General features: G+C 62.4%; 95 protein-coding genes and 4 tRNA genes (1 of these 99 running past the window's edge). 48 read left to right on the top strand and 51 right to left on the bottom strand.

The features are described 5' to 3' along the window. The 3 genes from LJY18_RS17930 to LJY18_RS17920 all read right to left on the bottom strand — a co-directional run. Positions 1-339, bottom strand: the 5' portion of a protein-coding gene (locus LJY18_RS17930) for a tetratricopeptide repeat protein (protein WP_238043169.1). 528 nt of this gene lie to the left of the window's left edge; 339 of the gene's 867 nt are visible here — the first part of the coding sequence; it begins with the start codon at positions 337-339; its stop codon lies off the left edge, out of view. Positions 340-837: 498 nt separating this feature from the next. Further along, positions 838-2,793: an acetoacetate--CoA ligase gene (locus LJY18_RS17925; RefSeq protein WP_238043168.1), complete on the bottom strand. Its 1,956-nt coding sequence runs from the start codon at positions 2,791-2,793 to the stop codon at positions 838-840. 109 nt (positions 2,794-2,902) lie between these two features. Beyond that, entirely contained in the window at positions 2,903-3,832 is a 930-nt protein-coding gene (locus LJY18_RS17920) for a LysR family transcriptional regulator (protein ID WP_238043167.1), read from the bottom strand. A gap of 125 nt (positions 3,833-3,957) precedes the next feature. Between LJY18_RS17920 and LJY18_RS17915 the strand changes: the two genes are divergently transcribed. The 3 genes from LJY18_RS17915 (at position 3,958) to LJY18_RS17905 (ending at position 6,678) form a co-directional block, all read left to right on the top strand. Next, entirely contained in the window at positions 3,958-4,656 is a 699-nt protein-coding gene (locus LJY18_RS17915; protein ID WP_079202224.1) for a CoA transferase subunit A, read from the top strand. A 26-nt stretch (positions 4,657-4,682) separates the two neighbouring features. Next, positions 4,683-5,339: a CoA transferase subunit B gene (locus tag LJY18_RS17910; protein WP_238043165.1), complete on the top strand. Its 657-nt coding sequence runs from the start codon at positions 4,683-4,685 to the stop codon at positions 5,337-5,339. 157 nt (positions 5,340-5,496) lie between these two features. Then, positions 5,497-6,678, top strand: coding sequence for an acetyl-CoA C-acetyltransferase (locus tag LJY18_RS17905; RefSeq protein ID WP_238043163.1), 1,182 nt, complete (start codon positions 5,497-5,499; stop codon positions 6,676-6,678). A gap of 299 nt (positions 6,679-6,977) precedes the next feature. On the opposite strand, the gene LJY18_RS17900 is transcribed toward LJY18_RS17905, so the two are convergent. The 5 genes from LJY18_RS17900 to LJY18_RS17880 all read right to left on the bottom strand — a co-directional run bounded on the left by LJY18_RS17900 (position 6,978) and on the right by LJY18_RS17880 (position 13,929). Beyond that, positions 6,978-7,886: a hydroxymethylglutaryl-CoA lyase gene (locus LJY18_RS17900; protein WP_238043160.1), complete on the bottom strand. Its 909-nt coding sequence runs from the start codon at positions 7,884-7,886 to the stop codon at positions 6,978-6,980. A 136-nt stretch (positions 7,887-8,022) separates the two neighbouring features. Next, complete coding sequence (locus LJY18_RS17895; RefSeq protein ID WP_238043158.1) at positions 8,023-9,987, bottom strand: acetyl/propionyl/methylcrotonyl-CoA carboxylase subunit alpha; 1,965 nt, start codon at positions 9,985-9,987, stop codon at positions 8,023-8,025. Between the two features lie 171 nt (positions 9,988-10,158). After that, positions 10,159-10,956, bottom strand: a complete 798-nt coding sequence (locus LJY18_RS17890) for a gamma-carboxygeranoyl-CoA hydratase (protein WP_238043157.1) — start codon at positions 10,954-10,956, stop codon at positions 10,159-10,161. A 134-nt stretch (positions 10,957-11,090) separates the two neighbouring features. Then, positions 11,091-12,698, bottom strand: coding sequence for a carboxyl transferase domain-containing protein (locus LJY18_RS17885; protein ID WP_238043156.1), 1,608 nt, complete (start codon positions 12,696-12,698; stop codon positions 11,091-11,093). Between the two features lie 67 nt (positions 12,699-12,765). Beyond that, the gene (locus tag LJY18_RS17880; protein WP_238043155.1) at positions 12,766-13,929 is read right to left on the bottom strand and encodes an isovaleryl-CoA dehydrogenase; all 1,164 of its coding nucleotides are present in this window, start codon (positions 13,927-13,929) and stop codon (positions 12,766-12,768) included. Between the two features lie 163 nt (positions 13,930-14,092). On the opposite strand from LJY18_RS17880, the gene LJY18_RS17875 reads away from it, so the two are divergent. The 9 genes from LJY18_RS17875 (at position 14,093) to LJY18_RS17835 (ending at position 23,941) form a co-directional block, all read left to right on the top strand. Next, positions 14,093-15,775 carry an AMP-binding protein gene (locus LJY18_RS17875; RefSeq protein ID WP_238043154.1) on the top strand — a complete coding sequence of 561 codons (1,683 nt, stop codon included), beginning with the start codon at positions 14,093-14,095 and terminating at the stop codon, positions 15,773-15,775. A gap of 57 nt (positions 15,776-15,832) precedes the next feature. Further along, positions 15,833-16,423, top strand: a complete 591-nt coding sequence (locus tag LJY18_RS17870; RefSeq protein ID WP_442964502.1) for a peroxidase-related enzyme — start codon at positions 15,833-15,835, stop codon at positions 16,421-16,423. A 377-nt stretch (positions 16,424-16,800) separates the two neighbouring features. After that, positions 16,801-17,577 (top strand): ABC transporter ATP-binding protein, encoded by a 777-nt coding sequence (locus LJY18_RS17865; RefSeq protein WP_238043152.1) that lies wholly within the window; start codon positions 16,801-16,803, stop codon positions 17,575-17,577. Then, on the top strand, positions 17,574-18,296 hold the full coding sequence (locus LJY18_RS17860; RefSeq protein ID WP_238043151.1) for an ABC transporter ATP-binding protein: 723 nt from the start codon (positions 17,574-17,576) through the stop codon (positions 18,294-18,296). Before LJY18_RS17865 ends, LJY18_RS17860 begins: the two co-directional genes overlap by 4 nt. 102 nt (positions 18,297-18,398) lie before the next feature. Beyond that, positions 18,399-19,613 carry an ABC transporter substrate-binding protein gene (locus LJY18_RS17855; protein WP_238043150.1) on the top strand — a complete coding sequence of 405 codons (1,215 nt, stop codon included), beginning with the start codon at positions 18,399-18,401 and terminating at the stop codon, positions 19,611-19,613. Positions 19,614-19,686: 73 nt separating this feature from the next. Next, the gene (locus LJY18_RS17850) at positions 19,687-20,574 is read left to right on the top strand and encodes a branched-chain amino acid ABC transporter permease (protein ID WP_238043149.1); all 888 of its coding nucleotides are present in this window, start codon (positions 19,687-19,689) and stop codon (positions 20,572-20,574) included. Between the two features lie 2 nt (positions 20,575-20,576). Continuing rightward, positions 20,577-21,581, top strand: a complete 1,005-nt coding sequence (locus tag LJY18_RS17845; RefSeq protein ID WP_238043147.1) for a branched-chain amino acid ABC transporter permease — start codon at positions 20,577-20,579, stop codon at positions 21,579-21,581. 213 nt (positions 21,582-21,794) lie between these two features. Next, positions 21,795-23,132 (top strand): DcaP family trimeric outer membrane transporter, encoded by a 1,338-nt coding sequence (locus LJY18_RS17840; protein ID WP_238043145.1) that lies wholly within the window; start codon positions 21,795-21,797, stop codon positions 23,130-23,132. Between the two features lie 419 nt (positions 23,133-23,551). Beyond that, on the top strand, positions 23,552-23,941 hold the full coding sequence (locus LJY18_RS17835) for a MerR family transcriptional regulator (RefSeq protein WP_238043144.1): 390 nt from the start codon (positions 23,552-23,554) through the stop codon (positions 23,939-23,941). Between the two features lie 7 nt (positions 23,942-23,948). Here LJY18_RS17835 and LJY18_RS17830 read toward each other — a convergent pair whose 3' ends face one another. From LJY18_RS17830 to LJY18_RS17800, 7 genes are all read right to left on the bottom strand, one after another. Beyond that, positions 23,949-24,551, bottom strand: a complete 603-nt coding sequence (locus LJY18_RS17830; protein ID WP_238043143.1) for a TetR/AcrR family transcriptional regulator — start codon at positions 24,549-24,551, stop codon at positions 23,949-23,951. 106 nt (positions 24,552-24,657) lie between these two features. Further along, a complete protein-coding gene (locus LJY18_RS17825; protein WP_238043142.1) occupies positions 24,658-25,809 on the bottom strand; it encodes an acyl-CoA dehydrogenase family protein in 1,152 nt (383 codons plus the stop codon). A gap of 32 nt (positions 25,810-25,841) precedes the next feature. Next, positions 25,842-26,930, bottom strand: coding sequence for an enoyl-CoA hydratase/isomerase family protein (locus tag LJY18_RS17820; RefSeq protein ID WP_238043141.1), 1,089 nt, complete (start codon positions 26,928-26,930; stop codon positions 25,842-25,844). Beyond that, positions 26,927-27,823: a 3-hydroxyisobutyrate dehydrogenase gene (mmsB, locus tag LJY18_RS17815; protein WP_238043140.1), complete on the bottom strand. Its 897-nt coding sequence runs from the start codon at positions 27,821-27,823 to the stop codon at positions 26,927-26,929. The genes LJY18_RS17820 and mmsB overlap by 4 nt, the downstream gene beginning before the upstream one ends. A 26-nt stretch (positions 27,824-27,849) precedes the next feature. Further along, complete coding sequence (locus tag LJY18_RS17810) at positions 27,850-28,623, bottom strand: enoyl-CoA hydratase (protein WP_238043139.1); 774 nt, start codon at positions 28,621-28,623, stop codon at positions 27,850-27,852. A gap of 44 nt (positions 28,624-28,667) precedes the next feature. Further along, positions 28,668-30,176 (bottom strand): CoA-acylating methylmalonate-semialdehyde dehydrogenase, encoded by a 1,509-nt coding sequence (locus LJY18_RS17805; protein ID WP_238043138.1) that lies wholly within the window; start codon positions 30,174-30,176, stop codon positions 28,668-28,670. A gap of 101 nt (positions 30,177-30,277) precedes the next feature. Next, on the bottom strand, positions 30,278-31,981 hold the full coding sequence (locus tag LJY18_RS17800) for an AMP-binding protein (protein ID WP_238043137.1): 1,704 nt from the start codon (positions 31,979-31,981) through the stop codon (positions 30,278-30,280). Between the two features lie 249 nt (positions 31,982-32,230). On the opposite strand from LJY18_RS17800, the gene LJY18_RS17795 reads away from it, so the two are divergent. The 7 genes from LJY18_RS17795 (at position 32,231) to LJY18_RS17765 (ending at position 41,313) form a co-directional block, all read left to right on the top strand. Beyond that, positions 32,231-33,181, top strand: coding sequence for a LysR family transcriptional regulator (locus LJY18_RS17795; RefSeq protein WP_238043135.1), 951 nt, complete (start codon positions 32,231-32,233; stop codon positions 33,179-33,181). Between the two features lie 238 nt (positions 33,182-33,419). Then, a complete protein-coding gene (locus tag LJY18_RS17790; RefSeq protein ID WP_238043133.1) occupies positions 33,420-35,099 on the top strand; it encodes an AMP-binding protein in 1,680 nt (559 codons plus the stop codon). Positions 35,100-35,121: 22 nt separating this feature from the next. Next, positions 35,122-36,159 (top strand): AraC family transcriptional regulator, encoded by a 1,038-nt coding sequence (locus tag LJY18_RS17785; RefSeq protein ID WP_238043131.1) that lies wholly within the window; start codon positions 35,122-35,124, stop codon positions 36,157-36,159. 287 nt (positions 36,160-36,446) lie between these two features. Next, positions 36,447-38,096, top strand: coding sequence for an acyl-CoA synthetase (locus LJY18_RS17780; RefSeq protein ID WP_238043129.1), 1,650 nt, complete (start codon positions 36,447-36,449; stop codon positions 38,094-38,096). Positions 38,097-38,112: 16 nt separating this feature from the next. Then, positions 38,113-38,880, top strand: coding sequence for a 3-hydroxyacyl-CoA dehydrogenase (locus tag LJY18_RS17775; protein ID WP_238043128.1), 768 nt, complete (start codon positions 38,113-38,115; stop codon positions 38,878-38,880). Positions 38,881-38,977: 97 nt separating this feature from the next. Next, complete coding sequence (locus LJY18_RS17770; protein ID WP_238043127.1) at positions 38,978-40,171, top strand: acetyl-CoA C-acyltransferase; 1,194 nt, start codon at positions 38,978-38,980, stop codon at positions 40,169-40,171. A 14-nt stretch (positions 40,172-40,185) separates the two neighbouring features. After that, a complete protein-coding gene (locus tag LJY18_RS17765; RefSeq protein WP_238043126.1) occupies positions 40,186-41,313 on the top strand; it encodes an acyl-CoA dehydrogenase family protein in 1,128 nt (375 codons plus the stop codon). A 51-nt stretch (positions 41,314-41,364) separates the two neighbouring features. On the opposite strand, the gene LJY18_RS17760 is transcribed toward LJY18_RS17765, so the two are convergent. The 3 genes from LJY18_RS17760 to LJY18_RS17750 all read right to left on the bottom strand — a co-directional run bounded on the left by LJY18_RS17760 (position 41,365) and on the right by LJY18_RS17750 (position 43,155). Continuing rightward, positions 41,365-42,012, bottom strand: coding sequence for a DUF502 domain-containing protein (locus tag LJY18_RS17760; RefSeq protein WP_238043125.1), 648 nt, complete (start codon positions 42,010-42,012; stop codon positions 41,365-41,367). Positions 42,013-42,079: 67 nt separating this feature from the next. Beyond that, positions 42,080-42,754 (bottom strand): RES family NAD+ phosphorylase, encoded by a 675-nt coding sequence (locus tag LJY18_RS17755; RefSeq protein WP_238043124.1) that lies wholly within the window; start codon positions 42,752-42,754, stop codon positions 42,080-42,082. After that, positions 42,751-43,155, bottom strand: coding sequence for an MbcA/ParS/Xre antitoxin family protein (locus LJY18_RS17750; RefSeq protein WP_238043123.1), 405 nt, complete (start codon positions 43,153-43,155; stop codon positions 42,751-42,753). The genes LJY18_RS17755 and LJY18_RS17750 overlap by 4 nt, the downstream gene beginning before the upstream one ends. 331 nt (positions 43,156-43,486) lie before the next feature. On the opposite strand from LJY18_RS17750, the gene LJY18_RS17745 reads away from it, so the two are divergent. The 4 genes from LJY18_RS17745 to LJY18_RS17730 all read left to right on the top strand — a co-directional run bounded on the left by LJY18_RS17745 (position 43,487) and on the right by LJY18_RS17730 (position 48,145). Continuing rightward, positions 43,487-44,566 (top strand): gluconokinase, GntK/IdnK-type, encoded by a 1,080-nt coding sequence (locus LJY18_RS17745; protein ID WP_442964505.1) that lies wholly within the window; start codon positions 43,487-43,489, stop codon positions 44,564-44,566. Between the two features lie 63 nt (positions 44,567-44,629). Then, on the top strand, positions 44,630-45,907 hold the full coding sequence (locus LJY18_RS17740; RefSeq protein WP_238043120.1) for a TRAP transporter large permease: 1,278 nt from the start codon (positions 44,630-44,632) through the stop codon (positions 45,905-45,907). Positions 45,908-46,010: 103 nt separating this feature from the next. Next, complete coding sequence (locus tag LJY18_RS17735; protein ID WP_238043118.1) at positions 46,011-47,024, top strand: TRAP transporter substrate-binding protein; 1,014 nt, start codon at positions 46,011-46,013, stop codon at positions 47,022-47,024. Positions 47,025-47,125: 101 nt separating this feature from the next. Then, positions 47,126-48,145: a LacI family DNA-binding transcriptional regulator gene (locus LJY18_RS17730; protein WP_238043117.1), complete on the top strand. Its 1,020-nt coding sequence runs from the start codon at positions 47,126-47,128 to the stop codon at positions 48,143-48,145. A gap of 59 nt (positions 48,146-48,204) precedes the next feature. On the opposite strand, the gene LJY18_RS17725 is transcribed toward LJY18_RS17730, so the two are convergent. Continuing rightward, positions 48,205-49,137 carry a LysR family transcriptional regulator gene (locus LJY18_RS17725; RefSeq protein ID WP_238043116.1) on the bottom strand — a complete coding sequence of 311 codons (933 nt, stop codon included), beginning with the start codon at positions 49,135-49,137 and terminating at the stop codon, positions 48,205-48,207. A gap of 160 nt (positions 49,138-49,297) precedes the next feature. Between LJY18_RS17725 and LJY18_RS17720 the strand changes: the two genes are divergently transcribed. Both LJY18_RS17720 and LJY18_RS17715 read left to right on the top strand, forming a co-directional pair. Beyond that, the gene (locus LJY18_RS17720) at positions 49,298-50,506 is read left to right on the top strand and encodes an acyl-CoA dehydrogenase (RefSeq protein ID WP_238043115.1); all 1,209 of its coding nucleotides are present in this window, start codon (positions 49,298-49,300) and stop codon (positions 50,504-50,506) included. A gap of 245 nt (positions 50,507-50,751) precedes the next feature. Further along, positions 50,752-54,006, top strand: coding sequence for a DUF1631 family protein (locus tag LJY18_RS17715; protein WP_238043114.1), 3,255 nt, complete (start codon positions 50,752-50,754; stop codon positions 54,004-54,006). 49 nt (positions 54,007-54,055) lie between these two features. On the opposite strand, the gene LJY18_RS17710 is transcribed toward LJY18_RS17715, so the two are convergent. The 4 genes from LJY18_RS17710 to xthA form a co-directional block, all read right to left on the bottom strand. After that, positions 54,056-54,241 carry a hypothetical protein gene (locus LJY18_RS17710; protein ID WP_238043113.1) on the bottom strand — a complete coding sequence of 62 codons (186 nt, stop codon included), beginning with the start codon at positions 54,239-54,241 and terminating at the stop codon, positions 54,056-54,058. Between the two features lie 10 nt (positions 54,242-54,251). Then, positions 54,252-55,232 carry a TerC family protein gene (locus LJY18_RS17705; protein WP_238043112.1) on the bottom strand — a complete coding sequence of 327 codons (981 nt, stop codon included), beginning with the start codon at positions 55,230-55,232 and terminating at the stop codon, positions 54,252-54,254. 167 nt (positions 55,233-55,399) lie between these two features. Next, positions 55,400-56,782, bottom strand: a complete 1,383-nt coding sequence (locus LJY18_RS17700; protein ID WP_238043111.1) for a substrate-binding domain-containing protein — start codon at positions 56,780-56,782, stop codon at positions 55,400-55,402. A gap of 288 nt (positions 56,783-57,070) precedes the next feature. Next, positions 57,071-57,883 (bottom strand): exodeoxyribonuclease III, encoded by an 813-nt coding sequence (gene xthA / locus LJY18_RS17695; RefSeq protein ID WP_238043110.1) that lies wholly within the window; start codon positions 57,881-57,883, stop codon positions 57,071-57,073. Between the two features lie 144 nt (positions 57,884-58,027). Here xthA and LJY18_RS17690 point away from each other — a divergent pair, with 144 nt between their 5' ends. The 4 genes from LJY18_RS17690 to LJY18_RS17675 all read left to right on the top strand — a co-directional run bounded on the left by LJY18_RS17690 (position 58,028) and on the right by LJY18_RS17675 (position 65,926). Beyond that, the gene (locus tag LJY18_RS17690) at positions 58,028-58,669 is read left to right on the top strand and encodes a GNAT family N-acetyltransferase (protein WP_238043108.1); all 642 of its coding nucleotides are present in this window, start codon (positions 58,028-58,030) and stop codon (positions 58,667-58,669) included. Positions 58,670-58,827: 158 nt separating this feature from the next. After that, entirely contained in the window at positions 58,828-60,555 is a 1,728-nt protein-coding gene (locus tag LJY18_RS17685; protein ID WP_238043107.1) for an autotransporter assembly complex protein TamA, read from the top strand. After that, positions 60,552-64,220 (top strand): translocation/assembly module TamB domain-containing protein, encoded by a 3,669-nt coding sequence (locus LJY18_RS17680; RefSeq protein WP_238043106.1) that lies wholly within the window; start codon positions 60,552-60,554, stop codon positions 64,218-64,220. The genes LJY18_RS17685 and LJY18_RS17680 overlap by 4 nt, the downstream gene beginning before the upstream one ends. A gap of 329 nt (positions 64,221-64,549) precedes the next feature. Continuing rightward, positions 64,550-65,926, top strand: coding sequence for an alanine/glycine:cation symporter family protein (locus LJY18_RS17675; RefSeq protein WP_238043105.1), 1,377 nt, complete (start codon positions 64,550-64,552; stop codon positions 65,924-65,926). Positions 65,927-66,398: 472 nt separating this feature from the next. Here LJY18_RS17675 and LJY18_RS17670 read toward each other — a convergent pair whose 3' ends face one another. From LJY18_RS17670 to LJY18_RS17610, 13 genes are all read right to left on the bottom strand, one after another. Then, positions 66,399-67,994, bottom strand: coding sequence for an isocitrate lyase (locus LJY18_RS17670; RefSeq protein WP_238043104.1), 1,596 nt, complete (start codon positions 67,992-67,994; stop codon positions 66,399-66,401). A gap of 507 nt (positions 67,995-68,501) precedes the next feature. After that, positions 68,502-69,311, bottom strand: a complete 810-nt coding sequence (locus tag LJY18_RS17665) for a secretin N-terminal domain-containing protein (RefSeq protein ID WP_238043103.1) — start codon at positions 69,309-69,311, stop codon at positions 68,502-68,504. Further along, entirely contained in the window at positions 69,308-69,946 is a 639-nt protein-coding gene (locus tag LJY18_RS17660) for a DUF7931 domain-containing protein (protein WP_238043102.1), read from the bottom strand. Before LJY18_RS17660 ends, LJY18_RS17665 begins: the two co-directional genes overlap by 4 nt. A gap of 13 nt (positions 69,947-69,959) precedes the next feature. Then, a complete protein-coding gene (locus LJY18_RS17655) occupies positions 69,960-70,385 on the bottom strand; it encodes a GNAT family N-acetyltransferase (protein ID WP_238043100.1) in 426 nt (141 codons plus the stop codon). After that, positions 70,378-71,544 (bottom strand): ribosomal protein uL16 3-hydroxylase, encoded by a 1,167-nt coding sequence (locus LJY18_RS17650; protein WP_238043099.1) that lies wholly within the window; start codon positions 71,542-71,544, stop codon positions 70,378-70,380. Before LJY18_RS17650 ends, LJY18_RS17655 begins: the two co-directional genes overlap by 8 nt. Positions 71,545-71,621: 77 nt before the next feature. Continuing rightward, positions 71,622-72,992: an adenylosuccinate lyase gene (gene purB / locus LJY18_RS17645; RefSeq protein ID WP_238043097.1), complete on the bottom strand. Its 1,371-nt coding sequence runs from the start codon at positions 72,990-72,992 to the stop codon at positions 71,622-71,624. 933 nt (positions 72,993-73,925) lie between these two features. After that, entirely contained in the window at positions 73,926-75,431 is a 1,506-nt protein-coding gene (locus LJY18_RS17640; RefSeq protein WP_238043095.1) for a M20/M25/M40 family metallo-hydrolase, read from the bottom strand. A gap of 248 nt (positions 75,432-75,679) precedes the next feature. Then, positions 75,680-75,904 carry a hypothetical protein gene (locus LJY18_RS17635; protein WP_238043093.1) on the bottom strand — a complete coding sequence of 75 codons (225 nt, stop codon included), beginning with the start codon at positions 75,902-75,904 and terminating at the stop codon, positions 75,680-75,682. A gap of 296 nt (positions 75,905-76,200) precedes the next feature. After that, a complete protein-coding gene (locus tag LJY18_RS17630; protein WP_238043092.1) occupies positions 76,201-77,046 on the bottom strand; it encodes a DMT family transporter in 846 nt (281 codons plus the stop codon). A 14-nt stretch (positions 77,047-77,060) separates the two neighbouring features. After that, entirely contained in the window at positions 77,061-77,681 is a 621-nt protein-coding gene (gene hflD, locus LJY18_RS17625) for a high frequency lysogenization protein HflD (protein ID WP_238043091.1), read from the bottom strand. Then, positions 77,678-78,811 (bottom strand): tRNA 2-thiouridine(34) synthase MnmA, encoded by a 1,134-nt coding sequence (gene mnmA / locus LJY18_RS17620; protein WP_238043090.1) that lies wholly within the window; start codon positions 78,809-78,811, stop codon positions 77,678-77,680. Before mnmA ends, hflD begins: the two co-directional genes overlap by 4 nt. Before the next feature lie 62 nt (positions 78,812-78,873). Beyond that, positions 78,874-79,314: an NUDIX hydrolase gene (locus LJY18_RS17615; protein ID WP_238043089.1), complete on the bottom strand. Its 441-nt coding sequence runs from the start codon at positions 79,312-79,314 to the stop codon at positions 78,874-78,876. Positions 79,315-79,467: 153 nt separating this feature from the next. Continuing rightward, positions 79,468-81,693: an NADP-dependent isocitrate dehydrogenase gene (locus tag LJY18_RS17610; RefSeq protein WP_238043088.1), complete on the bottom strand. Its 2,226-nt coding sequence runs from the start codon at positions 81,691-81,693 to the stop codon at positions 79,468-79,470. Positions 81,694-82,062: 369 nt separating this feature from the next. On the opposite strand from LJY18_RS17610, the gene icd reads away from it, so the two are divergent. Continuing rightward, positions 82,063-83,319, top strand: a complete 1,257-nt coding sequence (gene icd / locus LJY18_RS17605; RefSeq protein ID WP_238043409.1) for an NADP-dependent isocitrate dehydrogenase — start codon at positions 82,063-82,065, stop codon at positions 83,317-83,319. A gap of 74 nt (positions 83,320-83,393) precedes the next feature. Here icd and cspD read toward each other — a convergent pair whose 3' ends face one another. Then, positions 83,394-83,657 (bottom strand): cold shock domain-containing protein CspD, encoded by a 264-nt coding sequence (cspD, locus tag LJY18_RS17600; protein ID WP_238043087.1) that lies wholly within the window; start codon positions 83,655-83,657, stop codon positions 83,394-83,396. A 233-nt stretch (positions 83,658-83,890) separates the two neighbouring features. Between cspD and clpS the strand changes: the two genes are divergently transcribed. After that, on the top strand, positions 83,891-84,253 hold the full coding sequence (clpS, locus tag LJY18_RS17595; protein WP_079202028.1) for an ATP-dependent Clp protease adapter ClpS: 363 nt from the start codon (positions 83,891-83,893) through the stop codon (positions 84,251-84,253). Positions 84,254-84,282: 29 nt separating this feature from the next. Continuing rightward, positions 84,283-86,553 (top strand): ATP-dependent Clp protease ATP-binding subunit ClpA, encoded by a 2,271-nt coding sequence (clpA, locus tag LJY18_RS17590; protein WP_238043086.1) that lies wholly within the window; start codon positions 84,283-84,285, stop codon positions 86,551-86,553. Positions 86,554-86,867: 314 nt separating this feature from the next. Here the strand turns inward: clpA and infA are convergent, their stop codons facing one another. From infA to trxB, 4 genes are all read right to left on the bottom strand, one after another. Further along, on the bottom strand, positions 86,868-87,086 hold the full coding sequence (gene infA / locus LJY18_RS17585) for a translation initiation factor IF-1 (protein WP_002553999.1): 219 nt from the start codon (positions 87,084-87,086) through the stop codon (positions 86,868-86,870). A 106-nt stretch (positions 87,087-87,192) separates the two neighbouring features. Beyond that, positions 87,193-87,900 (bottom strand): arginyltransferase, encoded by a 708-nt coding sequence (locus LJY18_RS17580; protein ID WP_238043085.1) that lies wholly within the window; start codon positions 87,898-87,900, stop codon positions 87,193-87,195. A 55-nt stretch (positions 87,901-87,955) separates the two neighbouring features. Beyond that, the gene (gene aat / locus LJY18_RS17575; RefSeq protein WP_238043082.1) at positions 87,956-88,636 is read right to left on the bottom strand and encodes a leucyl/phenylalanyl-tRNA--protein transferase; all 681 of its coding nucleotides are present in this window, start codon (positions 88,634-88,636) and stop codon (positions 87,956-87,958) included. Positions 88,637-88,705: 69 nt separating this feature from the next. Further along, the gene (gene trxB, locus LJY18_RS17570) at positions 88,706-89,656 is read right to left on the bottom strand and encodes a thioredoxin-disulfide reductase (protein WP_238043080.1); all 951 of its coding nucleotides are present in this window, start codon (positions 89,654-89,656) and stop codon (positions 88,706-88,708) included. A gap of 245 nt (positions 89,657-89,901) precedes the next feature. Between trxB and ftsK the strand changes: the two genes are divergently transcribed. The 6 genes from ftsK to cysG all read left to right on the top strand — a co-directional run bounded on the left by ftsK (position 89,902) and on the right by cysG (position 97,498). Next, positions 89,902-92,310: a DNA translocase FtsK gene (gene ftsK, locus LJY18_RS17565; protein ID WP_269137865.1), complete on the top strand. Its 2,409-nt coding sequence runs from the start codon at positions 89,902-89,904 to the stop codon at positions 92,308-92,310. A 30-nt stretch (positions 92,311-92,340) separates the two neighbouring features. Beyond that, positions 92,341-92,967 (top strand): outer membrane lipoprotein chaperone LolA, encoded by a 627-nt coding sequence (lolA, locus tag LJY18_RS17560; RefSeq protein ID WP_238043077.1) that lies wholly within the window; start codon positions 92,341-92,343, stop codon positions 92,965-92,967. Between the two features lie 19 nt (positions 92,968-92,986). Then, complete coding sequence (locus LJY18_RS17555) at positions 92,987-94,312, top strand: replication-associated recombination protein A (protein WP_238043076.1); 1,326 nt, start codon at positions 92,987-92,989, stop codon at positions 94,310-94,312. Then, positions 94,309-94,683, top strand: coding sequence for a fluoride efflux transporter CrcB (crcB, locus tag LJY18_RS17550; protein ID WP_238043075.1), 375 nt, complete (start codon positions 94,309-94,311; stop codon positions 94,681-94,683). Before LJY18_RS17555 ends, crcB begins: the two co-directional genes overlap by 4 nt. Before the next feature lie 16 nt (positions 94,684-94,699). Continuing rightward, positions 94,700-95,980, top strand: a complete 1,281-nt coding sequence (gene serS, locus LJY18_RS17545) for a serine--tRNA ligase (RefSeq protein ID WP_238043074.1) — start codon at positions 94,700-94,702, stop codon at positions 95,978-95,980. A gap of 123 nt (positions 95,981-96,103) precedes the next feature. Beyond that, entirely contained in the window at positions 96,104-97,498 is a 1,395-nt protein-coding gene (cysG, locus tag LJY18_RS17540) for a siroheme synthase CysG (RefSeq protein ID WP_238043073.1), read from the top strand. 89 nt (positions 97,499-97,587) lie between these two features. Here the strand turns inward: cysG and LJY18_RS17535 are convergent, their stop codons facing one another. From LJY18_RS17535 to LJY18_RS17505, 7 genes are all read right to left on the bottom strand, one after another. Further along, entirely contained in the window at positions 97,588-98,586 is a 999-nt protein-coding gene (locus LJY18_RS17535; protein ID WP_238043072.1) for a glutathione S-transferase family protein, read from the bottom strand. A 90-nt stretch (positions 98,587-98,676) separates the two neighbouring features. Further along, on the bottom strand, positions 98,677-99,660 hold the full coding sequence (locus tag LJY18_RS17530) for a glycosyl transferase family protein (protein WP_238043071.1): 984 nt from the start codon (positions 99,658-99,660) through the stop codon (positions 98,677-98,679). Further along, positions 99,657-99,992 (bottom strand): TusE/DsrC/DsvC family sulfur relay protein, encoded by a 336-nt coding sequence (locus LJY18_RS17525; RefSeq protein WP_238043070.1) that lies wholly within the window; start codon positions 99,990-99,992, stop codon positions 99,657-99,659. The genes LJY18_RS17530 and LJY18_RS17525 overlap by 4 nt, the downstream gene beginning before the upstream one ends. Further along, positions 99,989-100,288, bottom strand: coding sequence for a sulfurtransferase complex subunit TusB (gene tusB / locus LJY18_RS17520; RefSeq protein ID WP_238043069.1), 300 nt, complete (start codon positions 100,286-100,288; stop codon positions 99,989-99,991). The genes LJY18_RS17525 and tusB overlap by 4 nt, the downstream gene beginning before the upstream one ends. Next, a complete protein-coding gene (tusC, locus tag LJY18_RS17515; RefSeq protein WP_238043068.1) occupies positions 100,288-100,647 on the bottom strand; it encodes a sulfurtransferase complex subunit TusC in 360 nt (119 codons plus the stop codon). Before tusC ends, tusB begins: the two co-directional genes overlap by 1 nt. Before the next feature lies 1 nt (position 100,648). Further along, positions 100,649-101,041, bottom strand: a complete 393-nt coding sequence (gene tusD / locus LJY18_RS17510; protein WP_238043067.1) for a sulfurtransferase complex subunit TusD — start codon at positions 101,039-101,041, stop codon at positions 100,649-100,651. Positions 101,042-101,150: 109 nt separating this feature from the next. Beyond that, the gene (locus tag LJY18_RS17505; protein ID WP_172152388.1) at positions 101,151-101,819 is read right to left on the bottom strand and encodes a Bax inhibitor-1/YccA family protein; all 669 of its coding nucleotides are present in this window, start codon (positions 101,817-101,819) and stop codon (positions 101,151-101,153) included. 134 nt (positions 101,820-101,953) lie between these two features. Here LJY18_RS17505 and LJY18_RS17500 point away from each other — a divergent pair. From LJY18_RS17500 to LJY18_RS17455, 10 genes are all read left to right on the top strand, one after another. Then, positions 101,954-102,043 (top strand) — tRNA-Ser (locus LJY18_RS17500). 155 nt (positions 102,044-102,198) lie between these two features. Next, positions 102,199-102,843, top strand: coding sequence for a response regulator transcription factor GacA (gene gacA, locus LJY18_RS17495; RefSeq protein ID WP_238043066.1), 645 nt, complete (start codon positions 102,199-102,201; stop codon positions 102,841-102,843). Positions 102,844-102,856: 13 nt separating this feature from the next. Next, positions 102,857-104,680 carry an excinuclease ABC subunit UvrC gene (uvrC, locus tag LJY18_RS17490; RefSeq protein WP_238043065.1) on the top strand — a complete coding sequence of 608 codons (1,824 nt, stop codon included), beginning with the start codon at positions 102,857-102,859 and terminating at the stop codon, positions 104,678-104,680. 33 nt (positions 104,681-104,713) lie between these two features. Continuing rightward, complete coding sequence (gene pgsA, locus LJY18_RS17485; protein WP_238043407.1) at positions 104,714-105,274, top strand: CDP-diacylglycerol--glycerol-3-phosphate 3-phosphatidyltransferase; 561 nt, start codon at positions 104,714-104,716, stop codon at positions 105,272-105,274. A 67-nt stretch (positions 105,275-105,341) separates the two neighbouring features. Then, a tRNA-Gly gene (locus LJY18_RS17480) sits at positions 105,342-105,417 on the top strand. Between the two features lie 39 nt (positions 105,418-105,456). Then, positions 105,457-105,530 (top strand) — tRNA-Cys (locus tag LJY18_RS17475). 113 nt (positions 105,531-105,643) lie between these two features. Then, positions 105,644-105,730: transfer RNA gene (locus LJY18_RS17470), tRNA-Leu, on the top strand. Between the two features lie 451 nt (positions 105,731-106,181). Next, complete coding sequence (locus LJY18_RS17465; RefSeq protein ID WP_238043064.1) at positions 106,182-109,532, top strand: transglutaminase family protein; 3,351 nt, start codon at positions 106,182-106,184, stop codon at positions 109,530-109,532. 48 nt (positions 109,533-109,580) lie between these two features. Beyond that, positions 109,581-112,157, top strand: a complete 2,577-nt coding sequence (locus LJY18_RS17460) for a circularly permuted type 2 ATP-grasp protein (protein ID WP_238043063.1) — start codon at positions 109,581-109,583, stop codon at positions 112,155-112,157. Then, the gene (locus LJY18_RS17455) at positions 112,154-113,110 is read left to right on the top strand and encodes a transglutaminase family protein (RefSeq protein WP_238043062.1); all 957 of its coding nucleotides are present in this window, start codon (positions 112,154-112,156) and stop codon (positions 113,108-113,110) included. Before LJY18_RS17460 ends, LJY18_RS17455 begins: the two co-directional genes overlap by 4 nt. A 102-nt stretch (positions 113,111-113,212) precedes the next feature. Here the strand turns inward: LJY18_RS17455 and LJY18_RS17450 are convergent, their stop codons facing one another. The 3 genes from LJY18_RS17450 to LJY18_RS17440 all read right to left on the bottom strand — a co-directional run. Beyond that, positions 113,213-114,022, bottom strand: coding sequence for a transglutaminase family protein (locus LJY18_RS17450; protein ID WP_238043061.1), 810 nt, complete (start codon positions 114,020-114,022; stop codon positions 113,213-113,215). Continuing rightward, the gene (locus tag LJY18_RS17445) at positions 114,019-114,969 is read right to left on the bottom strand and encodes an alpha-E domain-containing protein (protein ID WP_238043060.1); all 951 of its coding nucleotides are present in this window, start codon (positions 114,967-114,969) and stop codon (positions 114,019-114,021) included. Before LJY18_RS17445 ends, LJY18_RS17450 begins: the two co-directional genes overlap by 4 nt. After that, positions 114,959-115,343 (bottom strand): circularly permuted type 2 ATP-grasp protein (locus tag LJY18_RS17440; protein WP_238043059.1); only part of this gene is annotated, 385 nt, incomplete at its 5' end. The genes LJY18_RS17440 and LJY18_RS17445, both read right to left, overlap by 11 nt.

Raw genomic sequence — 115,343 nt, 5'->3', positions numbered from 1 at the left:
ATGCTTGCCCAGCAGCCATTGCGCCGTGCTGTTGTCAGCTTCGGCCGAGCGCCGGTACCAGTCCCAGGCAATTGCCTTGTCCGTCGTGGTGCCGAAGCCGTGTTCATAAGCCCTGGCCACCTCGAACATGCCGCTACCGTCTCCAGCCTCGGCGGCGCGTTGATACCACTGCAGGGCTTTTGCCTGGTTTTGATCGACTCCCTGGCCGGCAGCATGCATGTTGCCAAGGTTGAGCATGCCCTGACGGTTGCCGGCCTTGGCCAGTTTCAGGTAACGGGAATAGGCCTCGTCGTACTGGCCCATTTTATAAACGGCATAGGCCTCCAGGACCTGCACCATTTCCTTGGCGACCCTGTCTTGCGACGTGGCGAAGCTTGAGCCCGCCCAGAGCATCAGCAGGATTAGACCGGAGCTGTAATGAGACAACCGAGTAGTGGGCATGGGCGAGCACTTCCTGCAACTAGGGCGCGTCCCTGTGCGCGAACAAACATGGAGTCGACGCTAGCAAGTGACCTGCTGCGCGTCTCTAGCCCGAAAGTAGCGAGTGGCTGCGACCATGGACGCAAGTACGGGATGCTTTTCGGGCAATCGCGGCAGGAGTCAGAGGCTATGAAAATATTCAGCGTAGAGACACCCATCGGTAGCTACGTTCAGCAACGAACAATTAACGACTTAGCCTGAACAAGCCCCCGCTGCAATCCGCAGCGGTCATGCAGGCACCTGAACCTGCCGGCTCAGCCCCAGGTCGTGATGGGTGCTATTGCTGCGCTCGGTACCATTCTCTGGTGGGTAGACGTCTAGACGCCCTCGCAGCAGGCGAGAGCTTTTTACCGCCTCTCAGCGCTGTAACTGCGCAAGATCGCGGTACAGCTCCAGCGCCTCGGGGTTGGCCAGGGCGTCGGTGTTCTTCACCGGCTTGCCGTGGACCACGTTGCGCACCGCCAGCTCGACGATCTTGCCGCTGATGGTGCGAGGAATGTCGGCCACCGCGATGATCTTGGCCGGTACATGGCGCGGCGTGGTGTTGGCGCGGATCACCTGGCGGATGCGCGCCTGCAACTCGTCGCTCAAGGCCACCCCCTCGCGCAGGCGGACGAACAGCACCACGCGGACGTCATCGTCCCAGTCCTGGCCGATGGCGATGGATTCCAGCACTTCCTTGACTTTTTCCACCTGGCGGTAGATTTCGGCGGTGCCGATGCGCACGCCACCGGGGTTGAGCACGGCGTCGGAGCGGCCATGGATCACCAGGCCGCCGTGCAAGGTTTCCTCGGCGTAGTCGCCGTGGGCCCAGACGCCGGGGAAGGTCTGGAAGTAGGCCGCGTGGAACTTGCTGCCGTCGGCATCGTTCCAGAAGCCCACCGGCATCGAGGGGAAGTGCCGGGTGCAGACCAGCTCACCTTTCTCACCGATCACCGGCCGGCCGGCCTCGTTCCACACTTGCACGTCCATGCCCAGGCCCTTGCACTGCAGTTCGCCGCGCCACACCGGCAGCACCGGGTTGCCCAGGGCGAAGCAGGAAACGATATCGGTTCCGCCGGAGATCGACGACAGGCACAGCTCCGCTTTGATCTCGCGGTAGACGTACTCGAAGCTCTCGTGGGACAGCGGCGAGCCGGTCGAGAGGATGGTTTTCAAGCGTTCCAGGTGGTGGCTGCTACCCGGCTTGGCGCCGGTCTTTTCCAGGGCAGCGAGGTACTTGGCGCTGGTGCCGAAGATGCTGATGGCTTCCGCGTCGATCAGGTCGATCAGGCGCTCGGGGCCAGGGTGGAAGGGCGAGCCGTCGTACAGCACCAGGGTCGCGCCCAGGGCCAGGCCCGAGACCAGCCAGTTCCACATCATCCAGCCGCAGGTGGTGTAGTAGAACAGGCAGTCGTCGGGGTTCAGGTCGGTGTGCAGGCCGAGTTCCTTGACGTGCTGCAGCAGGGTGCCACCGACGCCGTGAACGATGCACTTGGGCACGCCGGTGGTGCCGCTGGAATAGAGGATGTACAGCGGCTGGTCGAAGGGGACCGGGGTGAACACACACTCGCCACCGGGCTGGTAGAAATCACGCCAGAGTGCCACCCGGGCGCCGGTGCGGAAGTCCTCGGTGGTGACCTGCGACGTGGCGTAGGGCACCACCACCAGTTGTTCCAGCGACGGCAGGCGCTCGAGGATTTCGTTGAGTTTGCCGGTCAGGTCGAGGGTCTTGCCGGCATAGCGGTATCCGGCGGCGGCGATCAGCAGCTTGGGTTCGATCTGGCCGAAGCGGTCGATCACCCCCTGGGTGCCGAAGTCCGGCGAGCAGGAAGACCAGGTGGCGCCCAGGCTGCTGGCGGCGAGCATGCCGACCACCGTCTGCCAGGTATTGGGCATAAAGGCCGCTACCCGGTCGCCCACCCCTATACCTGCTGCGCGCAGGCTGGTTTGCAGGCCGGCGACATGGCTGGCCAGTTGCGCGTAGGACAGTTGCTCACGCGATCCGTCTTCGCCAATGGCCACCAGGGCCGGGTGGTCATCGCGGCGGCGCAGCAGGTGTTCGGCAAAATTCAGGCTGGCGCCGGGGAACCAGTGGGCGCTGGGCATGGCCGGACCTTCGTCCAGCACATGCTGCGCTGGCGCGGCAAAGCGAATCTCGAAGAACGCGACGATGGCCTGCCAGAAGGCTGCGCGCTGGGTCACGCTCCAGGCATGCAGGGCCGGGTAGTCGGCCAGGTGCAGGCCGTGGCGCTGGTTGACGAAGTGGCGGAAGGCATCCAGTCGGGTGGCGGCCACACGTTCCAGGGACGGGGTCCAAAGGGGTTGATTCATCTGTCCTCCCAGCGCCGCTGTGTGATCGGCAGCCGCAGGCTTCGGACGGCTGCATGACACGCCCTTACATAATGGCACGCTGCCGCGGACGTTGCCTTGCCAGCTAGGGTCAGTGCTCGTCCGGTGCTGACCCGACCTGCGGAAGGTTCAGGCTGTTCCAGTCCGTGACGTGCAGCAGCACGTCGCTCAGGGCTTGGGCCGCGCTCGACAACTCGTGCCCGGCCAGGCGCAGCAGGCCGACGCGGCGCTCCACCCGCGGCGCGGACAGGGCGATGCAACGGGCGCCGAGCTCCTGCATCTGCTGGATGCACAGACTCGGCACCGCGCTCACGCCGAGGCCCTGGGCGACCATGCGGCCGACGGTCGCCAGTTGGTGGCTCTCGAAGGCCACCTGCAGTTTGCCATGCTGGGCAGCGATGCTTTCTTCCAGCAGCAGGCGCACCGCCGACGGCCGCTGCAAGGTGATGAAGCTCTCTTTCAGCAGCTCTGCCCAGCGCACTTCGGCTAACTCGGCCAGCGGGCAGTCAGCGGGAACCACTGCGACAAAACGGTCGGCATAGAAGGGGATAAAGTCCAGGCCGTCGAGGGATTCCGGCTCGAAGGCAATGCCCAGTTCGACCCGGCGGTTGCGCAGCATCTCCAGCACTTGTTCGTTGATGACGTCATGCACCGCCACATTGACCTTCGGATGCCGCGTGCGAAACGCCTTGAGGGCAACCGGCAGCAGGTTGCCGGCGAAGGAGGGCATGGCGGCGATGGCAACCTTGCCCATTTGCAGGGTGAAGTGCTGGCGCAGCAGTTCCTCGGTGTTGTCCCAGTCGGCCAGCAGGCGTCGGGCGATCGGCAGCAGCAGTTCGCCTTCCGGGGTCAGGCTGACACTGCGGGTGGTACGCACCAGCAACGGGCCGCCGAGGGATTGCTCCAGGTTCTTGATCGCCAGGCTCAGCGCCGGCTGGGACAGATGCAGGCGCGCGCACGCCTGGACGAAGCTCAGGCTCTGCGCCACGGCGAGGAAGGCGCGCAATTGCTTTACGGTCATTGGTTTGTTTTTCGGATTAATGGCTTAGAAAAACAAACTTAACAAATCAGTGCGCAGCGGTGAAGCTCTCACTTGCTTTCTGGCGGCACGGCTGCCAAATCGATAACTACAAGAGGCGCAGCGATATGAGTGGACTCGACAAGCGGGTAGGCAGTTACGCAGAGGCTCTGGCCGGCCTGACCGACAACATGACCGTACTGGCCGGCGGCTTTGGCCTGTGCGGTATTCCGGAGAACCTGATTGCCGAAATCCGCCGTCTCGGCGTGCGCGGCCTGACCGTGGTCTCGAACAACTGCGGGGTCGACGGTTTCGGCCTCGGCGTACTGCTGGAAGACCGGCAGATTCGCAAGATGATCGCCTCCTACGTAGGCGAGAACGCCCTGTTCGAGCGGCAGTTGCTCAACGGCGAACTGGAGGTCGAACTCACTCCGCAAGGCACCCTGGCGGAGAAACTGCGCGCCGGTGGCGCCGGTATCCCGGCCTTCTTCACCGCTACCGGCTACGGCACCCCGGTCGCCGAAGGCAAGGAAGCGCGCGAATTCAATGGCCGCCACTACATCCTGGAACCGGCCATCACCGGCGACTTCGCCATCGTCAAAGGCTGGAAGGCCGACCACTTCGGCAACGTGATCTATCGCCACACCGCGCAGAACTTCAACCCGCTGGTGGCCACCGCCGGGCGCATCACCGTGGTCGAGGTGGAGGAAATCGTCGAACCCGGTGAACTCGACCCGGCACACATCCACACCCCGGGTATCTACGTCGATCGCATCATTCAGGGCAGTTTCGAGAAACGCATCGAGAAGCGCACCCTGCGCGCCTGATCAGCCCCCAACAAGAGGATTTCTCCATGGCACTTACCCGCGAACAGATGGCTCAGCGTGTGGCGCGCGAATTGAAAGATGGTTACTACGTCAACCTGGGCATCGGCATCCCGACCCTGGTGGCCAACTACGTGCCGGAAGGCATCGACGTGATGCTGCAATCGGAAAACGGCCTGCTCGGCATGGGCGCGTTTCCGACCGAGGATGAGCTGGACGCCGACATGATCAATGCCGGCAAGCAGACGGTGACCGCGCGTAAGGGGGCGTCGATCTTCTCCTCGGCCGAATCCTTCGCGATGATCCGCGGCGGCCACGTCGATCTCACCGTGCTCGGTGCCTTCGAGGTGGATGCCAACGGCAACATTGCCTCCTGGATGATCCCCGGAAAATTGATCAAGGGCATGGGCGGCGCCATGGACCTGGTGGCCGGTGCCGACAACATCATCGTCACCATGACCCACGCCTCCAAGGATGGCGAGTCCAAGCTGCTCAAGCACTGCAGCCTGCCGCTTACCGGCTGCGGCTGCATCCGCAAGGTGCTCACCGACCTGGCCTACCTGGAAATCGACAATGGCCATTTCATCCTGCGTGAGCGCGCCCCGGGCGTGAGCATCGAGGAGATCGTCAGCAAGACCGCCGGGCCGTTGATCGTGCCGGACGATGTCATCGAAATGACTTTCTGAGTACCTCCCCGCTGCGCAGGCCGCCACCACGCATGGCGGCCTGCGCAGCGGGTTTTTTCATTTGCAGGATGGGTCGGGCGGCGTTCCGCGAGCGCAGCGCTACCCATCGTTGGTCGATGCCGCGAACGGCATCGACGCCACCCGCAGGAGTCTCACCATGCAAGAAGTCGTCATCGTCGCCGCCACCCGCACCGCCGTCGGCAGCTTCCAGGGTTCACTGGCAGGCATCGCCGCCCCCGAACTGGGCGCCGCGGTGATCCGTCGCCTGCTGGAACAAACCGGCCTGAACGGCGCCGAAGTCGACGAAGTGATCCTCGGCCAGGTGCTCACCGCCGGCTCCGGGCAGAACCCGGCCCGCCAGGCGGCGATCCTCGCCGGCCTGCCCCATGCGGTACCGGCACTGACCCTGAACAAGGTCTGCGGTTCGGGCCTCAAGGCCCTGCACCTGGGCGCCCAGGCGATCCGCTGCGGCGACGCCGAGGTGATCATCGCCGGCGGCATGGAGAACATGAGCCTGGCCCCCTACGTCATGCCAAAGGCCCGCACCGGCCTGCGCATGGGCCACGCCCAGCTGGTCGACAGCATGATCAGCGACGGCCTGTGGGACGCCTTCAACGACTACCACATGGGCATCACCGCCGAAAACCTGGTCGAGAAATACGAGATTTCCCGCGAGGCGCAGGATGCCTTCGCCGCCGAGTCGCAGCGCAAGGCCTGCGCGGCCATCGAGGCCGGTCGTTTCAAGGATGAAATCACCCCAATCCTGATCCCCCAGCGCAAGGGCGAGCCGCTCAACTTCGCCACCGACGAACAGCCGCGCGCCAGCACCAGCGCCGAATCCCTGGCCAAGCTCAAGCCGGCGTTCAAGAAAGACGGCAGCGTCACCGCCGGCAATGCCTCCAGCCTCAACGACGGCGCCGCCGCGGTGCTGCTGATGAGCGCGGAAAAAGCCCAGGCCCTGGGTCTGCCGGTGCTGGCGCGTATCGCCGGCTATGCCAACGCCGGCGTCGACCCGGCGATCATGGGCATCGGCCCGGTCTCCGCCACCCAGCGCTGCCTGGCCAAGGCCGGCTGGAGCCTGGAGCAGCTGGACCTGATCGAGGCCAACGAAGCCTTCGCCGCCCAGGCCCTGGCCGTCGGCAAGGAGCTGCAGTGGGATGCCAGCAAGGTCAACGTCAACGGCGGCGCCATCGCCATCGGCCACCCGATCGGCGGTTCCGGCTGCCGGATTCTGGTGACCCTGCTGCACGAAATGATCAAGCGTGATGCCCACAAAGGCCTGGCCACCCTGTGTATCGGCGGCGGTCAGGGCGTGGCATTGGCGATTGAACGCGGGTAACTGACGCTCCGCGCCCTACAAGGCTCAAGCCTATCCAGAACCTTGTAGGAGGCGCGCCCCGCGGCGAATGCAGCCCGCAGGGCTGCCTAAGTTGTGGTGTTGCGGTGCAGAACAAAGGCTTCGCCCCGAGGTCGGGCCTCCTACCGGTAAGACTCAAGCCTGCGAGCTTGAGTTAACCAACTAACCGTACGGACCACTCGAAGACGCCGGCGTTTTTTCGTTGTTCTGCGCGAGCCACCGCTTGGCGAAAAAAAACCGCGGCACAGAGTGACCGCGGTCAGGCAAAGGCGTGGACGTGTTCAGGCCTGCGCCTGGGCCAGGCGGGCGCGGGCCACCCGCGAGCCGTTGGGCTTGTCCAGCACCGCGCAGATGCGGGCACCGGCCTGGATCAGCAGATCCATGTCGATACCGCTGCTGATGCCCAGGCCATTGAGCAGATAGAGCACATCCTCGGTCGCGACATTGCCGGTGGCGCCCTTGGCATAGGGGCAGCCGCCGAGCCCGGCGACCGAACTGTCGAACACGGCGACGCCTTCCAGCAGGCTGGCGTAGATATTGGCCAGGGCCTGACCGTAGGTGTCGTGGAAGTGTCCGGCCAGCTTGTTGCGCGGGACCTTGCTGCCGACTACTTCGATCAAGCGCCGGGTTTCTCCGGCGGTGCCGGCACCGATGGTGTCGCCGAGGGAAATCTCGTAGCAGCCCATGTTGTAGAGTTCGCGGGCCACATCCGCCACTTGGGCGGGGGCGATGGTGCCCTCGTACGGGCAGCCGAGCACGCAGGACACGTAGCCGCGCACGCGAATGCCGTGCTGCTTGGCGGCGTCCATCAAGGGCAGGAAACGCTCGAGGCTTTCGCCAATCGAGCAGTTGATGTTTTTCTGCGAGAAGGACTCGGAGGCGGCGGCGAATACCGCCACTTCCTTGACTCCGGCCTGCAGTGCCGCTTCGAAGCCCTTGAGGTTGGGGGTCAGGGCGGCGTAGGTCACGCCGGGCACCTGCCGGATCTGGGCGAACACCTCGACACTGCCGGCCATCTGCGGCACCCACTTGGGCGCGACGAAGCTGCCGACCTCGATATAGCTCAAGCCGGCGGCGGACAGGTCATCGACCAGGCGCACCTTGTCGGCCACGCGGATCGGCTGTTTTTCATTCTGCAGGCCGTCGCGCGGGCCGACTTCGACCAGGCGCACCTTGCTGGGAATTGTCATGGCGTCATCTCTTGAATCGGGATCTTGGGCTTCGTATCCAGTTCGCACCTGACGAAGGACCTTGGACGGTAGGATGGGTAGCGCTTCGCTCAACCCATCCTACGCAGTCAATAGAGCATTCGACAGCACCGAGCCGTCAGGCTTCGTCCAGCTCCACCAGGACGCTGCCTTCGCTGACCATCTCGCCTTCGCTGCAATACAGCGCCTTGACGGTGCCAGCGTGGGGCGCGCGGATGCTGTGTTCCATCTTCATCGCTTCCAGCACCACCAGCGCGGTGCCGGCCTCGACCCGCTGACCGGTTTCGACCAGGACGCGAACGATGCTGCCATTCATCGGCGCCGTCAGGCCACCGTGCTGGCTGTGGCTGGCTTCGACCTCGGCAATCGGATCGAGCTGGCTGATGGCGTGCAAGTCGCCCTGCCATTCCAGGTAGAGGGTGTTGCCCTGGCGGATGGCATGCAGGCGCCGTTGCAGCGCGTCTGGCTGAACCTCGGTGTCTCGCGGGCTACTGCACAACAGCGTCTCGCCCTGCAATCGAGCGACGCCGCAGGCGCGCACCTTTTGCGTCACGCCGTCGCAGGCCAAGTGCAGGTCGATTTCAGCCGGCAGGCCGGCGCGCCAGCCACTGGTGCCGGCCCAGGGCGAATGGAAGTCTTCGTGCTTGCGCCGTAGCGGCTCGCTCTGGGCGAAGGCGTCGCCAGCCAGTTGCCAGAACTCGGCGGGTAACTCGCTTGGCGGCGGCAGCAGCTGCGCTTCGTAGCGCGGGATAAAGCCGGTATCCAGCTCGGCGTCGGCGAAGGCCGGGTGGGCCAGCACGCGACGCAGAAACGCCAGGTTGGTCTTGACCCCGCCGATGCAGGTTTCATTAAGCATGGCGAGCAGGCGCAGGCGTGCTTCCTCGCGGTTGTCGCCCCAGGCGATCAGCTTGCCGAGCATCGGGTCATAGAAGGGCGAGACCTCGTCACCTTCGGCGACGCCCGTATCGACGCGGCGACCCGGGCCGGCCGCGGGTTCGCGGTACAGGCTCAAGCGCCCGGTGGACGGCAGGAAGTCGTGCTCCGGGTCTTCGGCATACAGGCGCACTTCGATGGCGTGGCCGATCAAGGGCACCTGCTGCTGGGTCAGCGGCAGCGGCTCGCCACGGGCAACGCGGATCTGCCAGGCGACCAGGTCGAGGCCGGTGATGGCCTCGGTGACCGGGTGCTCGACCTGCAGGCGGGTGTTCATCTCCATGAAGAAGAAGTCGCCGCGCTCATCCAGCAGAAATTCCACGGTACCGGCGCCGACATAGCCGATGGCCTGGGCCGCCTTGACCGCGGCCTCGCCCATGGCGCGGCGCAGTTCCGGGCTTAGGCCCGGTGCAGGCGCCTCTTCGACCACCTTCTGGTGGCGGCGCTGGATCGAGCAGTCGCGCTCATTGAGGTACAGGCAGTGGCCGTGCTGGTCGGCGAACACCTGGATCTCCACGTGACGCGGCTTGAGCACGTACTTTTCCACCAGCATGCGCGAATCGCCGAACGAGGACTGTGCCTCGCGCTGGGCGGAAGCCAGGGCTTCAGCCAGCTCGCTCTCGCGCTCGACCACCTTCATGCCCTTGCCGCCGCCACCGGCGGTGGCCTTGAGCAATACCGGGTAGCCGATGACTTCCGAGGCGGCGCGGAAGGTCTCTTGGTCCTGGGCCTCGCCGTGATAGCCAGGCACCAGTGGCACGCCGGCGGCGTCCATCAGCGCCTTGGCGGCGGACTTACTGCCCATGGCGTCGATGGCGCTGGCCGGCGGGCCGAGGAAGAGCAAACCGGCCGCTTCGATGGCGCGGGCGAAGCCGGCGTTCTCCGAGAGGAAGCCATAACCGGGATGGATGGCCTGGGCGCCGCTGGCCTTGGCCGCGCTGAGCAGTGCGTCGATACGCAGGTAGCTGTCGGCTGGCTTGGCGCCGCCCAGGTCGATGGCGATGTCCGCCTCGCGCACGTGGCGAGCATTACGGTCGACGGCGCTGTGTACCGCCACAGTGGTGATGCCCATGGCCTTGGCCGTGCGCATGACGCGGCAGGCAATTTCGCCGCGGTTGGCGATCAGCAGGGTGTCGATGTGCTTGCTCATGCTTGTTGCTCCTGCCGAAAGGATTGGCGTTTATCGAGCCAGCTGCCGCACTGAACGGTCTGCAGCGCTAGATCGCGAGGAATAGTCATTGTTGCTCCTGCCAGAGGGATTGGCGTTTATCGAGCCAGCTGTCGCACTGGACGGTATGGAGCACTAGATCGCGAGGAGTAGTCATGGTTGCTCCTGCCAGCTGGGCTTGCGTTTGTCGAGGAACGCGCGCAGGCCTTCCTGGCCTTCGGCGCTGACGCGGATGCGGGCGATGGCGTTTTCGGTATAACGGCGCAGGGCGGGGGTGAGCACGCCGCTGGCGACTTCCTTGAGCAGGTCCTTGCTCGCCTGCATCGCCTGCGGGCTGTTGAGCAGCAGGTTGGCGATCCAGTCGTTGACGGCGTCATCCAGCGCATCGGCCGGGTAGCTCTCGGCAAACAGGCCCAGCTCACGGGCCCGCTCGCCGCTGAAGCGTTCGGCGGTCAGGGCATAGCGGCGCGCAGCGCGTTCGCCGATGGCCTGCACGACGAAGGGACTGATTACCGCCGGGGCCAGGCCGATGCGCACCTCCGACAGGCAGAGTTGGGCGTCGTCGGTACCGATGGCCATGTCGCAGCAACTGATCAACCCCAGCGCCCCGCCAAAGGCCGCACCCTGGACCACGGCCAGGGTCGGGATCTTCACCTGGTAGAGGTTGTGCATCAGCTCGGCCAGTTCCCGTGAATCGGCCAGGTTGGCGCTGTAGTCGAGGGTCGCGGCGTGTTGCATCCAGGCCAGGTCGGCACCGGCAGAGAAGTGCTTGCCACGCCCACGCAGGAGCAGAAAACGCAGACTCTTGTCGGCCTGCACGTCATCGAGGGCGAGGATCAGCTCACGGATCATCTCGGCATTGAAGGCGTTGTTCTTGTCGGCACGGTTGAGCCAAAGGGTGGCGAAACCGCGCGGGTCTGTTTCCAGTTCGATGGTGCTGAAGTCGGTCATGGTCTGTCGCGTTCCTCGATGCTGCTGTTTGTAGGAGGTCCTACCTCGGGGCGAAGCTCTGGCTTCGAGCAGGCTGTCGCCTGCGTTCACCGCGAGGTCGCGCCTCCTACAGATTGGGGGGCGCCTTGATGCCGTTACATGCGGAACACACCAAAGGTGGTCGGCTCGATCGGCGCATTGAGGCTGGCGGACAACGCCAGGCCGAGCACCTCGCGGGTCTGCGCCGGGTCGATGACGCCGTCGTCCCACAGCCGCGCGCTGGAGTAGTAGGGGTGGCCCTGGCGCTCGTACTGTTCGAGGATCGGCTGCTTCAGTTTGGCTTCCTCCTCGGCGGAGAAATCATGGCCGGCACGGGCGGCCTGCTCATGCTTGACCTGGACCAGGACGCCGGCGGCCTGTTCGGCGCCCATCACGCCGATGCGCGCGTTCGGCCACATCCACAGGAAGCGTGGATCGTAGGCGCGCCCGCACATGCCGTAGTTGCCGGCGCCGAAGCTGCCGCCGATGATCACGGTGAACTTCGGCACCTTGGCGCAGGCCACGGCGTTGACCAGCTTGGCGCCGTGCTTGGCGATGCCGCCGGCCTCGTACTTCTGGCCGACCATGAAGCCGGTGATGTTCTGCAGGAACAGCAGGGGAATGCCGCGCTGGCAGGCCAGTTCGATGAAGTGCGCGCCTTTCTGCGCCGATTCGGCGAACAAGATCCCATTATTGGCGAGGATCGCCACCGGATAGCCCTGGATATGGGCGAAGCCGCAGACCAGGGTGGCGCCGAACAGTGCCTTGAACTCGTCGAACACCGAGCCGTCGACGGTGCGCGCGATCACCTCGCGTACATCGAAGGGCTGCTTGGCGTCGGCCGGGATCACTCCATAGAGTTCTTCGGCGTCGTACAGCGGGGCGATCGGCTCGCGGTTGTTCAGCACGCCGAGCTTGCGCCAGTTGAGGTTGGCGATGCTGCGCCGGGCCAGGGCCAGGGCATGCTCGTCGTTGTCAGCGTAGTGGTCGGCGACTCCCGAGGTCTTGCAGTGCACGTCGGCGCCACCGAGGTCCTCGGCGCTGACCACCTCGCCGGTGGCGGCCTTCACCAGCGGCGGGCCGGCGAGGAAGATGGTGGCCTGGTTGCGCACCATGATCGCCTCGTCGGCCATGGCCGGCACATAGGCGCCGCCGGCGGTGCAGGAACCCATGACCACGGCGATCTGCGGAATGCCCATGGCGCTCATGTTGGCCTGATTGAAGAAGATCCGCCCGAAGTGTTCGCGGTCGGGGAACACCTCATCCTGGCGCGGCAGGTTGGCGCCGCCGGAATCCACCAGGTAGATGCACGGCAGGCGATTCTGCTGGGCGATGGCCTGGGCGCGCAGGTGCTTCTTCACCGTCAGCGGGTAGTAGCTGCCGCCTTTCACCGTGGCGTCGTTGGCCACGATCATGCACTCGACGCCTTCGACCCGGCCGATCCCGGCGATCACCCCGGCGGCGGGTACGTCTTCGCCATAGACGCCATGGGCGGCCAGCTGGCCGATCTCGAGGAAGGGCGAGCCGAGGTCGAGCAGGCGGTTGATCCGTTCGCGCGGCAGCAGCTTGCCGCGCGAGGTGTGGCGGTGCTGGGCCTTCTCGCCGCCGCCTTCATGGACGCGGGCGAGGAGGGCGCGCAGGTCGTTCACCTGAGTGAGCATCGCCGCACTGTTGGCGGCGAACTCCGGGGAGCGAGTATTGATCTGGGTATGCAGGATGGCCATCGAATTGGCTCCGTAAAAAAACCGTAGGATGGGTATCGCGATGCTCAACCCATCCTACGGCTCTGGCTTATTTGGTTTCGTTGAACAGCTCGCGGCCGATCAGCATGCGGCGGATCTCGCTGGTGCCGGCGCCGATTTCGTAGAGCTTGGCGTCGCGCAGCAGGCGGCCGGTGGGGAATTCGTTGATGTAACCGTTACCGCCGAGGATCTGGATTGCCTCCAGGGCCATCTGCGTCGCACGTTCTGCGCTGTAGAGGATCACCCCGGCGGCGTCCTTGCGGTTGGTCTCGCCGCGGTCGCAGGCCTGGGCCACGGTGTACAGGTAGGCGCGGCTGGCATTGAGCTGGGTGTACATGTCGGCCACCTTGCCCTGGATCATCTGGAACTCGCCGATGCTCTGGCCGAACTGCTTGCGGTCGTGGATATAGGGCACCACCACGTCCATGCAGGCCTGCATGATGCCGATCGGGCCGCCGGCCAGGACCACGCGCTCGTAGTCCAGGCCGCTCATCAGCACCTTCACGCCGCCGTTTTCCTTGCCGAGGATGTTCTCCTCCGGCACCTCGACGTCATCGAAGAACAGCTCGCAGGTGTTGGAGCCGCGCATGCCCAGCTTGTCGAACTTGCTGCCGCGGGAGAAGCCCTTCCAGTCACGCTCGACGATAAAGGCGGTGATGCCGTGCGCGCCTTTCTCCAGGTCGGTCTTGGCGTAGATCACATAGGTGTTGGCGTCGGGGCCGTTGGTGATCCAGGTCTTGCTGCCATTGAGCACGAAATGGTCGCCGCGGCGTTCGGCGCGCAGTTTCATCGACACCACGTCGGAGCCGGCGTTCGGCTCGCTCATGGCCAGGGCGCCGACGTGCTCGCCGCTGATCAGCTTGGGCAGGTACTTGGCCTTCTGTTCGGCCGTTCCGTTGCGGTTGATCTGGTTGACGCACAGGTTGGAATGGGCGCCGTAGGACAGGCCGACCGACGCCGAGGCGCGGCTGATCTCCTCGATGGCAACCACGTGGGCCAGGTAGCCGAGGCCGGCGCCGCCGTATTCCTCGGACACGGTGACCCCGAGCAGGCCCATGTCACCGAACTTTTTCCACATGTCGGCGGGGAACAGGTTATCGCTGTCGATGGCGGCGGCGCGCGGCGCCAGTTCCGCGGCGACAAAGGCCTGGACCTGATCGCGGAGCATGTCGATGGTTTCGCCGAGGGCAAAGTTGAGGGACGGATAGCTCATGGGGGGCACCTTGTTGTCGTTGTCGGGGCAGGTTTGGGTGGAGGCTTGTCAGCCCTCATACCTTTACGTTAACGTAAAGCTGGCTTCGCACGCTGTCAAGTCTCCGATAGTGGGCGCAGCCCGGACGCCAGACCTCAGAACAAGCAAAAGAATCGAGGAACTCATGACTTCACCCAGTTACACATGCGGAGTACAGGACAAGCCCCTGTTGGCGATGACCATAGGCGCGGCGTTCGATCAGACCGTGGCGCGTTTCGCCGAGCGCGAGGCGCTCGTCGTTCGCCATCAACACTTACGTTATAGCTGGGGCGAGCTGGGTGAGGCGGTGGATCGCTGTGCCCGTGCCTTGTTGGCAATCGGCATGCAGCCCGGTGAACGCCTCGGGATCTGGGCACCGAACTGCGCCCAGTGGTGCATCGCCCAGTTCGCCAGCGCCAAGGTTGGCGTGGTGCTGGTCAATATCAATCCGGCCTACCGCCTCAGCGAACTCGAGTATGCGCTCAAGCACTCCGGCTGCCGCTGGCTGATCTGCGCCGATGCGTTCAAGAGCAGCGACTATCACGCGATGCTCGGTGAACTGCTGCCGGAGCTCGCCGGTTGCGCCGTCGGTGCACTGCAAAGCCGTCTGCTGCCCGAGTTACGTGGGGTGATCAGCCTCGGCCAGCGACCGGCCGTCGGTATGTTCGGTTGGTCGGCGTTCCTCGATCGTGGCGATCAGGTCGGCCCGGAACAGTTGCGCGCCTGCAGTGCCCAGCTGCAGTTCGACGATCCGATCAACATCCAGTACACCTCGGGCACCACCGGCTTTCCCAAGGGCGCGACCCTCAGTCATTACAACATCCTCAACAACGGCTATATGGTCGGCGAGAGCCTGGGTCTGACCGAACACGACCGCCTGGTGATCCCGGTGCCGCTGTACCACTGCTTCGGCATGGTCATGGGCAACCTCGGCTGCCTGACCCATGGCAGCACCATGATCTACCCGGGGGCCGCCTTCGAACCGCTGGCCACCCTGCAGGCGGTGGCCGAGGAGCGCGCCACGGTGCTCTACGGCGTGCCGACCATGTTCATCGCCGAGCTGGATCTGCCGGAGCGCGCCGGCCTGGATCTGTCCAGCCTGCGCAGCGGGATCATGGCCGGTGCCACCTGCCCGATCGAGGTGATGAAGCGGGTGATCGGCGAGATGCACATGGCCGAGGTGCAGATCGCCTACGGCATGACCGAGACCAGCCCGGTGTCGACCCAGACGGCCGCCGATGACGATCTGCAGTGTCGGGTCAGCAGTGTCGGCCGAATCCAGCCGCACCTGGAGAGCAAGGTGATCGACGAGCAGGGGCGCATCGTCCCGCGCGGGCAGGTCGGTGAGCTGTGCACCCGTGGCTACAGCGTCATGCTCGGCTACTGGAACAACCCGCAGGCCACCGCCGAGGCCCTCGACCCGGCGCGCTGGATGCACACCGGCGACCTGGCGGTGATGGACGAGCAGGGCTACCTGAGCATCGTCGGGCGCAACAAGGACATGATCATCCGCGGCGGCGAGAACGTCTATCCGCGGGAGATCGAGGAGTTCCTCTTCGGCCACCCGGCAGTGGCCGACGTGCAGGTGGTGGGCATTCCCGACGACAAGTACGGCGAGGAGATCGTCGCCTGGGTCAAGTGCCACCCGGGCCACCAGGTGGCTGCAGCGCAACTGAGCGAGTTCTGCAAGGGACGCATCGCCCATTTCAAGGTGCCGCGCCACTTTCTCCTGGTCGACGAGTTCCCCATGACGGTGACCGGCAAGGTGCAGAAGTTCCGCATGCGCGAGCTCAGCATCGAGCGGCTGGCACTCACCGCGAAGCCCTAGGCTTTGACACCTGCGGCGTCCGTCAGTCGGGCGCCGCCTCTGATAATGGAGTATCCGATGTCCCAGCAGATCAGTCGCTTTGCGCTTCCCGACAACCTTGAACAATTACCGGACGACCTGCGCCAGCGGATACTCGCGGTGCAGGAGAAGGCCGGCTTCGTGCCCCATGTATTCCTCATGCTGGCTCACCGCCCGGACGAGTTTCGCGCCTTCTTCGCCTACCACGACGCTTTGATGGAGCGCGAGTCCGACAGCCTGACGCCGGCGGAAAAGGAGATGATCGTGGTGGCCACCAGTGCCCGCCATGGCTGTCTGTACTGCGTGGTAGCGCATGGCGCGGTATTGCGCATCTACAGCAAGGATCCGTTGCTCGCCGACCAGGTGGCGGTCAACCACCGCACGGCGCCGATTGGCGAGCGCCAGCGCCTGATGCTGGATTTCGCCTTTCACGTCGGCCTTGAGCGCGGCGGCCTGGATGACGACTGGCAGGCACGCCTGCAGGCAGTCGGCTTCAGTCTCGACGACATCTGGGACATAGGCGCCATCACCGCCTTCTTCAGCCTGTCCAACCGGCTGGTGTCGCTGGCGGGCACGCCACCCAACACCGAGTTCTACCTGATGGGCCGCGTGCCTAGGGTAGCGAGTTGAAACTGCCGCTATAGCGGCAGCGCACGTTCTCCTGGCCATGCCGGGGGAGTCGTCTTTCCATGGCGCGCTCAGGGGGGGCGGGCAGGGTTGCGCGCGGCGGGTGTGACGGCTGCAGAGGGTGAGGTATTTATGCATAACGCACCTGATAATTTGCTCATTATTATTTAATAAATGCCTGCCTATACTCGATTTCAGCGAATTGACCCAGGGCAGCAGGCAAGCCGGGCCTGACATCCATCAGATGAATGTCGCGGCTTCAGTCGAATAAAAACTATCAAGTCAAAATTAGACTTTCGTATAGTGTTTACGTTTACGTAAAGGTAGTAGTGTCAGCAGCGCCATAACCAATAAAAACAAGCAAGGTTAGAGGGCTCCACATGTCACCCGAATTCGTTTTGGAAACGCGCGGATTGACCAAGGAATTTCGCGGGTTCACCGCGGTGGACTCGGTCGATCTTCGTGTGCAGAAGGGACATATCCATGCCCTGATCGGACCCAACGGGGCCGGCAAGACCACGGTGTTCAACCTCCTCAGCAAGTTCCTCGCGCCCACTAGCGGCGAGATCATCTATCAGGGCAAGCCGATCACCGGCCTGCAACCGAACCAGATTGCCCGTCTCGGTCTGGTGCGCTCCTTCCAGATTTCCGCGGTATTCGGTCACATGAGTGTGATGGAGAACGTCCGCGTGGCCCTGCAGCGCAAGCTGGGCAACTCCTTTCACTTCTGGAAGTCCGAGCGCAGCCTTGAGGCCCTCAATGAGCGCGCCCTGCAGATGCTCGACGATGTGGGCCTGCTCGACTTCGCCGACACCCTGACCATCGAACTGCCCTATGGCCGCAAGCGCGCCCTGGAGCTGGCCACCACCCTGGCGCTGGATCCGGCCGTGCTGTTGCTCGACGAGCCGACCCAGGGCATGGGCGGCGAGGACGTGGAAATGGTCATCGGCCTGGTACGCCGTGCCGCGGTGGGGCGCACCGTGCTGATGGTCGAGCACAACCTCAGCGTGGTCAGTCAGTTGTGCGACCGCATCACCGTGCTGGCCCGTGGCGCGATCCTCGCCGAAGGCGACTACGCCAGCGTGTCAGCCAACGCCCTGGTACGCGAGGCCTACCTGGGCAGCGAAGCGGCCGTCAGCGAGGAGGCCGGCGCATGAGCAACCTGCATACCCCGGATTACGAACAACTGCGGGTCAGCGACCTGCATGCCTTCTACGGCGAGTCGCACATTTTGCATGGCATCGACCTGCTGGTCCGGCGCGGCGAACTGGTGACCCTGCTCGGGCGCAACGGCTCGGGCCGCTCCACCACCCTGCGCGCGATCATGAACATGGTGGGTCGGCGCACTGGGTCAATCGTGATCAACGGCAACGAGACCCTGGGCCTCGCCGCGCACCTGATCCCGCGCCTGGGCGTTGGCTTCTGCCCGGAAGAACGCGGCATCTTCGCCAGCCTCAACGTCGAGGAGAACCTGCTGCTGCCGCCCATGGTGCGCAGTGGCGGCATGAGCCTCGATGAAATCTACGAGATGTTCCCCAACCTCTACGAGCGGCGTTTCAGCCAAGGCACCCGGCTGTCAGGCGGCGAGCAGCAGATGCTGGCCATGGCGCGCATCCTGCGCACCGGCGCCAACCTGCTGCTGCTCGACGAGATCACCGAGGGCCTGGCTCCGGTGATCGTGCAGAAACTCGCCGAGGTGCTGATCAAGCTCAAGAACAAGGGCCTGACCATCGTGCTGGTGGAGCAGAACTTCCGCTTCGCCGCCCCGTTGGCAGATCGGCATTACCTGATGGATCACGGCCAGATTGTCGAGGAAATCAGTGCGGCCGAGCTGTCGTCCAAACAAGAACTGCTGCACCGCTGTCTAGGCGTCTAACCCAGTTTCACCCCTCGAAACATGCAGTACGGCGTGGCCCAGGCCCGCCGGATCGGGGTTGCTTTGCCCGGTACAACAACAATAACTGTGGAAGGTAACGAGATGAATCTGTTCCAGAAGACTGCAAGCACCATCCTCGCCACCAGCCTGATTGCCAGCGCCGCCCAGGCGCAGCTCAGCGACGACGAAATCCGCATCGGCTACCTGGCCGATATGTCCGGCACCTACCGCGATCTCTCCGGGCCAGGTGGCCTGGAGGCGCTGAAGATGGCCGTCGAGGACTTCGGCGGCCAGATCGATGGCAAGAAGATCGTGATTTTCAGCGCCGACGACCTGAACAAGCCGGATGTCGGCGCCAGTACCGTGCGCCAGTGGGTCGATGAGCGCAACGTCGACATGGTCACCGGTCTGGTCGCCTCATCGGTGGTGCTGGCGGCAAGCCAGGTGGTAGAACAAGCCGGCAAGCTGGCGCTGATTTCCGGCGCCGCGGCCTCCAGCATTACCAACGAATACTGCTCGCCCAACCACCTGCATTGGACCTACGATTCCTACGCGCTGGCCAATGGCACGGCCAAGGCGGTGCTGGCCAATGGCGGCAAGAGCTGGTTCATCCTGACCGCCGACTATGCCTTCGGCCATGCCATGGAAGCCGATATCACCAAGGTGGTCGAGGCCGATGGCGGCTCTGTGCTGGGCAAGGTGCGTCACCCATTCCCGAGCAGTGATTTCTCGTCCTACATCCTCCAGGCCCAGGGTTCCGGCGCCGATGTAATTGCCCTGGCCAACGCCGGTGCCGACACGGTCAATTCGCTGATGACGGCCAGCCAGTTCGGCGTTACCCAGTCCGGGCAGAGTCTGGCCGGTATGGTGGTGTTCCTCAACGACATCCACGCCATGGGCCTGGACGTGACCCAGGGTCTGATGCTGACCACCGGCTGGTACTGGGACCTCAACGAGGAAACCCGCACCTGGTCCAAGCGCTACGAAGACCGCTTCGGCAGCAAGCCGGGCATGGTGCCGGCGGGTATCTACTCGGCGACCATGCATTACCTGAACGCAGTCAAGGCCGCCGGCAGTGACGAGGCACAGGCGGTGCGGGCGCAGATGATGGCGACCCCGGTCAACGACATGTTCGCCAAGAACGGCAAGATCCGCGCCGATGGCCGCATGGTTCACGACATGTATCTGGCCCAGGTGAAGACCCCGGCCGAGTCGAAGGGCGACTGGGACCTGTACAAGATCGTGCGCACCATTCCGGGCGACGAGGCCTTCCGCCCGCTGGCCGAGAGCCAATGCAAGCTGCTGTCGAAGAACTGATCGGCAGGTAATCCCAGCTAATCACCCGGCTGCCAGCAGCCGGGTGTCACTGACTTTCAGCGGGTGATAACTCATGACTATGGTATTCGGCATACCGCTGGGCGTACTGCTCGGCCAGCTGCTGCTCGGGCTGATCAACGGCGCTTTCTATGCCTTGCTCAGCCTGGGCCTGGCGATCATCTTCGGTCTGCTGCGGATCATCAACTTCGCCCATGGCGCCCAGTACATGCTCGGGGCTTTCGCCGCGGTGCTCGGCCTCAACTACCTGGGCATCAATTATTGGGTGGCGCTGATTGTGGCGCCGCTGCTGGTCGGCGCCCTCGGCATGCTCATCGAGCGCGGCCTGTTGCGCCGGATCGCCGGGGAGGATCACCTCTACGGCTTGCTGTTGACCTTCGGCCTGGCGCTGATCGTCGAGGGCTGCTTCGTCAAGTTGTTCGGCGTCTCAGGCGCGTCCTACCCGATGCCCGAGCTGCTCAAGGGCGGTTACAACCTGGGCTTTATGTTCCTGCCCACCTACCGCGCCTGGGTGGTGGTGGCTGCAGTGGTGGTGTGCCTGCTCACCTGGTACATGATCGAGCGCACCCGCCTGGGCTCCTACCTGCGTGCCGGTACCGAAAACCCCAAGCTGATGCAGGCCTTCGGTATCAACGTGCCGCTGCTGATCACCTTGACCTATGGCTACGGGGCGGCGCTGGCGGCGTTCGCCGGGGTGCTGGCCGCGCCCATCTATTCGGTCACCCCGACCATGGGCGCCAATCTGCTGATCGTGGTTTTTGCCGTGGTGGTGATCGGCGGGATGGGTTCGATCATGGGCGCGATCGTCACGGGTTTGGCCATGGGCGTGATTGAGGGGCTGACCAAGGTGATCTATCCAGAAGCGGCCAACACCATCGTGTTCCTGGTGATGGTACTGGTGCTGCTGGTTCGTCCCGCGGGACTGTTCGGCAAGGAGACTTAAGCATGACCAATCTGCACATCAAACAGGACAGTCTGGCTCTGGCGCCGCAAGTGGTACGTGAGCGCCAGCAGGCGGCGCAACGGCGCAAGCTGTGGTTCTATTTGGCACTGTTCGGCGTCGCGCTGGTCGCGCCCCTGGCGGTGTACCCGATCTTTCTGATGAAGCTGCTGTGCTTCGCCTTGTTCGCCTGCGCCTTCAACCTGCTGCTCGGTTATGCCGGCTTGTTGTCCTTCGGGCATGCTGCCTTTTTCGCCACCGGCGGCTATATCACCGGCTACTTGCTCAGCGAGTACAGCGGCCTGGGCACCGAGCTGGGAATACTCGCCGGCACCCTGGCGTCCGCGGCGCTCGGCTTGCTGTTCGGCCTGCTGGCGATTCGCCGTCAGGGCATCTACTTCGCCATGATCACCCTGGCGCTGGCGCAACTGGTGTTCTTCATCTTTGTCCAGGCGCCCTTCACCGGCGGCGAGAACGGCCTGCAGGGTGTGCCGCGTGGGCAGTTGTTCGGGCTGTTCGACCTCAACGACAACCTGACCCTGTACTACTTCGTCCTCGCGGTGTTCATCGTTGGCTTCGCCATTATCCAGCGCACCATCCACTCGCCCTATGGCCAGGTGCTCAAGGCGATCCGCGAGAACGAGCCGCGGGCCATTTCCCTGGGCTACAACGTCGACGCGCACAAGCTGCTCGCCTTCGTTATTTCCGCCACCCTGACCGGCCTGGCGGGCTCGACCAAGACCGTGGTGTTCCAGTTGGCCTCGCTGACCGACGCGCACTGGCACATGTCCGGTGAGGTGATCCTGATGACCCTGCTCGGCGGTGTCGGCACCGTGCTCGGGCCCGTGGTCGGCGCCAGCGTGGTGATCACCCTGCAGAGCTACCTGTCCAACGGCCCATTGGGCGAGTGGGTGCACGTGATCCTCGGGGCGATATTCGTCACCTGCGTGCTGCTGTTCCGGGTCGGCATCGTCGGTTGGGTGCTGAAACTGGCAAAACGCAACTTCTAAAAAAGCCTCCTGCAGCCTGTTCAAGGTGCGGACCCTGATCCGCACCGGGGGGCTGTTCGCCTGAAATATGCCCTACCGAGTCTTCGGCAGGGTTGTCTGGACGCCACGGGAAACCCCGTGGGTATCAGGTCGGTTGCATCGGCCGTCGCGCGTATTGCCTGGCAGTTGGCTGCCTGGCGTTGCTGCACTACTCACCAATAAGAAGAGAGATCTATGAACGTTGAAAAGTCGATCACCAGGCCCTTCAAGGCCAAAGTCCTCAGTGTGGCGATCACCGCCAGCCTGGCCGGTTTCATCGCGCCCGCCAGCGCCGATACAGCGTCCGACCTGGAGGCTCTGAAGGTGCAGATCGCAGCGCTGCAGAACAGCATTGCCGCGCTCGAACAGAAACAGGCCGAAACCGCCAAGGCCGTCGCGCCCGCCAACACCGTGACCGCCGGCACCAGCCCGGGTTCGTTCAAGCTGCCCGGCTCCAATACCTCGGTCAAGTTCGGCGGCTACGTCAAGGCCGACCTGTTGTACAGTGACACCAGCGCGGGCACGGGCAGCACCCTTGACCAGTTGCTCGTTCCGGGTTCGATTCCCTTGAGCGACGACAATACTGAAGACGGTCAGATTACCCTCCACGCGCGCCAGACCCGTCTGAACTTCGCCACCAGCACCCCGACCGCTTGGGGCGACCTCAAGACCTTCGTCGAGGCCGACTTCTTCGGCGCGAGTGGCAACGAGGCCGTCAGCAACTCCAATGGCCTGCGCACCCGCCATGCCTTCGGCAGCCTCGGCGGCCTGCTCGCCGGCCAGACCTGGTCCACCTTCATGGACGCGGGCTCCCTGCCCGAGACCCTGGACTTCGGCGGCCCGGTCGGCGAACTCTTCATCCGCCAGACCCAAGTGCGCTGGACCGAAGGCTTCGACGGCGGCTCCTGGGCGATCGCGGCGGAAAGCCCCGAGTCCTTCCTGACCACGGCCAATGCCGGCGGCGGTACCAATGGACTGACCGATGACGACAAGGTGCCCGATCTGGTTGCTCGAGTGGATTTCAACACCTCCGCCGGCCGCTTCGCCCTGGCCGCGATGGCGCGCAACATTCGCGTCGATACGGCCACGGCTGCCGATGACCAGTGGGGTGGCGCGCTCGCCGCTTACGGCGTGGTGCCAACCGTCGGCAAGGACACCTTCCAGTTCTCGCTCACCGCCGGTAACGCACTCGGCCGTTACATGGGCCAGGCGGTATTCTCCGACGGCACCGTGGATACCTCCGGTGAACTCAAGCTGAGCGATCAGTGGGGCGCGATTCTCGCCTACCGCCACTTCTGGACCGACAATCTGCGTTCAACGTTGGCGCTGTCGACCGCCCGCGCGAGCAACCCGAGCGGTGCGACGACTGCGAACATGAACGAAAGCGCCGACACCGCTCACCTGAACCTGCTGTGGAGCCCGGTTGCCAGCACGACTTTCGGCCTCGAACTGATTCACGCGCGGCGTGAAACCGAAGATGGCCGCAATGGCGATTTGAACCGCGTACAGACCTCGGCGCAGTACAACTTCTGATCGCTCGCGTCGTTTGACGGCGCTGCAGCGAGAGCCGGGCCTGATTCTTTCTAGTGCATTGTGACGCGGCGGCAGTATTGCGCCGCAACTTCGGCAGCAACCTGGACGAGAATCGCTTAATCGTCAGCTAAGGCTGCCGCTTTGGTAAGCCCGGGCTAACCGCTCGATCCGATTACTCCTTGGTGTGAAGTTTGCCGGGCCCTGGTGGCCCGGATTTTTTTGTTCTCGGATTAGCACGGCCTTGGTCCGGGACCATGCCGCTGGATCGTCGCCATTGCCTGCCTGCGGCTGATTCTGTCGAGTGGCTGCGTTGACGTTAACGTAATGAGTTGTTAGCGTTCCAGCGCATATAGCCATGAACCCGTGTCGCGGCAGCCCCTGTGCGGCATGGCTCGTGGACCATCGACCAAGGATCAAGCATGACCGCCAAGACCTACAGCATTTCCGAACTGGCGCGCGAACTGGATGTGACCACCCGGACCATTCGTTTCTATGAAGAGCAGGGCATGCTGTTGCCGACCCGTCGCGGCCAGGAGCGAATCTATACGGCCAAGGACAGGGTCGCGCTAAAGCTGATACTGCGCGGCAAGCGCATCGGCTTCTCCCTGGCCGAATGCAAGACCCTGATCGAGCTGTACGACCCGCAGGGCGACAACCGCAATCAGCTCGAAATCATGCTGGGCAAGATCGCCGAGCGGCGTCTACAGCTGGAGCAGCAGTTGCTGGACATCCAGCAGATGCAGCTGGAGCTGGACACGGCCGAAGAGCGTTGCCGCGCTGCCTTGCAGGGAATCCCCGAGACGCAATGACGCCTGCTCAGTCCTGGGTGCCCCGTAAGGCGCCGCGCAGTGCGCTCAGCACCATGTCGCGCAGCAACTCGTGGCGCGCCGTCGGACTCAGCTCGGGCGCCTCGATCCAGGCCGGTAACTGATTGAGCAGGGCCACGATGCCACTCAAGGCGGCGCGGCGGTTGTTGCCGGCCGGCTGGCCGGTGACGCGCTCCACGCTTTCCACCAGCTGCTGGGTGTAGCGGGCGCGAAGCGCGCGGATTTGCGCCTGCTGCTCGCTGGCCATGCAGTGACCGTCGTATTCGGCCAGACGAAAATAGGCGCCCATGCTGGCGTGCAACCGCAGGTGCGCCTCGAGCAGACCATTCAGCCGTTCGGCGGGCGTGGCAGCGCACCGTTGCACCTGGCGGGCACCGTGCAGGAGCTGTTCGTAGAGTTCCTCGATCAGCTCGAACAGCAGCGCTTCCTTGCTGTCGATGTGGTTGTAGAGCGAGCCTGGTCGGATTCCCAGGTAGTCGGCCAGGTCGCGCATGCTCACCCGGCTGAAGCCGCGTTCGGCAAACAGGCGCAGGGCCTGGCTGCGGGTGGTCTGATAACGCGAGCAATCGGGGCTGGGCTGGGTGACGGGCATGGCGCTGATCGGCAAGTGGTAGGCGAGCGCCGAGCATGGCGCCCCGGGCGAGGAAAACCCAGGTCGCCAGCGCTCGGTTAGCCTGAGCGATTTGGCCAGTGGCCGTTTACAGCGGGTAATGCACCAGTTCGCGGGCGATCAGCAGGCGCTGGATCTCGCTGGAGCCTTCGTAGATCTGGGTGATGCGTGCGTCGCGGTAGTAGCGCTCCACAGGGTAGTCCTCCAGGTAGCCGTAGCCGCCATGGATCTGCAGCGCCTTGGAACACACCCGCTCGGCCATTTCCGAGGCGAACAGCTTGGCCTGGGAGGCCTCCGACAGGCAGGCATGCCCGGCGCTCTTCAGGCGGGCCGCATGCAGGATCAGCAGGCGCGCGGCGTTGAGCTGGGTGTGCATGTCGGCGAGCATGTTGGCGATGCTCTGGTGCTCGCCGATCGGCTTGCCGAACTGGATGCGCTCGCGGGCATAACCCAGGGCGGCCTCGAAGGCGGCGCGGGCGATGCCCAGGGCCTGGGCGGCGATGCCGATACGCCCGCCTTCCAGGTTGGACAGGGCAATGGCCAGGCCCTTGCCGCGCTCGCCGAGCAAGTTGGCCGCGGGGATTGTGCAGTCAGTCAGGGTGACCGCGCAGGTATCGGAGGCCTTGATGCCCATCTTGTGTTCGCTGCGGTCGACGACGAATCCGGAGTTGTTGGTCGGCACCAGGAAGGCCGACAGGCCCTTCTTGCCCAGTTCCGGGTCGGTGACGGCGAAGACAATGGCCAGCTTGGCGCGCTTGCCGTTGCTGACGAACTGCTTGGCACCGTTGAGCACCCACTGGCCGTCGCGCAGTTCGGCGCGGGTGCGCAGGTTGTGTGCTTCGGAGCCGGCCTGTGGCTCGGTCAGGCAGAAGCAGCCGATCGCCTGGCCGCTGGCCAGCAGCGGCAACCAGCGGTCCTGCTGCGTCGGTCTGCCGTATTTCAGCAGGGGGCCGCAGCCGACTGAGTTGTGGATGCTCATCAAGGCGCCGAGGGCGCCGTCGCCGGCCGAGATTTCTTCCACGGCCAGGGCGTAGGCCACGTAGTCAGTGTAGCTGCCGCCCCAGGTGTCCGGCACCACCATGCCCAGCAGGCCCAGTTCACCCATCTGCGCCACCACGGCGTCATCGATCCAGCCGGCCTTCTCCCAGGCCTGGGCATGCGGGCCGACTTCGCTGCGGGCGAACTCGCGAGCCATGTCGCGGATCATGCGTTGTTCTTCGGTCAATTGGCTGTCGTGCATTGCAGTGTTTTCCTCGATTCTGGCCGCGCCCTTCAGGCGCGGTGCAGAGGCTTGCTGGCAGCGGGGCGGAAGCCGCTGAAGAAGGCCTGCACCCGCTGCGGGTCCAGGTCGGCCAGCGTGGCCGGGTTCCAGCGCGGCGCCTTGTCCTTGTCGATGATCAGTGCGCGTATGCCTTCGATCAGGTCGCCGCGTTCGAACCACTGGTAGTCCAGGTGCAATTCCTGGGCGAAGCAGTCGGCCAGCGGCAGGTGCTGACCGCGCTGCAGCAGCTCCAGGGTCACCGTCATGGCCAGCGGCGAGCGGCTGTCCAGCACCCGTACGGTGTCTTCAGCCCAGGCCTGCAGCTCTGGGCGGCTCTCGCTGAGCAGGGCGGTGCGGATCGCCGTCAGGTCGGGCAGGGCGAAGTAGTCGTCGATGGCCTGGCGCAGGGCTTCAAGCTTGCGATCGGGCAGATCGCTGCAGGTCATGCTGTCGAGCAACTGCTGCAGGTCCTGCAGCGGCGCTGCCGACCAACTCAGGTTGTCCAGCGCCTGGTCAAACTCGGCCAGCCGTGCGCTGGCCAGACAATGGTCGGCCAGCCCAGCGTAGAGCGCGTCGGCGGCGCCGACCGGGAGGCCGGTGAGGCCCAGGTAGAAGCCCAGTTGGCCGGGCAGCCGGGGCAGGAAGTAACTGCCGCCGACATCCGGGAAGAAGCCGATGCTGACTTCCGGCATGCCCATCTTCACCCGCTCGGTGACCACCCGCAGGGCCGCCGCCTGGGCCAGGCCCATGCCGCCGCCGAGGACGAAGCCGTCGAGCAGCGCCAGTACCGGCTTGGGGTAAGCATGCAGATACTGATCGAGGGCGTATTCCTCCTCGAGAAACAGCTCGTGCTGATTGCTGCCACCGGTGTAGCTGTCGTACAGCATGCGAATATCGCCACCGGCGCAGAAGGCCTTTTCACCGGTGCCACGCAGGACCACGGCGAGCACCTGGGGATCCTGCTCCCAGGCATGCAGCTGCTGCAGGAGCAGGCGCACCATGGGCAGGGTCAGGGTGTTGAGGCCGCTCGGGCGGTTGAGGGTCAGGTGGCCGATGCGGTTGCGTACCTCGACCAGAACCACAGCTTCAGCGCCGCTCATGCCTCGGCGTCCCGCTGGTACAGCTTGATGATGGCGGAGAAATCCAGACCGCCATTACCCTGCTGGCTGAAGCTCTGGTACAGCTGCTGGGCGGCGGCGCCGAGCAGTACTGGCTGGCGCACGTGCCTGGCCGCTTCGGTCGCCAGACCGAGGTCCTTGAGCATCAGGTCGGTGCCGAAACCGCCGCTGTAGCCCCGCGAGGCCGGGGCGTTTTCCAGCACGCCGGGGAACGGGTTGTTGATTTCCGAGCTCCAGCAACGGCCGCTGGAGGTGTTGATGATGCCGGCCAGCACCTTGGCGTCCATGCCCAGGGACACGCCCAGGGCCATGGCTTCGGCGACACCGATCATGGAGATGCCGAGCAGCATGTTGTTGGCAATCTTGGCCACTTGGCCGTTGCCGCTGTCGCCACAGTGGACGAGGTTCTTGCCCATGGCGCAGAGAATGGGCCCGGCCTGGTCGAACGCACTGGCCGGACCGCCGACCATAAAGGTCAGGGTGCCAGCCGCGGCGCCGCCGGTGCCGCCGGAAACCGGCGCATCGAGCATGGGGTTGCCTTGGGCGAGGGCCAGGGTGGCCACTTCGCGGGCACTGAGCGGGTCGATGGTCGAACAGTCGATCAGCAGCACGCCTTGGCCGATATGCGCCAGCAAGCCATCTTTGCCCTGGTAAACCTGTTTCACCTGAGCCGCCGCCGGCAGCATGGTGACAATTGCCTCGACCTGGGCCTGGGCCACTGCGGCGGGGGAATTGGCGCTCGTGGCGCCGGCCTCGACCAGCGCGGCGACAGCTTGGGCGCTGGGGTCGAAGACGGTGACGCGGTGGCCGGCCTTGAGCAGGTTGCAGGCCATTGGGCCGCCCATGTTGCCGAGACCAAGAAAACCGATATGCATGGTGGATACCTTTGTAATGGAGGGGCTCAGCGGTGCTGAAACTGCGGTTGGCGTTTTTCCACGAAGGCGCGCATGCCTTCCTTCTGGTCGTGACTGGCGAACAGCGAATGGAACACCCGGCGCTCAAAGCGCACCCCCTCGCTGAGGCCGAGTTCGAACGCCCGGTTGACGCATTCCTTGACCAGCATGCTGGCCGGCAGCGATTTAGCGGCGATACCCTGGGCCACCTTCAGGGTCTGTTCCAGCAGTTCGGCGGCGGGGAAAACCTGGGCCACCAGGCCGGCGCGCTCGGCTTCTGCGGCGAGCAGATGGCGGCCGGTCAGGCACAGCTCCATGGCCTTGGCCTTGCCCAGGGCATGGGTCAGGCGTTGGGTGCCACCGATGCCGGGGGTCACACCCAGGCTCAGCTCAGGCAAGCCGAAGCGGGCGTTGTCGGCGGCGTAGATGAAGTCGCACATCAGCGCCAGCTCGCAACCACCGCCCAGGGCGTAGCCGGCGACCGCCGCAATCAGCGGCTTGCGCCGGTTGCCGATGCGATCGGCGGCGGCAAAGAAGTCGTCGAGGTAGATCGACGGGTAGTCCTTGTCGACCATCTCCTTGATGTCGGCCCCAGCGGCGAACGCCTTGGCCGAACCGGTGATGACCATGCAGCCGACCTCAGGGTCGGCCTCCAGGCGGTCGAGGACCAGGTTGAGTTCGCTGATCAGCTGGCTGTTCAGCGCATTGAGCGCTTGCGGCCGGTTGAGGGTGATCAGGCCGACCCGTTCGCGCACCTCGACCAGCAGGGTTTGGTAGTCCATGGCGATGTCTCCCAGAGGGCCGGCGCAAGGCCGGCCCGTCAGCCTTACTTGAGGGTGATGGTGGTGTTGACCACGGCGCTGCTGTCGTCCTCGTCGAACCAGCGCTGGGTGACCGTCTTGGTCTGCGTATAGAAGGTCACCACTTGCTTGCCGTAGGGGCCCAGGTCGCCGAGCTTGGAGCCGCGCGAGCCGGAGAAGGAAAACAGCGGGACCGGTACCGGGATCGGCACGTTGATGCCCACCTGGCCGACGTCGATTTCTTCCTGGAAGTGCCGGGCAGCAGCGCCGGAGCGAGTGAACAGGGCGGTGCCGTTACCATTCGGGTTGGCGTTGATGATCTCGATCGCCTCGTTGAGGTTGGCCGCGTGCATGACGCACAGCACCGGGCCGAAGATTTCTTCGCGGTACACCGACATGTGCGCCGTGACGCCGGAGAAGATCGTCGGGCCGACGAAGTTGCCGTCCTGATAGCCGGGCACGCTCGGGTTGCGGCCATCCAGTTCCAGTTTGGCGCCTTCTTCGATGCCGCTGGCGATCAGGCCGTTGACCCGCTCCAGGGCCGCGCAGGAGATCACCGGGCCGATGTCGGTGCCCGGCTCGGTACCGCCATTGATCTTGAGGGTCTTGCTCCGCTCGATCAGGTCCGGCAGCCAGGCCTGCGCCTCGCCTACCAGGATCACCACCGGCAGGGCCATGCAGCGCTGGCCGGCGGCGCCGAACGAGGCGCCCAGCAGGCTGTTCAAGGTCTGCTGCTGGTTGGCATCGGGCAGGACGATGGCGTGGTTTTTCGCGCCCATCATGCACTGCGCGCGCTTGCCGTTCTGGGTGGCGCGGTTGTAAACATGGGTGCCGACCTTGGTCGAGCCGACAAAGGACACGGCCTTGATGTCCGGGTGGTCACAGATCAGGTTCACCGCGTCGACGCCGCCGTGGATGACGTTGAGTACGCCCTTGGGTACGCCGGCCTGCAGCGCCAGTTCGACCAGGCGCATGGTCACCAGCGGATCCTGCTCGGACGGCTTGAGGACGAAGGTGTTGCCGGTGGCGATGGCCATGGGGAACATCCACAGCGGGATCATCGCCGGGAAGTTGAACGGGGTAATGCCGGCGCACACGCCCAGTGGCTGGTGCAGGGTGTAGGTGTCGACGCCGCTGGCGACGTTGTTGGCCAGTTCGCCCATCTGCAGGTTGCCGATGCTGGCCGCGTGCTCGACCACTTCCAGGCCGCGGAACACATCGCCCTCGGCGTCTGCCAGGGTCTTGCCCTGTTCGGCGGTGAGCAGCGCCGCCAGTTCCTTGATGTTCTCGCGGATCAGCTGCTGGTACTTGAGGAAGATCCGCGCACGGGCGCCGATCGGCGTCTTGCGCCAGGTCTTGAAGGCTTCAGCGGCGCTGGCCACGGCGGCATTCATTTCCTCGGCAGTGGCGAAGGGCACGCGGGCCAGCACTTGCTGGGTGGCCGGGTTGACCACGTCGCGCCACTGAGTGGTCTTGGATTCGACGAATTCGCCGTCGATGAGCAGTTTGACGCTGGGCACTGAGGAAGCGGTCATTTTCTAGTCCTGTCTACTGTCGGAGGTCGAGTGCGCCCCCTCGGCGCCGTTGGCCGAGTGGGCGGGGGAGTGGTGGTCTGGGCCGGCGCGCCGGCCTGGTTTCAGCCCTTGAGCTGCCGGAAGTCGTCTTCGAAGTGTTCCTGCGGCCCACGGCTGTCGCCTTGACGGCGCTGCAGTTCCATCTGCCGCAGTTCCACCCGGCGGATCTTGCCGGAGATGGTCTTGGGCAATTCGCTGACGAACTCGATGCGCCGCACCCGCTTGTAGGGCGCCAGGTGCTCGCGGGCGAAAGCGAAGATGTCCTCGGCCAGTTCGGCACTGCCCGGCTGGTCGTGGGCCAGGATCAGGAAGGCTTTGGGCACCGCCAGACGCAGCGGGTCGGGGCTGGGTACCACGGCCACCTCCATCACCGCCGGGTGCTCGATCAGGGCGCTCTCCAGCTCGAAGGGGCTAATGCGGTAGTCGGAGGCCTTGAACACGTCGTCGGCGCGGCCGACGAAGGTGATGTAGCCGTCGGCGTCGATGGCCGCGGTGTCGCCGGTGCGGTAGAAACCGTCACGCATCACTTCGGCGGTCTTTTCCGGGCTGTCTTCGTAACCGAGCATCAGGCCCAACGGATGGGGAGCCAGCGGCAGGGCGACTTCGCCTTCGCTGGCGGGCTGGCCATCCGGGTCGAGCATGCACACGCTGTAGCCGGGCAACGGACGGCCCATGGAGCCGGGCTTGAGCGGCTGGCCGGGGGTGTTGCCAACCAGCGCAGTGGTTTCCGACTGGCCGAAGCCGTCGCGCAACGGCAGGCCCCAGGCTTGCTGGATTTGCTCGATGATCTCCGGGTTGAGTGGCTCGCCGGCACCGACCAGTTCGCGCAGGCGCAGGCGCTCGCGGCAGCCGGACAGGTCTTCCTGGATCAGCATGCGCCACACCGTGGGCGGTGCGCACAGGCTGGTGATGCCGTAGCGCTCCAGCACCTCGAGCAGCGCCGGGGCACTGAAGCGTGCAGTGTTATGGATGAACACACAGGCGCCAGCGTTCCACGGCGCGAACAGGCAGCTCCAGGCATGCTTGGCCCAGCCCGGCGAGGAGATGTTCAGGTGCAGGTCGCCCGGCTGCAGGCCGATCCAGTACATGGTGGAGAGGTGACCGACCGGGTAGCTCTGGTGGCTGTGCAACACCATCTTCGGCTGGCTGGTGGTGCCGGAGGTGAAATACAGCAGCAACGGGTCGCTGGCCTGGGTCAGGCCATCGGCGTGGAACTGGCTTGGATAGTCGGCGGCGCTGGCGTGATTGATCCAGCCGCTTACGGCCTCGCCGACACAGATGCGGGTGCAGCCCAGGGCTTGGTCAGCGAACTTGTCGGTATGGGTGCTGCCCACCACCAGGTGGCGCACGCCCCCGCGCTCGATACGGTCGCGCAGGTCATCGGCGGTGAGCAGGGCGGTGGCCGGGATCACCACGGCGCCGAGTTTGAAGGCCGCGAGCATGGTTTCCCACAGGGCGATATGGTTGCCCAGCATCAGCAGGATGCGCTCGCCGCGGCGCACGCCCAGCTCGCGCAAGTGGTTGGCCACGCGATTGGAACGCTCGGCCAGCTCGGCGAAACTGTAGCGCTGCTCGCTGCCGTCCTCCTCGACAATCCACAGCGCCGGGGCCTGGTTACCGACGGCCATGACGTCGAAGTAGTCCAGGGCCCAGTTGAATTCGTCGAGTTGCGGCCAGCGAAAGTCGCGTACGGCGGTTGCGTAGTCGCTGCGATGGGCCAGCAGGAAATCGCGGGCGGCAAGAAAGGGGTGGCAGTTGCTGTTCATGGTTCTGGCCCTGTTTTGTTGTTGTAGGGACTGGCCTGATGCCCAGCTCGATCAGGCTTGTGGGATGAGTATAGATAGGCGTTTGCGCAGTAAGAAGGCGCAAATAAACCGAATGGATATGCATAAATATAATAGTTAGCGGGGCGTGCCCAGCCCGCTAACTAGGCAGATTGGCCTCGCCAAGGCGTGTGGCTCAGGGTATATGTGTGCATATTTACGGCGGCCACCCTTAAAAGTAGGCGAGTGCATATGCAAAAAAATATGGTCAGCGACAAACTAAATTGGGACGACCTGCGTTTCTTCCTCGAGGTGGCGCGGACCCGCACCGCCAGTGCGGCGGCCCGGCGTCTGGGGGTGGACTACACCACGGTGTCGCGCCGTATCCGCACCCTGGAGCAGAGCCTCGGGGCCCTGTTGTTCGAGAAATCACGCTCGACCGGCTTTGTCCTGACCGTGGAGGGCCAACGCCTGCTGGGCTACGCGGAAACCCTGGAAAGCACCTTGCTGGCTGCCTGCGAGCAGGTGTCCGGCACCCGCCTGGGGCTTTCCGGGCACCTGCGCGTCGCCAGCACCGAAGCGTTCGGCTGCTGGTTTGTCAGCGCGCAGATGAGTGGCTTCCTCGAGCGCTACCCGCATATCTCCCTGGACATCCTGCCGGTGCCGCACTTCGTCAGCCTGTCGCGGCGCGAAGCGGATATCGCCATCACCCTGGAGCGCCCGGAGCGCGGGCCCTATGTCTGCTCCAAGCTGTGCGACTATCGCCTGCGCATTTACGCCACGCCCGGATATCTGGCCAGCCATGCGCCGATCCACACCCGCGAGGACCTGGCCGTGCACCCCTTCGTCACCTATGTCGACGACCTGGCCTTCAGCTCCAAGTTGCTCTACCTCAACGACCTGCTACCCGGCGCCACCAGCCACCTGCGCAGCACCAGTGTGATTGCCCAGTACCACGCCACCCTGCAAGGTCGGGCCATGGCCATTCTGCCAAGCTTCCTGGCCGGGCCGGATCCGCGCCTGTGTGAAGTGTTGCCGGATCAGGTCGACATCATTCGCCAGTTCTGGCTTTCCTACAGTGAAGATCTGCGCAAGCTCAAACGGGTGACGCTGGCCGCCGAATACCTGCGCGCCTGTGCAGACCTCAATCGCCCTCTGCTGATGGGGGAGTCGACCGATATGCACTACCTGGCGATGGACTGAGCCGGCGGGTTCGGGCAGCGCAAGCGCTGCGAATCAGGTGGCCCTATGGCCTAGCGCCAAGGGCGGCGGTGCAAGTGCCCGGCGTCGCTGCGGGCGTTTGCTCCATGCGACCAATGGGTGACTGGACGGTCGACGCGGTCTTGCTATAGCTTGCCGTTAACGTAAGGATAAGGCTGGATTCTCGCCTGGGCTTCTACGCTCTGCAGGCCACCCCATTACAAGCACAAGAGGGAAAGCCATGAATCACCCCAGCTATACCCGCGGCCCGCAGGACAAGGCGCTGCTGGCCATGACAATCGGCCAGGCGTTCGACCGGACGGTGGCGCGCTTCGCCGAGCGCGAGGCCCTGGTGGTGCGCCACCAGAACCTGCGCTATTCCTGGGCCGAGTTGGCCGAGCAGGTCGACAGTTGCGCCCGTGCGCTGCTGGCGCTGGGCGTCGAGGCGGGGGAACGGGTCGGCATCTGGTCGCCTAACTGCGCCCAGTGGTGCATCACCCAGTTCGCCAGCGCCAAGATCGGCGCGATTCTGGTCAACATCAATCCGGCCTACCGCGGTAGCGAGCTGGAGTACGCGCTCAAGCATTCCGGCTGCCGCTGGCTGGTCAGCGCCGATGCCTTCAAGAGCTCCGACTACCACGCCATGCTGGCCGAACTGTTGCCGGAACTGGCCGCCAGCCAGCCGGGCGAGATGCACAGTACGCGGCTGCCGGAGCTGCGCGGGGTGATCAGCCTGGCTGAGCGAGCGCCAGCCGGCTTCCTCTGCTGGCATGAGCTGGCGGGCCTGGCCAGCCCGGTCAGCGCCGAGCAGTTGGCCACGCGCGAGGCGCTGCTGCAGTTCGACGACCCGATCAACATCCAGTACACCTCTGGCACCACCGGCGCGCCCAAGGGCGCGACCCTCAGCCACTACAACATCCTCAACAACGGCTATATGGTTGGCGAGAGCCTGGGCCTGAGCGAACACGACCGCCTGGTGATCCCGGTGCCGCTGTACCACTGCTTCGGCATGGTCATGGGCAACCTCGGCTGCCTGACCCATGGCAGCACCATGATCTACCCGGGGGCCGCCTTCGAACCGCTGGCCACCCTGCAGGCGGTGGCCGAGGAGCGGGCCACGGTGCTCTACGGCGTGCCGACCATGTTCATCGCCGAGCTGGATCTGCCGGAGCGTGCCGGCCTGGACCTGTCCACCCTGCGCAGCGGGATCATGGCCGGCTCTACCTGCCCGATCGAGGTGATGAAGCGGGTGATCGGCGAGATGCACATGGCCGAGGTGCAGATCGCCTACGGCATGACCGAGACCAGCCCGGTGTCGACCCAGACGGCCGCCGATGACGATCTGCAGTGTCGGGTCAGCAGTGTCGGCCGGACCCAGCCGCACCTGGAGAGCAAGGTGATCGATAAGCAGGGCCGCATCGTCCCGCGCGGGCAGGTCGGTGAACTGTGCACCCGTGGCTACAGCGTCATGCTTGGCTACTGGAACAACCCGCAGGCCACCGCCGAGGCCCTCGACCCGGCGCGCTGGATGCACACCGGCGACCTGGCGGTGATGGACGAGCAGGGCTACCTGAGCATCGTCGGGCGCAACAAGGACATGATCATCCGCGGCGGCGAGAACGTCTATCCGCGGGAGATCGAGGAGTTCCTCTTCGGCCACCCTGCGGTGGCCGACGTGCAGGTGATCGGCGTGCCCGACGCCAAGTACGGCGAGGAGATCGCCGCCTGGGTGCAACTGCACCCGGGCCACGCCTGCGATGCCGAGACCCTGCGCGCCTACTGCAAGGCCCACATCGCCCACTTCAAGGTGCCGCGCTACTTCAGGTTCGTCGATCAGTTCCCCATGACCGTGACCGGCAAGGTGCAGAAGTACCGCATGCGCGAACTGATGCTGGCGGAGCTGGAGCAGGGCGCTAGCTGATGGCGGCGGTCCTGGCGTGGGCATGACGGCGACTGCGGTCGAGAAGGGCACCATCTCCGTGCGCCTGGTCGGCGAAGCCCTGCAGCAATGGCGCGCCCGGGGTCAGGACTGCGACGCGCTGCTGACCCAGGCCGGGATCGCCCCCGAATTGCTCAACAAGCCTTATGCGCGGGTCTCCGCGCAGGCCTATGCGCGCCTGTGGCTGGCGCTGGCCAAGGCGATGGACGACGAGTTCTTCGGCATGAACCCGCGGCGGATGAAGTCCGGCAGCTACGCCTTCATGGCCCGCGCCGCCTCGCGCGAGCCGACCCTGGGCGCGGCCCTGGACACTGCGCTGGCGTTTCTCGGCCTGGTGTTCGATGGCCTGACCCCGCGCCTGGAGCGCCAGGGCGGGATGGCGGCGATCGTCATCGACGAGCCAGCGGGGCAAGCCTGCCGCGCCTTCGGCTGTTTCACCCTGTGGATGATCGTGCACGGCCTGGCTTGCTGGCTGGCCGGAAGGCGTATCCCGATCCTGGCGGTCGAGCTGCACTGCCAGGCGCCGGACTACCTCGAGGATTACCGGGTGATGTTCAGCAGCAACCTGCGCTTCGCCCGGCCGCGCAGTCGCCTGCTGTTCAATGCCGAGTGCCTGGAGCAACCGCTGCGCCGCAGCGAGCGCGAACTCAAGCGCTTCCTCGCCGGCGCGCCGGCCAACATCCTGGTGCGTTACCGCGATCCGCGCAGCCATGCGGCGCGGATCAAGGTCTACCTGCGCAGCCTCAAGGCCGAGCGCTGGCCGGCTTTCGAGGCGCTCGCCAGTCATTTCTTCATGGCGCCCTCGACCCTGCGGCGCAAACTGGCCCTCGAGGGCCAGTCCTACCAGGGTCTCAAGGATCAGGTGCGGCGCGACCAGGCCATCGCCCGATTGGACAGCGGCGAGGGCAACTTCACCGAGCTGGCCTTCGATCTGGGCTTCGCCGACAGCAGCGCCTTTTACAAGGCGTTCAAGAAGTGGACCGGCACCACCCCGGGGCAGTACCGCGCGCTGATGCATCCCGAGCAGCAGCCCCCAGTCTGAGAGCTTGTGAAAAACTCTCGCCTACTGCGACCGCCCCCAGGCGCCCGCTGCTGGCGTTGCGCTAAGCAAAAAACGGGGGGTCATTTAGCTCACTAAACTCCCCCATTTTTCGCGTAGCGCGCCTTGCCGCGAACACCTGGAGACGCTCTCGCGACGGCACTCGATATTTTCACAACCTCTAAGTCCAGTTGTCCAAATCGCTCAGGCCGATAGACGCCTGTCGACATTGTCGCCGCACGCAGGCGCCGCGACTATTCAGGGACAACAACAAACCGAGAGTCTCCGACATGCAGGATTACCTGAGCACTGCCCGCGACTTCGATCTGCCCAGCACGGCCGCCACCACCCTGGCCGGTTCCCTCGACGCCCTCAACGCCTGTGTCGAATGCTGCGACCGGCATGCCTTGCCGGGGCGCATCGCGCTGTTCTGGGAAGGCCGCGACGGCAGCAGTGCCAGTTACACCTTCTGCGAGCTGCAGGAGCAGGCGGCGCGTTTCGCCAACTTCCTCCAGGCCCAGGGCGTGGGCCCCGGCGATTGCGTGGCGGGCATGCTGCCGCGCAACGTCGAGCTGCTGATCACCATCCTCGGCACCTGGCGCCTGGGCGCGGTGTACCAGCCGCTGTTCACCGCGTTCGGCCCCAAGGCCATCGAGCACCGCTTGCAGGGTTCCGGCGCCAAGGTGGTGGTGACTGACGGAGTCAATCGCGGCAAACTCGACGAGGTCGAGGGTGCACCGCTGCTGGTCACGGTCGCTGGCGCCAAGGGACAGGGCATCCAGCGCGGTGACTTCAGCTTCTGGGCCGAGCTGGAGCGTCACTCGGCCGAGTTCGAGCCGGTGCTGCGTTCGGCCGACGATCCCTTCCTGATGATGTTCACCTCCGGCACCACCGGGCTGGCCAAGCCGGTGTCGGTGCCGCTCAAGGCGATCCTGGCCTTCGTCGGCTACATGCGCGAGGCGGTCGACCTGCGCCCCGAGGACGCCTTCTGGAACCTGGCCGATCCCGGTTGGGCCTACGGCCTCTACTACGCGGTGACCGGCCCGCTGGCGATGGGCCACCCGACCACCTTCTACGAAGGGCCGTTCACGGTGGAGAGCACCTGCCGGATCATCCGCAAGTACGCCATCAGCAACCTGGCCGGTTCGCCCACCGCTTTCCGCCTGCTGCTGGCCGCCAAGCAGCAGGTCGAGCCGCTGCTGCGCAGGCGCCTGCGCGCGGTCAGCAGCGCCGGCGAGCCGCTGAGCCCGGAGGTGATCCGCTGGTTCGCCGACGGCCTGGACACCTGCATCCACGACCACTATGGTCAGACCGAACTGGGTATGGTGCTGTGCAACCATCATGCACTGGCCCATCCGGTACGCCTCGGCGCCGCCGGTTTCGCCGTTCCCGGGCACCGCGTGGTGGTGCTGGACGAACAGCAGCGCGAGCTGCCGCATGGCCAGCCGGGCATCCTCGCGCTGGACCGGACGCGTTCGCCGTTGTTCTGGTTTCCCGGTTATCAGGACATGCCGACCAAGGCTTTCGTCGGCAACTACTACCTCAGCGGCGACACCGTCGAACTGAACGAGGACGGCAGCATCAGCTTCGTCGGCCGCAGCGATGATGTGATCACCACCTCCGGCTACCGCGTTGGCCCGTTTGACGTCGAGAGCGCGCTGATCGAGCACCCGGCGGTAATCGAGGCGGCGGTGATCGGCAAGCCGGACCCGGAGCGCACCGAACTGGTCAAGGCCTTCGTCGTCCTGCAACCGCAGTTCCGCGCCGACGCCGCACTGGCTGAAGAGCTTAAGCAGCATGTGCGCAAGCGCCTGTCGGCGCATGCCTACCCACGCGAAGTCGAGTTCGTCGACGAGCTGCCCAAGACCCCCAGCGGCAAGATCCAGCGCTTTCTCCTGCGCAATCAGGAAATCGCCAAGGCCCAGGCGGCCGTTAACTGAACAAGGAACCACAAGCATGCGTATCGAAGACCGGGTATTTCTAATCACGGGTGCGAGCTCCGGCCTGGGCCTGGCCACCGCCCGGACGCTGATCGGGCAGGGCGCCAAGGTGCTGCTGGCCGATATCAACACCGAGGCCGGCGAGGCGCGGGCCGCGGAGCTGGGCGCCCAGGCGCGCTTCGTGCAGACCGACATCACCCGCGAGGAGGATGGCTGCCGTGCAGTGGCTGCGGCACTGGAAGCCTTTGGCGGCCTGCACGGGCTGATCAACTGCGCTGGCGTGGCGCCAGCGGAGAAGGTCCTGGGGCGCAACGGCGCCCATGGCCTGGACAGCTTCAGCCGGGTGATCCAGATCAACCTGATTGGTAGCTTCAACATGCTGCGCCTGGCCGCCGAGGCCATGGCCCGGGGCGAGCCGAACGAGGAGGGCGAGCGCGGGGTGATCGTCAACACCGCCTCGGTCGCCGCCTTCGACGGGCAGATGGGCCAGGCCGCCTATGCCGCCTCCAAGGGCGGCGTGGCCGCCCTGACCCTGCCGGCGGCACGCGACCTGGCGCGTTCGGGGATCCGCGTGATGTGCATCGCCCCGGGCATCTTCGAGACGCCGATGATGGCCGGCATGCCGCAGGAGGTGCGCGATTCGCTGGCGGCCAACGTGCCGTTCCCGCCGCGCCTGGGCCGCCCGGACGAATACGCCGCGCTGGTGCGGCACATCATCGAGAACCCCATGCTCAATGGCGAGGTCATCCGCCTGGATGGCGCCTTGCGCATGGCGGCCAAATAAAGCGGTCCAACTACTATAAGGGCTCGATAGTGCTAGCTAGCGGGCCAGAGACAGATCGGGTAACGCGCAGCGAAACCCGCCGATGAGGGCAACGAACATGAGCAAGCAACAGGATCCGGTAGTCATCGTCAGCGCCGCACGCACGCCCATGGGCGGCTTCCTCGGCGACTTCAAGTCGGTCACGGCCGCGCAACTGGGCGCCGCGGCGATCCGTGCCACCCTCGAACGCGCGGGCCTGGCCAGCGATGCGGTGGACGAGGTGATCATGGGCTGCGTGCTGCAGGCCGGCCAGGGCCAGGCGCCGGCGCGTCAGGCGGCGCTGGGCGCGGGCCTGAGCCAGGGCACGGTGTGTTCGACAGTAAACAAGATGTGCGGCTCGGGGATGAAGGCGGCGATGTTCGGCCATGACCTGCTGCTCGCCGGCAGCGCCGAGGTGGTGATCGCCGGCGGCATGGAGAGCATGTCCAACGCGCCCTATCTGCTGGAGCGTGCACGCAGCGGCTACCGCATGGGTCATGACCGGGTGCTCGACCACATGTTCCTTGACGGTCTCGAGGACGCCTACGACAAGGGCCGGCTGATGGGCACCTTCGCCGAGGACTGCGCCCAGACTTACGGCTTCACCCGCGAGCAGCAGGATGCCTTCGCCATCGCTTCGCTGACCCGCGCGCAGCAGGCCATCAACGCCGGGCGGTTCCACGCCGAGATTGTTGCGGTGGAGGCCAAGATCGGCCGCGACCTGCGCAGCATCGACAGCGACGAGCAGCCGCCGAAGGCCCGCCCGGACAAGATTCCCACCCTCAAGCCGGCGTTCCGCGAGGGCGGTACGGTGACCGCGGCCAATGCCAGTTCGATCTCCGACGGTGGCGCCGCGTTGCTGCTGATGCGCTTGTCCGAGGCTGAGAAGCGCGGCCTGAAGCCCTTGGCGGCGATCCGCGGACACGCCACCTTCGCCCACGCGCCGAACCTGTTCGCCACCGCGCCGGTCGGCGCCCTGCAACGCCTGATGACGCGCACCGGCTGGGAAATCGGCCAGGTCGACCTGTTCGAAGTCAACGAGGCCTTCGCCGTGGTGCCGATGGCGGCCATGCGCGACCTCGACATCCCCCACGACAAGCTCAATGTGCATGGCGGCGCCTGCGCCCTCGGCCACCCGATCGGTGCGTCCGGCGCGCGGGTCCTGGTGACCCTGCTCAGTGCCCTGCAGCAGTACGACCTCAAGCGCGGCGTCGCCTCGCTGTGCATCGGCGGCGGCGAGGCCACGGCCATGGCCATCGAGTTGCTCAACTGAACCGGGAGAGCCCCATGATTCCATCAGAACAAGACCTGCAGATCCGTGACATGGCCCGCCAGTTCGCCCAGGAGCGGCTGAAGCCCTTCGCCGCCGACTGGGACCGCGAGCACCGTTTCCCCGCCGAGGCCATCGCCGAGATGGGCGAGCTGGGCTTCATGGGCATGCTGGTACCGGAAGACTGGGGCGGCGCCCAGACCGGCCACCTGGCCTACGCCATGGCCCTGGAGGAGATCGCCGCCGGCGACGGCGCCTGTTCGACCATCATGAGCGTGCACAACTCGGTGGGCTGCATGCCGATTCTGAAATACGGCAGCGAGGAGCAGAAACGGCGCTTCCTCCAGCCGCTGGCCGAGGGGCGCATGCTCGGCGCCTTCGCCCTCACCGAACCCCAGGCCGGCTCGGACGCCAGCGACCTGCGCACCCGCGCGCGGCGCGACGGCGAGCACTATGTGCTCACGGGCAGCAAGCAGTTCATCACCTCCGGCAGCCACGCCGGCATGGTGATCGTGTTCGCCGTAACCGATCCGGCGGCCGGCAAGAAGGGCATCAGCGCCTTTATCGTGCCCACCGACAGCCCCGGCTATTCGGTGGTGCGGGTCGAGGACAAACTCGGCCAGCACGCCTCGGACACCTGCCAGATCCAGTTCGACGAGGTGCGCCTGCCGGCCAGCCTGCGCCTGGGCGAGGAGGGCCAGGGCTACCGTATCGCCCTGGGTAATCTGGAAGGCGGGCGCATCGGCATCGCCGCCCAGGCGGTGGGCATGGCCCGTGCGGCCTTCGAGGCGGCGCGCGACTACGCCCATGAGCGGCAGACCTTCGGCAAGCCGATCATCGAGCACCAGGCGGTGGCGTTCCGCCTGGCCGACATGGCGACGCAGATCGCCGTGGCGCGGCAGATGGTGCATCACGCTGCCAGCCTGCGCGAAGCCGGCTTGCCGTGCCTGACCGAGGCCTCGATGGCCAAGCTGTTCGCCTCGGAGATGGCCGAGCGGGTCTGTTCGGCGGCGCTGCAGACCCTCGGCGGCTACGGCTACCTCAAGGACTTTCCGCTGGAGCGGATCTATCGCGACGTGCGCGTGTGCCAGATCTACGAAGGGACCAGCGACGTGCAACGGTTGGTGATCGCGCGCAGTTTCTAGATCCCCGGCAGGTCGCCTCGTGCGCGCAAAGGCGCCGCACGGGGCTGCTGGCTAGACTGTGCGCGGGCTCTGTGGTGGCGGGTTGATGCCCATGGACAGATAAATGCTGGTAAAGGCATCGACGCCGATATTGGCCGGCTTGACCCATTCCACCGGTACATACAGCAGGCCGCCGCCGATGGGGATGGGCGCGGTGGGCACCAGGACCGCGTAATAGCTGCGGCCATCGATATCAATGGGTATCGGGTTGGGCATCAGCGCCAGCACGGCGACCCCATCCCCACCGAACAGGCACCAGACGGGGCTCATGGCGTTGATGTCGGCCCCTTCCTTCTTCTCCAGCAGGTCGACGAAGCGATCCGCCAGGTTGTACAGCTTGCCGAACAGTGGAATGCGCCGCAGGGTCAGGTCGGTCAGCCATTGCAGCGGGCGGCGCAGCCCGAGCTGCACGCCCAGGCCCAGGGCATAGATGCCCATCAGCAGCGCCGCTGTACCCAAGGTGTACGCCAGGTAGGCGTTGCTGGCGAATGGCTGGCCCATGCTGGAAAACACCTGGCCGATATAGCTGGCCGGCCCGATTGCCCGGTTCAACAGGCCGACCAGCCAGGACAGCAGCGTCAGGCTCAAGGCCAGCGGCAGCAAGACGATCAAGCCGGCTAGCCAGGTGGTGAGGAGGGCGTTGACGCTTTTCTTGAACATGGATGAGATCCGGTAGGTGGCGGTAGCAGGCAGACAGCTGCCCAGGCCCTGAGAATGGACGGCTAATTCAGGCGATGGTTTTAAGGGTGAAGACGTCGGTGATCCGCTGCAGCTTGCCATCCCAGACGTAGCGCAGGTGCACGCCCTGGTGCGGGATGCTCGCTGCCGGCGGGCGGAACAGGGCGGCGCATTCGCCGGCGGGGTGGCGCACGCTGCGGTAGAGCAGGCCCCAGGAACCCCGCTTGCGCTGCTCGGCGGCGAAGCGCTGGGCAATCGGGTAGGCGGCCGGATCCGGGTCGTGCAGCTGCTCGTGATCCTGGCGAATATCGTCCAGTGCCTTGACCACCCGGCAGACGTAGGCCCGCAGGGTCAGCTCCAGGCTCGGCTCATGGGTCGCGCGCAGGAAGCGCTCGCGGTGGTAGCGGGTTTCCGCCACCGCGGTGTGCAGGCTGTCGCCACAGTAGTAGACGCCATACTGGCCGGCGGTGAAGCGGCTGATCGCGCCGACATGGGTGAAGGCGGCCATCAGCGGCGACGAACCGGGGCCGCTGACCCGGTCTGCTGGCGCCACGTGAGCGAGCAGGCCGGCTTCTTCGCGCAGGCGGTCGTTGGTCAGGCCCTCGATCAGGAACGCCTGCTCGAGGTCGGCGGCATCCAGCACATCCTCGAACACCGAGATCGGCGGAAAGGCACTGGAGACCAGGCGATAGGCCCGCGGCCAGGCGGGCAGGGTCTGCTTCAACCCCGGACCCCATCGAGGTAACGGCGCACGTCGGCGAGGTCGACTACACCGCCGGCGAGCATCAGCTCGAGTGCACTGCTGCCGTTGAACGGCGCCTCACTGTTGGCTTTTCTCACCCATTCATAGGTCGAGGGTTTGTCGCCGAACAGGATGCGCAGGGACTTGTGAATACCCATCAGGTAGGAGACTCGCTCCATGGTGTCGCGGGGCAGGCGCACCTCCGGCAGTTGCCGGTATTTGTACAGGGTGCTGCGGCCAATCGAGCCCAGCAGCACCATCTGCTCCTCGACCGAACACTGCCACTTGTTCATCAGGTTGAAGAAGAATTTCAGCGCGACCTGACCGGCCTTGGGCGACTCGATGTCGAGGGCTGGAGCGTTGCGTGGCGCGGCAGCAGTCATGCTGGCGTCTCCATATATAGACTTATTGATAATCATAGTCTTCATGTGGAAGTGTGGCAACGCCTCGTGAAATGCTCGCCGCACACCCGGGTTCACTCTGGCCGGGTTCTGAGCGCTATCCCGCAGACGGGTTCGACCAGCCTGAATGGTGACCAGGTGCCGCCCGGCGGCTTTTCGATAATTGTCTTGCGCGAGGCTTGTCGAACAACATGGTTAGCGCTAACATCGATTCAAACAATGAGCGGCCCCACACCGATGGCGCCCTGGAGAACCCATGCAGACAGTCAATCCTGCCACCGCCGTCAATCCGGCACGCCGCACCCTGGTAGTCATGGGCGTGAGTGGCTCCGGCAAGAGCGAAATCAGCCAGGCCGTGGCCAGCGAACTTAACTGGCGGCATATCGAAGCTGATCATTTCCATCCCGAGGCAAACGTCGAACGGATGCGCGCCGGCACTGCCCTCACCGATGACGACCGGATCCACTGGCTGGATGCGTTGAGTCGCGAGATGCAGGCCGCCCAGGCTGAAGGTGAGGGCTTCGTGCTCGCCTGTTCGGCGCTCAAACGCAGCTACCGCGAGCGGCTGCGCGCCGCCGTGCCGGGCTTGCAGTTCGCCCACCTGGATATCGATCGGGCTACCGCCTTGCAGCGGGTGGGGGCTCGCCCCGGGCATTTCATGCCGATCTCGCTGGTCGATAGCCAGTTCAGTACCCTTGAGTCACCCCGCGGCGAGGCCCATGTAGCCAGCGTCAGCGCCGCGCAGAGCCGCGCCGAGGTGGTTGCGCAGATCTGTGCCTGGGCACGCCGCGACGCCACGGGTGAGGAGATCGAGGCGCAAGTGGACCTTTCTGCGCAGCCACTTGATAGCGCTAACCATGCGCCGCAACTGACGACCGAACCCATCTATACCGGCGGATTGGCGCAGGTATTCGACCGCCTCACCGACGGCCTGATGGCTGGCTTGATGGCCTTCATGGTGGTCGCCGTATTCATCAACGTGGTGCTGCGCTATGCCTTTGGTACTGGCTGGGCCGGTGTCGAGGAACTGTCGCGCCTGGCCTTCGTCTGGCTGGTGTTCGTCGGGGTGGCCTCGAGCATGCGCCGCGGCGAACTGATGAGCTTTCGCATGATCCGCGACCGCTTTCCCCATGCCGCCCGCCGTTTGCTCGACTCGGCCAGCTGGCTGTTGGTGATAGTCGCCAGCCTGCTCTCGGCCCTGGGCGCCTGGAGCCAGGTGCAGTACGGCTGGGGCAACCACAGCACGGTGGTCGGTTACCCGGTGGTGCTGGCGATGATCCCGGTGTTGGCCAGCATGGTGGTGCTGGCGCTGTTGGCGCTGGTGCAGTTGGTCAACGTCTGGCGCAGACCTGTCGAGCAGGCTGCCGCGCTGGCCAATGTCACGGCTGATTGAGCGGTTCTTCGCGTTGCATTCATTACCTAACAATATCGGGCACTGCCCACCGAGGACCCGCTGATGACCGTCGCTGTCTTCCTTGCTTCACTGCTGGGCTTCATGTCCTTCGGCATGCCCATTGCCTTCGCCCTGATCCTTACCGGCGCGGTGCTGATGTGGTACTTGCAGTTCTGGGACGTACAATTGCTGGCGCAGAACCTGCTCGCCGGGGCCGATAGTTTCCCGCTGCTGGCCGTACCCTTCTTCATCCTGGCTGGCGAGCTGATGAATGCCGGCGGTATTTCCCGGCGCATCATCGCCATGGCCCAGGCCTACTTCGGCCACCTGCGTGGCGGCCTGGGTTATGTGGCGATCGCCGCGGCGGTGCTGCTGGCGAGCATGTCCGGCTCGGCCCTGGCCGATACCGCGGCGCTGGCAACCTTGTTGCTGCCGATGATGCGCCAGCGTGGTTATCCGCTGCATTCCTCGGCGGGGTTGGTCGCCGCTGGCGGCATCATTGCACCGATCATCCCGCCGTCGATGCCCTTCGTGATCTACGGTGTGGTGACCAATACCTCGATCAGTCAGCTGTTTATGGCCGGCCTGGTGCCGGGTCTGATCATGGGCGGTGGCCTGATCGTCGCCTGGACCCTGATCGCCCGCGGTTTCACCGAGCCGACTCCGCCCAGGGCGAGCAAGGCCGAACGCCGTCACGCGCTGGTGGACGGCGCCGCCGCGCTGATGCTGCCGGTCATCATTGTCGGCGGCCTGCGCTTCGGCATCTTCACCCCGACTGAGGCGGCGGTGGTGGCGGCGGTCTACGCCCTGGCGGTGTCGACCCTGCTCTATCGCGAGCTGAACTGGGCGGCGCTGAGCGAAACCATGACCCGTGCCAGTCGCACCACCGCCTCGGTGATGTTCCTCTGCGCGGCAGCCACGGTGTCGGCCTATATGGTCACCCTGGCCCAGTTGCCCGAGGAAATCGGCGCCATGCTCGGGCCGTTGCTCAACCATCCGCACCTGCTGATGCTGGCGATCATGCTGCTGATGATCGCGGTCGGCATGGTCCTCGACCTGACCCCGACCATCCTAATTCTGGCGCCGGTGCTGGCTCCCATCGCGATCAAGGCCGGCATTGATCCGGTGTACTTCGGCGTGATGTTCGTGCTGATCGGCTCCATTGGCCTGATCACCCCGCCGGTGGGCACTGTGCTCAACGTGGTCGGAGGCATTGGCAGGCTGCGCATGGAAATCCTGGTGCGCGGGGTGATGCCGTTCTTCCTGATTTACCTGGGCATAGTCGCGCTGCTGATCGCGTTCCCGGCCATCGTCACGGTACCGCTGGCATGGTTGCGCTGAAACCGTTGTTTTCCGCGCCCGGTGGCAAGCTGCCGGGCATCCCGTTGTAGGTTGCACAAAAAATAGCCGTTTTACTTCCCACAACAATAAGAGGCACTTGCTGATGAAACGTCCACTGATTACCGTTCTGGCCGCGGCCATGCTGTTGAGCCCACTGGCCACGCTCACCGCGCAGGCCGATGAAGTCCGCTCGCGAATGATTCGCTTCGGCTACGGCCTCAACGAACAGAGCAACCAGGGCCGGGCGGCCAAGCTGTTCGCCGAGGAAATCGCCAAGGCCTCCGACGGCAAATTGAAGATGCGCACCTACGCCGCGGCCAGCCTGGGTTCGGACGACCAGATGCAGAGCGCGCTGATTGGTGGCGCCCAGGAAATGATGGTCGGTTCCACCGCCACCCTGGTCGGCATCACCAAGGAAATGGCGGTATGGGATACGCCCTTCCTGTTCACCCGCGAGCAGCAGGCCGATGCGGTGCTGGATGGTCCGGTCGGGCGCCAGGTGATGGACAAGCTGGAAGAGAAGGGCCTGGTCGGCCTGGTCTACTGGGAAAACGGCTTTCGCAACATGACCAACAACACCCGGCCGATCACCAAGCTGGAGGATTTCTCCGGGATCAAGCTACGCGTGATGCCTAATCCGGTGTTCCTCGAGACCTTCAACTTGATGGGCGCCAACGCCGTGCCGTTGCCATTCTCCGAACTGTTCACCGCGCTGGAGACCAAGGCGGTCGATGGTCAGGAAAACCCCTTCAACACCATCCTCTCGTCGAAGTTCTTCGAGGTGCAGAAGTACCTGACCGTGACCAACCATGTCTACAGCCCGTGGATCGTCACCGCCTCCAAGCGCTGGTGGGACGGCCTGTCGCAGACCGAGCAGGGCATCATCATGGATGCGGCGCTCAAGGCCCGCGACTTCGAGCGCCTGGACACCCGCGCAGAAGCGGCCAAGGCGCTGGCCCAGCTCAAGGACAACGGCATGCAGGTCAACCAGATCAGTGACGATGAGGTGCAACGCATGCGCGAACGGGCCAAGCCGGCGATCCAGCAGGTGATCGATACGGTCGGCCAGCCACTGTTCGACCAGGTGCAGGCCGAGTTGGCGAAAACCTCGAACTGAGCCGTGTGGCGCGCACCCGGCATGCTCCGCCGGGTGCGCACTGCTCACCCGGCAGATGCCAGTCGCTGCTAGACTCGCCTGCCTTTTCCAGGGAAGTATCCATGAGCCCACGTCGTCGTCGCTCCGCCGAACGCATCACCCTGTCCGATGTGGCCAAGGCCGCTGGCTGCTCGCTGATGTCCGCCTCGCGCGCCTTGTCGCAACCGGAGCGGGTTTCCGATGCGCTGCGCGCACAGGTCATGCAGGCGGCCAAGGAACTCGGCTATGTGGCGAATCCGGCCGCGCGGGCGTTGGCCAGTTCCAAATCGAATCTGGTGGCGGTGCTGATTCCGTCACTGTCCAACTCGGTCTTCGTTGACACCGTCGAGGCGATCCAGCGGGTGCTGATGCCTGCCGGCTTCGAGATGATGATCGGGGTCAGCCACTATCGGCCCGAGGAAGACGAGCGTTTGCTACGTTCCTATCTGGCGCATCAGCCGGCCGGTCTGCTGCTCACCGGTTTCGAGCGCAGCGACACGGCGCGGGAGATTCTTGGCGGTTGTCGCGGCCCCATCGTCACCATGATGGAGTTGAGCGATGCCGAGGACGAATACTGCGTCGGCTTCTCGCAACTGGATGCTGGCGCGGCCATGACCAACGCATTGATCGAACGTGGCTACCGGCATATCGCCTTCGCCGCCGCCCAACTCGACCCGCGAACCCTGCAGCGTGCCGAAGGTTATCGACAGTGCATGCAGGCGCACGGGCGTTATAATCCGAGCCTGGAATTGCTCACCCCGGAACTGTCGTCGATTGGCCTGGGGGCGAATCTGTTGGACCGCTTGCTGGCTCAACACCCAGAGATAGATGCAGTGTTCTTCAACAACGATGACCTGGCCCTGGGGGCATTGTTTCGCGCGCGTCAGCTCGACCTGGCGGTGCCGCAGCGCCTGGCCATTGCCGGTTTCAACGATCTGCCGGCCGCCGCCTGGGTGCATCCGACGCTGACCACCGTGCGTACCATCCGTGGCCGCATTGGCCAGTTGGCCGGGGAGATGTTGCTCACCCTGATGCGCGGCGAGCAGCCGGCGGCGCACTGCATCGATGTGGGCTTCGAACTGGTGCTGCGCGAAAGCGCATGAGAGGGGCTGTTGATAAAAAAGCCCCGGATTCGGGGCTTTTTTATCAATGGCTTGCAGCGTTAACTTAAAGCTTTATCGAGTTTCTTTTCCTGGGCGATGACATGCTGGCAGATCTCGATGATCTGCTCGCGCATCCAGCGGTTGGCCGGGTCCTGGTCGGTGCTTTCATGCCAGTACAGGTGGGTTTCCAGGGCCGGCACATCATTGACCGGCAGCTCCATGTAATGCAGGTCATTACGCCGGGCGAAGCGTTCCGGCACGGTGATAACCATGTCGGTGTTCTGCAGCACGGTGGAGGCCATCAGGTAATGTTGGGAGCGCAGGGCGACCCGCCGTTTCAGGCCGATCTTGCCCAGCGACAGGTCGATATAGCCGAGGCCGCTGCGGCGGCTGGAAATCTGGATGTGGGTCAGCGACAGGTATTCATCCAGGCTGATCTTGTCCTTGGCCAGGGGGTGGCCCCTGCGCATGGCGCAGACGTAGCGGTCTTCCATCATCTTGACGTGACGTACCTGGGGATCGGTATTGAGCGGCGCATCGACGGCAAAGTCGAGGCGGCCCGCGGCCAGTTCCTTGGTGGTGTCACGGCGACGGGCGAGCATGCACTCGAGGCTGACATTCGGTGCCAGGCGGCGAAGGCGCTGGAACAAGGAGGGCAGCACCACTGCCTCGGTAAGGTCGGTCATGCTGATGCGGTAGGTCTTGTTGGCCTGGGCCGGATTGAAGATGCGGCTTTCCTGTACCGAGATACGCAGCTGCTGCAAGGCGCTGCGCACCGGACCAATGATGTTCTGCGCCATCGGCGTGGGCACCATGCCCTGGGCGGTACGCACGAACAGGGGGTCGTTGAAGGTCTCGCGCAGGCGGGCGAGGGCATTGGACACGGCCGGCTGGGTGATGCCAACGATCTGCCCGGCACGGGTCAGATTGGCCTCGGTGTAGATGGCATCGAAGACGATAAAAAGGTTGAGGTCGACCTTGTTCAGATTCATTCCGCGCTTGCTCCGAGAGTTGTCGGTATTCGTGGATCATATATCGGTGATGAATGTTTATACACGGTGAGAATAGGTTAGATAAATTTTAGTCCCTGTTCTAGCATCATTTCCACAGTGCATGACACCTCACCAAACAACCCCGCAGAAGGTAGCTCCCATGGATTTCGCCTACTCCCCCAAGGTTCAGGACCTGCGTGAGCGCGTCACCGCGTTCATGGAAACCCACGTCTATCCGGCCGAGGCCGTTTTCGAACAGCAGGTCAATCAAGGCGACCGCTGGCAGCCGACCGCAATCATGGAAGAGCTGAAAGCCAAGGCCAAAGCCGAAGGCTTGTGGAACCTGTTCCTGCCGGAGTCGGCACTCGGTGCCGGCCTGACCAACACCGAATACGCACCGTTGGCCGAAATCATGGGCAGCTCACTGATCGGTGCCGAGCCGTTCAACTGCGCCGCGCCGGACACCGGCAACATGGAAGTGCTGGTGCGCTATGCCAACGAGGCGCAGAAAGAGCAATGGCTGAAGCCGCTGCTCAGTGGCGAAATCCGCTCCGCCTTCGCCATGACCGAGCCGGGCGTCGCTTCATCGGATGCCACCAACATGGAAGCCAGCGCGGTGCGCGAGGGTGACGAATGGGTGATCAACGGGCGCAAGTGGTGGACCTCCGGCGCCTGCGATCCGCGCTGCAAGATCATGATTTTCATGGGCCTGAGCAACCCGGATGCGCCGCGTCACCAGCAGCATTCGATGATCCTGGTGCCCATGGACGCCGCAGGGGTCAAAGTCGTGCGTCCGCTGCCGGTCTTCGGCTACGACGATGCGCCCCATGGTCACGCCGAAGTGTTGTTCGAGAACGTACGGGTGCCCTACGAGAACGTGCTACTCGGTGAAGGCCGCGGCTTCGAGATCGCCCAGGGTCGCCTCGGCCCAGGCCGTATCCACCACTGCATGCGTTCGATCGGCATGGCCGAGCGCGCGCTGAAACTGATGTGCGAACGTTCGGTCAATCGCACCGCGTTTGGCCGACCACTGGCACGCCTGGGCGGCAACATCGATCACATTGCCAACTCGCGCATGGAGATCAACATGGCGCGCCTGTTGACCTTGAATGCGGCCTACATGATGGACACCGTCGGCAACAAGATTGCCGCCAGCGAAATCGCCCAGATCAAGGTGGTGGCGCCGAACGTTGCGCTCAAGGTGATCGACCGTGCCATCCAGATTCATGGCGGTGCCGGGGTCTCCAACGACTTCCCGCTGGCCTACTGGTACGCCATGCAGCGTACCTTGCGCCTGGCCGACGGCCCGGATGAGGTGCACCGCGCGGCGATTGGCAAGTTCGAGATCGGCAAATACATGGCGAAATAAGCACGCCGCAGCCGTTGCTCCGGTTGCCCGCCACATCACGACAAGGCCCGCCAAATAGGCGGGCCTTGTCGTTGCTGCAGCAGTATCGGCTCTGCACCCTGCGGGTCGCCCCGGCGCGAGCAACAGCTGAAAAACGCCTGAAATGCCGCGCACCACCGGCCGAACTCAACCCAGGGGTCTATAGTTGATCTGCGGCAGCGGGAGCTTGTCGCACTTTGGACAAGACCATGCGTGAGGGAGGAGGGATGCAGACGCAGCAGCAGACGCCAGTGATGGATGCCGTGGGGCAGGCTGTGGGCGCTTATCTGCCCCGCTGTCTGGAGGGGCTGATCGACGCCACCATTCATTCCCTGAATGAGCAACGCCTGCTGGCGCGCAGCAACAAGGAGGCCCAGGGCTGCGAGGATTTCCTGCGACTGTGCGTCTCGCTGCGCCAGCGGACCATCGTCGAAACCGTCAAGGCGGTGCGTGGCTTGATCGCCGTCGGCATTATCGCGCAGGCGCAGGCGCCGACAGATGCCAGCCAGTGGCAACTGGTCGATGATGGCGAAGTGGAAGAGATGCTTGAGGCGCGCCGATTGGTGCGCCAGTTGCGTGAGCCCTTGGGCGTCCTGGAATGGCGCATTTGTGCCAAGTTGAATACAGCCACCGGCGCGCAAGCGAAAGATCGGGAAAGCCCACTGTCGCTGGAGTTCATGGTGCGCACGTTGCAGGCTCAATTGCAGTTGCGCGAGCAGTTGCCCCTGGTTCGCGAACTGTTCTATGCGGCTGCGGCGCAGGTACTCGCCAGTGACTTGAAAGTCTACCTCGAACAGGTGGACAAGGTTTTCGACAGTTTCAAGATAGAGCCGCTGATCGATCCGGTGGTGCTGCCCGCTCAGGAACGACGGCGCGCGCCGCCCAGCGCGGCGCCGGATGCGCCTTACCGGGCAATCGAGCATTTACGCGCGGTAGGCGCCGATTCTGAGCCAGGTGCGGATGCGGCCGGAGACGAGAGTGCCGCTGTCGAGGCTGGAGCGGATGCGTCCGTGCTGCAGGCTGCATTGGCCCAGATGCAGCGTCTCACTCCGCCTGAGCAAGGCTGGTCGCCGGATGCATTTCTGCAGCAATTGAGCGCGGCCGGTGCCGTGCTGTCGCCGCGTCAGAGCGCCGATGCCGGGGTGGTGGCTGAGCTGTTCCAGCATATCGAGCTGGAAACGACGATTGCCAGCAATGTAAAGCCAGCCCTGCGCCGGCTCTTGGTACCGGTCGTTCAAGCCTCCATGCTCGATCCCGCTGCCTTTGCCGACTCGACCCATCCTGTACGCGCCACGCTGGACAAGGTGATGCGGCTCTGTGATTTTTCCGAGCCACCCAACAAGATTCTCGAAGACCGCGTACAGCAGTTGATCGACAGCATCGTCGCCGACTACAGCGGCGACAGCAGCGTGTTCATGCGTTGCGACCAGGAACTCGAGCAACTATTGGCGGTGCAACAGCGCGCCTACAGCAATAACGCCGATCGCGTGCGCCAGTACATCCGTGGGCGAGATGTGCTCGATCAAGCCAGGCAGCATGTCGGTCGTGAGCTGTCGAAACTGTTTGGCCTGCGGGCACCACAGGTACTGCTCGACTGGCTGGACATCGGCTGGCGCGAATTGCTGGTGCACGAGCTGATTCGCCAGGGCCAAGAGAGCTTCGAATGGCTAGATGACCTGGCCGTGTTGCGTCAACTCAACGGTTGGTTGCAGGCCGATGCCAATGCCTGGGGTTACAGCGCCAGCCGAGTCGAGCGGGCGTTCGAGACCGAGCCGGTGTTGGAGTTGCTGCGCAAGCGCATGGAGAGCTTCCTGCCCGGACAGTTCCGTCACACCCCGGTGCTCAAGCAATTGCAGGAACAGCTGGTCGGCGATCAGCCGATCGCACTGGTCAACTTGCCGTCCCCCGTGGCAGCGCCGCCCGCGCCGCGTTACTCGCCTGACCAGCAACGCTGGCGCGAGCGCGTGCAGCAGCTCACGGCCGGCGACTGGCTGGTGACTCAAAGTGGTAAGTACCTGCAGTTGGTCTGGGCCAATTCGATAACCGATCACTACATCCTGGTCGACCGCCAGGGGCGTGAAGCTGGCAGCCTCAGCAGTGACGAACTGATCGCCAGGTTCGCCTCCGGCTGGCTCGGGACATCGGCGCCCGAGCCGCATGGCGTTGGCGTGATTCAGAAACACCTGGAGGATATCGTTGGCAATTTGTACCGCGACATCGCCCATGCCCGCAGCCACGACGAGCTCACCGGCTTGCTCAATCGCCGCAGTTTCGAGAACGCAATCGCTGAGGCCCTGGCCTCTCGCGAGACGAATGCCTTTATCTATGGACACATCGACCAGTTTGGCCTGTTGAATTCCCGCCTAGGCCATGTGGCGGGCGACGCCTACCTCAAGCAGATTGCCGAATTGCTGGTGACCCAGTTGCCCGAGACGGCGACGTTCGCGCGTATCGGCGGGGCGGACTTCGCCGTGGCCCTGACTCAGCCAGATGACTACCTGGCCGGCCAGTTGGCCGAACGCCTGCGCGCAGCTACCGAGGCCAATGTATTCGAATGGGAGGGGCGTTCGCACACAACCACCATGAGTGTCGGGATTGTGCTGATGAGCGAGCGTCACGATGTGGTCAATCTGTTTCGCGATCTGCAAACGGCATGCGCCACCGCGAAGAACTTGGGTCGCAACTGTGTACATACCTATACCGAGGAGATCGATGGCGTGCACACCGAGCTGATAGCCATAGCCGGGCGGGTGGACGACATTATCGAGCGCGGCGAACTCAGCCTGCGCGCGCAGCAAATTGCCCCTGCGGCAGGCTTGTACGACCAGTTGCCTCATTATGAAGTGCTGTTGGTCATGGAGAATGAAGTCACTCTGCTCGACTTCATTACCGCTTCCGAGCGCTATAACCGCATGACCAAGGTCGACCGCTGGGTACTCAAGCGGGTGTTCACTGAGCTGGCGCAACATCCGAACTTCTGGACATGTTCAAGCGGGGTATCGATCAATTTATCCGGCAGCAGCCTGAATGACGACAAGCTGTTGCACTTCATTGAAACCCTATTTGAGGATTACGATGTGCCGCCGGAGCGAATCCGTTTCGAAATCACCGAGACCGCCGCAGTGGCCAACCTGACCAAAACGGCCGACCTGGTGCGTTACCTGCAACGCCTAGGCTGCACCTTTGCTATCGACGATTTTGGCACTGGTTTTTCCTCCTACGAATACCTCAAGCGGCTGCCCGTGGATTTCGTCAAGATCGATGGCAGTTTCGTCAGGGAGATTGAACGTTCGCCAAGTGATCTGGCGATGGTCAAGTCGATCAATGAAATTGCTCATTTACTGGGCCGTAAAACGATTGCCGAGTACGTCGAAACCGTCAGTATCCGTGAGTGTTTGGCTGAGTTGGGCGTTGACTATGTACAAGGCTATGGCGTCGAGTACCCGCGGCCCTTGAGCGAGTGCCTCAAGGGTATGCAGTGAATTCGCGGCGCTGCATTGGCCGTTCATAGCGCATACGCCATTACCTGGTTCAGTGCGGCTGACGATCACCGGATTCGCATTCGGCGAGCTCGCGCAACCAGAGCAGGCGCTGATGCAGTTGGGCGGCGAAGGTGCGCGCTGCCAGTTCTTCATGAAAGGTTACGCCGCGCAGGCCCACGCGCACTTGCCAGAGCGTGCGGCCCTGGCGTTGCAGGTTCTCGATTCGTACATCCATCCAGCGCCCCTCATACCAACTTGTTGCGAGTCTTCAAGAGGGAAAGCAACACCCCGCTTGCCAGTAGGCCGAAGGTTACGCCAAGTGAGACCACAGCGGGAATCTTACCCATGAACCCGTGCAGCAAAATCTTCCCGCCGATAAAGATCAGCACCAATGCCAGCGCATATTTCAGGTAGATAAAGCGGTGCATCAGCGCGGCCAGGGCGAAGTACAGGGCGCGCAAGCCGAGGATCGCGAAGATGTTTGAGGTGTAGACGATAAACGGATCCTGGGTGATGGCGAATACCGCAGGCACGCTGTCCACCGCGAAGACCAGATCAGCCAGTTCGATCAGCACCAGTGCCAGCAACAGTGGGGTGGCATAGCGCTGCAGCTGGCCACTGACCGGGTCACGCAGGCGCACGAGAAAGCGCCCACCATGCAGTTCATCGGTGACTCGGATATGCCGGCGCAAGAATTTGAGCCCTGGGTTTTGCGCCAGGTCCGGGCGCTCCACTTCACGGCCGAACAGCATCTTTATCCCGGTCAGCAGGAGAAAGACGGCGAATACATAGAGAACCCAGTTGAACCGCTGCACCAGAACCGTACCCAGGCCGATCATGATCGCGCGCAGCGCGATGACGCCAAGGATGCCCCAGAACAACACCCGGTGCTGGTAGCGCCGAGGAATGCCGAAGAACCCGAGAATCATCGCCATGACGAACACGTTGTCCATCGACAGCGATTGCTCGACCAGAAAGCCGGTGTAGAACTCCAGTGCCTTGCTCGCCCCGAGTTCTCCCCAGATCCAGCCGCCGAACAGCAGGCCCGCGCTGAAGTAACCGCTGTACAGCAGCAGGCTTTCGCGCATTTCAATCTCGTGCTGATCGCGGTGGAGTACTGCGAGGTCGAATACCAGCAGCGCCAGAACGATGGCAATAAAGGCCAGCCAGAACCAGGCAGGTGTGCCAAGGAAGGGGCCGGTAAACAAAGCCTGCAGAGCGTTCATCAGCCCACCCGGCTATCCGCCCGAGTTCAAAGCAAATTAGTGACTCCGCGTCACGCCGCGAGACACAGCGTCAGCAGGAGCCGTTAGTAAGGCTAGGGCTGAAATGTCTGCGGGGCAACTCCAGGGTGTTGTTGGGCAGGGCGACGCTGTTCCTCGCTGCTCAGGCTTCAATACACCCAGACTTCGACGCGTCGGTTCTTGATCCGTCCCTCATCGGCGTTGTTGGCGGCCACCGGCAGCTCGGCGCCGAGCCCGATAATCTCGCGGAATATCACCCCGCGCTTAGCCAGTTCGCGGCGCACCGCCATGGCCCGCAGCTTTGACAGCAACTCGGCCCTGGCCGGATCGGCCTTGGGGTCGCCGAAGCCGACCAGCACCACCTTGTGCTGCAGTTTGCCCTGGGCACTCAGGTAGGCGATTAGTCGTTCCAGGTCGCGCAGGGCTTTGTTGTCCAGCGCGGCGCTGCCTTGCTGGAAGCGGAAGTTCACCGACAGGCGTTGCGCCTCACGGGCCAGGGTCTGATAGGCCTCGGGCATGGCGCTGTCCGGGGCGACCTGTATCGCTTGCACGGTCTGCGCGATAAATCCGCTTTGCGCGACGATGGCCTGTCCGCGCGGACTCTGGGCAAAACTGATCAGCGCCTTGGCCCAGGGATTGGGTACGTCCGGCCGGTTGTAGAGAAACAACCGCCGCGATAATGGATAGTCCTCAGTGGCGATCAGAGTCGTGCTGGGCAGCATGGCTTGCGACTCGCCGGCGGCGATGGCCACGGCCTTGGCTTGGCGAATATAAGGCAGGCCGATAAAACCGATGCCGTCAGGGTCATGGCTGACCGCGTCGGAGAGCGCATCGCTGGACTCGAAGCGCAACGCGCTGGGCGCCAGGACTGTGCCGTTAGCACTGAGCACCAGTTCCTTGAAGGTGTCGTAGGTACCCGAGTTGTCATCGCGCGCGTACAGCTTGATCGGCCCACTGTTACCGCCAACCTGCGCCCAGTCCTGTAACTCGCCAGAAAATATCTGTGCCAGTTGCTCGATGCGCAATGCCCCAAGCGGGTTGCTCGGATGGAGAATGATCGCCAGACCGTCGATGGCGATGATCTGTTCCGCATCGCGGCTTTGCAGGTCGCCCAGGGCCGCCAGGGCGCTGACCTCGCTGTCCTTGATCGGGCGCGAAGAGGCCGCCAGGTCGGCGCTTGCGTCTTGCAAGGCGGCGAAACCGGTGCTGGAGCCATGGGCTGCGACTTCGATGGTCACGCGGCGACCGTCGCTGTTGATGCCGATGATCTTCTGTTCGTTATCGACGGTGCCCGCTTCGACGTGTATCGCTTTCAGCCCTTGTGCTTCGAGCAGGCCCCTGGCCAGCGCCGGGCCAAGGTTCGCGCCGATGGTGTTGGAACCCTGGATATGCAGGGCGCTGCTGTTGTCAGCGGGACTCGGCAGGGCGGCGAATACAGCCAAGGGCAGGGCATAACAGATAAAACCGAGCAGCAGGAAGGTGCAGGTACTGCTCCAGGTTGGCTGAGCACAAGCAGGCAGGGCGCGCGGCATGCGGTGGACACCTTGTAGAGGCAATTGAAGGTGTCGCGACGATAAGACAAAAAGATGACGGTAATATGACAGTGGGTGTTGGCTTGGCCGCTCTAGCGCGGGTGCGCAGGGCGGTACTGGCGACGCTCCGTTCGGTGCGAAGCGACAACCAGCCGTAGTGTGTGTAGTACCGCTGATCGCCGGGGCAGTGCCTTCGGCAAGTGACTCCTTGCGAATCGCGGATTGCTCAAGACAAGGGGTGGAGCGCAGGGCGCCATTTCCATGGAGGCGGTGCAGCAGGCGAGCGTCTCAGCTCAGTTCCAGCCAGATCGGTGCATGGTCCGAGGGTTTTTCCATGCCGCGCAGTTCGTAATCTATTCCGGCGTCCTTGATACGCGCTTGCAAGGACTGCGAGGCCAGAATGACATCAATGCGCAGACCGCGTTTGGGCTCATCCTCGAAACCGCGACTGCGATAGTCGAACCAGCTGAATCGATCGTTCACCGTGGGGTTGAGGTGGCGGAAACTGTCGACCAGTCCCCAGTTCTTCAGGCTGGCCAGCCACTCGCGTTCTTCCGGCAGAAAGCTGCATTTACCGGTTCTGAGCCAGCGCTTGCGGTTTTCTTCGCCAATGCCGATGTCGCAATCTTCAGGCGAAATATTGATATCGCCCATCACCACCAAGGCTTGGTCTGGCTGGAACTGGCTAAGCAGCAGCTGCTGCAGGTCGGCGTAGAAGCGCTGTTTGGCGGGGAACTTGGTCGGGTGGGCGCGGTTTTCGCCTTGCGGGAAATAGCCGTTCATTACGGTGATCGGGTTTCCTTGGGCGTCGGCGAAGGTGCCATAGATAAAGCGTCGCTGGCTTTCCTCGCCATCGTCGGGGAAGCCCTTGTGTAGCGCCAGGGGCTCCTGGCGCGACAGCAGGGCGACGCCGTAATGGCCTTTCTGGCCGTGGTAGTGCACGTGATAGCCGAGTTGGCGAATTTCCGCCTCGGGGAATTGCTCATCAGAGACTTTGGTTTCCTGCAAGCCGATCACGTCCGGCTGGTGTTTCTCGATCAAGGCTGCCAATTGATGCGGGCGCGCACGCAGGCCATTGATATTGAAGGAGACGATCTTCATGGGCGGCAAATCCTGGGGTCGGTGTAGCAAAGTTGCGATGCTAGCCGATCCGGCAACCGCGCGGCCAGTTCTGGCTGTCGCTGGGTTGCGGTGCTAGGGTGGCTACAGGCCAAGTAGATCAAGAAAAGTCAGAGGTCGCACCCTATGCCGAACAGCCCTGCCGAAGTCCGTATGCTTGATAGCGGTTATACCCGTGAAGCGCGCTCGCTGCTGTACCACGCCTATCGCCATGAGCCGACCTTTTCCTACCTGTTCGAAGCCGAACGCCCTGGATACGACCAGCGCGTGCGGGCCACCGTCCGCGAGTTGGTGCAGCAGCATTTCAGCGAGGATCTGCCGGCAATTGGCTTGCTGATCGATGACCGCCTGATTGGCATGGCGTTGATCGCACCACCGCAGCGCCGGTTGGATATCACCGAGAGCTGGAACTGGCGTATGCGCATGCTGCTGACCACCGGTTTTCGCTGTACCAGACGTTATCTCGCTTACCACGATGCCATCCTGGCCTGCCTGCCGCCAGGGCCATACCATGTGCTGCCATTGCTCGGCGTGCACCCCGAGTTCCAGGGCAAGCACCTCGGTGAGCAGTTGCTCGGCGCGCTGCATAACTGGTGTGCCGAGGATGCAAGTTCGCTAGGCGTGGTGATCGATACCGGCAACCCGCACTACCTGGACTTCTACAAGCGCCATGGTTACGAAGAAATAGGTGAAGTGGCGGTAGGACCCATCATCGAGCACGTATTCTTCCATCCCAACCCGCAGCACGCAGTCAAAGCCAGCGCTTGACGGCGTGCAGACCAGCAGAGGCCCGCGTTGCCGGAAGCGAATCGCAACCCGTGCCTCTCTGCGGTGTGCAATTGCGGAAATAACCAGTAACGGCATGCTCGGCGAGAACACCGCCATGCGCTCTGGCATGCCGCTTGGCACGTGCTAGCATCGCATTCATGAGAATGGTTCCCAGATTTTTGGCCGGATTGACGCTGCTCCTGCTGAGCTCGTCGGTACTGGCCGAAGCGCGACTGCTGGTCAGGGTGCAGCCGGCCAATGCCGCACTCAAGGCGAACGTGGAAGGCTATATCGGCAGCCTGGGCGAGCGCGACCTCGAGGCCTTGCAACGTTTTCGCCGGGTGGCCGAGGCGCAGGCGCAGAAGGCTGCGCAGGCCCTGGGTTACTACCAGGCGCAGATCACCAGCGAGGTCAGCGAAGGCGAGCCATTGCACCTGACCATCCGCATCATCCCCGGCGAACCGGTAAGGTTGCGTGAGGTGACCCTGCGCATCGACGGGCCGGCCAAGCAGTTGCGCGAATTTCGCCAGCCCAGCTCCCAAGGGCTCAAGGCCGGCACGGTACTCAATCATGGCCGTTACGACGCCGCCAAGCGGCAGATCCAGAACCAGGCATCGCGCTATGGTTTTTTCGCAGGGCATTTCAGCCGTCAACGCCTGAGTATCGACCCGCGTGCCGGGGTTGCCGACATCGAGCTGGTCTACGATAGCGGCCCGCGCTACCAGCTGGGGGCTGTCAGTTTTCAGGGCGATGCGCCGTTCGACGAGCAACTGCTGCAACGCATGGTGCCGTTTGCCGTCGACGCGCCCTATGACTCCGAGCTGATCGCCGAGCTGTACCAGGCGCTGCGCTCCAGTGGTTATTTCGAGACGGTGAGCGTCGATGCCAATCCGAGTGCCGCCGAGCAACAGCGGATTCCGGTGACTGTTCAGTTGCAAACGCGCAAGCCACGCAGCATGGGGTTGGGGTTGGGATTTTCGACCGATGTCGGCCCGCGGGGTCGCGCCAACTGGACCCGCCATTGGGTCAACCCGCAGGGGCACAGCTACGGCGCCGAGATGGAATTGTCGGCGCCGCGGCAGAACGTCGGGCTGTGGTACGACGTACCCGGCGACCCGCCCCTGACCGACAAGCTGCGTTACGCCGGCGGCTATCAGTCTCAGGAACTGGCCGACAACGACAGTCTCAGCCGCCTGCTGACCCTAGGGCCAGAGTGGCACAGCAAGCTGGACAGTGGCTGGCAGCGGGTCATCTCGCTGAAGTGGAAGCATGAGCAATACCAACTCGGCGATGATGCCGGGCTGAGCACCTTGCTGATGCCCGGCATCAGCTATGCGTACCTGCACAGCGACAATCAGGTCGATCCGCAGCATGGCTATCGCCTGCAATTCGATCTCTCGGCAGCCAAACGCGGCTTACTCTCCGATGCCGACGTGCTGCACGGCGAAGTCCTGCTCAAAGGCTTGACCACCCTGGCGCAAAAGCATCGCTTGCTCGGGCGGGTGCAGTTAGGTGGGAGCGAATCCGGCGGTTTTTCCGCAGTGCCGCCGTCGCTGCGGTTCTTCGCTGGCGGCGATCAGAGCGTGCGTGGTTACGACTACCAGAGCCTGTCGCCGGAAAACGGCCAGGGCGATAAAATCGGTGGCCGCTACCTGTTCGCCGTCAGCGCCGAGTACCAGTACAGCGTGGCCGAGCGCTGGCGCGTGGCGACCTTTGTCGACCAGGGCAACACCTTCAACTCGCTGACCTTTCCTTCCTTGAAAAGCGCCGTCGGCATCGGCCTACGTTGGGTCTCGCCGGTCGGTCCGCTGCGTCTCGACCTGGCGCATCCGCTGGATGACCCGGGTGGGGTGCGGGTGCATTTCTCCATGGGGCCTGAACTGTGAGGCGCGGGCTGAAATACAGCCTCCAGGCTCTGCTCGGCATCTTGCTGATGCTGGTGTTGATGCTGACCTGGGTACTCGCCAGCAATGCCGGCAGCCGCTGGGCGCTGGCCAGGGTCGCGGGCCTGCAGGTGAGCAATTTCAGTGGCCAGTTGGGCGGGCAGTGGCGCGCCGAACAGTTGCGCTGGCAGCAAGGTGACCGTCAGGTGGACATCCGCCTGGCCGAGGTGGCTTGGTCGCCGCTCTGTCTGCTGCACCTGACACTGTGCGTCGAACGGCTGCAGATCGAGCGCATCGAGCTGCTCATGCCGCCTGGCGAGGAGGAGGGCGATACGCCGTGGCATTTGCCGCAGGTGCAGCTGCCACTGACCCTGGAACTGGGCGAAGTGCACATCGGCAGCGTGCAACTCAATGGCGATGAACAGCTACAGGGCCTGGACCTGGTGGCCCGCTGGACCAGCGCTGGTGTGCAGCTCGACAGTCTGCGCCTGCAGCGCGGCGACTTCGCCCTGGACCTTAGCGGTCAACTGCAGCCCAGTGGCGACTGGCCATTGAGTATCGTCGGCGAGGTGAAACTACCGGCGCCGGAGCAACAGGATTGGCAGCTTGCCGTACAGATTGTCGGTGATCTGCAACAAAGCCTGCAGGTCAGCGCCGATAGCACGGGGTACCTGAATGGGCGTTTGCACGGCAACGTGCAGCCGCTGGCGGATAACGTCCCGGCCAGCTTGCAGTTGCACGCCGACGGCTTCAGGGCCAGCAGCGAACTGGCGGATACACTGCGCCTGAACAAGATAGCGTTGAAGGCCAGCGGGGATCTGGCCGACGGCTACCATGTCAGCGGCAACGCCGAGTTGCCGGGCGAGGGTGGGCCACTGGCGCTGACCCTGCAGGGGCTGCTGAAGGCCGATGGTGCCGAGATTGCCAGCTTGACCCTAGGCGCCAGCGCCGAGCAACAGGTGCGCCTCAGTGGTCAGTTGGACTGGCGCGAGGGGTTCGGCCTGGACAGTCGTGTCGATTGGCAGGACTTTCCCTGGCGGCGGCTGTATGCCGATGTTGAAGAACCCCCGGTGGCATTGCACCGACTGAGCGGTGAGCTGAGCTATCGCGATGGCAGCTACCTGGGTCACTTCACCGCCGAGTTGGATGGCCCGGCCGGGGCTTTCAGTCTGGCGAGTCCGCTCAGTGGCAATTTACAGCAGCTGCACCTGCCCGATTTACAGTTGCGTGCAGGTCAGGGGCGGGCCGATGGCCAACTGACCTTGGGTTTTGCCGATGGCCTGCGTTGGGATGCGCGCCTGCAACTGCATGAGTTGGATCCGGCCTACTGGCTGGCGGAACTGCCAGGGACTCTGGGCGGGCCGCTGTATAGCCAGGGCGAGCTGAAGGCTCAGCAACTGAGCCTGACTGCACAGATTGACCTCGACGGCCGCTTGCGCGGTCAGCCAGCGCAGTTCCAGGCTCAGCTCACCGGGGCCGGCCAGCGCTGGGGGCTGCAGCAATTGGTGCTGCGCCTGGGCGACAATCGCATCGACGGCAGTGCTGAGCTGAATCAGCGCCTGAGCGGGCAATTGCGCCTGAATCTCCCGCGTCTGGGCCAGCTATGGCCGCAGTTTCAGGGGCAGCTCGAGGGCCAACTCGACCTGGCCGGCAGCCTGCAGACGCCTCAAGGTGAGCTGATCCTGCAGGGGCAGCGCCTGGCTTACAGCGAGCAGCGCCTGCAACGCCTTCAGCTCGATGTCAGTCTCGATAGCGCTCAGCTCGCGCGGGTTGAGCTGGACGCCCAAGGCATTGTCCTGGGTGAGACCGAACTGGGCCGGCTGACGGCCAGCGGACAGGGTGATTGGCACCAGCAACGGCTGCAACTCAAACTCGCGGGCCCCTTGTTGCAGAGTGCCTTGGCCCTCGATGGACGCCTGGATCAGGGGGCCTGGCGCGGACGCCTGAGCAGCGGCAAGGTACAAAGCGGTGGTCAGGATTGGCGCTTGCAGCAACCCGCCGCGCTGGTCCGCTTGGCCAACGGCCAGCTCAGCCTCGCGGCGCACTGCTGGCGTTCCGGTGCGGCCAGCCTGTGTGGCGAGGATCAACGTCTACAGCCTGAACCCAAGCTGCGCTATCGTCTGCGCGACTTCCCCCTCGACAGCCTGGCGCAATGGCTACCCAAGGACTTCGCCTGGCAAGGCCTGCTGAATGCCGAGGTGCAGCTCGACTTGCCGGCGACGGGGCCGAGCGGGCAGGTCGTGCTGGATGCCGGCAGCGGTACCTGGCGCATCCGCGATCGCGGCCAATGGCTGGACTTTGCCTATGACAGCCTGCGCCTGGAGAGCCAGTTGCGTGCGCAGCAAATCGATACCCGGCTGAAATTGCGTGGGCCGAGAATCGGTGAACTGCGCCTGCAAGCCCGCCTCGATCCCCGTGAGGCGAGCAAACCATTGACCGGAGAATTCCGTCTGACCGGTCTGGACCTGGCGCTGGCGCGCCCGTTTGTGCCGATGGTCGAGCATCTGGTTGGGCGTCTCGACGGCAGCGGCAGCCTGTCCGGCAGCTTGCTGGCGCCGCAAATCGATGGTCGCTTGCAACTCACTGGGGGCGAACTGTCCGGCGGTCAACTGCCCGTGACGGTCGAGGCCTTGCAGGTGGACGCGCGGATTGCCGGGGAAAGCCTGCAACTCAGCGGTGGCTGGCGCAGTGGCGAACGTGGGCAGGCCAGTCTGGCCGGCGAGTTGTCCTGGCGAGATGGGCTGCTCGGTGAGCTGCGGCTGCGAGGCAGTGGTCTGCCGGTCGACATCGAGCCCTATGCGCAGCTGGAGGTCGAGCCGGATTTGGCCTTGCGCATCGCTGCCGAGCAGCTGTCCATCGCCGGCAAGGTGCTGATCCCGCGCGGCAAGATTGTCATCCGCGAGTTGCCGCCTTCGACAGTCAAGGTTTCGGAGGATGCGGTGATCGTCGGCAGTGAAAGCATCGAGCCGCAGCCGGTGGCGATCGCCATGGACATCGATGTCGATGTCGGGCAGGAGCGCCTGAGCTTCAGTGGTTTCGGTCTCAATGCCGATCTGGCCGGGCGCGTGCATGTTGGCAATGACCTCGACACCCGCGGCGAGTTGAGCCTGAACAATGGTCGCTATCGTGCCTATGGCCAACGCTTGACCATTCGCCGGGCGCGTTTGCTGTTCGCCGGACCAATCGACCAGCCCTACCTGGATGTCGAGGCGATTCGCCGGGTCGATTCGGTGGTCGCCGGCCTGCGCCTGAGCGGCAATGCCGAACAGCCCACCACCGAGGTGTTTTCCGAGCCGGCCATGAGTCAGCAGCAGGCGCTGTCGTACCTGGTGCTCGGCCGGCCGCTGGGACAAAGCAGCGGCGACAACAATATGCTGGCCCAGGCGGCGCTTGCCATGGGATTGGCCGGTAGCGCCAGTGTGACCGGCAGCGTGGCGCAGGCGCTTGGCATCACTGATTTCCAACTGGATAGCCAGGGCAGTGGCATCAACACCAGTGTGGTGGCCAGCGGCAGCCTGTCGGAGCGCCTGAGCTTGCGCTATGGGGTCGGCGTGTTCGAGCCGGCGAACACCATCGCATTACGCTATGAGCTGAGTAAACGCCTCTATCTCGAGGCTGCCAGTGGCCTGGCCAGTTCACTTGACCTGTTTTATCGGCGCGATTTCTAGTCACGTCGGGGCATGTTGAGTGGTCGCTGGCACTTGAGGGACAAGGTTGGTCGCTGAATATGCGGTGTCTTGCCGATATGCTGCCATCTATCTTTGGTTAATCTGTCTTAAACGGCAGATACAGCTAACTTCTGTCCTCTAAACAGTTAAATCGACTGCGAATCTCTTCTTATACTGGCGCCCGCTACAGCAAGGGCGAATGCCTTCACCCATGCGGCCTTGCTGAAATCTGTAGCTGATGGCGTCAGTCGATCAAAACTGCCTACCCGGCGGTCGAGCATGCGAAGGGTACCCAACCTCGCAATTACTACAAGAATAAGGAACCTTAGATGGAAACCCTCAACAGTTTGGTCAATCAACTCAACGGTCTCGTGTGGGGCCCGCCGATGCTGGTGATGATCCTCGGCACCGGCCTGTTCCTGATGCTGCGCCTGAAATTCATGCCGCTGAGCAAGATCGGCGCCGGTTTCAAATTGATGTGGCAAGGCCGCAAGAAAGGCGATGACGAAAGCGGCGAGATCACCCCGTTCCAGGCTCTGATGACCTGCCTGGCGGCGACTGTCGGTACCGGTAATATCGCCGGCGTAGCCACTGCAATCTTCCTCGGTGGCCCCGGCGCCCTGTTCTGGATGTGGTGTACCGCTCTGGTTGGCATGGCCACCAAGTACGCCGAAGTCGTACTGGCGGTGCATTACCGCGAGAAAGACGAGCGCGGCGAGCACGTTGGCGGGCCGATGTATGCGATCAAGAATGGCCTGGGCAAGAAGTGGCTGTGGCTGGGTACTGCGTTCGCCATCTTCGGCGGCTTCGCCGGCTTTGGCATCGGCAACATGGTGCAGGTCAACAGCATGGCCGCGGCCCTTGAGGCGACGTTTGCCGTGCCATTGTGGCTGACCGGTCTGGTCACCATGCTCTTCGTCGGCCTGGTCATCCTCGGTGGTATCAAGCGTATCGGTAAGGTCGCCGCTACCCTGGTTCCCTTCATGTGCGTGGCCTATGTCATCGCCGCCATCGTGGTGCTGGTGGTCAACTCCGCACAGATCCCGGCAGCTTTCGAGATGATCTTCACCTACGCCTTCACTCCGGTTGCAGCGACTGGTGGTTTCGCCGGTGCGGCGGTCATGGCGGCAATCCGCTTCGGTGTGGCGCGCGGTATCTTCTCCAACGAAGCGGGCCTCGGCACCGCCGGTATCGCTCAGGCGGCCGGCACCACCAACAGTTCGGTGCGCTCAGGCATGATCGGCATGCTCGGTACCTTTATCGACACCATCGTCATCTGCACCCTTACCGGCCTAGCGATCATCTGTTCCGGCGTCTGGACCAGTGGCCTCAGCGGTGCGGCGCTCTCGGCGGCAGCCTTCGAATCGGCCATGCCCGGTGTCGGTGGTTATATCCTGACCGTTGCCTTGGTGGTGTTCGCCTTTACCACTATCCTCGGCTGGAGCTACTTCGGCGAGAAGTGCTGGGAATACATGGTCGGCACCAAGGCTATCCTGCCGTTCCGCATTCTCTGGGTCCTGGCTGTGCCGTTCGGCGCAGTGGCCCACCTGGACTTCGCCTGGTTGGTCGCAGACACCCTCAACGGTCTGATGGCAATCCCCAACCTGTTGTCCCTGCTGCTGCTCAGTCCGGTGGTGGTCAAGCTGACCCGCGACCACTTTGCCCGTGAGACTCGCGTAGGTGGTATCGAAAGCCTGCAGCGCTAGGTCGATCATGGCCAGGTTCTGAATGGACGCTGGTTGTTCGCGCAAATGAAAAAGCCCTGCAGTGCAGGGCTTTTTTGTATCTGTTGCCCGGCCCTGAATACGGTTCACAGCTTGTTATCGGTTGTGAATAGCGACCCGCATGGTCAAGCGTGCCCCCGGAGATGCTCGCAGCAGGCGAGTTTCAGTGCTGCCCCGAGCCCAATCAACGGTTGTATGGCGAACCGCACTGGCTGGATGGGTGAGTGGAGTATTGAAGGCCGAGTTCCAGCTACCACGGCCCAGACTCGCTTGAGGCCGCTCGCATGGTTAGTCGATGCGGATCAACAATAGCCAATGCCCCATCTATCTTTGAAATAAAAAACGCCCGATGCGATGCATCGGGCGTTTTAAGTGAACCAGGTGTAACCCTGTTTCAGGACTAGCCAAGGCTCAGACGAGACGCAAGGTCACTGACTGAGTGAACCAATGGCGCTTAGCCGAACTGGTTCATGGTGTTGTCTTTACCGCTGGCTTTCAGAGCAGCTTCGCCAGCGAAGTACTCTTTATGGTTGTCGCCGATGTCGGAGCCAGCCATGTTCTGGTGCTTGACGCAGGCGATGCCTTGACGCAGTTCCTCGCGTTGCACGCCCTTGACGTAGGCCAGCATGCCTTGCTCGGCGAAGTAACCTTTGGCCAGGTTGTCGGTGGACAGCGCGGCGGTGTGGTACGTCGGCAGGGTGATCAGGTGGTGGAAGATACCCGCCTGAGCCGAGCTGTCACGCTGGAAGGTGCGGATCATTTCGTCTGCACGAACAGCCAGTTCGGTTTCGTCGTAGTCAATGCTCATCAGTTTGGCGCGGTCGTAGGCAGATACGTCTTTGCCTTCGCCAACCATGATGTCGAACATTTGTTGACGGAAGTTCAGTGTCCAGTTGAAGGACGGGCTGTTGTTGTAGACCAGCTTGGCGTTCGGGATCACTTTGCGGATCTCGTTGACCATGGCCGCGATCTGACCAACGTGCGGCTTCTCGGTTTCGATCCACAGCAGGTCGGCACCGTGTTGCAGCGAGGTGATGCTGTCGAGTACGCAGCGCTCTTCACCAGTGCCCTTACGGAACTGGAACAGATTGCTTGGCAGACGCTTGGGACGCAGCAATTTGCCTTCGCGATTGAGGACCACGTCGCCGTTTTTCAGGTCGGAGGCGGAGACTTCTTCGCAATCGAGGAACGAGTTGTACTGGTCGCCCAGGTCACCCGGCTCGTTGGTTACAGCGATCTGCTTGGTCAGGCCGGCACCCAGGGAGTCGGTACGCGCAACGATTACACCGTTGTCGATACCCAGCTCAAGGAAGGCGTAACGCACAGCATTGATCTTGGCCAGGAAGTCGGCGTGAGGAACGGTAACTTTACCGTCCTGGTGACCGCACTGCTTCTCATCGGAAACCTGGTTTTCGATCTGAATGCAGCAAGCGCCTGCTTCGATCATGCGCTTGGCCAGCAGGTAGGTGGCTTCCGGGTTACCGAAGCCAGCGTCGATGTCGGCGATGATCGGTACTACGTGGGTTTCGTAGTTGTCGATCTGGTTCTGCAGGTCAGCGACTTTGGCTTGGTCGCCAGCTTCGCGAGCGGCGTCCATGGCTGTGAACAGCAGATCCAGTTCGCGGGCATCAGCCTGGCGCAGGAAGGTGTACAGCTCTTCAATCAGGTCGGAGACCGAAGTTTTCTCGTGCATGGACTGGTCCGGCAGTGGGCCGAACTCGGAACGCAGAGCAGCGACCATCCAACCGGACAGGTAGAGGTAGCGCTTGTTGGTGGTCTTCAAGTGCTTCTTGATCGAAATCAGCTTCTGCTGACCGATGAAGCCATGCCAGCAGCCCAGGGACTGGGTGTAGACGGAGGAGTCGGCATCGTACTCGGCCATGTCTTTGCGCATGATATCGGCGGTGTACTGCGCGATTTCCAGACCGGTCTTGAAGCGGTTCTGAGTGCGCATGCGAGCCACGGATTCCGGGTTGATCGCGCTCCAGCTGCTGCCGTTGATCTCTTTCAGAGCGGCGACTGCCTTGATGTCGTTTTGATAAGCTGACATGGTCAATCCTTCAAAGTATGTGTTTGGTTGAGCACCGGCTTTCCCACTCAAAACCTGTGAAGGTCATGGTTGCGGGGGCTCACAACAGTACGAGAGATATTGACCAGCGCGCAGTTGTAACTGGGGGGAGGGGGACGAAACGAACAGTGCGGTCGACTACAACTGCTGCAAATGAGCAAGTCATTTGGCGTTTACCGGCTCGTGGATGCCGTTGGACGACTCAGTGGCTGTAACTGTCTGCTGGCTGCTACGTTGAAGCGCTTCCCCGTCCCTCAGGACAACTTCGTTCCAGTCGCAATCTCGTCGAACTGCCTTGTGGGCTTTACAACACGAATCGGCTCTAGCGGTAAGCTGGAACACGATCCGGAGACCCTTTCCAGGGCCCCTGATTAGCGGGAGCGAGGCCATAATGCCTCTGCTAAAAGTGTTCGTCAAACGTTTTGTAGTGCTTTTTCGCGACTACTACATAAGTATTACGACGACCGGCTGGTCAGTTCTGGGCAGGTTTTAGTCGGCAATCTCGACCTTGACCCGCAGCGTCATGTCCTCACGTCCCTGGGTCGAATGCTGACGCAGGAAGCCGCCTTGCTCGGCCTGGCTCTGCTGGTTAACAGCGCCGATGCTGATCCACTCCCCAAGCCTGCCACTAACCCGAGTATCGGTACTCTGGATATCGATCACGCCTCGCTGCGACTCGCTCAGTCGGTCATGGTTGCTGCTGATCTTGATATGCACAATCTCCCCCGTCAGGCTGGCGGTCACATAGAAACCGCGCGTAACGTCGCGGTATTCGGTGCTGCTGTACACCTGGCCATAGGGATCGGTGCTGGTTGACCTGAGGGGCACACTTTGACCAACCTGGATCAGCGCCGGGTAGCCTTCGTTGGCCTGCACCTCTTGAGTGCCACCGCCACGGCTGTCGGTAGTGCGGCTGATGATGCGCACCTGGTCACGACCGCTGGTTTCGCCCCGACCAATCTGTACCTGGGCATTGCCGGCACTCAGGGTGCCGTCGGCACGATAGCCGCGGTGGTTCTGGTAGCTGGATTCAGAGCTGTCGACACTGATCAGCAAGCGACGTGGGCGGGTGTCCAGTTGCTCGAGCAACTGGCGGATTTCTGCGATCTTGGCTGGCGTGGCGTTGACAATCAATTGGTTGCCATAGGCATTGACCCGACCATCGCTGGCAAGCACCGACTGGACTACCGGCAATACCTCATCGGCGGTGCGGTAACTCAGCGGGATGACCTCGGTGGCCGCCCAGAGGGGCAGGGCCATGCTTAATAGCAGGGCCGCAAGCAGGTTGCGTGCGCTCATAGCAGGAAGCTCCTTATATCCGGGTCGGTGATGCTGGTTTGCCAGGCCTGATCGAATTGAGCCTGGCGCAAGCGTGCGCGGGCGGGATCCTGGTACAGCGCATAACCGGCACATTGCTCGGGCTCCGGGCGCAGCAGCAAGCCGCGGTCATCGGCCAGCAAAAACGCCACTTCTTCTGCGGGGTAATCCGGGTGCAGCTTGCGAATATGCAGGTTGCTCGACAGTCGGCGCGATAAGCCAAGCAGGCGGTGGCCCTGCTTGACCACCCGGGTTAGGTCTTTGACCAGGATGCGCAGGCGGTTCTGCGGGCTGGCAAGCAGGAAGCGCGTGCAGGCCTCCTGGATGCTGCTGTGGTGGTACAGCCAGGGTTCCAGGTCGGTGCTGTAAATGCACAGGCTGCGCTGGGCTTGCTGGAGCATGGCCAGGGCATGGGCACGGGCCATCTCGGGATGATTGAAGCGCTCTAGCGCCAGGTGCTCGCCGAGGATGAACGGGGCCGGTTCTGTCAGCGGGTTGTTCGCCAGGACGGAATCGGGATTGCGGACGGCAAAACGCCCCGGCGACTGAAACTCGATGGCGGGAAGCTCTGCTGGCTCGTTGCTCTCGGTTGCATCTGACGGGGCGTTTTCGTTCATCCTGACCTCGTGTCTATTGGCTGTGGCGCACCATATCCACATGGGGAATACCGGCGTCGAGGTATTCGCCACTGACAATGGCAAAGCCAAGCCTTTCATAGAACGGAGTGGCCTGCACCTGGGCACTGAGCATTTGTTGCTGCAGGCCACGCTTTTCCGCTTCCATAATCACCGCGCGCAGCAGGGCATCGCCGACTTTCAGACCACGCCAGTCCTTGAGTACCGAAACCCGGCCGATATGCCCGTCCGGCAGCAGGCGTGCGGTTCCGATCGGGTAATCGCCTTCGTAGGCGAGAAAGTGTGATGCCTCGGGATCTTCAGCATCCCATTCGAGTTCTGGCGGCACCGCTTGCTCGGCAATGAATACGCTCTCGCGAATCCGCCGCAGTTCGGCGTTGTCCTTTTGCCAGTCGGCCAGGCGCACGTGAATGCTATTCATCGGCGAACTCCAGACTACCCTGCTTGGCCAGCTCCAATAGCAGGTTACGCCCCTCGTCATCGACCAGCCATGGCGCAAGGTTGTCGACATGTAACGCGTCTGCCGAGCAGATCAGCTTCAGCAGGTCACGCAGGCTGGCAGACAGCAGGCGGCTCTGGCCGCTGGCAAACAGCACCAGGTCGTCGCCCACCTCGGACCAGGCCAGGCGTGCACTGGGGTTGCGAATCAGCACGGCGCCATCTTCCAGGCTGCCTAGGAAGGCTGGTTCGTCGATCTCGATAGTGGCGATCAGTTCGGGGTAGCGCGGTTCGGTCATGAACTGGCCGAACCAGGTCATCAGCAGGCGCTCATCGCTCATGTGTTCATTGAGCAGGGCTTTCAAACGATCCAGCGAGTCGCGCTGGATCTGGTGCGGATCGCTGGTCGGTTGCGCATCGGCGTCACTGTAGCGCTCCTCGTCAGGCAGGAACTGGCCGAGAAAGTCGGTGAAATGGGTCAGTACTTCAGCGGCGCTAGGCGCGCGGAAGCCTACGGAATAGGTCATACAATCATCCTCAGCGGTACCACAGTGGGCCAGGAGCGGCGGCAGATAGAGCATGTCGCCGGGCTCCAGTACCCATTCTTCAGTTTTAGCGAATTCAGCAAGGATCTTCAGGTCCGCGTGTTGCAGCAATGGGCTATCGGAGTTGCACATCTGGCCGACCTGCCAGCGGCGCTTGCCGTAGCCCTGGAGCAGAAATACATCGTAATTGTCGAAGTGCGGACCAACACCGCCGCCAGGGGCGGCAAAGCTGATCATCACGTCGTCGATGCGCCACTTGGGCAGAAACTTGAACTCTTCGAGTAATTCGGCCACTTCCGGCACGAACTGATCGACGGCTTGCACCAGCAACGTCCAGTCGCGCTCCGGCAGTTGGGCGAAGGCGTCTTCGGCGAAAGGGCCGCGGCGTAATTCCCATGGGCGCTCGCCGTGCTCGATTACCAGGCGCGACTCGATTTCCTCTTCCAGGGCCAGACCCGCCAGTTCGTCCGGCGAGATCGGGCTCTCGAAGCCGGGCATGGCTTGGCGCACCAGCAGGGGTTTCTTCTGCCAGTAGTCACGCAGGAATTCACGGGCCGTAAGGCCACCCAACAGCTGCAGCGGAGTATCAGGATTCATCGCTAAGCCCTTGAAATAAATAAAAGCCCAAAAATAAAAACGCCCGGCACTGCCGGGCGTGCAAGGGACTCTGTCGGTTAAATACGCTTGGCCTGAGCGACTGCATTGCCAATGTAGTTGGCTGGGGTCAGCAACTTCAGTTCGGCTTTGGCTGCGGCCGGCATATCGAGGCCGTCGATGAACGTCTGCAGAGCTTCGGCACTGATACCCTTGCCGCGAGTCAGCTCTTTGAGCTTCTCGTAGGGGTTTTCGATGGCGTAGCGGCGCATCACGGTCTGGATGGGCTCAGCCAGCACTTCCCAGCAAGCATCTAGATCATTAGCAATACGTTGAGCATTAAGCTCCAACTTACTGATTCCCTTGAGGCTTGCTTCGTAAGCGATAACGCTATGGGCAAAGCCGACGCCAAGGTTGCGCAGTACGGTGGAGTCGGTCAGGTCACGCTGCCAGCGCGAGATCGGCAACTTGCTGGCCAGATGCTGGAACAGTGCGTTGGCGATACCCAGGTTGCCTTCGGAGTTTTCGAAGTCGATCGGGTTGACCTTGTGCGGCATGGTCGAGGAGCCGATTTCACCTGCGATGGTGCGCTGCTTGAAATAGCCCAGGGAGATATAGCCCCAGATATCGCGATCGAAATCGATCAGGATGGTGTTGAAGCGGGCGATGGCGTCGAACAGCTCGGCAATATAGTCGTGCGGTTCAATCTGCGTAGTGTAGGGGTTGAACTGCAGGCCCAGGTCGCCTTCGATAAAGGCGCGGGCGTTGGCTTCCCAGTCGACTTGCGGGTAGGCCGACAGGTGAGCGTTGTAGTTACCGACGGCGCCGTTGATCTTGCCCAGCAGTGGTACTGCCGCTACCTGGGCGATCTGCCGCTCGAGGCGATAAACCACGTTGGCCAGCTCTTTACCCAGGGTGGTCGGCGAGGCGGGCTGGCCATGGGTGCGCGAGAGCATCGGCACGTCGGCGAATTTCACCGCCAGCTCGCGAATGGCTCCGGCAGTCTGGCGCATCAGCGGCAACAGCACGCTATCGCGACCTTCACGCAGCATCAGGGCATGGGACAGGTTGTTGATGTCCTCGCTGGTGCAGGCGAAGTGAATGAATTCACTGACATTATCCAGTTCAGGCAGCTTGGCGGCCTGTTCCTTGAGCAGGTATTCCACGGCCTTGACGTCGTGATTGGTGGTGCGCTCGATCTCTTTGACGCGCTCCGCGTGCTCAATGGCGAAGTTGTCCGCCAGTTCATTGAGTACGGCCTGGGCTTCGGCGGAGAAGGCTGGGACTTCGCCGATGCCTTCGTGGGCGGCCAGGCGTTGCAACCAGCGCACTTCAACCAGGACACGAAAACGGATCAAACCGTATTCGCTGAAAATGGGGCGCAGGGCGCTGGTTCTGCCGGCATAGCGGCCATCAACGGGGGAAACCGCGGTGAGCGAGGAAAGCTGCATGGGAGGCGTTCTCGGACAGTCGGGTGACGAAAAGGGCGCATATCATACATGAAATCGTCGTGCAGGCCGTAGCCTGAAGGTTGCCCTTCCAGGACAAACGGTCCTGGGCATACAGTTTCGCGACGATGAAAACCGAAGTCGCCATGATCATTCGGCCAGCAACCTGCCACTCATCCTGCGCGCCCCCTGAGCTTTAGCCGTCAGAATGACAGCAGCAAACTGAGCATCGGCCGCATCCGCTCGCGGACCTGCACGAGCGATAACTACCGCTGGCATCGGCTGTTCCGCGCAGGGCCGCCATAACCCGATCATCCCTCCCGTGCGCAGTCGAAACCGAGTCGTTGCGCCGCCGCGATGTGGCCGCCAGGGAAGCCGGCGAGTAGCCCGCATCGCAGTCGCTGGTTGTTCTGCCGTCGGCAGCATCGGGTCGACGCCCTCGGCAGCTGCGCTATCGTCAGCATTATCCGAGGGCTGCAGCATGACGAATACATCGGAAGTCGTGTGCAGGTAGTCGACGCAATTCGGCCCCGAGACAGGGATCGCAGTTCTCCCGGGAAATTGGGAAGCGGAGCGGCTGCGTTTGGACGGTAACGCCGCGGCCGTACGTTTGAAGTACGTCCATTGGATAATACCGGCAGGCAACGGATCCGGGCATGCCGGGTGCGTCAGTGCCCTCATGCTTTCCGGCGATCTGCTTCAAGTCATCCAGATGCCGATGGATGCTGTCGGCGGTGGCAGCATCATGCTCTGCCAGGCCGCATACTGGGAGGCTGAGCAGTTCTGCAATCGGACCGGTTGTGGCGCGCGATGCGCACACCCCTTGCGTCCTGATTGCGTGCCGGTGCAAGAGGAGCGGACAGCGGACATCAGTTGAGCGGGAAGGGCCATAATCCAGAGGTTGCCGGGAGGGCTGAGCCTCCCGGCGGCTAAGCCCTAGCGGCGTAGTTTGCTGCCCTGGTAGTCAAGCGCGTCGGCGGACTTCTGCGCCTTGTCCGAGCCCTTGTCGGTGCCATTGACCGACGAACTGGTCATCGCGAAGGTGAAGACCGCATGAGCAGCGGCATCGGACATCTGATCCAGCGCCTCGTCACTGTTGTTGTCAGAAGTGTCGCAGGCAAGGTGGTAGCAGGGGTCGTACGGCTCTCCGGCGATCCCGCCGTAGATTGCCTCCTGCTCAACGGTCTTGATGTCCTCGGCACCGGTGAAGAGTCCACCGGCAGGAATGCCCACCGCGATGAAGGGGCCGTAGTCGGAGCGCCCATCGAAGGCGGTCGGTTCGACCGGCAAACTCTGATCGGCAAAGTAGTCGAGAAACACCTGCTCGATATTGCCGGAGCCGTTGGGTCCCGCAGTATCGGTCGCCGAGCCGTCGCCATCGTAGACAAAGCGCACGAAGTTGGGCGAGCCGATCATGTCGAAGTTGAGGTTCACCGCGATGTCCTTGATATCGCGTGCACTCAGGTTATCGACGTAGGCCTGGGAGCCAAGCAGTCCGATCTCCTCGGCCCCCCACCAGGCGAAGCGCACCTGATTGACGGGCTCGACGCCCATTTCCGCCAGGCGCAGCGCCATTTCGAGCAGCGCCGCCGAGCCGCTGCCGTTGTCATTGATGCCCGGGCCTTCCTGCACCGAGTCGAGGTGCGCGCCGACCACCACGACGCGGTCGTCGCGTCCTCCCGGTGTCTCGGCGATCAGGTTGGAGGTGTTGCGGATTTCCGAAATGGCGTCGACGAAGACGCGGGCCACCACGTTGCCTGCCGCCAGCTCCTCGCCAACCGCGAAGGCGGCGCCGACCACTGGTATGCCGACGGACGGCTCGCCGAGCGTGCCGTTGAAGGCGTCGGTACGTCCCGCCTGGCCCTCGTTGAAGATCACCACGCCGCTCGCACCCGCCGCCTCGGCATTCTGCGCCTTCAGCAGAAAGGTGCAGCTGCCACGCTGGATGATGGCGATATTGCCGGGCGTGAAGCCGGCAAAGTCCTCTGGCTCGCAGCCGCTGGTCGAGCTGTTGGCTGTAGCGCCCGGCGGCAACTGCAGGTCGACGCCTTCGGCAGCGCCGGTAATTTCGCCGGCGCCGGAGTATGTCAAGGTCAAGAACCCGGAAGCTTCAGCGTAGGGGTAGACCGTGGGCACCGGCGCCAGCTGCTCGAGCTGTGCCGGTGACTGCTCCTGGAAGTAGGGAAAATCGAAGGGCTGCACCGTCACCACATAGCCGGCTGACTCGACCAGCAACTTGATGTACTCAAGCGAGGCCTCGTGGCCAGGTGTCGACGCGGCGCGCGTACCGCCATTGGTATCGGCGATAAACTGCAATTCGTACTGATGCGCGCGCACGCCTTGCGGCGTAATCGCCGCGCGAAAGGCCTCGGTATCGACCGGGACGGCCGCGGTGCTCTGTTGAGCAGCGAATAGGGCTGCTGCCAGCAGCGTCAGCTTCATGGTTCTCATGGAGTTCTCCTGTGCGAAAAAAACTCACCGAAGACAACGCCTTGGCACTTCAGTGGCCGTAGTTGCCTGGCCGACTGCCTTTTAAACTTCCTTCATGTCGGTGTCAGGCTGCTTCGAAGCATAGAGCAAATTACGGCAACCGCTAGCGGGGCCAATTGCACCATAAGGGACCTGCGCCAAATGGAAGTTGGCGTTCTTGCAAGTCCGTCTGTGATGGCAGGCGATGCTCAGCTTTGCTGTCACGCTGGCGAATCAGGTTCAGGGAGGCACTCTGGGTGACTCGCAGGATAGTCTGCCTTGGCCTTGAGCACCTGCTTGGCGACCGACTTCCGGCAGCCCATGGCATCAATGGTGATCAGTGCACCGTGCTTCATCAGCTCGGGCGGTGTGCTGATTTGATTGGCTGTGCCCGCAGCTTCCTGTTCGGCGAGCATCAGGCGTGCTTCGATGGCGAAAGCGCTCACCAGAGGGATGGCGCTGCCGTTCTGTCGGCAGCCAGGCAGGGTCTTGCCATTCAGCGTGTATCGGCCTTGAACAGGCTTTGGGCGCCCACAAAGGCTTTGCGCTCATGGCTGAGCATGAAGTCGCTGCGCGTGTTTTGTTGCGTGTTTGGCGGGGGAGTCGACGAGGCCGGTGAGATAGGGTTGGGGGATTGGCCAGCATAAGGACGTGATTGATTAACAGGTGGGGGTTCCCCCTCTATCACCTGTTAAAACGCTCAAAGGGAAGAGTGAGGTGGCATGATTGCCCTGTTTGCCGTTCAGCCGGTGCGCCGGGGAATCGACAGCAGGCTGGCGCCGAATATCAGGCTGGCGCCAAGCAGGGAGGCCATGTCTGGTGCTTCGCCCCAGCGTAGCCAGGCGAGCGCTCCGGCGAAGACGATAGCCAGGTAGGCGAAGGGGCCGATCAAGCCCGGCGGCGCGAGGCTGTAGGCCCTGGACATGATGATCTGACTGGCGGTGGCCAGCAGGCCGATGCCCAGCAGCCATGTCAGCTGCAAACGATCCAGCGGCTGCCAGGCCCAGCCCAGCGGGATCGCCGACGCCAGAGCGCTGAATAGGGAGAAATAGAAGACCATGCGAAAGGCCGGCTCGGTGTCGCTCATCTGGCGGATCGAGACGAAGGCGAATGCTGCCAGCACGCTGGCGCTCATGCCGATCAGGGCCTGGCCGTCGAATAGCGCGGCGGAGGGTTTGGCGACCAGCAGCACACCGACCAACCCGACCGCAGTGGTAGCCAGCATGCGCTTATTCAGGGGTTCCTTCAGCCACCACCAGGCGATCAATGGGGTGAACAGCGGTGCCGAGTAGGTGAACAGCATGGCGTCGGCCAGCGGCAGGTGGGCGATGGCGTAGAAGAAGCAGTACATCGCCGCCAGGCCGAAACCGGTACGCCACAGGTGGGACTGGATCCGTGCGGTGTGTAGCGGGCGCAGTCCCTTGAGCAGGATCAACGGCAGGAAGAACAGCACGCCGACCAGGTTGCGGACGAACACCACGGTCTCGTTGTTGACGCTGGCGGAAACCTCACGAATGCCGACGCCCATCAGCGAGAACAGCAGCGCCGATAGCGCCAACAACGCGGCGCCCTGCATGGGTTTGACCATGCGGGTGGTCACGGTCAACCGCGCAACAGCGGGTAGAGTTCCTTGAGCAGTTTTTTGCGGCTGAATACCAGTTGCCAGCGGTGGCCGCCGAGCTGACGCCACAATCGTGCCGAGCGGATACCGGCAAGCAGCAGGGCGCGAATCTTCGAGGCGTTGCTCGGCTGTTGCAGGTGGCGCATGTCGCCCTGGACCTGGATGCGCTGGCGGAACGTACTGATGGTGTCCTGGTAAAGACTGCCGCAGGCGGCAATCACGTTCTCATGCACCAGGCCGAAATGACCGACCTGGTTCTGAATCTGATCCAGGCGGCTGCCCATTACCTGGAGCATGTCGTCGCGCTTGGCCAGTTGTCTTTCCAGCCCAAGGAGGGCGAGGGCATAGCGCAGAGGTTCGCGTTGCAGGCTGGCCGGGTCGCGCTCAAGAGAACTGATCAGGGCGCGATAACCGTCGCGCAGGTTGAGGTCATCACCACCGTATACGTCCAGGGTGTTTTTTGGATCGCGTACCAGCAGGCTGCCCAGCAGGCATGCGACTCCTGGCTCGCCAACCTGGCCGGTTTTGGCCAGCTTGTCGACCAGAACTGCGGCCTCGAAAACCGCACCCAGTGCGACCAGTTGTTCCTGCGTTGGACTCATGGATGCTTATCCTTACTGCTCCAGGGTTCAGCTTTTTCGATCACGCCGCCGCCGAGGCAGACTTCGCCGTCGTAGAACACCACCGACTGTCCGGGTGTGACCGCGCGTTGCGGCATGGCAAAACTGGCGCGATAGCCATTGGCGGTTTGTTCCAGGGTGCAGGCTTGGTCGCCCTGACGGTAACGCACCTTGGCCGTTAGCTGGCGTGGCTGGCTGAGCTCGATCGGATTGACCCAATAAATGTGCGAAGCGAGCAGGGCGCTGGAAAACAGCCAGGGGTGATCGTTGCCCTGGCCGACGACCAGCACATTGCGTTCAAGGTCTTTTTGCAGCACGTACCAAGGCTCGTCGCTGGCGTCTTTCAAGCCGCCGATCCCCAGGCCCTGACGCTGGCCGATGGTGTGGTACATCAGGCCACTGTGACGGCCGATGACCTCGCCTTCGGTGGTTTCGATATCGCCGGGCTGGGCCGGCAGGTACTGCTTGAGAAAGTCGCTGAAGCGCCGTTCGCCGATAAAGCAGATACCGGTGGAGTCCTTTTTCTTCGCCGTGGCCAACTGGTGCTTCTCGGCGATGGCGCGCACTGCCGGTTTTTCCAGCTCACCCACGGGGAACAGGGTCCGGGCAATCTGCTCGCTACCGACGGCATGCAGGAAGTAGCTCTGGTCCTTGTTCGAGTCCAGGCCCTTGAGCAGTTCGGTGCGGCCGGCGCGATCGCGGCGGCGCACATAGTGGCCGGTGGCGATCAGGTCGGCACCGAGCGCCAGGGCGTAGTCGAGGAAGGCTTTGAACTTGATCTCGCGGTTGCACAGGATGTCCGGGTTGGGCGTGCGCCCGGCCTTGTATTCGGCAAGAAAGTGCTCGAACACATTGTCCCAATACTCCGCGGCGAAGTTGGCGGTGTGCAGCTTTATGCCGATTTTGTCGCACACCGCCTGGGCATCGGCCAAGTCATCCATGGCGGTGCAGTATTCGGTGCCGTCATCTTCGTCCCAGTTCTTCATGAACAGGCCTTCGACCTGATAACCCTGCTCGAGCAGCAGTAGGGCAGAGACGGAGGAGTCCACGCCGCCGGACATGCCGACTATGACGCGTTGCTGTTCTGGGCTGGGGAGGGCTGGATCACGCATGGTGGTGTCTGCACAAAAGACGAAATTCTAACAGGCTGGCGGTGCCAAGGCTAAGGCGGTATTCAATCACGGATCAGCTCCAGGTCATGTAGCGGGCCAGCGAGGTAGTCGTCAATGCAGCGCAGGACCAGTTCGCTGCGCCAGCGTTCTGGCTGGCCGGACAATTCATCACGGCTCAACCATGATGTCCCGACGATGCCGGTATCCAGGCTGCGCTCTGGGTTATGGCGTAGCGGTTTGGCGACAAAGCAGACGCGCTGATAGGTCACTCCATTGCTCGGTGCGGTATACAGATAAATACCGACGACGCCGGTGAGTTCGACATCCCAGCCGGTTTCTTCGAGGGTCTCGCGCACCGCTGCCTCACGCAGGGTTTCGTTGGCTTCAAGGTGGCCGGCGGGCTGATTGAGTACCAGGCGTCCGCCCTTGAGCTCTTCGACGAGGAGAAAACGGCCCTGATTTTCGACGATAGTGGCAACGGTGATGTGGGGGTGCCAATCCATGTGTATGCCCTGTAGGAGTGGATCGTTCGCAGCAGTCACAGGTCGCTGGAGCGCCATGCTCCGCATCTGCGGTACCTGGGTGCACAAGCAGAAACCCCGGCACGTGGCCGGGGCTTCTGTTCATGCGGCGCGCTCAAGCGCCAGTGTTGCGCCTTAAAGCAGCGAAGCGATCGCGGCGTTGAAGGTTGGGCTCGGACGCATGACTTTGCTGGTCAGCTCCGGGCTCGAGCGGTAGTAACCGGCGATGTCCACCGGCGAGCCTTGAACGGCGCTGAGCTCGGCAATGATAGTTGCTTCATTGTCAGTCAGGGTTTTCGCCAGCGGGCTGAAGTGAGCTTGCAAAACGCTGTCTTCAGTCTGCGCGGCCAGCTCCTGTGCCCAGTACAGCGCCAGGTAGAAGTGGCTGCCACGGTTGTCCAGCTCGCCGGTTTTACGTGATGGCGACTTGTTGTTGTCGAGCAGCTTGCCGGTGGCGGCATCCAGGGTTTTACCCAGCAGCTTGGCGCGCTGGTTGTCGTTCTTGATGCCGGTTTCTTCCAGAGACACTGCCAGGGCCAGGAACTCGCCGAGCGAGTCCCAGCGCAGGTGGTTCTCTTCGATCAACTGCTGCACGTGTTTCGGCGCAGAACCACCGGCACCGGTTTCGTACATGCCACCACCGGCCATCAGGGGCACGATGGACAGCATCTTGGCCGAAGTACCCAGCTCCATGATCGGGAACAGGTCGGTCAGGTAATCGCGCAGTACGTTACCGGTCACCGAGATGGTGTCCTGGCCGCGAATCAGGCGTTCCATGCTGATGCGGATCGCTTCGTTGTAACCCATGAGGCGAATGTCCAGGCCGCTCAGGTCATATTCCTGCAGGTAGGCTTCTACCTTCTTCTGCAATTGCAGGTCGTGGGCGCGCTCCGGGTCGAGCCAGAAGATGGTCGGTGTGTTGGATTGGCGGGCGCGGGTAACGGCCAGCTTGACCCAGTCACGAATGGCTGCGTCCTTGGTCTGGCAGGCACGCCAGATGTCACCGGCTTCGACTTCGTGCTGCATCAGTACGGTGCCGTCAGCCAGAACCACGCGCATGGTGCCGTCGACTGTCGCTTCGAAGGTCTTGTCGTGGGAGCCATACTCTTCGGCTTTTTGCGCCATCAGGCCGACGTTCGGTACGGTGCCCATGGTGGTCGGGTCGAATGCGCCGTTGGTTTTGCAGAAGTTGATCATTTCCTGATAGATGCGGGCGTAGGTGCTTTCTGGCATCACCGCCTTGGTGTCTTTCAGCTTGCCATCCTTGCCCCACATCTGCCCGGAACTGCGGATCATCGCCGGCATCGAGGCGTCGACGATCACATCGCTCGGGATGTGCAGGTTGGTGATGCCCTTGACCGAATCAACCATGGCCATTTCCGGGCGATCGCTGTAGCAGGCGTGGATGTCGTGAAGGATCTCTTCCTGCTGGGAGGCGGGCAGGGACTTGATCTTGTCGTACACGCTGCTAATGCCGTTGTTCGGATTGACACCTAGTTCAGCAAACAGGGCCGCGTGCTTATCGAAGGCGCCCTTGTAGTAAACGCTGACTGCGTGACCAAAGACGATCGGGTGGGACACCTTCATCATGGTTGCCTTGACATGCAGCGACCACATCACGCCGGTTTCCTTGCAGTCTTGCAGGGTTGCCTCGAAGAACTCGCGCAGCTTCTTGCAGCTCATGAACATGCTGTCGAAGACTTCGCCGTCCTGCAGGGCGAGCTGTTTCTTCACTTCGACCTTGCCGTTCTTGTCGACGAACTCAATGCGCACGTCACCGGCTTTGTCCATGGTGATCGACTGTTCGCTGGAGAAGAAGTCGCCGCCGCGCATGTAGTCGGCGTGGGACTGGGAGGCCATGCTCCACTCGCCCATTGAATGCGGGTGCTTGCGGGCAAAGGCCTTTACTGCGGCGGGTGCGCGCCGGTCGGAGTTGCCTTCACGCAGAACCGGGTTCACGGCGCTGCCGAGGATCTTGCTGTAACGAGCGCGGGCTTGTATTTCCGCCTCGGTCTGCGGGTCTTCCGGGAAGTCAGGAATGTTGTAACCCTGGGCCTGCAGTTCGGCGATGGCGCCTTTGAGCTGCGGTACCGAGGCGCTGATATTGGGTAGCTTGATGATATTGGCTTCTGGCGTGGTGGCCAGAACCGCCAGTTTGGCGAGGTCGTCCTGGACTCGCTTGTCGGCGTCCAGATGCTCGGCAAAGCTTGCAAGAATACGTCCTGCAAGAGAGATATCACGGGTTTCGACGGCTATGTCAGCGGATGCAGCGAAAGCTTCTACAATTGGCAGAAGCGAATAGGTGGCAAGGGCTGGAGCTTCGTCGGTGAACGTGTAGATGATCTTCGAAGGGTTGGACATTTTGGATTAACTCTCTTCTTTGCTAAGCGAGCACAGAATCTCGAGATGCGCAGGTAGGCGCGTTCGCTCAAAGTCGTCAATGAGCCGAAAGTCGAGGATTTGCCGCAGTGATGGGTGATGCACCAGTAGAGCGTTGAGCGGTCGAACAGCTGGGTTGCGGTAGCAACTCAACCGGGTTCAAAGGCTCGCTGTCTCGTTCAAGACAGGTAAACCCCTATGACTCGTTAGTCACGGCGCGCAGTATACCATTGCACTTAGGTGCTGAAGAATGCCCTTACCCCTATAGACGAAGGAACAGGTGGTCTCGCCCGAATCAAGTGGGTTACGCTCGGGAGAGACGCGATTTTTAACCACAAAGCGGAGTCCAGCATGGGATATACAAAGATCCAGGTGCCAGCAACCGGTGACAAAATCACCGTCAATGCAGATATGTCGCTTAACGTACCGACCAACCCGATCATTCCCTATATCGAGGGTGACGGTATCGGCGTCGATATCAGTCCTGTGATGATCAAGGTTGTCGATGCAGCCGTCGAAAAAGCCTACGGCGGCAAGCGCAAGATTTCTTGGATGGAAGTTTACGCAGGCGAGAAAGCCACTCAGGTGTATGACCAGGACACCTGGCTGCCTCAGGAAACCCTGGACGCCGTCAAAGACTACGTCGTTTCCATCAAGGGCCCGCTGACCACGCCGGTCGGTGGCGGCATCCGCTCCCTCAACGTGGCCCTGCGCCAGCAACTGGATCTGTACGTTTGTCTGCGCCCGGTGCGCTGGTTTGAAGGCGTGCCTAGCCCGGTGAAGAAGCCTGGTGACGTTGACATGACCATCTTCCGCGAAAACTCCGAAGACATTTACGCGGGTATCGAGTGGAAAGCCGGCTCGCCAGAGGCGGACAAGGTCATCAAGTTCCTCAAAGAGGAGATGGGTGTCACCAAGATCCGTTTCGACGAAAACTGCGGTATCGGCGTCAAGCCGGTTTCCAAGGAAGGCACTCGTCGCCTGGCGCGCAAGGCGCTGCAGTATGTGGTCGACAACGACCGCGACTCGCTGACCATCGTGCACAAAGGCAACATCATGAAGTTCACCGAAGGTGCCTTCAAGGAGTGGGCTTACGAAATCGCAGCCGAAGAATTCGGTGCGACCCTGCTCGATGGTGGTCCCTGGATGCAGTTCAAGAACCCGAAAACGGGCAAGAATGTCATCGTCAAGGATGCCATCGCCGACGCGATGTTGCAGCAGATCCTGCTGCGTCCGGCGGAGTACGATGTGATCGCCACCCTCAATCTGAATGGCGATTATCTGTCCGACGCCTTGGCGGCCGAGGTGGGCGGTATTGGCATTGCGCCTGGCGCCAACCTTTCCGACACCATTGCCATGTTCGAGGCGACCCACGGCACTGCGCCGAAGTACGCCGGCAAGGATCAGGTAAACCCGGGTTCGCTGATCCTGTCTGCCGAAATGATGTTGCGTCACATGGGCTGGATCGAAGCGGCAGACCTGATCATTAAAGGCACCAACGGCGCCATCTCGGCCAAGACCGTGACCTATGACTTCGAGCGTCTGATGGAAGGCGCCAAGCTGATGTCTTGTTCGCAGTTTGGCGACGCCATGATCTCCCACATGTGAGCTGATCAGCGGTAAGCAAAAGACCGGTCAAGCGACCGGTCTTTTGTATTTTGGTTAGTCAGTGATGTTGCTGCTCAGACCTCAATTGTATTGCAGTTGGCCTGATTTGCAGCAGCAGGTGCTTCGGTGGTGGCCGAAAGCGCGCTGATGTTCACGGCGTGGAGCCCCTTAGGGCCTTGGATGATATCGAAGCTCACAGCCTGACCGGCTTTCAGGGTTTTATAACCATCCATCTGAATCGCCGAATAATGAGCGAATAGATCCTCGTCTCGACCGTCGGCCACAATAAACCCATAGCCCTTGGCGTTATTGAACCACTTGACCTTACCGCTAAGCATGCTGATATCCCTCTGCAAAGAACTCCGCCACTGGAGTATCATCCACTTCTGATTCCGCGCACGAATAAACTGGCTTGGGCGAGGGCGCGGAATCCCTCATACCTACCTAAGTGGGTATTCATTGTTTGTAACACCGTTTAGCCGTTAGTCAAGGCGATGCTGCAACTGCCTGAGAAGCCGGTCAAACTCCAACTACCATCCGTACTCGCCCAGCCAAGAACCTTTATTCCAGCATGCATGCACGTAGCCAGATTCGACTAACATTCAATCAGGACCGTCCGGCAACGCATGAGGACGATTCCACCGGCCTGGCCGTGCAGGAATCCAAGCCCGCGCTGCAGGCACCACCGCTGTATAAGGTGGTCATATTCAATGATGACTACACACCGATGGATTTCGTGGTCGAAGTGCTCGAGGTGTTTTTCAACTTAAACCGGGAGCTGGCGACCAAGATCATGCTGACCGTCCACACAGAGGGACGGGCAGTTTGCGGAGTGTTTACCCGCGACATCGCCGAAACCAAGGCAATGCAGGTTAATCAGTACGCTAGAGAAAGCCAGCATCCGCTACTCTGTGAGATAGAGAAGGACGGTTAACGCCGGCCGCTTGGGCATGAGGTGAAGCCATGTTAAATCGAGAGCTCGAAGTCACCCTCAATCTGGCCTTCAAGGAGGCTCGCACCAAGCGTCATGAATTCATGACGGTTGAGCACCTCCTTTTGGCTCTATTGGATAACGAGGCCGCCGCCAGCGTACTGCGCGCATGCGGTGCCAACCTCGACAAATTGCGTCATGACCTTCAGGAGTTCATCGATTCCACCACACCGCTGATCCCGCAGCATGACGAGGAACGCGAAACTCAGCCGACCCTGGGCTTCCAGCGGGTGTTGCAGCGCGCTGTATTCCATGTGCAAAGCTCCGGCAAGCGAGAAGTGACCGGCGCCAACGTGTTGGTGGCGATTTTCAGCGAGCAGGAAAGTCAGGCCGTGTTCCTGCTCAAGCAGCAGAGTGTTGCGCGCATCGATGTGGTCAATTTCATCGCCCACGGCATTTCCAAAGTGCCAGGGCATGGTGGCCATACAGAAAGCGAGCAGGAAATGCAGGACGAAGAGGGTGGTGAGTCTTCGGCTTCAGGCAATCCACTGGATGCCTACACCAGCAATCTCAATGAGCTGGCCCGCCAAGGGCGGATCGATCCTTTGGTCGGGCGAGAACTCGAAGTCGAGCGTGTCGCGCAGATTCTGGCGCGTCGGCGCAAGAACAACCCGCTGCTGGTAGGTGAGGCCGGCGTGGGCAAGACTGCCATAGCCGAAGGCTTGGCCAAGCGTATTGTCGACAATCAGGTGCCCGATCTGCTGGCCACCAGCGTGGTTTACTCCCTCGACCTGGGAGCCTTGCTGGCCGGCACCAAGTACCGTGGCGATTTTGAGAAGCGCCTCAAGGCGCTGCTCAACGAGCTGCGCAAGCGCCCGCACGCGATACTGTTTATCGACGAGATCCACACCATAATTGGTGCTGGGGCCGCATCTGGCGGGGTGATGGATGCTTCCAACCTGCTCAAGCCGATGCTTTCCTCGGGCGAGATCCGCTGCATTGGTTCGACCACCTTCCAGGAGTTCCGTGGCATTTTCGAGAAGGATCGCGCCCTGGCACGGCGCTTCCAGAAGGTCGATGTCAGCGAACCTTCGGTTGATGACACCTATGGCATTCTCAAAGGTCTCAAGGGGCGTTTCGAGCAGCACCATAGTATCGAGTACAGCGACGAGGCCCTGCGCGCCGCGGCAGAGCTTGCTGCGCGCTATATCAACGATCGGCACATGCCGGACAAGGCAATCGATGTAATCGACGAGGCGGGTGCTTATCAACGCCTGCAGCCGGTCGAGAAGCGGGTCAAGCGCATTGAAGTGGCGCAGGTCGAGGATATCGTCGCCAAAATCGCACGAATTCCGCCAAAACACGTCAGCAGTTCGGACAAGGAACTGCTACGCAACCTGGAGCGCGATCTCAAGCTCACGGTGTTCGGCCAGGAAGCGGCCATCGACTCCCTGTCTACGGCGATCAAGCTGTCGCGCGCCGGACTCAAGGCGCCAGACAAGCCTGTGGGCTCGTTCCTCTTTGCCGGTCCTACCGGGGTCGGTAAAACCGAGGCGGCGCGTCAGTTGTCCAAGGCGCTGGGCGTAGAGTTGGTGCGTTTCGACATGTCCGAGTACATGGAACGGCACACTGTTTCCCGGCTGATCGGTGCGCCGCCGGGTTATGTCGGCTTCGATCAGGGTGGCTTGCTGACTGAGGCCATCACCAAGACACCGCATTGCGTGTTGCTGCTCGATGAAATCGAGAAGGCTCATCCGGAAGTCTTCAACCTGCTGTTGCAGGTAATGGACCACGGCACCCTGACCGACAACAATGGGCGCAAGGCCGACTTCCGTAACGTGATCCTGATCATGACCACCAACGCCGGGGCGGAAACTGCGGCGCGCGCGTCCATTGGCTTCACCTATCAAGACCATGCGTCTGATGCCATGGAAGTGATCAAGAAGAGCTTCACGCCAGAGTTCCGCAACCGTCTGGATACCATCATCCAGTTCGGCCGCCTGAGCCATGAAGTGATCAAGAGCATCGTCGACAAGTTCCTCACCGAACTGCAGGCACAGCTTGAAGACAAGCACGTGATGCTCGAAGTCAGTGATGCCGCGCGCGGCTGGCTGGCAGAGAAGGGCTACGATGTGCAGATGGGAGCCAGACCCATGGCGCGCTTGATTCAGGAAAAGATCAAGCGCCCCTTGGCGGAGCAGATCCTGTTTGGCGAACTGGCCGAGCATGGAGGCGTGGCCCATATCGATCTCAGTGGCGACGAATTGACCTTCGAGTTCGAAACCACGGTGGAGATGGCCTGAGGTTGTCTTTATAGCGCGCACAAAAACGCCCGGCATGCCGGGCGTTTTTGTGCGCGCCTGATTTGATCAGTCGTGGAAAAACCGAGTGCAAGAGGATCAAGGCTGAGTAGCAAGGGAGCTTGGCAAGTCAGCGAAGCATAGGGCGAAGGACGCCATCTACTTGACTCACTTTATCCTGGGGGCTGTCGGACTTTAGCTGTAGACAGTCTCAAGTCCGGCAGGCTCCTGGGCCAAGCTAAAGCGCGCTTAATGCTACGCCTTCAACTACTTGCCCTCATGCCTATGGTCAAATGCAGTGGTTTTTCAAAGACCTGTTAACGGGCGCGGTAGGTGATACGACCCTTGCTCAGGTCATAAGGCGTCAGTTCTACACGAACCTTATCGCCGGTCAGGATGCGGATGTAGTTTTTGCGCATCTTTCCGGAGATGTGCGCGGTAACGACGTGCCCGTTTTCCAACTCCACGCGGAACATGGTGTTGGGCAGGGTGTCGACGACAGTGCCTTCCATTTCGAAGCTGTCTTCTTTCGACATTCAGTAAAGCCCTCGGTATCCAAAGTATGGCCATGGCCGGTGCAACTGGCTCCAGGCAAAAGCGGCGTGCATTGTGCCCGAAAAGAAGGGCGTACGCCAAGCGACTTCAGGTGAGAGTGATCCAGCGCTGGTTAACGAACAGTTCGATTGGGCGGTATTGCGTCTTGTAGTTCATTTTTCGGCAGTTCTTGATCCAATAACCAAGGTATAGGGCGTGCAACCCAAGGCGCGCTGATTCCTTGATTTGCCAGAGAATGGCGAAGCGTCCGAGGCTGCGGCGCTCTTCGCTGGGCTCGTAGAAGGTGTAAACCGCTGAAAGTCCATTGGGCAGCACGTCGGTGACTGCAATCGCCAGCAGTCGGCCGTGCTGGCGAAACTCGTAGAAGCGGGAAAACGGCAGGTCGCGTACCAGAAAAGTGGAGAACTGCTCGCGGTTCGGCGGGTACATGTCGCCATCGGCATGACGTTGCTCGATATAGCGCACATAGAGGCTGTAGTACTCCTCGGTGAATGCCGGGCGCACTGTACGGACCTGGATGTCGAGATTGCGTTTGAAAATACGCCGCTGCTGACGATTGGGTTTGAACTGACTAACAGGAATGCGCGCAGGCACACAGGCCGAGCAGCGTTGGCAGTGGGGCCGATAGAGGTGGTCGCCACTGCGGCGAAAGCCCATCTCCGAAAGTTCGGCATAAACGTCCACATCCATCGGCTGGCTGGGGTCGAGGAACAGGGTTGTGGCCTGCTCTTCGGGCAGATAGCTGCATGGATGCGGCTGAGTGGCGTAAAACTTCAGGCGGGCCAGCTCGGTCATGATCGACTCTCGGGATAATGCCTTAAACAAGTGTAAGCCACCCTGCGGGACTCGCCTAGGCGCTCCAGGACGCCATGTCGGGCTGGTCGATGTGCCGCTGCAGGTAGTCAGTGAACTCTGCGCGAGCAATCGGCCTGGCGCCAAAGCTATGCAGGTGTTGCGTGGGCATCTGGCAGTCGATGAGTACAAAGCCCCAGACCTTGAGTTGCTCGACCAGGGTGACAAAGCCGATCTTGGATGCGTTATCGGCGAGGCTGAACATGGATTCGCCGAAAAACAACCTGCCCATTGCCAGCCCATATAGCCCGCCGACCAGTTCGCCATCGCGCCAGACCTCGACCGAATGGGCAATGCCGCGCCGATGCAGCTCAAGGTAGGCATGCTGCATCGGGGTTGTGATCCAGGTGCCGTCGGCGTAATCGCGGGGCGCAGCGCAGGCCTGGATTACCTGGGCAAAGGCTCGATCGAACGTTACCTGGTAGCGTGCCTGGCGCAGTACCTTGGCCAGACTGCGCGAGACATGCAGTTCGTCAGGGAAGAGCACCGTACGTGGATCCGGCGACCACCAGAGGATCGGCTGATTGTCCTGATACCAGGGGAAGCAACCATGGCGGTAGGCCGCTATCAGCCGTTCGGCACTCAAGTCGCCGCCGGCCGCAAGCAAGCCGTTGGGCTCGCGCAGGGCTTTGCTCAATGGCGGGAAACTCAGGGAGTCGCGTTGCAACCAGGTCAGCATCAGACGCACCGCGGAAGGCGTGGACGGGCTTGACAACCTATCGGACTGTCAAGCCCGCCCAGGGAGCGATCAATTGTCGTCGAGGAACTTTTCGACATCCAGTGCAGCCATGCAGCCGGCCCCGGCAGAGGTGATTGCCTGGCGGTACACATGGTCGGCCACGTCACCAGCAGCGAACACGCCCTCGATACTGGTCGCAGTGGCATTGCCTTCACTACCGCCCTTGATCAGCAGATAGCCTTCGCGCATTTCCAGTTGCCCCTGGAACAGATCGGTATTGGGCTTGTGGCCGATGGCGATAAACACGCCAGTTAGCGGCAGTTCCCTGGATAAGCCAGTGGTGGTGTCTTTCAGGCGCACGCCGGTCACACCGCTGGCATCGCCAAGCACTTCATCGAGAGTGTGATTCCAGTGCAGGTGGACGTTGCCGTTGGCGGCCTTGTCGAACAGCTTGTCTTGCAAGATTTTTTCCGAGCGCAGCTTGTCGCGACGGTGAACCAGGTGCACTTCCTTGGCGATATTGGCCAGATACAGCGCTTCCTCGACGGCGGTGTTGCCGCCACCAATCACCGCGACGACTTGATTGCGGTAGAAGAAACCATCGCAGGTGGCGCAGGCAGACACGCCCTTGCCGGCAAAGGCTTCCTCCGATGGCAGGCCGAGGTACTGCGCCGAGGCGCCGGTGGCGATGATGAGTGCATCGCAGCTATAGGTGCCACTGTCGCCTTTGAGGATAAACGGGCGCTGCTGCAACTCGGCCGTATGGATGTGGTCATAAATGATCTCGGTGTCGAAACGCTCGGCATGTTTTTGCATGCGTTCCATAAGCGCTGGACCAGTCAAGCCTTCGACGTCACCTGGCCAGTTGTCCACTTCGGTGGTGGTGGTAAGTTGGCCGCCGGGCTGGATGCCGGTGATCACCACGGGCTTGAGGTTGGCGCGGGCAGCGTATACCGCCGCAGCGTAACCGGCAGGGCCGGAACCCAGGATGATCAGGCGTGAATGCTTGACTTCGCTCATAGAAACACCTCATAAGCCTTTGTCACAAAAGAGAATGCATGCTCAAATTGAGTCGCACGTAATATGTTGGTGGCTATGCTACACCGAACCAAGGGGCGAGCGGGAGCCGGTGGTAAAGGCCTTCGTCCAGGCTGGTTGCCACCTCGTTACCTGGCGTGGCATCAACCGGGTAAATCCGTACAATAGTCAAAATTTTGCCATTAACCGATTATTCGGCGCGCCGCAGGCGCAGGAATAGATGCGTTTTGAAGAATTCGAGCCCTACAGCCCAGACTCCAGTCTGGCGTCAGCAATTGCCCTACAGGTTGAAAGAAGGTGCCTTGATCGCTCTCGGTGCACTCTGCCTTTATCTGTGGATGGCGCTGCTGACTTATGATCCCGCCGACCCGGGCTGGACGCATACCAGCAATATCGAGCAGGTGCACAATGCCGCTGGCCGGGCAGGCGCCTGGTTCGCCGACATCTTGTTCATGGCCTTGGGCTATTTTGCTTATGTGTTCCCCCTGCTGCTCGGGGTGAAGACGCTGCAGGTGTTCCGCGATCGCCACCAGCCTTGGCAGTGGAGCGGCTGGCTGTTTTCCTGGCGCTTGATTGGTCTGGTATTCCTGGTGCTGTCCGGGGCTGCGCTGGCCGATATTCATTTTGATGTAGGTACCAGCATACCTGGCTCTGCTGGCGCTGGCGGTGCATTGGGAGAGAGTCTCGGTCAGTTGACCGAAGATGTCTTGAACGTGCAGGGCAGCACCTTGCTGTTCATCGCCCTGTTCCTGTTTGGCTTGACCGTGTTCAGCGACCTGTCCTGGTTCAGGGTCATGGACCTCACCGGCAAGATCACCCTGGATCTCCTCGAACTGATCCAGAGTCTGGTCAACCGCTGGTGGAACGCCCGCACCGAGCGCAAGCAACTGGTCGCGCAGTTGCGCGAAGTCGATGAGCGGGTCAGCGAAGTGGCGGCACCGATGGTGCACGACCGCCGCGAGCAGGCCAAGGTCAAGGAGCGCTTGCTGGAGCGCGAGGAAGCGCTGAGCAAACACATGAGCGCGCGTGAAAGCCGCACGGCCCCTGTGATTACCCCGCCAGCGGAACCTAAAGCCGCCGAGCCGAGCAAGCGCGTACAGAAAGAAAAGCAGGCACCGCTATTCGTCGACAGCGCTGTCGAAGGCAGCTTGCCGCCGATTTCCATTCTCGATGTCGCCGAGAAGAAGCAGAAGAAATTTTCCCCCGAGTCGCTGGAGGCCATGTCGCGGCTGCTTGAGATCAAACTCAAGGAGTTCGGCGTCGAGGTCATGGTCGAGTCGGTGCATCCGGGTCCTGTAATTACCCGCTTCGAGATCCAGCTCGCCGCCGGCGTCAAGGTCAGCCGCATTTCCGGGCTGGCCAAGGATCTGGCACGCTCGATGGCCATCATCAGCGTGCGGGTGGTCGAAGTAATCCCTGGCAAAACCACCGTGGGCATCGAGGTGCCCAACGAAGACCGCCAGATCGTGCGATTTTCCGAGGTACTGTCGTCCCCCGAGTACGATGACGCCAAATCCCCGGTGACACTGGCCCTTGGCCACGACATCGGCGGTCGCCCGGTGATTACTGACTTGGCGAAGATGCCCCACCTGCTGGTCGCTGGCACCACTGGCTCGGGTAAGTCGGTCGGGGTCAACGCGATGATTCTGTCGATCCTGTTCAAGTCCACGCCGGAAGAGGCACGCTTGATCATGATCGACCCGAAAATGCTCGAGTTGTCGATCTATGAAGGCATTCCACACCTGCTTTGTCCGGTGGTCACCGACATGAAGGAGGCGGCTAACGCCCTCCGCTGGAGCGTCGCCGAGATGGAACGGCGCTATAAGCTGATGTCGAAGATGGGCGTGCGCAACCTGGCGGGCTTCAACCGCAAGGTCAAGGAAGCCGAGGAGGCGGGCGAGCCGCTGGCAGATCCGTTGTACAAGCGTGAAAGCATGCACGACGAAGCGCCGCTGCTGAAAACCCTGCCGACCATTGTGGTGGTGGTGGACGAATTTGCCGACATGATGATGATCGTCGGTAAGAAAGTAGAAGAATTGATCGCGCGGATCGCACAGAAGGCTCGCGCCGCGGGTATCCACCTGATTCTCGCCACCCAGCGGCCGTCGGTGGATGTGATCACCGGCCTGATCAAGGCCAACATTCCGACCCGCATGGCCTTCCAGGTATCGAGCAAGATCGATTCGCGAACCATTCTCGATCAGGGTGGCGCCGAACAATTGCTCGGCCACGGTGACATGCTCTATCTGCCGCCCGGCACCGGCCTGCCGATTCGTGTGCATGGCGCCTTCGTTTCCGACGAAGAAGTCCACCGCGTGGTCGAAGCCTGGAAGTTGCGCGGTACCCCGGACTATATCGAAGACATCCTGGCAGGCGTCGAAGAGTCCGGCAGCGGCTTTGACGGCAGCAGTGAAGGGGGGGGCGAAGGCAGTGAAGAGGATGCGCTGTACGACGAAGCCGTACGTTTTGTCACCGAAAGCCGTCGGGCCTCGATTTCTGCGGTGCAGCGCAAGTTGAAGATTGGTTATAACCGTGCAGCCCGGATGATTGAAGCAATGGAAATGGCTGGCGTGGTGACATCGATGAGCACCAATGGCTCGCGCGAAGTGATCGCGCCAAGTCCAACTCGTGACTAACGCCTAGAAATCAATGTGATAAGGAGTTCCATGCGCCTGATTCGTATGCTGCTGCTGGCAGCTTTAAGTTTTACCAGCGTTTCCGTCCTGGCCGCTGATGATGCCTCGGCACAGCGACTGACCGCATTGCTCAACCAGGCCAAAACCATCAGTGCACGGTTCTCGCAACTGACCCTGGATGGCAGTGGGACTCAGTTGCAGGAAACGGCTGGGCAATTGGTGCTCAAGCGTCCGGGGCTGTTCCGCTGGCACACCGACGCGCCTATGGAGCAGTTGTTGGTGTCCAATGGCGAGAAGGTCTGGCTGTATGACCCGGATCTGGAGCAGGTAACTATTCAGACCCTCGACAAGCGTCTGACCCACACCCCGGCTCTGCTACTGTCCGGCGATGTGTCTCAGATTCAAGAGAATTTCGAGATCAGCCATAAGGAAGGCGGCAACGTGGTCGACTTCATGCTCAAGCCCAAATCCAAGGACACGCTGTTCGACAGCCTGCGCCTGTCATTTCGCAGCGGTGTGTTGAATGACATGCAGTTGATCGACACTATTGGTCAGCGCACCAACATTCTGTTCCTCAACGTGGAGATGAATGAAAGCGTGGATGACAAACTGTTCACCTTCGAGATTCCCGAAGGCGCGGATGTCCTTCAAGAGTAAGAGGTCGTAGCCCGCCGTCATGGATCTGTTCCGTAATGCTCCCATCGCTCAGCCCCTGGCCGCGCGCTTGCGTGCTGCCAGCCTGGACGAGTACGTCGGCCAGGAGCATCTGCTCGCGCGCGGCAAGCCGCTGCGTGAAGCGCTGGAACAGGGCGCACTGCACTCGATGATTTTCTGGGGGCCGCCGGGCGTGGGCAAGACCACCCTGGCCCGCCTGCTGGCCCAGGTCACCGATGCGCATTTCGAGACGATTTCGGCGGTGCTCTCCGGGGTCAAGGAGATCCGCCAGGCAGTCGAAGTTGCGCAGCAGCATGCCGCCCAGTATGGCCGCCGGACTATCCTGTTCGTCGACGAGGTTCATCGCTTCAACAAATCACAGCAGGATGCCTTTCTGCCCTATGTGGAAGACGGCACCCTGATATTTATCGGTGCCACTACCGAAAACCCCTCGTTTGAACTGAATAACGCGCTGCTTTCGCGGGCGCGGGTCTATGTCCTCAAAAGCCTGGACGAAGCGGCATTGCGCAAGCTGGCGACTCGTGCCCTGGCTGACAGCAAAGGCCTTGGCGGGCGACAGCTCAGCCTGCCGGATGAAAGCTTCAAGATTCTCCTGGCCGCCGCCGATGGCGATGGCAGGCGCTTGCTGAATTTTCTGGAAAACGCTGCGGACCTGGCCGAGGACGGCGGGACCATTAGCAGCGAGTTATTGCTGGATCTACTCGGCGACAGCCGTCGCCGTTTCGACAAGGGCGGCGAAGCGTTCTACGACCAGATTTCCGCGCTGCATAAATCCGTGCGCGGCTCCAGCCCGGATGGCGCGCTCTATTGGTTCGCGCGCATGCTCGATGGCGGCTGCGACCCGCTGTATATCGCCCGCCGGGTGGTGCGCATGGCTAGCGAAGACATCGGCAATGCCGACCCGCGTGCCTTGACGCTCTGTCTCAATGCCTGGGACGTGCAGGAGCGCCTGGGTAGCCCGGAAGGCGAACTGGCCGTCGCCCAGGCCATCGTTTACCTGGCCTGCGCGCCAAAAAGCAACGCGGTGTATAACGCGTTCAAAGCGGCGATGCGCGATGCTGCCGAGCATGGCTCGCTGGAAGTACCGCTGCACCTGCGCAATGCACCGACCAAGCTGATGAAAGACTTGGGCTATGGCGATGAATATCGCTATGCCCATGACGAGCCGGATGCCTATGCCGCAGGTGAAGACTACTTCCCCGAGCAACTGCCCGCGCGTCAGTATTATCAACCTGTGCCGCGCGGCCTTGAGCAGAAAATTCGCGACAAGCTCGCGCATCTGGCCAGCCAGGACGCGACCAGTCCACGCAAGCGGAGAAAGCCATGATTGCGGTTGTCTTTGCGATAGCTGCTGGCGGTGCTTGCGGAACCCTGTTGCGCTTCGCAACGGGCAACTGGATCAATGCAACCTGGCCACAATATTTCTATACAGCGACCCTGGCGGTGAACATTGTTGGCTGCCTGCTGATCGGTTACCTGTATGGACTGTTTCTGCTCCGCCCGGAAATACCGCTGGAGTTACGCGCCGGCTTGATCGTTGGTTTTCTAGGCGGATTTACCACGTTTTCATCCTTTTCCCTCGACACCTTGCGCTTGCTGGAAAGCGGCCAGGCGCCAATAGCCTTCGGCTATGTGGCGCTGAGTGTGTTGGGCGGCCTGCTCGCGACCTGGGCTGGCCTATCATTCACCAAACTCTGATCGACGAGAACCTGACATGCTCGACTCCAAACTGGTGCGCAGCCAACTCCACGATGTGGCTCAGCGCCTTGCTGCGCGCGGCTTTCAACTGGATGTAGCGCGTTTTGAAGCGCTGGAAGTCCAGCGCAAGACCGTACAGACCCGCACAGAACAGCTACAAGCCGAGCGCAACAGTCGCTCCAAGACCATCGGCCAGGCCAAGCAGCGCGGCGAAGACATCGCCCCGCTGCTGGCGGATGTCGATCGCATGGGCAGCGAGCTGGAGCAAGGCAAGCAGGAGCTGGAGGCCATTCAGGTCGAGCTGGATAGCCTGCTGCTGAACATTCCCAACCTGCCCCATGAGTCGGTGCCGGTCGGCGACGATGAAGAGGGCAACGTCGAGGTGCGCCGCTGGGGCACGCCCAAGACCTTCGACTTCGCCGTTCAGGATCACGTGGCCCTGGGTGAAAAGTACGGCTGGCTGGATTTCGAAACCGCCGCCAAACTGTCGGGTGCGCGTTTCGCGCTGTTGCGTGGGCCGATCGCTCGCCTGCATCGCGCCCTGGCGCAGTTCATGATCAACCTGCATACCGGCGAACATGGCTATGAAGAGGCCTACACGCCTTATCTGGTCCAAGCGCCAGCGCTGCAGGGCACCGGTCAGTTGCCCAAGTTCGAGGAAGACCTGTTCAAGATCAGCCGTGAAAACGAAGCCGATCTGTACCTGATTCCAACCGCCGAAGTGTCGCTGACCAATATCGTTGCGGGCGAGATTCTCGATGCCAAGCAATTGCCGCTGAAGCTGGTGGCCCACACCCCATGTTTCCGCAGCGAAGCCGGTGCGTCCGGTCGCGATACCCGTGGCATGATTCGCCAGCATCAGTTCGACAAGGTCGAGATGGTGCAGGTTGTCGAGCCGAGCACCTCCTACCAGGCCCTGGAAGAGCTCACCGGCAATGCCGAAAAGGTTCTGCAACTGCTCGAATTGCCATACCGCGTGCTCGCCCTCTGCACCGGCGACATGGGTTTCAGCGCGACCAAGACCTACGATCTTGAGGTCTGGGTGCCGAGCCAGGACAAGTACCGCGAGATTTCCTCCTGCTCCAATTGCGGCGACTTCCAGGCGCGGCGTATGCAAGCGCGTTATCGCAATCCGGAAACCGGCAAGCCGGAGCTGCTGCACACCCTCAACGGTTCTGGCCTCGCGGTAGGCCGCACCCTGGTGGCGGTGCTGGAGAACTACCAACAGGCTGACGGTAGCATTCGTGTGCCTGAAGTGCTCAAGCCCTATATGGGCGGCGTTGACGTCATCGGTTAATGCGCATGAGTACACCTGCAGGGTAGGGGTTCACGCCTGTATCTGCAGGTACTTCTGGTGGTCTGAAGCCCACCCTACAGGCCAGGCTGTGCCTCGCCATCGTCATTCGCTTGGATCACGCCCATGGACTTTCTCCCGCTGTTCCACAAATTGCAGGATCGCCTGGTACTGGTGGTCGGTGGCGGCGAAGTGGCGCTGCGTAAATCGCGTCTGCTCGCCGATGCTGGCGCCAGGCTGAGAGTCGTGGCGCCCGAAGTGCGTGACGACCTTTGTCAGCTGGTCGGGCTGAGGGCTGGCGAGGTGCTGCTGCGCAACTATCAGCCCGAGGACTTGGGCGGCGTAGTGCTGATCATCGCTGCCACCGACGATGAACCGCTAAATGCACAGATATCCGCCCAGGCCCAGGCGCTGGGAATCCCGGTCAATGTCGTGGATGCACCGAAGCTGTGCAGCGTGATCTTCCCGGCTATCGTCGATCGCTCGCCGTTGATCGTCGCCGTCACCAGTGGCGGCGACGCGCCAGTGTTGGCGCGGTTGATCCGGGCCAAGATCGAAACCTGGATTCCGGCGACTTATGGTCAGTTGGCGGGTTTGGCAAAGAAGTTTCGCGCGCAAGTCAAAGGCCTGTTCCCCGATGTCCAGCAGCGCCGGGTGTTCTGGGAGGACGTATTTCAGGGGCAAATTGCCGAGAGCGTGTTCGCCGGTAAATTGCATGAGGGTGAACGTCTGCTCGAGGCGAAAATCGCTGGAGGCACGCCGCGCTGCCTGGGTGAGGTGTATCTGGTCGGTGCAGGTCCCGGCGACCCGGATCTGCTGACCTTTCGCGCCCTGCGCCTGATGCAGCAAGCCGATGTGGTGCTCTACGATCGCCTGGTCGCTCCGGCGATCATCGAGTTGTGCCGTCGCGATGCCGAGCGCATTTATGTCGGCAAGCAGCGCGCCGAGCATGCTGTACCGCAGGATCAGATCAATCAGCAGCTGGTCAGCTTGGCCAAAGAGGGCAAGCGGGTTTTACGCCTGAAAGGCGGCGACCCGTTCATCTTTGGCAGGGGCGGTGAGGAAATCGAGGAGCTGGCGGCCCAGGGTATTCCCTTCCAGGTAGTGCCGGGCATCACCGCAGCCAGCGGCTGTGCCGCTTATGCGGGGATTCCGCTGACTCATCGTGATCACGCGCAGTCGGTACGCTTCGTCACCGGCCACCTCAAGGACGGCAGTTGCGACCTGCCTTGGGCGGAGCTGTCAGTGCCCAGCCAGACCCTGGTGTTCTACATGGGCCTGGTCGGCTTGCCGCTGATTTGCCAGCAATTGATCGCCCATGGCCGGGCCGCCAGCACGCCTGCGGCGTTGATCCAGCAGGGCACTACGCCCAATCAACGGGTCTTCACCGGCACCCTGGCGAACCTGCCGGAATTGGTTGCCCAGCATCAGGTCCACGCGCCAACCCTGGTCATTGTCGGCGAAGTGGTGCAGCTGCGCGATAAGCTGGCCTGGTTCGAAGGCGCTCAGGCTGAGGTTTGAGCCGCGTCTGATAAGAGGGGGCGGCCCGCTGTCGCGCAGTAAGCGGAGGGCTCGATACTCCCTGTCGTAGGCGCGGACGGGCGGCGCGCCTACCTTGTAAAGAGGCCCTTGCCCGGCAGGCGCGCGCGATCATGCTCGCGGGCAAGCTCCAGCGCCGGCCCCTTGGGTACTATGCCGGTCGGGTTGATAGTGCGATGGCTGGCGTAGTAATGGCCCTTGATGTGTTTGAAATCCACGGATGCCGCAACCCCGGGCCACTGGTATAGCTCGCGCAGCCAGTTGGACAGGTTCGGGTAGTCTTCGATGCGCCGCAGGTTGCACTTGAAGTGCCCGTAGTACACCGCATCGAAGCGAATCAGGGTGGTGAACAGGCGCCAATCGGCTTCGCTGAGGTATTCGCCAGCGAGGTAGCGGTGCCCGCCAAGACGCCTATCCAGCCAATCCAGTTCGTCGAACAGCTCGCCGAAGGCTTCCTCGTAGGCGTCCTGGCTAGTGGCGAAACCGGCGCGGTACACGCCATTGTTGACCGCTGGATAGATGCGCTGATTGAGTGCATCTATCTCGCCGCGCAGTGCTTCGGGATAGAAATCCAGAGAATTGCCCGTCAGCCCGTCGAAAGCGCTGTTGAACATGCGAAGAATTTCTGCGGACTCATTGCTGACGATGCGCTGTTGCTCTTTATCCCACAACAGCGGCACGGTTACCCGGCCACTGTAGTTGGCATCATCGGCGGTGTAGCGCTGATGCAGGAAGTCCAGGCCGTCCAACGCATCACCCGTAGAGCCGTGGGCCGGGTCGAAGGTCCAGCCATCGTCGAGCATCAGCCAGCTGACCACCGACACATCGACCAGGTCCTGCAGGCCCTTGAGCTGACGCAGGATCAGGGTGCGATGGGCCCAGGGGCAGGCGAGGGAAACATACAAGTGATAGCGACCGGCTTGCGCCTTGAATCCACCTTCGCCGCTTGGCCCGGGGCTGCCGTCGGCGGTGATCCAGTTGCGTCGCTGGGCATCCTCGCGCTTGAAACGGCCGTCAGAGGCAGTGTCGTACCATTGGTCATGCCAGCTTCCTTCAATCAACAAACCCATTACCCGACTCCTTTGGCTGTATGGCTCAGGCGTTCAGTCTAACGGCGCTGGTTCGATTGAAAGGTAGAAAAACCTGCCTTTATGAATCGACTAGATCGATATGATTCGTGCGTCCCAGCGCTGCTGCGCCTGCTTGAATGCCTCTTCATACGGGATGCCCAGACCGCGCAGGGCCATGGCCATGCTGCTCAGTACCGCGAGTCGGCCGTATGCGTCCTCGACTTCGCCGCGCCAGAACGCCTGAAGGTGCTCGGGCTCGAGAGACTCGGGCTTGACGTGGCGCTGCGCCGACAGTGGCGCCCAGTCTTCGTCCCAGTTCTCGCCGTTGGCCGTGCCATAGAGATGGCTGGTGGCATCTGGATTGATTTCTACTTCGCCACCTTCACCCTTGATTACCAGTGCCGTGTCACCGAGCAATTGGCTGGCCTCGCGGTGCACTGCCTGGTAGCCGGGGTGAAAGATGCTCTGCAGGCCGCAGCGCGCCGACAAGGGGTTGAGGATGCGGGTCAGCGAGTGGATCGGCGAGCGCAAGCCGAGGATGTTGCGCAGGTCGATCATCCGTTGCAATTGAGGCATCCAGTCGCCCAGCGGGATAAATGCCAGTTGAGTTTCCTGCAAGGCATGCTCCACCTCGGTCCAGCTGCGACACAGCGGAATCTGCAGGAGCCCGATCACTTGCTCGCTATACAGCCGCCCGGCGGTGTGCGCGCCGCCGCCATGCAGGAGGATGCGCACGCCGCTGTTGGCCAGGGCCTTGGCGGCGAGGAGGAACCAGGGCAAATGACGCTTCTTACCGGCATAGCTGGGCCAGTCCAGATCGACCGCAATGGCCGGTACCTGCAGGCGCTCGCGTACTGCCTCGGCAAAGCCGGCCATCTCCTCGGCGCTTTCCTCCTTGTGCCTGAGCAGCATCAGGAAGGCGCCGAGCTGGGTGTCCTCGACCTTGCCGTCGAGCAACATGCCCATGGCTTCGCGGGCTTCTTCTCGGGTCAGGTTGCGCGCGCCGCGCTTGCCTTTGCCGAGGATGCGCACGAATTGGGCAAAAGGGTGTTCCGCTGGGGTGACAAGGTTCATAGGCAATTCGTCGGTTTGGGCAGGCCCGCCAGCTTGGCGGCGAGTTTGGCAGGAGCGCCTTTGAACAGGAGATTGAGGTGCAGGCTGTTGCCCTTTTTCGGGCCGAGCTTGAGCGCCACGTATTTGATCAGCGGTCGGTTGGCTGGTGATAGCTGGAACTCGGCGTAGAAAGCCCGCAACAAGCGCAGGATCTGCCAGTGCTCGTCGCTCAGGGTCAGTTGTTCCTGCTGCGCCAGGGCCTCGGCGACTGGCGCCGACCAGTCCGCCAGGGCGAGCAGATATCCATCCTTGTCCAGTTCGATGCGCCGACCGGCAACGATCAAATGCGTCATAGCCAGCTGTTGACCTTGTCGAAGCGGCAACTGAGTTCGACGAACCCCGAGTAGTCGACCACCTGGGTCCGCGCCGGCGCGATCAGGGCGCGCGCGCCGAGGTCTTCGTCGAGGGCGAACAGGCCGATACCGTCCGGTATCAGGTCCAGGGCCTGGCGCTGCGCGGTGCCGGATTGCAGGGCGTAAACCGCATCGCCGCAGAGTAGTAGGCCGTCGGCAGGGCCGAGCAGGCGCAGACAGCTGCTCAGTCGGCTGTCGCTGAACGGTGAATGGGACAACACATGCAACGTAGCCATCAGAGAGTGATCACCTGGTCGTAGCGGTCAATGAGTGCGATCAGGGCGGCATCATCCAGCACCTCGGCCGCCAGCGTCAGCGCCTGTTGCTCCAGGCCGCGCTCTTGCAGGCTGCGCGCCGAGGCATAAAGTGATTCGACGCCGAACAGTGGCAACGCCTGCAGGTTGGCAGTGAGGTCTTTCTGCTGCAAGGCGGCGGGCTGTTGCGCCGGTGCCAGCTGGAACACGCCGTCGTCGAGAAACAGCATGCCGAGGGGTAGGTCGAACGCGCCGCCAGCCAGGGCAATATCCAGCGCTTCGCGGGCGCTGGGCCCGGACCAGGGCGACTGGCGGCTGATGATCAGCAAGGATTTAGCCACTTCAAGGCCCTCCGAAGCAGATCAGGCGATCAGCTGTTTGCGCCGCTTCGTGCAGTTGGCCCAGCCCGGAGAGTTCCCAGGGCGCCTCCAGATTGCCGGCGCTACGCCCATAGCGTTGCGCTTCCTGCTCATTGAGGACGCCGCGGCGAAGCGCTGCGGTAATGCAGACAACGCCATCGAGTTGTTGCTGGCGCACCAGTTCACGCCATTCGGCAGGGGTATCCAACTCATCCTGCGCGCTGACCACATTGCTCGACGCGTTGTGCACCGCATCCTGATAAAAGAACAGTCGCACTATCTGATGGCCGCTGGCCAGGGCTGCCTGAGCAAAACGCAGGGCGCGCCGGGAGGAGGGCGCATGCGGTGGGGCAAAGAGGGCAATGGCGAATTTCATAGAGAAGCCGGCAGTCAAATCTGCCCCAATGATAAAGGGTGAACGCGCAAGATGCTCGCCGCGGGAACGAAAAAGCCCGCCGAAGCGGGCTTCAGGTGTAGCTCGGGGGTCAGTCGTCGCTGCCCATGATGCCCATGATCTGCAGCAGGCTGATGAACAGGTTGTAGATCGATACATACAGGCTGATGGTCGCCATGATGTAGTTGCGCTCACCACCGTGGATGATGGCGCTGGTCTGGAACAGGATGCAGGCCGAGGAAAACAGCACGAAGCCGGCGCTGATCGCCAGTTGCAGGCCGCTGATCTGGAAGAAGAAACCCGCCACCATTGCGCCGATCAGGACGAAGAAGCCAGCAGTGATGAAGCCGCTGAGGAAGCTCATGTCCTTGCGCGAGATCAGCACGTAGGCGGACAGGCCACAGAAAACCAGAGCCGTCATGGTGAAGGCCGAGCTGACCACTTCGGCGCCATTGGCCATGCCCAGGTAGCGATTGAGGATTGGTCCCAGGGTGTAGCCCATGAAGCCGGTCAGGGCGAGGGTGGAGAGCAGGCCCCAGGACGAGTCACGCAGTTTGGCGGTGAGGAAGAACAGGCCGTAGAAGCCAATCAGCACCACGAAAAAGTTGGGGTAAGGCACATTGGCGCGCTGCGCCATGAAGGCAACCAGCCCGCTGAAGGCCAGGGTAATAGCCAGCAGGCCGTATGTGTTGCGCAGTACGCGGCTGACTTCTTGCTGCTCAACCTGGGCGTGACTGAGTGCGTAATCTTGTTCGTGCATGGCGACACTCCTGTAGGGGCTAATGGTTCCGTGACCAAAGTCGAAGTCGATAATAACAGAGCCCCGACCTCAGCCAACCTAGAGAGTTTGACAGTGTGTTTCGTTCCGGTAAGATTGCCGCCCGCACCAACGCCGGAAGCGTGGCAGAGCGGTTGAATGCAACGGTCTTGAAAACCGTCGAAGGGGAGACTCTTCCGTGAGTTCGAATCTCACCGCTTCCGCCAATTATTATCAATGAAATCAGTAATGTGATTTCTTTGACGTTTGCTATTTGACGGTTATGCGCCAAGCTAAGCCTCGTAGAATTTTCTGCCGTACGCTGCGGTAATTTCCTGCCAGGCCGCCGCACTGAGCGGCTGACACATAACGAGGTGTCCGCTTGATAAGGGTGCTTGTGGTCGACGACCACGATCTGGTTCGTACAGGTATCACCCGGATGCTGGCCGATATCGATGGCCTGCAAGTCGTCGGGCAGGCCGACTCAGGTGAAGAGTCGCTGAAGAAAGCCCGCGAATTGAAGCCTGATGTGGTCCTGATGGATGTCAAAATGCCCGGCATCGGCGGACTCGAAGCGACCCGAAAGCTTCTCCGCAGCCACCCCGACCTCAAAGTCGTCGCGGTGACTGCCTGTGAGGATGATCCTTTCCCCACGCGGCTGCTGCAGGCAGGCGCTGCTGGCTATCTGACCAAGGGCGCCGCGCTGGCTGAGATGGTGCAGGCCATACGTCAGGTGTTCGCGGGACAGCGTTACATCAGCCCGCAAATCGCCCAGCAATTGGCGCTCAAGTCGTTTCAGCCGCAAAACAACAACTCGCCCTTTGATTTGCTTTCCGAGCGAGAGATTCAGATCGCCCTGATGATCGCCGGCTGCCAGAAGGTGCAGAGCATCTCCGACAAGCTGTGCCTGTCACCGAAAACGGTCAATACTTACCGCTATCGAATCTTTGAAAAGCTGTCGATTACCAGCGATGTGGAGCTTGCCTTGCTCGCCGTACGCCATGGCATGGTCGATGCCAACAGCTGAGCCTGTGGGTGAAATGAGCGTCCCGTTCGATCCCGGCGCTTTCCTGGCGACCTGCAGTAGTCGCCCGGGTGTCTACCGCATGTTCGACGTAGACGCCAAGCTGCTCTATGTCGGCAAGGCGAAAAACCTGAAAAAACGCCTGGCCAGCTACTTTCGCAAGAGCGGCCTGGCGCCGAAGACCGCGGCGCTGGTTGGTCGGATCGTTCAGGTCGAAACCACCATAACCGCCAATGAAACCGAAGCCCTGCTGCTCGAGCAAACACTGATCAAGCAATGGCGGCCGCCTTACAACATCCTGCTGCGTGATGATAAATCCTATCCCTACGTGTTTTTATCGGATGGTGATTACCCGCGCCTGAGTATCCATCGCGGAGCGAAGAAGCAGAAGGGCCGTTATTTTGGCCCATACCCCAGCGCTGGGGCGATCCGCGAAAGCCTCGGCCTTTTGCAAAAAGCCTTTCTGGTGCGCCAGTGCGAAGACAGTTACTTCAAGAATCGTACGCGGCCGTGCCTGCAGTATCAGATCAAGCGCTGCAAGGGGCCGTGCGTCGGCCTGGTCGATCCGGCGGAATATGCCGAGGACGTGCGGCACTCGGTGATGTTCCTCGAGGGCCGCAGCAATGCGCTCGGCGATGAACTGTCCAGCGCCATGCAGCAAGCCGCTGCGGCCCTGGATTTCGAGCGTGCAGCCGAGTTGCGCGACAAGATGGCCCTGCTGCGTCGTGTGCAAGACCAGCAGAGCATGGAAGGCGGCAGTGGCGATGTCGATATAGTCGCGGCCATGGTCAATCCGGGTGGCGCTTGCGTACACCTGATCAGCGTGCGCGGCGGCCGCGTGCTCGGTAGCAAGAATTTCTTCCCGCAAGTGGCGATCGAGGAGGATGTCAGTGAGGTGTTGCTGGCCTTCCTGGCTCAGTACTACCTGGGCAATCAGGAGCGCGAGTTGCCTGCCGAGCTGATCGTCAACGCGCAACATGAAGACTTTCCCACGCTTATCGCGGCGCTCGGCGAGTCGCGTGGCTGTGAGTTGAGTATCAGTCACCGGGTACGTGGAACCCGTGCGCGCTGGCAGCAGTTGGCGGTGACCAACGCCGAACAGGCGCTCGGCGCTCGCCTTGCCAGTCGCCAGCATGTGGCCGCCCGCTTCGAGGCCCTGGCCGAGGCCCTGGACATGGATGAAGTGCCGCAGCGCCTCGAATGCTTCGATATCAGTCATTCCAGTGGCGAGGCCACCGTAGCGTCATGCGTGGTATTTGGCCCGGAAGGGCCGCTGAAGTCCGATTACCGGCGCTACAACATCGAAGGTGTCACCGCAGGCGATGATTACGCGGCGATGCACCAGGCCCTGACTCGGCGCTTCAGCAAGATCAAGGACGGCGAAGGCAAGCTGCCGGATATCTTGCTGGTCGACGGCGGCAAGGGGCAGCTGGCCATGGCCCGGGACGTGCTGAATGAATTGGCGGTCCCTGAATTGATTCTGCTCGGTGTGGCCAAGGGGGCGACGCGCAAGCCGGGCCTGGAGACTCTCTACCTGAATGATGCGAGCCATGAGTTCACCCTGCCAGGCAACTCACCGGCGCTGCATCTGATCCAGCAGATTCGTGACGAATCTCACCGCTTTGCCATCACCGGACACCGTGCTCGTCGCGGCAAGGCCCGACGCACTTCAAGCCTGGAGGAGGTCGCCGGGGTAGGACCGAAGCGGCGTCGCGAGCTGCTCAATCACTTTGGTGGCCTGCAGGAATTGGCACGGGCCAGCAGTGAAGAAATCGCCAAGGCGCCCGGGATCAGTAAAAAGCTTGCAGAGCTGATATATGCCGCACTGCACAGCGAGTAGAATGCCGGCTCACCTTTGCAGCCAGTTGTGCCGATGAATATTCCTAACCTACTTACCGTGCTCCGCGTTGCACTGATCCCGATTTTTATCCTGCTGTTCTACCTGCCATTCAGCTGGAGTTATTGGGCCGCCAGTGCGGTTTTCGCTATTGCCGCCGCAACTGATTGGCTCGACGGCTTTTTGGCGCGTCGCTGGGAACAGAGCACCCCCTTCGGTGCCTTTCTTGATCCAGTCGCTGACAAGCTGATGGTTGCGGTTGCGCTGGTCTTGCTGGTGGCCGAGCATGCCAATCTGTGGTTGACGTTGCCGGCAGCCATCATCATTGGCCGCGAAATTGTCGTCTCGGCATTGCGTGAATGGATGGCCGAACTGGGGGCGCGCGCGCATGTCGCCGTGTCCGAACTGGCGAAATGGAAAACCGCAGCGCAAATGGTTGCCTTGATCATTCTGCTGGCGAATCCGCCCCTGTACACATTCTGGGTTCTGCTTGGCTACGGTCTTCTGATCGTTGCCGCCATCCTGACCTTGTGGTCGATGCTGCAGTATCTGCTCGCTGCCTGGCCGCACCTCAGCACTTCCACCGAGAAGAAATAAGCTTTTTTGAATCAAGGGGTTGACGGGGCGTTCTGAAGATATAGAATGGCGCCCGTCTACAAGACAAGCGGGAATAGCTCAGTTGGTAGAGCACGACCTTGCCAAGGTCGGGGTCGCGAGTTCGAGTCTCGTTTCCCGCTCCATTTTCAACGGACCGTCTAGTGCGGTCCGTTTAGTTTCAAGGCTGAGTAGCAGAGTGGTTATGCACCGGATTGCAAATCCGTGAACGCCGGTTCGATTCCGACCTCAGCCTCCAATTAAAAAAGCCTCGTAGATCTATGATTTACGAGGCTTTTTTATTGGATACAGGAAACCTTGCGAGGCTCGACCGGGCTGTATATAGTCCGAACCTCGCGCTAAAGCTCTACCGCCCGAATGGCGAAATCGGTAGACGCAAGGGACTTAAAATCCCTCGGGGGTAACCCCGTGCCGGTTCGATTCCGGCTTCGGGCACCAATCTCAGTAAGCCACAAAGGCCAGCCTCGCCAAGGCTGGCCTTTGTGTTTTTGGCGTGCCGCATGAGCCCGGTTCTCGGGCACAATTGCTTCATGACGATGAATTCAGTAGCGCCGAAGCTTTTACGCGCCGCCCGCAGTACGTGCAGCTTATTCAACCTCGACTGCATGAGCGCGCTACTGTTCTGGCACCGTAGCCCTGCAACAATTGAAAAATGCACTGGCCACCCAGTTCACTAGGGCTATCATGCTGACCTGAGCCGCATCTCGGTGCGAGCACTGGACGGGCGCACCAGCAGTAAGCGCGTAGTTGGCCATAATGGGGCGCGCAGCAAGGCTTTTGCAGCATCCCTTTCGGCATGAATTCTGCAGCTGACCGAGTAGTTCGTTTTCAGTGGGACGGCAGGGCGACGTCCGCCGTAGTGCTTCATTTTTCATGGAAGGCAACGTCAATGGCCATACGTATCGCACTGCACCACAAAACCAGCTATCACTATGATCGTCAGGTTGGTTTGTCGCCCCATGAGGTGCGCTTGCGCCCGGCACCCCACGCGCGCACGCCGATTTTGTCTTATTCGCTGAGCGTGACCCCGCAAAAACACTTCATCAATTGGCAGCAAGATCCTTACGGCAACTACATCGGCCGGTTTGTCTTCCCGGAAAAATCCGCGACCCTGGAGTTCACCGTCGATCTGGTAGCAGATATGACGGTGATCAATCCGTTCGACTTTTTCGTCGAAAAGTATGCCGAACAGTTTCCATTCAGTTATCCGGCGCAGTTGAGCGATGAGCTGGCGGCTTATCTGCAAGCCGACGAGCCCGGGCCCTTACTGAGCAAGTGGATGGCATCAGCCCGCTGCGAAATGCTCGGCAAGGCGCAGCCGATCAATAATTTCCTGGTGGCCATCAACCAGCGCCTGCAGGCCGATATCGCGTATCTGTTGCGCATGGAACCGGGCGTGCAAACGCCTGAGGATACCCTGGAGAAACGCTCCGGATCGTGTCGTGACAGCGCCTGGTTGCTGGTACAGATTTTGCGCGACTTCGGTTTGGCCGCTCGCTTTGTCTCCGGCTACCTGATTCAGTTGCGCGCCGACCAGGAAGCACTCGATGGGCCGAGCGGGGCCGAGGTCGACTTTACCGACCTGCATGCCTGGACCGAGGTGTACATCCCGGGTGCCGGCTGGATTGGCCTCGACCCAACCTCGGGCATGCTCGCCAGCGAAGGGCATATTCCCCTGGCGTGCACTGCGCTGCCATCCTCGGCGGCACCGATCAGCGGCTTTACCGACAAGGCCGAAGTCACCTTCGAGCACGAAATGACCATCACGCGCATCCATGAGGATCCGCGGGTAACCAAGCCCTACTCGGAAGCTGACTGGCAAAAAATCGATCAGCTCGGTCAGCAGGTCGATGCCGACTTGAAACGTCAGGATGTGCGTCTTACTCAGGGCGGGGAGCCTACCTTCGTCTCCATCGATGACATGGATGGCGCGCAATGGAATACCGAAGCTCATGGCGAGCAGAAGCGCGAGTTGGCTGGGGAGCTGATGCACCGTCTGAAAAACCACTTCGCGCCCGGCGGCATGCTGCATTACGGCCAGGGTAAGTGGTATCCGGGCGAGCCGCTGCCGCGCTGGGCATTGAACATTTTCTGGCGGGTCGACGGCCAGCCGATGTGGCTCGATGCGTCGCTGTTTTCTGCCGATGACCACAGCGATGGCTATGGCGCCGACGAAGCCAGGCGGTTTACCGCCGAACTGGTGAAGATTCTCGGCCTGCCGGCCAACTGCCCGATCCCTGCCTATGAGGATGTGGTGCAGCAGGCCCAGCTGGAACAAGGGCTGCCGAACAACCTCGATCCACTGCAACTGGACCTCAAGGCGCCCGAGGAACGGCAACGTCTGGCGCGGCTGCTGGAGCAAGGTCTGGGTGAGGTGGTCGGCTACGTGCTCCCCCTGACGACCAAGGCGCTCGATCCGTCTATTGCCCTGGGGGTTGCCTGGCGTACCTGCCCATGGCCGCTCAAACGCGAGCATCTGTACCTGATCGAAGGCGACTCGCCGATGGGCTTGCGCCTGCCACTGAACGCGCTGCCCTGGGTCATGCCGGAAGATATGCCGCAGAGCTTCGATGTCGATCCGTTTGCGCCGCGCGAGGTCTTGCCGACTGTCGCCCCGGCCGTGGCAGCGGCGCCTGGCAAGAGTGAGAAACGCCCGACCCTCAGTCGCAAGAATGCTGCCAGCGTCGCCGCCGAGAGCTCGATCGAACCGCGCGACGTGATTCATACGGCGCTCTGCGTGCAGGTCAGGGAAGGGCGCTTGCATGTCTTCATGCCGCCGCTCAAGCGTATAGAGGATTATCTGGCATTGGTGACGGCCGTCGAACATACCGCCACCAAGCTGAAGCTGAAGCTGCGCATCGAGGGTTACCAGCCCCCACGCGACCCACGGATCAAGCTGCTCAGCGTCACCCCGGATCCAGGTGTGATCGAGGTCAATATCCATCCGGCCGCCAGCTGGAATGAGCTGGTCTACAACATGTCGACCCTGTATCAGGAAGCTCGCCTGACGCGGCTGGGTACCGAAAAATTCATGCACGATGGTCGCCATACCGGTACCGGTGGTGGCAACCATGCGACCTTGGGTGGTGCTACCGCGGAAGACAGTCCGATGCTGCGCCGGCCGGACCTGCTGAAAAGTCTGATCACCTATTGGCAGAATCACCCGGCCCTGTCCTACCTGTTCTCCGGCACCTTTATCGGTCCGACCAGCCAGGCGCCACGGGTCGACGAAGCGCGCGACGATAACCTCTACGAACTGGCGATTGCCTTTCAGCAGATGGACCAGGTCCTACCGACCATGCAGCCGGGCGACAAGCCCTGGATGGTCGACCGCTTGCTGCGCAATCTGCTGGTTGACCTGACCGGCAATACCCATCGCTCCGAGTTTTCCATCGACAAGCTGTATTCGCCCGATGGTCCCACGGGCCGCCTCGGCCTGGTCGAGTTTCGCGCCTTCGAGATGCCGCCGCATGAGCGCATGAGCCTGTTGCAAATGCTCCTGTTGCGCGCTCTGGTCGCACGTTTCTGGCGCGAGCCGTACCAGGCCAAACTGGTCAACTGGGGCACCGCACTGCATGATCGCTGGATGCTGCCGCACTTCGTCGCCCAGGATATCCGCGATGTGGTCAAGGATTTGCGCGCTGCGGGCTACGCCTTCGAGGAACACTGGTTCGAGCCCTTTATCGAGTTTCGCTTTCCACGCTTTGGCACCGTGGTCTATGAGGGGGTCGAGATGGAACTGCGCCAGGCCATCGAGCCCTGGAATGTCCTGGGTGAAGAGATGAGCGGCGGCGGTACGGCACGCTATGTCGACTCCTCGGTGGAGCGCATGCAGCTTTTGGTACGCGGCCTCACCGATGGCCGTCACGAAATCTCCTGCAACGGTAGGCGCTTACCCTTGCACCCGACCGGAGTACCGGGCGAGTACGTCGCTGGCGTGCGTTTCCGGGCCTGGAGCCCCTGGTCGGCGCTGCACCCGACTATCAAGGTGCAAGCCCCCCTGACCTTCGATTTGGTCGATAATTGGAGCGGCCGGGCAATCGGCGGCTGTACCTATCATGTGGTGCACCCGGGTGGACGCAGTGAAGAGAGTTCGCCGGTGAATGCCAATGCCGCTGAAGCGCGGCGTTTTGCCCGTTTCTGGGCCCACGGCCATACACCTGGCCCGATGCGCGTCTACAAGGAAGAACTCAATCCGAGTTTCCCGATGACGCTCGATTTGCGCTGGCAACCCTATTAAACCCAAGCGCCATCCTGTGCGTTATTCGCGAGCAGAAGAACTGAGACAATGTTGAAAAAACTACTCGCCGGATATCGCGCCGCCCCCAACAGCTTTGATGAGCTGCTCGATGCCTCGAAGCAGCCACGCGAGCACTGGCGCGCCATGCTCGCCAGTCTGGCTAAAGAGTCGCCGCAGACCATGCGCCAGCGCCTGGAAGCGGTTGAAAGCCAGATCCGCGAAAACGGAGTGACTTACAACGTCTATGCCGATACCAAGGGTATGCAGCGCCCCTGGGATCTGAATGTGTTGCCGCTGATCTTGCCCCATGATGAATGGACAGGTATCGAAGCGGCAGTGGTCCAGCGTGCAACCCTGTTGAACCGGATACTCGGCGACGTTTATGGCGAGCAGCGCATGCTTCAGGAAGGCCTGCTACCTCCGGCCTTGATCCACGGGCATGCAGGCTTTTTGCGCCCGGCCCATGGCATCAAGCACGCGGACAATGTGGCCTTGCATTTTTATGCGGTTGACCTGGCTCGTGCACCCAACGGTCAGTGGTGGGTGGTGGCCGATCGTACCCAGGCACCTTCGGGTGCAGGTTATGCGCTGGAAAACCGTGCAGTGATCGCACGGACTTTTCCGGATCAGTTGCGTGACCTCAAGGTGCAGGATTTAGCAGGCTTTTTCAGCCGTATGCGCGACAGCCTGGCCCATTGGGGCCGGCAGTGTGCCGCCAATGGCGGAGTACCGCTGCGCGGCAGTGAGTCGCCATTGATTGTCTTGCTCACCCCTGGCCCCTACAACGAGACCTATTACGAACAGGCCTACCTGGCCCGTTATCTCGGCTTGCCGCTGGTGGAGGGCAGTGATCTCACTGTGCGCGGCGGTATCGTCTGGCTGAAAACCTTGTCCGGTCTGCAGCGCGTGCATGTGATCATGCGTCGGGTCGACGATGACTTCTGCGATCCGCTGGAGTTGCGCACCGAGTCGGCATTGGGCGTGGCCGGTTTAACCGAGGCAGCCCGCCTCGGCAATGTGCTGATCGCCAACAGTCTGGGCTCCAGCCTTCTGGAGTCAGGTGCGCTGCTGGGCTTCCTGCCGGCACTGTGCAAGCGCCTGCTCGGGGAGCCATTGAAGATGCCCTCGGTGGCGACCTGGTGGTGTGGCGAACCAGCCGCGTTCGAGCAAGTACTGGCCAATCTCGATCAACTGGTGATCAAGTCGAGCTTTCCGCAATTGCGCCAGGTCTCGCTGTTCGGCCAGGATCTCAGCGGCGAGGCACGCTCGGCACTGATAGCCAGGATGCGCGCGAACCCACGCAACTATGTTGCCCAGGAACTGGTGCGCTTGTCGCAGTCCCCCGTCTGGAAGGCCAGTGCGCCAACCGGCTTGAATGCCTGCGCCGTCGGCCTGCGGGTATACGCCTGTGCCACACCTGGCGGGTATGTGGTGATGCCCGGCGGACTGACCCGGGTTGCCACCGGGCCAGACTCACGCGTCATCGCCATGCAGCGCGGTGGTAGCAGCAAAGACACCTGGGTTCAGGCGCGGGCACAGGCAGGCACTCATCGACCGCAGTCTCGTACCACCACCAGCAAGGATCTGATTCGCGACGACACGCACCTATCCAGCCGCATGGCCGAGAATCTGTTCTGGCTGGGGCGCAATACCGAGCGCTGTGACAATATCGCGCGGCTGATGCGCATTACCCTGCACGTGCTGTTCAATGTCAGCCCGCAGGAGCGTGGTACCGAATGGGCCACTGTCAAAGCGCTATGCGCCTGGTTTCAACTGATCGAGACCCCGGACAAGGACGCACTGCAGCGGCAAAGCCAGGTATCTGAACAAACGCAAGGCCAGACTCAGAGCTCGCCCCCAGCGGCTGGCTGGAGCGATGCCCGGATCGAGGCGGCCTTGCTACTGGCCGTGGTGTCGCCCGATGTGCCCGGGCTCGCCAGCCAGCAGCAACAGCTTTACAACACCGCCAGCCAGCTGCGCGAACGCTTGTCTGCGGATAACTGGCGCGCCCTCAACCGCATGCTGCAACGTAGCGCCAAGAGCAAGGCGCGACAGACACCGGCAGAGGCCATGAGCGCACTCGATGATGCGGCCACGTCCGTGATGACCCTGTCCGGTTTCGCCCTGGATGGCATGACTCGTGACTTGGGTTGGAGTTTTCTCTCCATTGGTCGGCGTCTGGAACGCCTGCAGTTCCAGACCCTGGTGTTGCAACGCGCGCTGGCGATGGAGGCAGATGGCAGTCTGGACTGGCTGCTTGAACTGTCCGACAGTATTGTCACCTATCGCTCTCGTTATCGGGCGCAGTCCGAGTGGCTGCCGGTGCTGGATTTGTTGCTGCTCGACAGCAGTAATCCGCGCTCGGTACTGTTCCAGATGGCGGGTATTTTAAAAAGTCTGGATAAGTTGGCGCTGTCCTATGGCAGTTGTGGCGAGACGTTGTTGCTGCCGCTGAAAAATGCACTATTGGCACTCGATCCGGATGAAGACCTGTATTGTGCTAATCCAGCCCTGATCAACCTGCTACAGCGCATCAACCACGCCAGTGTGGAATTGTCTCAGCTGATCAGCGCACGGTTTTTCAGCTATACCGCTAGCGAACATCAGGCTAAGGGTGCTGCATGAGCAATTTACCCCCAGGTAACTCGACGCCCGTACGCTACCGCGTGATACATGAAACCCATTACGTCTACCAGTTCCCGGTGACGCTCTCGCAGCAATACCTGCACCTGACGCCACGCTCCTTCGAGTATCAGCAAACCGAGTCACAGGCTATCTGGATTGACCCGCAGCAAGAGCATTTCCTCGACGCGCGGGATTACTTTGGCAACCACACCCGCAACATCACCATCACCGAGTCGCACAAGGAACTCCTCGTGCATGCCGAGTCGACCGTGTTGCTCAGTTCGCGCCCAGGATTGGGGCAGATAAAAGGCACGATGCCGTGGGAAGCACTGGGGCAGATGCTGCAACAGATACGCAGCCCAGCGACGCTTGAGGCTGTGCGCTATCTCTATGACTCGCCCCATATCCAGTGCGGTTCCGAGCTAGCGCGCTATGCCCGCGACAGTTACAGCCCTGGCCGCCCGCATCTGGATGCCGCGCTGGATCTGACCCAGCGTATTTTTGACGATTTCGAATTTGACGAAACGGCCACCGAGATTTCCACGCCCTTGGCCGAGGTACTCAAAGGTCGGCGGGGTGTTTGTCAGGACTTCGCCCAATTGATGATTGGCTGCCTGCGCAGCCTCGGTCTCTCGGCGCGCTATGTCAGCGGTTATATCCTTACCCACCCACCCGCCGGGCAGCCGCGGATGATTGGTGCCGATGCGTCACATGCCTGGGTTTCGGTGTTCTGCCCGCAGCTTGGCTGGGTCGACTTCGACCCGACCAACCGCTGCCTGGTCCAGTCGGAGCACATTACTCTAGGCTGGGGACGTGATTTCAGCGATGTGACGCCCCTGCGTGGCGTGGTGCTGGGCGGTGGCGAACAAGAGTTGCAGGTCCGGGTGACCGTCATCCCGTGCGCAGAGGAGCTGGCGGGAGCCACGTCACTTGCTCGCAGCAGTGCCGGCTGAGCATGTGCCGAGGCGGGCGATAGAGTCGCTGCAGGCCGTGGCGGGGGCAGCGGCAGTGATTAACCCCGCGCCTGGCGCTGTCGAGCACTCATCCGGCTGACGTTATTGCTGTTGCACCTGCAGCTGCGGAGAAACCTCCACTTCAACTTCGACATGCGCGTGCATCTGCTCGGTGCCTCCGCCCCGGCGCATGCCGCGCACCGGGCAGGCATCCAGGTAATCGCGGCCGACTGCCAGCTTCAAATGACGCTCCGGCTTGGCCAGGCAGTTGGTCACATCGAAACTGTACCAGGCGCCATCCAGCCAGGCTTCGGCCCAGGCGTGGCTGGCCAGGTGGTCGTCGCTGTCGGTGTACAGATAGCCCGAGGCATAGCGGGCCGGAATACCGAGGCTGCGCGCGCAGGCGAGAAAGGCATGGGCATGGTCCTGACACACCCCTTGCTGGCCGGCGAAAGCTTCGGCCGCGCTGGTTTCCACCGCGGTACTGCCCGTCAGGTAGCTGATGTGGCCATGCAACGCATGCATCAGGTCGATCAAGGCGCTGCGGTCACGACGTTGTTTGCAGTGCTGCTGGGCGAACCCGCGCAAGGCCGCATCCGCCTCGGTCAGGCGAGTGAAGCGCAGGAACGGCAGCGCCGACTGGCTCTCGTGCTCGCACTCGCGCAAGACATCGATCTCGACCAGGCCGCTGGCGCCGATGACGATGGATTCGTGCGGCTCATCCATGGTCAGCACATGCAGGATGTTGCCGTAGGGGTCGAGCTGGGCGCGCACCGGGCGCGGCAGCTTGAGCTGCCAGCTGAGAACACGCTGGCGTTCACTGTCATGCGGGGTCAGGCGCAGGTACTGGATGCTCGTGCGGACCTTGCTGTCATAGTGATAGGTGGTGTCGTGGCTGATGGACAGTCTCATGCGACCTCCAGGTAGGAGCTGTGGATGGCTTGGCCCAGGTCGCGCACCAGCAGAATGAAGTCGGTGAGCCAGGCATGCAGGCCTTCGTCCAGCACCTCGTCGATACTGGTGTAGCGCAGACGGGCTTCCAGCTCGGCCGCCAGGCGCTGGGCCGGACGACCATTCTCGCCAGGCAGGCTGGCGAGCATCAGGTGCAGTTCATCCATGCAGGCCCGCAGGGAGCGTGGAATATCGGGGCGCAGCAGCAACAGTTCCGAGACCTTGCGCGTGCCCGGCGAGCCGCGATAGATCTCGGCGAAGGCCTCGTACGAGGACAGTGCGCGCAACAGCGCGCCCCACTGATAGTAGCTGCGCGCCGGACGGCCATCGACCTCGTCGATGTCCTCGCCGAGCATCTCGTAGCGCGCATCGAGCAGGCGCAAGGTGTTGTCCGCCCGCTCGATGAAGGTCCCCAGGCGAATGAAGCGGTAAGGGTCGCCACGCATGATGGTGCCGGAGGTGGCGCCGTGAAACAGGTGCGAACGCTCCTTGACCCACTCACAGAAGCGGCTGATGCCGTAGCGCCCCAGGCCCTGCTCGGCAATGCCGCGAATCTCCAGCCAGGTGGCGTTGATGTTCTCCCACATTTCGGCGGTGATGCGTCCCCGCACGCCGTGGGCATTGCTGCGCGCCGCGCCCAGGCAGCTGTAGATACTCGCCGGGTTCTCGGCATCCAGGGCGAAAAAGTGCAGCATGCGCTCGCCGTGCAGCTGGCCATGACGTGCTATGTACTCTTCCAGGGTGCCGGTAATGACCAGCGGCATGGCCAGTTCTTCCAGGCCATCGCCACGGCCGTCTTGCGGCATCAGCGACAGCAAGTAACTGACATCGAGCATGCGCGCGAGGTTTTCCGCACGCTCCAGATAGCGCGACATCCAGTACAGATCAGAGGCAGTTCTACTCAGCATTTTTCAAGTCCTCTACCACCCAAGTATCCTTGGTGCCGCCACCTTGCGACGAGTTGACCACCAGTGAGCCTTCGCGCAGGGCCACGCGGGTCAGCCCTCCCGGCACCAGGCGCACTTCGCGACCGGACAGAACGAACGGGCGCAGGTCGATATGCCGCGGCGCGATACCGTTCTCGACAAAGGTCGGGCAGGTCGACAGGCACAGGGTCGGCTGGGCGATATAGGCCTCGGGCCTGGCGATCAGGCGGGCACGGAAGGTTTCGATCTCGGCCTTGCTCGCGGCCGGCCCGACCAGCATGCCGTAGCCACCGGAGCCCTGGGTTTCCTTGACCACCAGTTCAGGCAGGTTGGCCAGCACGTGGGACAGGTCGGCC

The sequence above is a fragment of the Pseudomonas sp. MMS21 TM103 genome, assembly GCF_022132145.1.
Classification (GTDB): domain Bacteria; phylum Pseudomonadota; class Gammaproteobacteria; order Pseudomonadales; family Pseudomonadaceae; genus Aquipseudomonas.
This window is presented reverse-complemented; position numbering and strand designations above follow the sequence as displayed.

Excerpts from the sequence above, each read along its gene's own strand:
- LJY18_RS17670 (WP_238043104.1), bottom strand. The coding sequence starts at position 67,994 with ATGTCAGCTTATCAAAACGACATCAAGGCAGTCGCCGCTCTGAAAGAG.
- LJY18_RS17875 (WP_238043154.1), top strand. The coding sequence starts at position 14,093 with ATGACTTCACCCAGTTACACATGCGGAGTACAGGACAAGCCCCTGTTG.
- LJY18_RS17640 (WP_238043095.1), bottom strand. The coding sequence starts at position 75,431 with ATGAAGCTGACGCTGCTGGCAGCAGCCCTATTCGCTGCTCAACAGAGC.
- clpA (WP_238043086.1), top strand. The coding sequence starts at position 84,283 with ATGTTAAATCGAGAGCTCGAAGTCACCCTCAATCTGGCCTTCAAGGAG.
- LJY18_RS17555 (WP_238043076.1), top strand. The coding sequence starts at position 92,987 with ATGGATCTGTTCCGTAATGCTCCCATCGCTCAGCCCCTGGCCGCGCGC.
- LJY18_RS17660 (WP_238043102.1), bottom strand. The coding sequence starts at position 69,946 with ATGAACGAAAACGCCCCGTCAGATGCAACCGAGAGCAACGAGCCAGCA.
- LJY18_RS17775 (WP_238043128.1), top strand. The coding sequence starts at position 38,113 with ATGCGTATCGAAGACCGGGTATTTCTAATCACGGGTGCGAGCTCCGGC.
- LJY18_RS17730 (WP_238043117.1), top strand. The coding sequence starts at position 47,126 with ATGAGCCCACGTCGTCGTCGCTCCGCCGAACGCATCACCCTGTCCGAT.
- LJY18_RS17735 (WP_238043118.1), top strand. The coding sequence starts at position 46,011 with ATGAAACGTCCACTGATTACCGTTCTGGCCGCGGCCATGCTGTTGAGC.
- LJY18_RS17910 (WP_238043165.1), top strand. The coding sequence starts at position 4,683 with ATGGCACTTACCCGCGAACAGATGGCTCAGCGTGTGGCGCGCGAATTG.
- mnmA (WP_238043090.1), bottom strand. The coding sequence starts at position 78,811 with ATGCGTGATCCAGCCCTCCCCAGCCCAGAACAGCAACGCGTCATAGTC.
- LJY18_RS17830 (WP_238043143.1), bottom strand. The coding sequence starts at position 24,551 with ATGCCCGTCACCCAGCCCAGCCCCGATTGCTCGCGTTATCAGACCACC.
- LJY18_RS17685 (WP_238043107.1), top strand. The coding sequence starts at position 58,828 with ATGAGAATGGTTCCCAGATTTTTGGCCGGATTGACGCTGCTCCTGCTG.
- LJY18_RS17800 (WP_238043137.1), bottom strand. The coding sequence starts at position 31,981 with ATGAACAGCAACTGCCACCCCTTTCTTGCCGCCCGCGATTTCCTGCTG.
- LJY18_RS17615 (WP_238043089.1), bottom strand. The coding sequence starts at position 79,314 with ATGGATTGGCACCCCCACATCACCGTTGCCACTATCGTCGAAAATCAG.
- LJY18_RS17785 (WP_238043131.1), top strand. The coding sequence starts at position 35,122 with ATGACGGCGACTGCGGTCGAGAAGGGCACCATCTCCGTGCGCCTGGTC.
- LJY18_RS17525 (WP_238043070.1), bottom strand. The coding sequence starts at position 99,992 with ATGACGCATTTGATCGTTGCCGGTCGGCGCATCGAACTGGACAAGGAT.
- aat (WP_238043082.1), bottom strand. The coding sequence starts at position 88,636 with ATGCTGACCTGGTTGCAACGCGACTCCCTGAGTTTCCCGCCATTGAGC.
- LJY18_RS17710 (WP_238043113.1), bottom strand. The coding sequence starts at position 54,241 with ATGGATGTACGAATCGAGAACCTGCAACGCCAGGGCCGCACGCTCTGG.
- LJY18_RS17535 (WP_238043072.1), bottom strand. The coding sequence starts at position 98,586 with ATGGGTTTGTTGATTGAAGGAAGCTGGCATGACCAATGGTACGACACT.
- xthA (WP_238043110.1), bottom strand. The coding sequence starts at position 57,883 with ATGAAGATCGTCTCCTTCAATATCAATGGCCTGCGTGCGCGCCCGCAT.
- LJY18_RS17905 (WP_238043163.1), top strand. The coding sequence starts at position 5,497 with ATGCAAGAAGTCGTCATCGTCGCCGCCACCCGCACCGCCGTCGGCAGC.
- LJY18_RS17450 (WP_238043061.1), bottom strand. The coding sequence starts at position 114,022 with ATGAGACTGTCCATCAGCCACGACACCACCTATCACTATGACAGCAAG.
- LJY18_RS17675 (WP_238043105.1), top strand. The coding sequence starts at position 64,550 with ATGGAAACCCTCAACAGTTTGGTCAATCAACTCAACGGTCTCGTGTGG.
- tusD (WP_238043067.1), bottom strand. The coding sequence starts at position 101,041 with ATGAAATTCGCCATTGCCCTCTTTGCCCCACCGCATGCGCCCTCCTCC.
- LJY18_RS17790 (WP_238043133.1), top strand. The coding sequence starts at position 33,420 with ATGAATCACCCCAGCTATACCCGCGGCCCGCAGGACAAGGCGCTGCTG.
- LJY18_RS17705 (WP_238043112.1), bottom strand. The coding sequence starts at position 55,232 with ATGAACGCTCTGCAGGCTTTGTTTACCGGCCCCTTCCTTGGCACACCT.
- LJY18_RS17740 (WP_238043120.1), top strand. The coding sequence starts at position 44,630 with ATGACCGTCGCTGTCTTCCTTGCTTCACTGCTGGGCTTCATGTCCTTC.
- LJY18_RS17530 (WP_238043071.1), bottom strand. The coding sequence starts at position 99,660 with ATGAACCTTGTCACCCCAGCGGAACACCCTTTTGCCCAATTCGTGCGC.
- LJY18_RS17760 (WP_238043125.1), bottom strand. The coding sequence starts at position 42,012 with ATGTTCAAGAAAAGCGTCAACGCCCTCCTCACCACCTGGCTAGCCGGC.
- LJY18_RS17860 (WP_238043151.1), top strand. The coding sequence starts at position 17,574 with ATGAGCAACCTGCATACCCCGGATTACGAACAACTGCGGGTCAGCGAC.
- LJY18_RS17720 (WP_238043115.1), top strand. The coding sequence starts at position 49,298 with ATGGATTTCGCCTACTCCCCCAAGGTTCAGGACCTGCGTGAGCGCGTC.
- mmsB (WP_238043140.1), bottom strand. The coding sequence starts at position 27,823 with ATGCATATCGGTTTTCTTGGTCTCGGCAACATGGGCGGCCCAATGGCC.
- LJY18_RS17610 (WP_238043088.1), bottom strand. The coding sequence starts at position 81,693 with ATGTCCAACCCTTCGAAGATCATCTACACGTTCACCGACGAAGCTCCA.
- LJY18_RS17925 (WP_238043168.1), bottom strand. The coding sequence starts at position 2,793 with ATGAATCAACCCCTTTGGACCCCGTCCCTGGAACGTGTGGCCGCCACC.
- LJY18_RS17780 (WP_238043129.1), top strand. The coding sequence starts at position 36,447 with ATGCAGGATTACCTGAGCACTGCCCGCGACTTCGATCTGCCCAGCACG.
- LJY18_RS17445 (WP_238043060.1), bottom strand. The coding sequence starts at position 114,969 with ATGCTGAGTAGAACTGCCTCTGATCTGTACTGGATGTCGCGCTATCTG.
- crcB (WP_238043075.1), top strand. The coding sequence starts at position 94,309 with ATGATTGCGGTTGTCTTTGCGATAGCTGCTGGCGGTGCTTGCGGAACC.
- LJY18_RS17870 (WP_442964502.1), top strand. The coding sequence starts at position 15,833 with ATGTCCCAGCAGATCAGTCGCTTTGCGCTTCCCGACAACCTTGAACAA.
- LJY18_RS17820 (WP_238043141.1), bottom strand. The coding sequence starts at position 26,930 with ATGAGCGGCGCTGAAGCTGTGGTTCTGGTCGAGGTACGCAACCGCATC.
- LJY18_RS17865 (WP_238043152.1), top strand. The coding sequence starts at position 16,801 with ATGTCACCCGAATTCGTTTTGGAAACGCGCGGATTGACCAAGGAATTT.
- infA (WP_002553999.1), bottom strand. The coding sequence starts at position 87,086 with ATGTCGAAAGAAGACAGCTTCGAAATGGAAGGCACTGTCGTCGACACC.
- tusB (WP_238043069.1), bottom strand. The coding sequence starts at position 100,288 with ATGGCTACGTTGCATGTGTTGTCCCATTCACCGTTCAGCGACAGCCGA.
- LJY18_RS17835 (WP_238043144.1), top strand. The coding sequence starts at position 23,552 with ATGACCGCCAAGACCTACAGCATTTCCGAACTGGCGCGCGAACTGGAT.
- LJY18_RS17810 (WP_238043139.1), bottom strand. The coding sequence starts at position 28,623 with ATGGACTACCAAACCCTGCTGGTCGAGGTGCGCGAACGGGTCGGCCTG.
- LJY18_RS17920 (WP_238043167.1), bottom strand. The coding sequence starts at position 3,832 with ATGACCGTAAAGCAATTGCGCGCCTTCCTCGCCGTGGCGCAGAGCCTG.
- LJY18_RS17855 (WP_238043150.1), top strand. The coding sequence starts at position 18,399 with ATGAATCTGTTCCAGAAGACTGCAAGCACCATCCTCGCCACCAGCCTG.
- hflD (WP_238043091.1), bottom strand. The coding sequence starts at position 77,681 with ATGAGTCCAACGCAGGAACAACTGGTCGCACTGGGTGCGGTTTTCGAG.
- LJY18_RS17805 (WP_238043138.1), bottom strand. The coding sequence starts at position 30,176 with ATGACCGCTTCCTCAGTGCCCAGCGTCAAACTGCTCATCGACGGCGAA.
- LJY18_RS17825 (WP_238043142.1), bottom strand. The coding sequence starts at position 25,809 with ATGCACGACAGCCAATTGACCGAAGAACAACGCATGATCCGCGACATG.
- purB (WP_238043097.1), bottom strand. The coding sequence starts at position 72,992 with ATGCAGCTTTCCTCGCTCACCGCGGTTTCCCCCGTTGATGGCCGCTAT.
- cspD (WP_238043087.1), bottom strand. The coding sequence starts at position 83,657 with ATGCTTAGCGGTAAGGTCAAGTGGTTCAATAACGCCAAGGGCTATGGG.
- lolA (WP_238043077.1), top strand. The coding sequence starts at position 92,341 with ATGCGCCTGATTCGTATGCTGCTGCTGGCAGCTTTAAGTTTTACCAGC.
- icd (WP_238043409.1), top strand. The coding sequence starts at position 82,063 with ATGGGATATACAAAGATCCAGGTGCCAGCAACCGGTGACAAAATCACC.
- LJY18_RS17700 (WP_238043111.1), bottom strand. The coding sequence starts at position 56,782 with ATGCCGCGCGCCCTGCCTGCTTGTGCTCAGCCAACCTGGAGCAGTACC.
- clpS (WP_079202028.1), top strand. The coding sequence starts at position 83,891 with ATGCATGCACGTAGCCAGATTCGACTAACATTCAATCAGGACCGTCCG.
- LJY18_RS17655 (WP_238043100.1), bottom strand. The coding sequence starts at position 70,385 with ATGAATAGCATTCACGTGCGCCTGGCCGACTGGCAAAAGGACAACGCC.
- serS (WP_238043074.1), top strand. The coding sequence starts at position 94,700 with ATGCTCGACTCCAAACTGGTGCGCAGCCAACTCCACGATGTGGCTCAG.
- LJY18_RS17690 (WP_238043108.1), top strand. The coding sequence starts at position 58,028 with ATGCCGAACAGCCCTGCCGAAGTCCGTATGCTTGATAGCGGTTATACC.
- LJY18_RS17915 (WP_079202224.1), top strand. The coding sequence starts at position 3,958 with ATGAGTGGACTCGACAAGCGGGTAGGCAGTTACGCAGAGGCTCTGGCC.
- LJY18_RS17745 (WP_442964505.1), top strand. The coding sequence starts at position 43,487 with ATGGGCGTGAGTGGCTCCGGCAAGAGCGAAATCAGCCAGGCCGTGGCC.
- LJY18_RS17455 (WP_238043062.1), top strand. The coding sequence starts at position 112,154 with ATGAGCAATTTACCCCCAGGTAACTCGACGCCCGTACGCTACCGCGTG.
- LJY18_RS17885 (WP_238043156.1), bottom strand. The coding sequence starts at position 12,698 with ATGGCCATCCTGCATACCCAGATCAATACTCGCTCCCCGGAGTTCGCC.
- LJY18_RS17770 (WP_238043127.1), top strand. The coding sequence starts at position 38,978 with ATGAGCAAGCAACAGGATCCGGTAGTCATCGTCAGCGCCGCACGCACG.
- LJY18_RS17900 (WP_238043160.1), bottom strand. The coding sequence starts at position 7,886 with ATGACAATTCCCAGCAAGGTGCGCCTGGTCGAAGTCGGCCCGCGCGAC.
- LJY18_RS17895 (WP_238043158.1), bottom strand. The coding sequence starts at position 9,987 with ATGAGCAAGCACATCGACACCCTGCTGATCGCCAACCGCGGCGAAATT.
- LJY18_RS17630 (WP_238043092.1), bottom strand. The coding sequence starts at position 77,046 with ATGGTCAAACCCATGCAGGGCGCCGCGTTGTTGGCGCTATCGGCGCTG.
- LJY18_RS17795 (WP_238043135.1), top strand. The coding sequence starts at position 32,231 with ATGCAAAAAAATATGGTCAGCGACAAACTAAATTGGGACGACCTGCGT.
- LJY18_RS17750 (WP_238043123.1), bottom strand. The coding sequence starts at position 43,155 with ATGACTGCTGCCGCGCCACGCAACGCTCCAGCCCTCGACATCGAGTCG.
- LJY18_RS17505 (WP_172152388.1), bottom strand. The coding sequence starts at position 101,819 with ATGCACGAACAAGATTACGCACTCAGTCACGCCCAGGTTGAGCAGCAA.
- LJY18_RS17665 (WP_238043103.1), bottom strand. The coding sequence starts at position 69,311 with ATGAGCGCACGCAACCTGCTTGCGGCCCTGCTATTAAGCATGGCCCTG.
- uvrC (WP_238043065.1), top strand. The coding sequence starts at position 102,857 with ATGAGCGTCCCGTTCGATCCCGGCGCTTTCCTGGCGACCTGCAGTAGT.
- LJY18_RS17840 (WP_238043145.1), top strand. The coding sequence starts at position 21,795 with ATGAACGTTGAAAAGTCGATCACCAGGCCCTTCAAGGCCAAAGTCCTC.
- LJY18_RS17765 (WP_238043126.1), top strand. The coding sequence starts at position 40,186 with ATGATTCCATCAGAACAAGACCTGCAGATCCGTGACATGGCCCGCCAG.
- cysG (WP_238043073.1), top strand. The coding sequence starts at position 96,104 with ATGGACTTTCTCCCGCTGTTCCACAAATTGCAGGATCGCCTGGTACTG.
- LJY18_RS17880 (WP_238043155.1), bottom strand. The coding sequence starts at position 13,929 with ATGAGCTATCCGTCCCTCAACTTTGCCCTCGGCGAAACCATCGACATG.
- LJY18_RS17465 (WP_238043064.1), top strand. The coding sequence starts at position 106,182 with ATGGCCATACGTATCGCACTGCACCACAAAACCAGCTATCACTATGAT.
- trxB (WP_238043080.1), bottom strand. The coding sequence starts at position 89,656 with ATGAGCGAAGTCAAGCATTCACGCCTGATCATCCTGGGTTCCGGCCCT.
- LJY18_RS17460 (WP_238043063.1), top strand. The coding sequence starts at position 109,581 with ATGTTGAAAAAACTACTCGCCGGATATCGCGCCGCCCCCAACAGCTTT.
- pgsA (WP_238043407.1), top strand. The coding sequence starts at position 104,714 with ATGAATATTCCTAACCTACTTACCGTGCTCCGCGTTGCACTGATCCCG.
- LJY18_RS17890 (WP_238043157.1), bottom strand. The coding sequence starts at position 10,956 with ATGACCGACTTCAGCACCATCGAACTGGAAACAGACCCGCGCGGTTTC.
- LJY18_RS17850 (WP_238043149.1), top strand. The coding sequence starts at position 19,687 with ATGACTATGGTATTCGGCATACCGCTGGGCGTACTGCTCGGCCAGCTG.
- LJY18_RS17650 (WP_238043099.1), bottom strand. The coding sequence starts at position 71,544 with ATGAATCCTGATACTCCGCTGCAGCTGTTGGGTGGCCTTACGGCCCGT.
- LJY18_RS17845 (WP_238043147.1), top strand. The coding sequence starts at position 20,577 with ATGACCAATCTGCACATCAAACAGGACAGTCTGGCTCTGGCGCCGCAA.
- LJY18_RS17715 (WP_238043114.1), top strand. The coding sequence starts at position 50,752 with ATGCAGACGCAGCAGCAGACGCCAGTGATGGATGCCGTGGGGCAGGCT.
- LJY18_RS17580 (WP_238043085.1), bottom strand. The coding sequence starts at position 87,900 with ATGACCGAGCTGGCCCGCCTGAAGTTTTACGCCACTCAGCCGCATCCA.
- LJY18_RS17725 (WP_238043116.1), bottom strand. The coding sequence starts at position 49,137 with ATGAATCTGAACAAGGTCGACCTCAACCTTTTTATCGTCTTCGATGCC.